Origin of the sequence: Paraburkholderia sp. RL17-347-BIC-D (assembly GCF_046027915.1) — a bacterium.
GTDB lineage: Bacteria > Pseudomonadota > Gammaproteobacteria > Burkholderiales > Burkholderiaceae > Paraburkholderia.
Genome location: NZ_JARESS010000020.1, coordinates 1 through 114,146 on the forward strand (window position 1 = coordinate 1; position 114,146 = coordinate 114,146).

Here is a 114,146-nt window from a genome sequence, read left to right on the forward strand (position 1 = left end):
AAGTATCCCATCTATCCCGCTTCGAAGTCGGCTGGCCGCGCGGCCGGTGACGCGGGTCTGCGTCGCTATAATGATTCGTCGTCCTTTCCTCGCTCATCGACTGCTCCTCGCCATGACATCCGACCACACCGATCCTTCCCGCGACAATCTCGAGCTCGGCGGTTCCGTCTGGTTTCAGGCGGGCGCGCAGACGCTCGGCGGCGCGTCGCGGATCGCGCTGCTCGCGGCGATCGGCGAGACCGGCTCGATCACCAGCGCGGCCAAAGCCGTCGGCATGAGCTACAAAGGCGCGTGGGATGCCGTCGATACGATGAACAATCTCGCCGGCGAGCCGCTCGTGGTGCGCCTGACCGGCGGCAAAGGCGGTGGCGGCACCACGCTGACGCCGCGCGCCGTCAAGCTGATCGAGACGTTTCGTGCGGTGGAACGCGAGCATCGGCGCTTTCTCGAACGCGCGGGCGCGGCGATCGAAGGATTCGCGACGGACTGGGATCTGATCGGCCGGATCGGCGTGAAGACGAGTGCGCGCAATCAGCTGTATGGCACGGTGTCGGCGATCACGCGCGGCACCGTCAACGACGAAGTCGTGCTGACGCTGCCCGGCGGCCATGCGATCGTCTCGATCATCACGCATGAAAGCACCGAGACGCTGGGCCTCGTCGAGGGCGCCGCGGCGTTCGCGTTAATCAAGGCGTCGTGGGTCGTGCTGCTCGTCGGCAGCGAAAGCGGCGCGCCGCTCAAACTCTCGGCGCGCAATCAGTTGCGCGGCACGGTGCAGAGCGTGAAGCGCGGCGCGGTCAATGCCGAGGTCTCGCTGGTGCTGGATGGCGGAGCGGTGATTACCGCGGTCGTCACGAATGAGAGCGTCGACACGCTCGGCCTCGTGGAAGGCGGGAGCGCCGTCGCCGCGTTCAAGGCGTCGAGTGTGATTCTCGGGGTAAAGGACTGAGCGCGCGAAACGCTAACGATCGAGTCAAGGCTCGCTGCGCGCATAGCCGGCGAACGGATGATCCTCGCGCACGCAGCCATCGCTGACCTGCACGACCTGATCGCCGAAGGCGGCGACATCGTCGGGATCGTGCGTGATCAACACCATCGGAATATCGAGCCGGGTCTGCAGATCGGACAACTCGCGGCGCATGCGCTGACGCAAGACGCTGTCGAGCGCCGAAAACGGTTCGTCCAGCAACAGCACCTGAGGTTGCGCGACGAGCGCTCGCGCCAGCGCCACGCGCTGCTTTTGTCCACCGGAAAGCTGCGCCGGATGGTTGCCCGCCACGCTCTTCAACTCCAAGGCATCGAGCCAGTAATCGATCTGCGGATGCGCGATTTGCTTGCGCGGATTGAGCCAACCCTGCTGCAAACCGAAGCCGATGTTCTGCCGCACATTCAGATGCGGAAATAGCGCGTAGTCCTGAAACAGATAGGCGAGCTTGCGCGCCTGCGGTTTCAGATCGACGCCGCGCACGCTGTCGAACAGCGCGTTGCCGTGCAGCGTGATCGAGCCTTCGTCGGGACGCAGCAGGCCGGCGATAGCCTGCAACGTCAGACTCTTGCCCGCACCCGACGGCCCGAACAGCACGACGCGTTGCGAGGTCGCGTTGAAGGCGACATCGAGCGTGAAGCGGCGCTCGGCGCTCTGGAAGGTCTTGCGGATGTCGACGGCGAGCAGCATATCAACCTGACTTCAACAACGTGTGCTGCGGCACGAGACGCCCCGCGAGCAACAGGATCACGACACACGTCACCGAGGTCACGAGCACGAGGAAATTCGCGGTGCTGTCGTCGCCGGCCTGCACGGCTGAATACACCGCTACCGACAGCGTCTGCGTGCGTCCCGGCAGATTGCCCGCGATCATCAGCGTCGCGCCGAATTCGCCGAGCGCCCGCGCGAAAGCCAGCAGGCCGCCGGCGAGAATGCCGCGCGCGGCGAGCGGCAGCGTCACGCGAAAGAACACGGCCGTCTCGCTGACGCCGAGCGTGCGCGCGGCGCGCTCGAGTTGCGGATCGACGGCCTCGAAGGCGGCGCGCGCCGATTTGAGTACGAGCGGAAACGCCACGACCGTCGACGCGATCACCGCGCCCTGCCAGGTGAACACCAACTGGATATCGAAGCGGTCGAGCCAGCCGCCGATCACGCCACGCCGTCCGAGCAGAACGAGCAGGTAATAGCCGAGCACGGTGGGCGGCATGACGAGCGGCAGCATCAGCAGCGAGTCGATCACGTCGCGCGCGCCGGAGCGCCAGCGCGACAAACCGAAGCCCGCCGCGACGCCGAATACCAGATTGAGCGCGGTGGCCCAGCCCGCCACTTTCAACGACAGCAGAAGCGGAATCCAGGCCTGTTGCATGAGCGTGCGTCGTCCCGGTGAAGTTAGTGCGCGGGCTTGAAGCCGTACTTGGCGAGCACGGCCTGGCCGGCCGGCGACAGCACGAAGTTCATGAACGCTTGCGCGTCCGCTGCGTGGCGGCTGCCTTCCACTTGCGCGATCGGATAGGTGATCGGCGTTTGCGTCGGCACGTTGAGCGCGACCTTGACCTTGTCCGGCATGACGGCGGCGTCGGTGCTGAACACGAAGCCGGCGTCGACTTCGCCACGCGACACATAGTCGAGGCTCTGACGCACGTTCGAGGCCAGCACCGCCTTCGCGCTCACCGCATCCCACACGCCCGCGGCCTGCAGAGCGCCCTGGGTGTATCGGCCGACCGGCACGGAAGCCGGATCGCCGTACGCGACGCGCTTCACGCTCGCCGAAGTCAGATCGTTCAGAGCGGTCGGCGCGAAATGGCTGTCGGTCGGCACGATCAACACCAGTGAATTAGCGGCGAAGTCGCGGCGCGTGGCCGGCACGATCACTTTTTCGGCGGCGGCCTTGTCCATGGCCTTTTGATCCGCGGACGCGAACACGTCGGCGGGCGCGCCCTTGGCGATCTGCTGCATCAGTACGTCGGAGGCGCCGAAGTTCAGCAGCACCTTGGTGCCCGGATGCTGCTGCTCGAACACTTCACTGACCGCCTTGAACGCGTTGGTCAGGCTGGCGGCGGCGGAAACCACCAGTTCGTCGGCGTGCGCGTTGGCGCTGATGGCGACGGAGACAGCGCTGGCGACGAACAGCGCTTGCTTCAGAAGGCGGTGGCAGAGTGTCATGAAGGATTGGAAGTCCGGCGTGAACCAGATCGGCGGGTTAAAACGCTATCGTAATATATGAAAGGTTATAACGGTGGCCCATGACAATTATTCAGCCGTGCGCATGAAGCGGCTCGTCGAACAACGGGGATGATTCAGGCGCCGGACGAATGCGGCGGCGCCAGCGTGTTGAGCGTTTGCGACAGCGGCGCCGTGGCCGGACGGACATCGCGTACCGCCTTCCACTTCGCGCGAATGAACGGCCGGTCATGACCGGACACTTTCAGCGCGATATGCGTGACCCAGCGCTGCGTCGGCACATGCACGCCGTGCACCAGCACCGCGAGGATCATCATGCTGACGGCGACGGGCAGAACCGACAGCCGGCCCGGCTCCGCATGCCACGCGAGGCGGACGAACACCAGCGCCGCCAAGGCGCCGGTCAGGCAGCCGGTAATGGCTTCAGACGGCGAGTGAGCGCTCAGCACGACGCGCGACAACCCCACCGCGATCCCCGCGGCAAGGCCGAGCAGCACGCCGGCCAAACGGATGCCCGGACGCGCCGGCAACAGTATGAGGAACAGCACGACGGGATAGACCGCGGTGGACAGCATGGCATGGCCGCTGACGCCGGTGAAGTCCAGCTCTCGCACGCCGACACCCCAGCCGAGGAATGCCAGCTTCGTCACCGTCACAATGCCGATGGCTGCGCCGAGCAGTAGCAGCCAGCCCGCCGCCATCCGCCATGTGTAGCCGACCGCCAGCCACACCGCGATGGCAAACGCGAGCGGCAGCGTCATGCCGGCGCCGCCGAGGCTGGTGATCGAATACCAAAGGTGGGCAGGTAAATCGGGCATGGCAAAAAGCGCGACCAAGGCCGCGTAGAATCGGGTTGGTGGTGGGCTAACGCGCGAGCGGCGCAAATCGCCGACTCGGCCGGCGCGGCGTAAGTCGCGCGCGGCAAAGAATCAACCGCCAGTATAGACGGGTGCTGCAGGGCGGCGCGCCGCGCACGTAGCTTTTTGCCGCTTAACGTTAGCTGACGAACAAGTGATAAAGATTCGGCCGACAAATGGCAGATAAACAGCGGACGAGCCTTGCCGGGCTTTGACGCCAGCCTCGTGACAAGGTTCGCCGAGCGGAAAATTCGGTCCCGGATAGGATTCCAGGGTTCCAGCATCGCATGAGGATTGGTGTTATTGTGCATTGCACAACAAAGCGCCGTTCTACCGGACGGACCCTGTCCCTTTTTGCGAGGTTTTTCCGCCAATGGCAAAAAGTCTATCGAAAATCTGGCTGCGCGGTCTGAAGCGGCTGCTCGCGATCCAAACCGAGCACGCCCGCAAATCCACCAAGCGCACCACGACGCGACCGGCCCGGCCCGCCACCAGTAAGCCGTCCACCAAAGTTCGCCCGGTCAAGCTGGATGCGGTGGTGCGTGCGCCCGCCAAGCGCGAAGTGCCGCGCGCCGCCGCTCGCGAGTCGCGGGTGCGTCCACGCGCGTCGGCATGGGCGAGCGGCTCGTGGACGCGCTCGTTCCACTCGGCGCCCGCCGCGCCCGGCCGGCTCGTCAATCATCTTCAGTACGGCTTGTACGTCCCGACGGGCCATGCGCTCGAGGCCATGCCGCTGGTGGTGATGCTGCACGGCTGCACGCAGTCGATCGACGAATTCGCCGAAGGCACGCGGATGAACGTGCTCGCCGACCGCTTCGGCTTTGCCGTGGTTTATCCGGAACAGTCGAAGCACGTGCACTCGCACCGCTGCTGGCATTGGTACGACGCCGGCGATAGCGCCGGCGGTGCCGAAGCGCGAGCGGTGGTGTCGCTGGTGGACGCCTTGGTCGCGCAGCATGGTTTCGACAGCGAGCGCGTGTACGTCGCCGGAATCTCCGCCGGCGCCGGCCTGACGGCGCTTCTGGCCGTCAACTATCCGGAGCATTTCGCAGCGGTCGCGCTGCATTCCGGCCCCGCTTTCGGCGAGGCGCGTTCCGGCGTCGCGGCGATGGACGTGATGCGGCGCGGCGCGCGCCGCGAACCGGCCGAACTGGTCGACGAAACCGCCGACGTGGCGCGTTACCCCGGCATGCCGGCCATCATCATCCACGGCGACGCCGACCATGTGGTCTCGCCGATCAATGCCGACCAGCTGGCCGTGCAGTTTCTCCGCCTGAACCGCATCGTCGACCAGAACGGCGCGCGCAAATCCGGTGAAGTCCGCGAGGACCGCAAGGGCGGCGTGGTCATGCGCGACTACCTGCGCGGCGGGCGGCGCGTGGTGCGGCTGTGCCGTGTGCAAGGGCTTGCCCATGCCTGGAGCGGTGGTGACGACGCCGTGCCGTTTCATTCCGCCAAAGGTCCTGACGCAAGCGCCATGGTGTGGGAATTTTTCAAGCACCAGCGCCGCACAGGCACGGGTCGTATCGCGGAAGCGGACGCCGCAGCGGCCTCAGCGGGCGCACGGTGACGTTGGAGCAACACTTCGAAATGAGTGCTGGCGCGTCCCTAGGGTTTTCCCTATAATACGGGTTATCCCTTAGGCGTTAACGCCTAAACTCATTGCCGAGGTTGACCATGTATCTGCTTAGCCGCCTGTTTCTGTTTCTGACCAAATCGCCCGATCAACTCGCGAAAGAACGCGCTGACGCTTTCCTCGCCGAAGCAACGGATCTGTACGATCTGGAATTCCGTATGCGTAAGCTGGACCGTGAGGCGAACCTTCGCCAACCGTCGTGGATGAGCCAGCACTAAGCTGCGCAAGACAAAAACATCGGCGCGGATTGCGACGCCGGTGTTCGGGTGAGGCGCCCAAGCTGTCGCAGATTGTCGCAAGCGCTCAGACAGCCGGATTCAATTGCCACAACGCGTGATTCAACACCGCGGCGAACGCCACCCAGGCGACATAGGGCATCAATAATCCGCCTGCCCAGCGGTCTCGTCGCCAGAATGCGCATGTCAGCGCGACGATCAATATCAGCAGTATCAAAATATCGGCCAGCGCCACGCCCGGTCGATGCAGGCCGAAGAAGAGCCACATCCAGGCCGCGTTGAACAGCAACTGCACCAGCCATAAAACGATCGATGCGCTCAGGCCGTCGCGTTTCCACACGCGCCAGGCGGCAATCGCCATCAGCACATACAGCACCGACCACGCCGGCGGGAACACCCAGTCCGGCGGATTGAACGCGGGCTTTTGCAGCGCCACGTACCAGGCGTCAGGCAAAAACCGGCTCGCAACGAACGCGGCTGCGAACGCCAAAACAAGAAACACCAGCAGCGACGGCAATCGGCGCATCCCCGAGTCTCCTTCAGATATCTGGAATCAAAGCAAAGCGGCGTAAGCGGGTGCTCACTTGCCGAAACGGGCCAGCGTACGCGCCCGCGCTTCGGCATGATCGACGATCGGTGCCGGATAGTCCTTGCCCAATACCACGTCGAATTCCGCGAGCCGGTCCGCTCCCGCCAGCCACGGCGCGTGAATCCACTTCGACGGCAGCTTCGCGAGCTGGGGCAAATAGCGTTTGATAAAGCGTCCTTCGGCGTCGAATTTTTCGGACTGCGTGATCGGATTGAAGATCCGGAAATAAGGCTGCGCGTCGCATCCCGTCGACGCCGCCCACTGCCATCCGCCGTTATTCGCCGAGAAATCGAAGTCGTTCAACTGTTCGGCGAAGTACCGTTCGCCGAGCCGCCAGTCCACGCCCAGATCCTTCACCAGGAAGCTCGCTGTCACCATCCGCAAGCGGTTGTGCATATAGCCGGTGCGGTTCAATTGCAGCATCGCGGCGTCGACGAGCGGGTAGCCCGTGCGGCCGTCGCACCACGCGGCGAACGCTTCGTCCGCCTCCGGGCCCTGTTCCCAGCGCAGCCGGTCGTACTCTTCCTTGAACGACGCGCCGCTTGCGAGCCGCGGATGATGCGCCAGGATCATGAAGTAGAAGTCTCGCCAGATTAGCTCCGACAGCCACGTCGCGGAGCCTTGCCCGTCGGGTTGCAGCGACATCTCGTGGGCGAGGCGCGCAAGTGTGCGAATCGAGACCGTCCCGAAGCGCAGATGCATCGACAGGTAGCTCGGGCCTTTGGCGGCGGGGAAGTCGCGCCGGTCCTTGTAGCTGTCGATACGCGTCGCGAAGTCGTCGAGCAGATGCTGCGCGCCGCTCATGCCGGTGGGCAGGTCCAGTTCCGCCAGGTTGCTCGGCGCAAAGCCGAGTTGAGCGAGCGTCGGTAACCGGCGGTCCAGCTTCGACGGCGGCGCGGCCAGATGCTTCGTGTAGGTTTCCACGGGATACGGCTTCAGATCGAAGGCCGTCAGTTGCCTGAGCCATGCGTTCTTGTACGGCGTGAACACCGTGAAAGGCTTGTTCTGGCCGGTGAGCACCTCGTCGCGCTCGAAAATCACCTGATCCTTGAACGTCAGCCACTGGCGTCCAGCTTCAGCGAGCCGCTCGCGGACCGTCTCGTCGCGCTCGATGGCGACCGGCTCGTAGTCGTGATTCGCGAAAACCGCGTCCACGCCGAGTTCGTCGGCGAGCTTCGGCACCAGGTCGCTGGGGTCGCCGTACAGCACGATCAAGCCGCCGCCATTGGCGCGTAATGCTTCATCCAGTTCGCCCAGCGCCGCAAGAATCAACTCGATGCGGCGATCCTGCGGCTGCGTATCGGGATGACGAGCCTGCCACGCGTCGACCAGCGGCTGCAGGATCGTCGTGTCGAACACGAATACGCACCACACGCGCTCGCAATGCTTGAGCGCGTAGTAGAGCGCGGCGTTGTCCGTGCTGCGCAGGTCGCGGCGAAACCAGACCAGACCGGTGTCGAAGGAGTCGTTCAGTTGTCGGACGCGTGTCATCAGGAACGTGGAGAGTGGAACTAAGTTGGATGCCCGCGCTATCGCCGGCCGAGAGCGCTGCAAGCCACGGTATGGCCCTGCGTCGCACATCGCATGCCGCGTCCGCAAACGGCACAGCGCCCGCCCCTATTGTGCAGGGTGCGGGCGCCGTGCGTGGCAGGCGGTGAGGTTTTCCGCGCCGCTCAAGCGGTTCTTTAGCGATGCATCGAATCCGTCGCTTACGCGATTTGCAAACGGACGTCGACGTTGTTACGCGTGGCGTTCGAGTACGGGCAGACCTGATGCGCTGCGTCGACCAGTTCCTTCGCCGCGCCGGCGTCCAGACCCGGCAGCGAGACGCGCAGATCGATGTCGAGTGCGAAGCCGCCCTTGTCGTTCGGGCCGATGCCGACTTCCGCCGTGACTTGCGTGTCCGCCGGCAAGGTCTGCTTCTTCTGGCCTGCGACAAACTTCATGGCGCTCAGGAAACACGCCGAGTAGCCTGCTGCAAAGAGTTGTTCCGGATTCGTACCTGCTGCGCCGGTGCCGCCCAGTTCACGCGGTGCTGCCAGCTTAACGTCCAATGCATTGTCCGACGATACTGCACGGCCGTCGCGGCCACCGGTGCTCGTTGCGCTTGCTTTGTAGAGGATGTTCATGGTGCTATTCCTATGTCTGGGTTGTCAGGATCTGCAAATTTGCCGCTCTTTGCCGAGCCCGCCGTTCTGGCGGAGCGCTGTCGCAGCGGCATGTGAGTAAGATAGTACACAAATCATTTGTGTGCAAATGAATTTTTGCATCATAGCGATAGCGCACGTTTTGCAACGGGCCGACTAGAGGTCCATGTAATCGTTGAGGGTGGTGCGCAGGCGAGTCAGGTCGTCGCGCAAACGCAGCAGAAATTCGGGCGTCTGCTGGGTTGCGCACAAGATTTCCGCGGGCACTTCGCGCGCCTGGCGCTTGAGCGCCGAGCCGGCTTTGGTGAGCCGGATATATACGAGACGCTCATCTTCGACGCCGCGCACCCGCTCCAGCAGCCCTTGTGTCTCGAGGCGCTTGAGCAGCGGCGTGACCGTCGCCGAGTCGAGGTTCAGGCGCGCGGCCATGTCTTTGACCGTGACGTCGTCGCTCTCCCACAGCACCAGCATGGCCAGATATTGCGGATACGTCAGGCCCAGCTTGTCCAGTAGCGGCTTGTACGCCTTCGTCATGGCAAGCGAGGTCGAGTAGAGGGCGAAGCAGAGTTGCTCGTCGAGCGTGAAGGGCAAAGCGGGGCGCTGGGTCATGGTGCATCTCGTATAAAAGAGCGTGCAAATGGATTGCGCGCAAACCATTGTGCCGCAAATCGGCACAGTTTGACGAGTGCAGCTGGAGATTCAGGAAACGGCGAGGGCATGCGCTGCCGAGAGGGCAGCACAGGCGCGGGCGCCAGAACAGCGCCCGCGCCCGAACGGAACTCAAGCCGCTGGTGTGGTCGGCAAGTCCGGTGCTTCGGGCGTTTGCACGCCAAAGCAGCCGCGATAGGTCGCGTAGAACGAGCAGTACAGCATCGTGGTGACGATCATCGTGGCTGGCATCAGGATCGCAAACGCGAAGTCGCCCGCGCCCAGCGCCTGCATCAGCGCCGACAAGCCGAGCGACACCGTCAACGCCACCGCGAACCACAGCGCGCCGAACACGATAAACGCGCCGCGGTTGCGCCAGCAACTGACGAGGCTGAAGAACATCGCCTTGACGGGCGGCACGTCATGCCACGCGGCGAGAATCGGCGAGAACCAGAAAATCATCGCCACCGGAATGTAGACCGCGAAGGCCGTGATCACCGCCAGCGGGATATTGCTGTTGGCGATCGCGTCCTGATCCATCGCGGCGGCGCCGAGCATGACCTTCAGCAGCATGCCGCCGTCGGCGAGTGCCGAAGCGGCCAGCACCAGCGCCATTGCGACGACGTAGAGCACGCCGAGCACCAGCAGCCGTTTGGCGACCACCGGGCCGTACGAGTGAAAACCATCCACCAGAATGGTCGGAAACACCGGTTTGCCGGCGATCGTGTTGCGGCACGCCGCCATGAAGCCGACCGCGACGCCCGGAATGAAGGCCAGCGGCAACACGCCGCCGACCACCGGAATCTGCGACACGAGCGTCATCACCAGCAGATAGGTGAAGAACAGCGTCAGGAACGCGAGCGGGTTCTTGCGGAACAGCCAGATACCCTGCCGGAACCACACATAGCCGGCTTTCGCGGGGACTTCGATCAGTTGCATGAGGTATGGATGCCTGGAAGTGCAACGCCGGTTAGGCGTTCGCGCAGAATGCGCTCGAAATGGCCGGGGTCGTGCGGTTTGAGCAGTTCGGCCGCGCGCGGCAAATGAAAATCATACAGGCGCGAGACCCAGAAGCGGTACGCGCCCGCTCGCAGCATGTCGCCCCAATGGCGGTTTTCTTCGACGGTGAAGGGGCGCACGGTCTGGTAGGCGCGCAGCATGGCTTCGGTGCGCGCGTCGTCGAGTTTGCCGGTGGCGAGGTCGACGCACCAGTCGTTGACCGTTACCGCCACGTCGAACAGCCACTTGTCGCAGCCGGCGAAATAGAAGTCGAAGAAACCGCCGAGGCGCACTTCGTGGCCCGTGTCCGGCGCGGCGTGCGCGAACATGGCGTTATCGCGGAACAGGTCGGCGTGGCAGGGGCCTTCGGGAAGCGCGGCGTAATCGGCCGAGGCGAAGAAGGCTTCCTGATGCGCCAGTTCGGACGACAGCAGATCGCGTTGCTCGCCTTCCAGAAACGGCAGGATGGTCGGCACGGTTTCCTGCCACCACGGCAGGCTGCGCAGATTCGGCTGATAGCCCGTGTAGTCGCGTCCTGCCAGGTGCATGCGCGCCAGCATTTGCCCGACTTCGATGCAGTGTTCGACGCCCGGCGCCAATTCCGGCGCGCCCTCGAGCTTGGTCACGATGGCGGCGGGCTTGCCATGCAAGGTGCCGAACAGCGCGCCGTCTTCGCGCGGCATGGGGTCCGGCACCGGCACGCGATGCGCAGCCAGATGCCGCATGAGGTCGAGATAGAACGGCAGTTGTTCGGCCGTCAGCTTTTCGAAAATCGTGAGGACGTATTCGCCGCGCGTCGTCGTCAGAAAGAAGTTGCTGTTCTCAATACCGGAGGAAATGCCGCGAAATTCGACGACGTCGCCGAGATCGTAATGGCTCATCCATTCTGCAAGTTGGGGTTCGGTGACAGCGGTGAAGACAGCCATGCGGGAAACGTCAGATCAGGTTGGTCGGGCTGGCGCGGTGCGGCCAGTGCGATGTGCGGCAAATTCGGTATCGGAAAAGCGTTCTTGCGGGGCCGTGAAACGCTGCGGCATTTCAACGCCTTACCACCAGCGTGAGACCCGGCAAGCAGACTGAGGCCCGGGACGGCGCCTCGCGGGCGCCTGGATCGGGGCGGCCCCCACACCGGGGCGCCGCCCCGGCATGCATCAATAGGCCAGGTGCACCGACGGCAAACGCGTGCTTGCACGGCCGTTGTCGCGCACGGTGGGCGACGTGTCGAGCGGCGCGCTCATCTGATAGCGCGTGCCGAGATTCGAATGCACGTTGATTTCGACGGGCTTGCCTTTGTCGCGGTATTCGGTGATTTCGGTGCCGTTGGCGCTGCGTTCGTAGAAGCTCGGCGTGCGCGGGACGTTGATTTCAACCTTCGAGCTGACCTCGGCGGCCGGACGATTGATCTTTTCCAGATCGGGCAAACCGGCCCGTTCGTTGGCGGACTGGGGCGCGCCGGGAGCCGGTGTATCGTCGACAGGCTGGGCAGCCATCGCGGCGTTGCCGAAGGCGAGGGCCAGCGCAACGGCGACGGGAAGGAGCGGCTTCATGGTGATTCTCCAATATGGTGCCCCGATTCTAGCAAATCCCACCTGGTCCTCGGGCGCGATCGCCTTATTTTGCGCCGCTTTCGTGCGGCGTGCGCGCAATCTTGCGAGCGGTGCCGTAGCGTGTGTTGCAGCACCGCCAGGTGATTTGGCGAGTCACGGTTCCGTGGTAATGTGGCCTCATCATTAGAGGCGAATGAAGATGAACAACGATACCAATCAACGCGCGGTGCAGACTCCCGCCAACAGCTTCCCAACCGAATCCTTCGACGACGCGACCGAGGCCGTCACCCGCCTCTCGGCGATCTACGAAGCGAACACTTCGTTTCTGCGCGACGCCTTCGCGCGCTATCGCCGCAACGAACTGTTCGAACGCCGGGTACGCGCCTGCTATCCGTTCGTGCGGGTGTGCACCGAGGTCAACACGCATATCGACTCGCGCCGTTCATATGGCTTCGTCGCGGGTCCGGGCGTGTTCGAGACGACGGTCACGCGGCCCGATCTGTTCGGCAACTACTATCGCGAGCAATTGCGCCTGCTGGCAAAGAATCATCACGTGCAGATCGAAGTCGGCGTGTCGGACCAGCCGATTCCGATTCATTTCGCTTTCGCCGAAGGCATTCACCTGGAAGGCGATCTGGATCGCGAGCGCCTGTTCCTGATGCGCGATGTGTTCGACACGCCGGACCTGGCGCTGCTCGACGATCGTATCGTCAACGGCACGTATGAACCGCTGCCGGGCGAGCCGCATCCGCTCGCGTTGTTCACCGCGGCGCGGGTCGATTTCTCACTGCATCGGCTGAAGCACTATACGGCGACCTCGCCCACGCATTGCCAGAACTACGTGCTGTACACGAACTACCAGTTCTATATCGACGAGTTCGTCAAACTCGGCCGCACGATGATGGCCCATACCGACGACGAGGAACTGCGCGCCTATCGCAGCGAATATACGTCGTTCGTCGAGCCCGGCGACGTGGTCACGTACAACGCGAATCTCGGCGAACAGGAGCAGGAAGGCACGGCGCCGCCACGTTTGCCGCAGATGCCCGCGTATCACCTGAAGCGCGCGGACGGCAGCGGCATCACGATGATCAACATCGGCGTCGGGCCGTCGAACGCGAAGACCATTACCGATCACATCGCCGTGCTGCGCCCGCATGCGTGGATCATGCTCGGCCACTGCGCGGGCTTGCGCAATACGCAGCGTCTCGGTGACTATGTGCTGGCGCACGGCTATGTGCGCGAGGATCACGTGCTCGACGACGACCTGCCGCTGTGGGTGCCGATTCCGGCGCTCGCCGAAGTGCAGGTGGCGCTGGAGCGCGCGGTCGCACAGGTCACGCAACTGGACGGCGTCGAACTGAAGCGCGTGATGCGTACGGGCACGGTGGCGAGTGTGGACAACCGCAACTGGGAGTTGCGCGATCATCGCGAGCCGGTGCAGCGGCTCTCGCAAAGCCGCGCGGTTGCGCTCGACATGGAGAGCGCGACGATTGCCGCGAACGGCTTCCGTTTCCGCGTGCCTTACGGCACCTTGCTGTGCGTGTCGGACAAGCCGTTGCACGGCGAATTGAAGCTGCCCGGCATGGCGGATCAGTTCTATCGCGCGCAGGTCGATCAGCATCTACAGATCGGCGTGAAGGCGATGGAGCTATTGCGGATGAACGGGCTGCATCGTTTGCATAGCCGCAAGCTGCGCAGCTTCGCGGAAGTCGCGTTTCAGTAAGCGGCTTCTTCGACAGACGAGGGCGAGCGCCGCTTCGGCGCGCTCGTGCTCGATCAAAGTCAAAGCTGCCCGAAGCCCGCTAGCCCGATCAAACTGCCGACCGCCAGAAGCCACAGTGGATGAATGCGCGTCGTCATCGCCATGACAACGGTGAAGGAGGTGATCGCCCACGCGATGGCCGTCGTGTTCGACGCTTCGGCAATCAGCGCCGCGCTCGCCGCGATGATGCCGGCGGTCACCGGCATCAGTCCCAACTGCGCGTAGCGACGCCACGGGCGGTCCTTGAATCGCTCCCATGCATGCACCGCGAGGATCGTCACCAGCGACGACGGCCCGAACTTCGCCACCGACGTCACCAGCATGCCCGCCCAACCGGCCACGTGCCAGCCGATCAGCGTGACGATCATCAGATTCGGCCCCGGCGCGGCTTGCGCGAGTGCGAATAGCGCGCTGAATTCGCTGGCCGGCATCCAGTGATGCACATCCACCACCTGACGCTGCATCTCCGGAAGAATCGTATTGCCGCCGCCGAACGCGAGCAGCGAAAGCTGACTGAAAATAACGGCGAGGGCAATGAGCGTCTCGTTCATCGTGCCCTCCTCGACGCGATATAGATGCTGAGCGGCGTCAACACCAGCATGGTGGGCAGAAGCGGCAGCCGCATGATCGCAATCGCAATGAAGCCGAGTGCCGCGATGAGCGCGGCCATTGGGCTACGCCGCAGCGGCAGCAGGATTTTCACGGCCATCGCGATCAACAGGCCGGCCGCGGCGGCGGCAAGACCCGCGAAAAGATGGCGAACGTACGGGTCGTTTTGCGTGTGCTCGTACAGCACGCCGAGGCCGATCACCACCAGCGACGGCCCCGCGATCAGTCCGAGCAGGCCGGCCAGCGCGCCCGGCACGCCGCGAAAGCGCATGCCCATCGCCACCGAGAGATTGATCACGTTGCCGCCCGGTAAAAACTGGCAGAGGCCCAGCAAGTCGGTGAATTCGTCGGCGCTCAGCCAGCGGCGTTGTTCGACCAATGCGCGCCGCGCCAGCGGCAGTGCGCCGCCAAAGGAGATCAGCCCGAGGCCGAGAAAGCCGCCGAAGATTTCCCGCAATGTGGGCGTAGGCGCCAGCACGGGCTCGGACGAGGTGAGATCGTGGTCCATATTGGTTAGCTTCCAGTTCAAGCTCAGGAGGTTAGCGCCGAACCGGCGTCGAGCAAAACGATTTTTGAGCACCGCCTTGTGATCTAGAATCACAAGCATGGCCCGAAACCTTCCTCCTTTTCCGGCGCTGCGCGCCTTCGAAGCCGCGGCGCGGCATGAGAGCTTCACCGCCGCCGCGAACGAATTGCATGTGACGCACGGTGCAATCAGCCGGCAGGTCGCCGCTTTCGAAACGTGGCTCGGCGTGCAGGTGTTCGAGCGTCGCGGCAAGCGCGTGCGCCTGACCGATGACGGGCGCCGCTACCTGTCCACCGTTCGGGCTGCGTTCGACAGCATCGCGCTCGCGACGGATCAACTGCGTGACACCGGCGTCGTCCGTGTGCTGCGCGTGAATGCGTTGCCCACTTTCGCGATGAAGTGGCTGCTACCGCGCCTGCATCAGTTCCAGCGCAAGGTGCCGAATGTGGAGCTGAGATTGGCGACCTCGAACGCGCCGGTCGAGACGCTGGATGGCTTCGACGTCGCGGTGCGGCGCGGTCCCGCGCATTGGGCCAACTGCGCGAGCGGCCATTTTCTCGGCGAGACCGAGATTCCGGTGTGCAGTCCCGCGTTATTGCAACGTTCGCCGATCAAGGTCGCCGACGATCTCGCGCGGCACGTGCTGCTGCATTCCGATACGCGTCCGGATGCCTGGCGCAACTGGTTATCGGCGGCTGGGGTGACGGCGAAATGCCGGAAGAAGCAGTCGTTCGATCACTTCTATCTGGCCTTGCAGGCCGCGGTGGATGGCCTCGGCGTGGCGCTCGGCCCGTTGCCCTTGCTGGCGGATGAACTGGCGTCGGGACGGCTCGTGGTGCCGCTGGCGGGTCCGCGTATCGATGCACGCGGCTACTGGTGGGTGGCGAGACGCGAGGTCGCGGATGCACCGCTAGTGGCGCAGTTCTGCGAATGGCTGCAAGCGCAAGGCGATCAAATCGATAAAACGGAAACGGGCAGCCTCGAGGCTGCCCGTTAGCGTGCGCGTGTTCATGCACTGCGTTGCCTTGCGTTCACCTCGCGCAAGAGCGCGAAGCGGCAGCCTCACAGATAGAACATCCGGTCTTCGTCCGACTTGGTTGGCTGCGGCTCGGTTTCTTCGCGGTCTTCATAGAACTTCAGCACCGCTTCGAGCACCTGGTCCGGATCGTCGATGACCTGCATGAGGTCCATGTCGGTCGGATTGATCAGGCCCATTGGCGTGAGCGAGTTCTTGAACCACGCAAGCAGGCCTTCCCAGAACTCGGCGCCCACCAGAATGATCGGCACATGGCGCGACTTCTTGGTCTGGATCAGCGTGAGCACTTCGGCGAGTTCGTCCAGCGTGCCGAAGCCGCCGGGCATCACGATCACCGCGTCCGAGTTCTTCACGAACGTGACCTTGCGCGTGAAGAAATGGCGGAAGCGCAACGAGATGTCTTGCCACTGATTGCCCGATTGCTCGTGCGGCAATTCGATGTTCAGGCCGACCGAAGGCGCCTTGCCCGCATGGGCACCCTTGTTGGCCGCCTCCATGATGCCCGGGCCGCCGCCCGAGATCACGGCGAAGCCGGCATCCGAGAGCTTGCGCGCGATTTGCGTGGCAAGTTTGTAGTAGGGCGAGTTCGGCTTCAGGCGCGCTGAACCATAGATGCTGACAGCCGGACGAATCTCCGAGAGGTACTCGGTCGCCTCGATAAACTCTGCCATAATCGTGAACATCTGCCACGATGCGCGGGCCTTTTTGGCCGTTGCGCGCTCTTGATCTGCGAGTGATCGCAGACTCGGAATCACTTTTCTCTTAGTCATAATGCCTGAAGAACGAAGCCTTGAAGGTAAGACCCTGCTATTGGTCGACGGTTCGAGTTATCTGTACCGGGCCTACCATGCGATGCCGGATCTGCGCAGCCCCGACGGTGGTCCGACGGGTGCGCTCTACGGGATGATCAACATGCTGCGGCGCATGCGCAAGGAAGTCACAGCAGAGTATAGCGCGTGCGTGTTCGACGCCAAGGGCAAAACGTTTCGCGACGACTGGTATCCCGACTATAAGGCGAATCGCCCGTCGATGCCGGACGACCTCTCGCGCCAGATCGAGCCGATTCATGTGGCCGTGCGCGCGCTCGGCTGGCCCTTGCTGATGATCGAAGGCGTCGAGGCCGACGACGTAATCGGCACCCTCAGCACCGAAGCGGAAAAGCGTGGCATGAATGTGATCGTGTCGACGGGTGACAAGGATCTGGCGCAGCTTGTGTCGGATCATGTCACCCTCATCAATACGATGACTAACGAAACGCTCGACCGCGCCGGCGTGCTCGCCAAGTTCGGCGTGCCGCCGGAGCGCATTATCGACTACCTGTCGTTGATCGGCGATACCGTCGACAACGTCCCCGGCGTCGAGAAATGCGGGCCGAAAACAGCGATCAAATGGCTGACGCAATTCGAGTCGCTGGATGGCATCGTCGCACATGCGGACGAAATTAAAGGTGCGGTAGGAGACAATCTGCGCAGAGCGCTCGATTTTCTGCCAATGGCGAGGAAACTCGTCACGGTCGAGCGCAACTGCGATATGACCGACCATATCGTGTCGATCGAGGAAAGCCTGCAAAGCCGGCCGGAATCGCGCGAGGAGTTGCGCGACGTGTTCACGCGCCACGGCTTTAAGACGTGGCTGCGCGAAGTAGAAATCGCGGACGCCGTGGAAGGTCCGGAAACGGATGTGGCGCCGGCTTTGTCGGTGGATCATGAGCGGCACTACGACACAGTGCAGACGTGGGAGCAATTCGACGCATGGCTCGAGAAGATCAACGCGGCCGAGCTGACCTCGTTCGACACGGAAACCACCTCGCTCGACCCCATGACTGCGCAGATCGTGGGCCTGTCGTTGTCGGTTGAAGCCGGCCGGGCGGCGTATGTGCCGCTCGCGCATCGCGGCCCGGACGCGCCCGTGCAATTGCCGCGCGACGAAGTCCTCGCGAAACTCAAGCCGTGGCTGGAAAGCGCCGAGCACAAGAAGGTCGGTCAGCATCTCAAGTACGACGAGCAGGTGCTGGCGAACTACGGCATTGAAATGCGCGGTGTCGAACACGACACGCTGCTGCAATCGTACGTGGTCGAATCGCATCGCACGCACGACATGGACAGCCTCGCGCTGCGCCATCTCGGCGTGAAAACCATCAAGTACGAAGAGGTCGCGGGCAAGGGCGCAGGGCAGATCGGCTTCGACGAAGTCGCGTTGGACAAGGCCGCCGAATACGCGGCGGAAGATGCTGATATCACTTTGCGGCTGCATCAGGCGCTGTATCCGCAAGTGACTGCGGAGAAGACGCTCGAGTACGTCTATCGCGGGATCGAACTACCGACCTCGCGTGTCCTGCGCAAGATGGAGCGCACCGGCGTGCTGATCGACGCGGAGAAACTGCGTCAGCAAAGCAGCGAAATCGCCACGCGTCTGATCCAGTTGGAAAGCGAAGCGTATGTGCTGGCCGGCGGCGAATTCAATCTGGGCTCGCCGAAGCAGATCGGGCAGATCTTCTTCGAGAAGCTGGAACTGCCGGTGGTCAAGAAGACGCCGAGCGGCGCACCGTCCACCGACGAAGAAGTGCTGCAAAAGCTCGCCGAAGACTATCCGCTGCCGAAGATTCTGCTTGAGCACCGTGGCTTGTCGAAGCTGAAGTCGACCTACACCGACAAGCTGCCGCGCATGGTCAACGCCACCACGGGCCGCGTGCATACGAACTATGCGCAGGCTGTGGCGGTCACGGGGCGCCTTGCATCGAACGACCCGAACCTGCAGAACATTCCCGTGCGCACCGGCGAAGGCCGCCGTATTCGCGAAGCGTTTATTGCACCGCCCGGACACAAGCTGGTCTCCGCGGATTATTCGCAGATCGAACTGCGCATCATGGCGCACATTTCGGGCGACGGATCGCTGCTGCGCTCATTCTCGCAGGGCGAAGACATTCACCGCGCCACCGCGGCGGAAATCTTCAGCGTGACGCCGCTCGAAGTGTCGAACGATCAACGCCGCGTGGCCAAGGTCATCAACTTTGGTCTGATCTACGGCATGAGTTCGTTTGGACTTGCCGCGAACCTCGGCATCACGCGCGACGCAGCCAAACTCTATATCGACCGCTATTTCGCGCGTTATCCGGGCGTGGCGCGTTATATGGACGAAACGCGTGTGAGCGCCAAGGCCAAGGGTTACGTCGAGACGGTGTTCGGCCGCCGCCTGTGGCTGCCGGAGATCAACGGCGGCAATGGTCCGCGCCGTCAGGCCGCCGAGCGCGCCGCGATCAACGCGCCGATGCAAGGCACGGCCGCCGATCTGATCAAGCTCTCGATGATCGCGGTGCAGGACTGGATCGAAGCCTCGAAGATCGGCACGCGCATGATCATGCAGGTGCACGATGAATTGATTCTCGAAGTACCGGACGCGGAATTGTCCGACGTGCGCAAGCGCTTGCCCGAGTTGATGTGCGGTGTCGCCGACCTGAAAGTGCCGCTGGTCGCCGAAGTGGGTGCCGGCCTGAACTGGGAAGAAGCGCATTGACGTGCGTGTGACGGGACGCGATATCGTCGTGCGCATGTCACACATGCGTATTGATGGCTTGTGACAACCCGTGCTGCTCGCGGACAATCGCTGAAAGACGGCGCTCATGTGAATCCTCATGGGCGCCGAACGACGCATAACCCATCGGCAAACACGGAGAGTTCAATGCATCGTTTTATCGTGGTTGGCGGAGGCGCGGGGGGATTGGAGTTGGCGACGCGTTTGGGCGATCGCTATGCACCCCACAAGAGCAAGGGCGGTGTGCGGGCGCAGGTCACGCTCGTCGACCGCAATCCGACTCATATCTGGAAGCCGCTCCTGCATGAAGTGGCGGCGGGCAGCATGGACCCGTTCACGCAGGAACTCGAATATGCCGCGCAAGCGCGCTGGCACGGCTTCGAATTTCAGCAGGGCGAACTGACGGGACTGGACCGCGCGAACAAGCGCCTCACGCTCGGCACCGTGCTCGACGACGACGGCGCCGAGTTGCTGCCCGAACGCCAGCTCGAATACGACACGCTGATCATCGCGATCGGCAGCACGACCGCCTTCTTCGGCGTCAAAGGCGCGCCTGAATTTTCCCTCGCACTCGATACGGTCAGCCAGGCCGAGCGTTTCCGCAAACGCCTGATCGCGGCATGCATGCGCGCTGAGCATCAAGTGCATGAACCGGTCGAATCGGGGCCGGGCACGTCGTCCACGGGCGAGCCGCGCATTCAGGTGGCGATTGTCGGCGGCGGCGCGACGGGTGTCGAACTGTCGGCGGAATTGCGTAACACCGCGCAGGTGTTGTCCGCATACGGCTTGCATAAGCTCGATCCGCGGCATGACGTCGGCATCGTGCTGATCGAAGCGGGGCCGCGCATTCTGCCGGCTTTGCAGGAACGGGTCTCGACCGCCACGGCCGAGCTGCTCACCAAGCTCGGCGTGAAGCTGATGATCGGCGAAACCGTGGCCGAAGTCGCGCCCGGCATGATCCGCACCGCGAGCGGCAAAACGGTGCGCGCCGATCTGACGGTGTGGGCGGCCGGCATCAAGGCGCCGGCGATTTTGAGCGAACTCGACGGCTTGCCGGTCAACCGGCTGGGCCAGCTCATCGTGCGCCGCACGCTGCAAACCCAAACTGACGACAACGTCTTCGCGCTCGGCGATTGCGCCGCCTGTCCGTGGCCGGGCAACGAGCGCAACGTGCCGCCGCGCGCGCAGGCGGCTCACCAGCAGGCGAGCTTTTTGATGAAGGCGCTGGCGGCGCGGCTCGAAAACAAGCCACTGCCGGAGTTCACTTATCGCGACTTTGGGTCGTTGGTGTCGCTCGGGCATTTCAGCGCGGTCGGTAATCTGATGGGCGGGGTGATCGGCGGCAATATGCTGATCGAAGGGCTGTTCGCGCGCTTCATGTATATGTCGCTGTACCGGCTGCATATCGCCGCGCTGCACGGCTACGCGCGGATGGTGCTCGATACCTTCGCGCACTGGTTGCGCCGCACCACGCTGCCGCGGGTCAAGCTGCACTGACGTGCGCCGATGCGCCCGGCCGGCCCGGGAACGTTGCATCTGCAACAGGATGCGTGTCAGGCGTATCCTGTTGCCTCCAACGTTCAATCGAGGAGTGCCCGCATGCTGAAACCCGATATCGACAGCCTGGTCCCGCACGTCCCCTTCAACCGACGTACTTTCATTAAAGCCGCGCTCGGCACCGGCTTCGCCGCCGCCGTGCTGCCCGTCTCGGCGCAAACCATTCATACCGATACTGACGGCCTCGAAGCCGGCGAAATCGCGGTGCGCTCCGGCGACACGCTGGTGCCGGCGTATCGCGCGCAGCCGAAGGGCAAGACGCACTTGCCGGTGATCATCGTCGTGCACGAGATTTTCGGCGTGCACGAGCATATCGCCGACGTGTGCCGGCGCTTCGCCAAGCTGGGCTATCTCGCGATCGCGCCGAATCTTTTTGAACGGCAGGGCGATCCGACCGTTCATGCAAGCATGCAGCAGATCAGCGCGCTAGTGGTCAGCAAGGTGCCGGACGACCAGGTGATGGGCGATCTCGATGCCACCGTCGCCTGGGCCGGAGAGCATGGCGGCGATCTGAACCGGCTTGGCGTGAACGGCTTTTGCTGGGGCGGGCGGATTGCGTGGCTGTACGCCGAACATAACCCGCGACTGAAGGCGGGTGTCGCCTGGTACGGACGGGTAACGGGCGAAAAGAACGCGATGATGCCGGCGAATCCGCTCGATCAGGTCGCGCAACTTCATGCGCCGGTGCTGGGGCTTTACGGGTTGCAAGATCAGAGCATCCCGCAGGACACGCTCGAACAGATGAAGCAGGCCATCGCGCAAGGGCCGCAAGCGGGCCGTGGTTCGCAGTTCGTCGTGTATGACGATGCGGGCCACGCGTTTTTCGCGGATTACCGGCCGAGCTACAAGAAGGCCGATGCCGAGGATGGTTGGCGCCGTGTGCTGGTGTGGTTCAAGCAGCATGGGGTGGCTTGAGGCGGTCCCCGCTCCCTCGCTTGCGATAAAAAAAGGCCGTTGCCGCTTTCGGGGCGGCAACGGCTTTTTGCTAACGACGTGCTGTGGCTTTCGCTGGGACGCTCAAGGATTCGGGCCCGTCGCGATGGGCCGCTTCGGGTCGGAACTCCACTCGCTCCACGATCCCGCATACAACGCGGCGCCGTGCAGGCCGGCAACTTCCATCGCCAGGGCATTCACGCATGCCGTCACGCCCGAGCCGCATTGCAGCACCACGTGTTCCGGCGGCGTGTCGGCGAGCAGCGCGTGGAATTCCTCGCGCAACGTATGAGCCGGTTTGAAGCGGCCGTCGGCGGTGAGGTTGTTCTTGAAGAAGCGGTTGAGCGCGCCGGGAATGTGGCCGCCGACGCGATCCAGTGTCTCGTTCTCACCGCGATAACGATCGTCTGCGCGGGCGTCGACCACCACGTGTTCCTTCGAGCCGAGATTGCGCTCGACCGTTTGCGCATCGACCGTGACGGACAGCGGCGCGCCTGCCTTGAAGTCGCCGGTGTTCTGGGCCGGCGCGTCCTGCGTCAGCGGATGACCGCCGGCTTCCCATGCCTGCAGGCCGCCGTCGAGCAGCGCGACCGCGTCGTGACCGAGCCAGCGCAGCAGCCACCATGCACGGGCGGCGTACATGCCGCCTTGCGCATCGTACGCGACGACCTGCTGGCCCTGCTTCAGGCCGCGCGACTCCAGCGTCTCCACCAGCCGCGCACGATCCGGCAGCGGATGGCGGCCGTTGTGACCGTTCTTCGGCCCCGACAGATCGCGATCGAGATGCAGGTAATGCGCGCCCGGCAGATGCCCGGCCAGATAGGCTTTTTCGCCGGCTTCCGTGTCGGCCAGATCGAACCGGCAGTCGATGACGAACACGCTGCCCGGCGCGGCGGCAAGCCGTTCCGCGAGATTGGTCGCGGAAATCAGAGTGGTGTAGTGAGTGTGGGGCATGACGTCTCCTGTCGATCAGAGTTAGCGCTTTAGCGCTCGCTCGGGTCCCATGCAAAGCTCGATGCGGGCGATGGCGGCTCCGCTCGGCGGCTTGGCGCCGCCTACGGATGGCCAAGCTATCTTCTAAGTCTAAACAAAAAAAGACGGGTCGAAGCCCGTCTTTCCATGCATTGATGCTGCCGGAAGAATCTGGTGAATCTGGTTCGGCGCCACTCAGATCGTACCGAGTTCGCGCCGCAGGAATTCGTGGAAGTGCTGCATGCCATCTTCCATCGGGCTCTGATACGGGCCGACCTGCGATTCGCCGCGATTCATCAGCGCACGGCGGCCGGCGTCCATGCGTTCCGCGATCTCGTCGTCTTCGCGGGCCGTTTCCATGTAGGCGGCGCGTTCGGCTTCGACGAACTCACGCTCGAACAGCGCGATTTCCTCAGGGTAATAGAACTCCACCACGTTGGTGGTTTTCTGCGGACCGCGCGGAATCAGCCAAGACACCACCAGCACGTGCGGATACCACTCGATCATGATGCCCGGGTAGTACACCATCCAGATCGCGCCGAATTCAGGCGGATTGCCGCCGCGAAAGCGCAGCACTTCGTCGTGCCACTTGCGGTACGTGGGGCTGCCCGGCTGCTCAAGATCCTTGTGCACGCCGACCGTCTGCACGCTGTACCACTCGCCGAACTCCCACGTCAGGTCGTCGCAATTGACGAAGCTGCCGAGGCCCGGATGGAACGGCGCGACGTGATAGTCCTCCAGATAGACCTCGATAAAGGTCTTCCAGTTGTAATTGCACTCGTGCACTTCGACGTGATCGAACATGAAGCCCGAAAAATCGAAGTGTTCCTTGGTGCCTAGGCGCGCTAGATCGCGCGCGACGTCGCGCCCCTGCGCTTCGAACAGCAGGCCTTGCCAGTTCTGCAGCGACGTGGCGCCGAGATTCAGGCAGGGGTTATCCGCAAAATGGGGCGCACCGAGGAGCTGGCCGTTCAGATCGTACGTCCAGCGATGCAGGGGGCAGACGATGTTCTCCGCCTGGCCGCGGCCGTTGAGCATGATGGCTTGCCGGTGGCGGCACACGTTCGACAGCAGTTCGACTTGTGACTGCTGGTTACGGACGAGCACACGCCCTTCGCTCTCGCTCGGCAAAGCAAAATAATTCCCCGCTTCGGGCACCATGAGATCGTGGCCGATATAACGAGGACCTTTCTTGAAAAGGGTTTCGATTTCGCGCGTTAGAAGCGCTTCGTCAAAGTAAGCCGTGACTGGCAGCTGGCTGTGGACAGACCGCAACTGCAATGCATTGCTCAGATTGGACATTCCCACTCCCGTGAAGACGTGAAAGCAGTGAACAACCCAACCATCGAAGATTCGATTTAGGGAGCCCGCAATTATACCCGTTTCCCCTTCTTTGGGGCCGTTAAGTGCCTGATTTGGGTCAAAAATCTCAGGAAAGTTCGGCTTTTTCGCCGCAGACCGATCGTTTTTTTTCTGCGAGACTGCTAGGACGGCGCGCAGCGGGAAGGCGGGCGTAGGGCGGCGGGCGGCTCGGAAATATCGCTTTTGCCGTAGAATGTCCGACTTGTTTTAATTTTGCGACTATTCATGGCGAAGACCGCGTCGAAAGATACTGCTGCCACGCCAGCCGAAGGCGTCGACACCACGCCGCTGCCCGAGAATTACGAGGCCGCCCAGGCGGAGCTGGAAGGGCTGGTTGCACGCATGGAAAGCGGCAATCTCAGCCTCGAGGAATCGCTCACCGCCTACCGGCGCGGCGCGGCTCTCGTGGCGTTTTGCCAGCAGCAGCTCGAAAAGGTCGAGCAGCAGGTGCGCGTGCTCGACGGCGAGACGCTCAAGCCGCTGCCCATGAATACCGCAGGCACAGCCGCTACTGAAAGCGGGGACGACCTATGACATTCGAACAATGGATGCGCTCGGTACTGGAGCGCGTCGAAACGGCACTGGAACATTACCTGCCGAGCGAGGCAACCGAGCCCGCCACGCTGCATGAGGCCATGCGTTACGCGGTGCTGGGCGGCGGCAAGCGGGTTCGCCCGCTGCTGTGCCACGCGGCCGGCGAGCTGACCGGCGCGCGCGCCGAGTGCCTCGACGCGGCGGCGGCAGCGCTGGAAATGATCCACGTGTACTCGCTCGTCCACGACGACATGCCGTGCATGGACGACGACGCGCTGCGTCGCGGCAAGCCCACGGTACACGTCAAATATGACGAAGCGACGGCATTGCTGGTCGGCGACGCGCTGCAATCGCAGGCGTTCGTCGCGTTGACGTCGGACGTTCTGGCCCCGGCGCAGCAGGCCGCGCTGGTGCGCGAACTGGCGCTGGCGAGCGGCTCGATCGGCATGTGCGGCGGGCAGGCCATCGATCTGGCGAGTGTCGGCCACACGCTGACGCGCACGCAACTCGAAACCATGCACCGCATGAAGACCGGCGCGTTGCTGCGCGCCGCGGTGCGCATGGGTGCACTGGCGGGCGAAACGCCGGATGCGAACGCCATGCGTTCGCTTGACGCGTATTCGGCCGCTGTCGGCCTCGCGTTTCAGGTCGTCGACGACATTCTCGACGTCACGACCGATTCCGCGACGCTCGGCAAAACGGCAGGTAAAGACGCGAAGGACGGCAAGCCGACCTACGTGTCGATTATTGGGCTCGACGCGTCGCGCGCGCTCGCAGCGCAGCTGCGCAGCGACGCTCACGCCGCGCTGGCGCCGTTTGGCGCACGCGCGCAGCGTCTTGCCGAATTGGCCGACCTGGTGGTGAACCGGGTTAGCTGAACGCGAAAGCCCGCCGCCGCGCGCCTCCGTTGCGAAGCGCATGTATGAAGTGCGGGCGCGTAAGTTTTCCTACAATGGAACGACGATGTACGACTTGCTGAAAACCATTGACGACCCGGCAGCCCTGCGCCGCCTCGATCGCCGCCAATTGCAACCGCTTGCCGACGAGTTGCGTGCCTTCGTGCTCGACAGCGTATCGCAGACGGGCGGCCATCTTTCGTCCAACCTCGGCACGGTCGAGTTGACCATTGCTCTGCACTATGTGTTCGACACGCCGCACGACCGGATCGTCTGGGATGTCGGCCATCAAACCTATCCGCACAAGATCCTGACGGGCCGCCGTGACCAGATGCACACGCTGCGTCAGCTGGGCGGCATCTCGGGTTTCCCTAAACGTGACGAGTCGGAGTACGACACGTTCGGCACGGCGCACTCCAGCACGTCGATTTCCGCCGCGCTCGGCATGGCGGTCGCAAGCAAGCTGCAGGGCGACAACCGCATGGGCATCGCCGTGATCGGCGACGGCGCGATGACGGCCGGCATGGCGTTCGAGGCGATGAACAACGCCGGCGTCGAAGACGACGTGCCGCTCCTGGTCATCCTGAACGACAACGACATGTCGATTTCGCCGCCGGTCGGCGCGCTGAATCGCCATCTGGCGCGCCTGATGTCGGGCCGCTTCTACGCCGCCGCGCGTGCCGGCGTCGAACGCGTGCTGCGCGTCGCGCCGCCCATGCTCGACCTCGCGCGCAAGCTCGAAGAGCACGCCAAGGGCATGATCGTGCCGGCCACGCTGTTCGAAGAGTTCGGCTTCAACTACATCGGCCCGATCGACGGCCACGATCTCGATTCGCTGATCCCGACGCTGCAGAACATCAAGGAACTGCGCGGTCCGCAATTCCTGCACGTCGTGACGAAGAAAGGCCAGGGCTACAAGCTGGCCGAAGCCGATCCGGTGCTGTACCACGGCCCGGGCAAGTTCAATCCGGCTGAAGGCATCAAGCCGGCCAGCACGCCGTCCAAGAAGACCTACACGCAGGTATTCGGTGAATGGCTGTGCGACGCAGCTGAACTGGACGCACGTGTGGTCGGCATCACGCCGGCTATGCGCGAAGGCTCGGGCATGGTGGAGTTCGAGAAGCGCTTCCCGGACCGTTACTTCGACGTCGGCATCGCCGAGCAACATGCGGTGACGTTCGCCGGCGGTTTGGCCGCGGAAGGCATGAAGCCGGTGGTCGCGATCTACTCGACCTTCCTGCAACGTGCTTACGACCAATTGATTCACGACGTCGCGCTGCAGAACCTGCCGGTGGTGTTCGCCATCGACCGCGCGGGTCTGGTCGGCGCGGACGGCGCGACGCACGCGGGCGCTTACGACCTGGCGTTCCTGCGCTGCATCCCGAACATGACGGTGATGGCCGCGTCGGACGAAAACGAATGCCGCCAGATGCTGTACACGGCGTTGCAGCAACCGAACCCGACGGCGGTGCGCTATCCGCGTGGCGCTGGCACGGGCGTCGCCACTGTCAAGCAGATGGTGGCGCTGCCGCTCGGCAAGGGCGAGATTCGTCGTGAAACGTCGCAGCCGGCTGGCAAGCGCATTGCGATTCTGGCATTCGGCACGATGGTCGCGCCGTCGCTGGCAGCCGCCGAGCAACTGGATGCGACGGTCGCCAACATGCGCTTCGTGAAGCCGCTCGATGCCGATCTGGTCCGTCAACTGGCCGAAACGCACGACGCCATCGTCACGGTCGAAGAAGGCAGCGTAATGGGCGGCGCGGGTTCGGCCTGCGTCGAAGCCCTGCTTGAAAGTGGGGTTATGCGACCCGTACTACAATTGGGCCTTCCCGATCGGTTCATCGACCATGGGGACCCGGCCAAGCTGCTCGCCGCGTGTGGTCTCGACGCCGCGGGTATCACCAAGTCGATCCGCGAGCGCTTCCTGTCGAGCGGCGCGGTCGGCGGACAGTCGTCGGTGAAGCGCGTCGCGTAAAGCGTCGCCGCTCGCGGTGCGGCCGCCGTGCCATGGCCGCCATAAGCAATCTCCACTTTGAATCGGTGGGCCTTCGGGCCCATCATCCAACGCCGGCAGGGGCCGGCGTTCGCCATTGCGCGCCTTGATTCGCGCGGCCGCTGGGAGCCGCCGAACCTGTCGCTTTGCGGCAGCCCTCACGAGGGAATCCCGAAGGGGACTTCCTTCGGGGCGAAGACTCAGGGCGGTCCGGCGTTTCCTGAAAGGACAAGAAATGAATCAGATGAATCCCGCCTTTGTGATGCCCGACGTGCAAAGCACGCCCGACACTCGTCAGATCCCGATTCAGCGTGTCGGCGTTAAGGCCGTGCGCCATCCGCTGACGGTGCGCACCCAAGGTGGCGAGGTGCAGCCGACGGTTGGTACGTGGAACCTCGACGTACATCTGCCGGCTGAGCAGAAGGGCACGCACATGTCGCGCTTCGTCGCCTTGCTCGAAGAGAACAAGGCGCCGCTGGAGCCGGCCACGTTCCGCACCATGCTCGCCGCCATGCTCGAAAAGCTCGAAGCCGAGGCCGGCCGCATCGAGGTGTCGTTCCCGTACTTCGTGAACAAGACCGCGCCGGTGTCGGGCGTGCAGAGCCTGCTCGACTACGAAGTCACGCTGACGGGTGACACTCGCAACGGCGCGACGCGTCTGTTCCTGCAAGTGCTGGTGCCGGTGACGAGCCTGTGCCCGTGCTCGAAGAAGATCTCGCAGTACGGCGCGCATAACCAGCGCTCGCACGTCACGATCAACGCCGAACTGGCAGGCGATGTGGCCGTGGAAGAACTGATTCGTATCGCCGAAGAAGAAGCCTCGTGCGAACTGTGGGGCTTGCTCAAGCGCCCGGACGAGAAGTTCGTGACCGAGCGTGCTTATGAAAATCCGAAGTTCGTCGAAGACCTGGTGCGCGATGTCGCGCAACGTCTGAATGCGGACGAGCGGATCGTCGCCTACGTGCTGGAAGCCGAGAACTTCGAGTCGATTCACAATCACAGCGCGTACGCGGTGATCGAGCGGGATAAGCGCGTGGCTTGATACGCGCGTTTGCCGACTGCATCAAAAAAGCCGCTTCTTGAAGCGGCTTTTTTTACGGCGTAACGATGTCGAACTCAGCGTGCGAGGGACGTCAGATCCCAGCGAGGCTTCACCGTGAACGCGTAGTCCTTGCCCGATTGATCGGGCCAGCGTTGCAGTCGCAAGGCACCGGCCAGTGCGATCATCGCGCCGTTGTCCGTACACAGCGACAGGTCCGGATAGTGCACGTAGAAATTGCGCTTCTTCGCGGCAGCGGAAAGCGCCTCGCGCAATTGCCGGTTCGCGCCGACCCCGCCCGCGACGACCAGCCGGTTGAGCTTCGTCTTCTTGAGCGCGGCCAGCGACTTCGCCGCCAGAACCTCGACAGCCGCGTCGACGAAACCGCGCGCCAGATCGGCTTTCGCCTGCTCGCAGATATTCGAGCCGCCGAGCTTCTTGGCGTGCGTGAGGACAGCGGTCTTCAAGCCGCTGAAGCTGAAATCCAGGTCGCCGGAATGCAGCATGGGACGCGGCAGGACCACGGCGCCCGGCGTGCCGAATTCGGCCATGCGCGAGACTTCCGGGCCGCCCGGGTAACCGAGGCCGAGCAGCTTGGCGGTTTTGTCGAAGGCTTCTCCGGCTGCGTCGTCCAGCGTTTCGCCGAGCGTCTCGTAGACGCCGACGTCAGTCACGCGCATCAGTTGCGTGTGACCGCCTGACACCAGCAGCGCGACGAACGGGAACGGCGGCGGCTCATCCACCAGCAGCGGCGAGAGCAAATGCCCTTCGAGGTGGTGAATGCCGATAGTCGGCTTGTCCCACGCCATGGCCAGCGAATTGGCGACGCTCGCGCCGACCAGCAGCGCGCCCGCGAGACCCGGGCCTTGCGTATAGGCGATCGCGTCGATGTCGCCGCGGGCCGCGCCGGCGCGTTCCATCACCTCTTCGAGCAGCGGCAGCGCACGCCGGATGTGATCGCGCGACGCCAGTTCCGGCACCACGCCGCCGTACTCCCGATGCATCGCAATTTGCGAATGCAGCGCGTGCGCAAGCAGGCCGCGCTCCGTGTCGTAGAGCGCGAGACCGGTTTCGTCGCAAGAGCTTTCGATGCCGAGAACGAGCATGATGGGTCGCTTGAGCGGACGCTGGCGTAACAAAACCCAGGCGCCCGACAGTGAGAAGGCAAGCCTGAAAGTATAGCAGTGCGGGCAAGGCGCCGCCGACGCGCGGGTACAATGCGGCCCCATGGAATCCTTCGATATCGCAGTGATCGGCGCAGGCGCGGCCGGCATGATGTGCGCGGCCGTGGCCGGGCAACTCGGCCGTCGCGTGGTGCTGATCGACCACTCGCAGCGTCTCGCGGAGAAGATCCGCATCTCCGGCGGCGGCCGTTGCAACTTCACGAATCTGTATGCCGGCCCGGCCAATTACCTGTCGGCCAACCCGCATTTTTGCCGCTCTGCGCTCGCGCGCTACACGCCGCGCGACTTCATGGCGCTGCTCAAGCGCCATCACGTGACGTGGCACGAGAAGCATAAAGGCCAGCTCTTCTGCGACCAGTCGAGCGACGCAGTCATCGATGTGTTGAAGCACGAGTGCGACGCGGGCCGCGTGGCATGGCGGACGCCGCTGTCGGTCGAGCAGGTGCGGCAGGATCCGGAAGGGCGCTTCACGCTGGATACGCAGTCGGGGCCAATCATGGCGCGCGCGCTCGTGGTCGCAACGGGCGGACTGTCGATTCCCAAGATCGGCGCCACCGATTTCGCCTACCGTCTTGCCAAGCAGTTCGGTCACAAGCTGATCGACACGCGCCCCGCGCTAGTCCCGCTGACCTTTGCTGCAGCCGACTGGGAGCCGTTCGCGGCGCTGTCCGGTGTCTCGCTGGAAGTGCAACTGGCGACCGGCAACAAGAAGACCGGCGCCGAGTTCAACGAAGACCTGCTGCTCACCCACCGCGGCCTTTCCGGCCCGGGCGTACTGCAGATTTCGAGCTATTGGCAGCCCGGCGAGCCGATTCACATCAACCTCTTGCCGGCCCAGGACGCCACGGCGGCCTTGCTCGAGGCGAAAACCGGCACCAAGCGTCAGATCGCCAATCTGTTGTCGGAATGGGTGCCGCAGCGGCTCGCCCATGTCTGGCTCGAAACCCATCAGATTTCCGCCGAAGCCCGCGTGGCCGATTTGCCGGACAAAACCCTGCGCCGCGTCGGCGAAGCCCTGTCGCGCTGGACGCTCACCCCCAACGGCACGGAAGGCTATCGCAAAGCCGAAGTGACGCGCGGCGGCATCGACACGCGCGACCTGTCGTCATCGACGATGATGAGCGCGCGCGCGCCGGGCTTGTACTTCATCGGCGAAGCTGTCGACGTAACCGGTTGGCTGGGTGGCTACAACTTTCAATGGGCGTGGGCATCGGGTGTGGCGGCCGGCCAGGCGGCCGCGGAGTATGCCAGAGGGGCTTGACGGCGCTCTGGCTTTGTGAGAAAGCTCTGCTATACTCCTGAACCTTTACAAAGTTCCGTTATTGAAAAATGACGACCATCCGCGTAAAAGACAACGAGCCGTTCGAAGTCGCCATGCGCCGGTTCAAGCGCACCATGGAGAAAAACGGCTTGCTGACGGAACTTCGCGCTCGCGAGTTTTACGAAAAGCCTACGGCTGAGCGCAAGCGTAAGAAGGCGGCTGCGGTGAAGCGTCATTTCAAGCGTCTGCGTGGCCAGACGCTGCCAAAGAAGTTCTACTGATTCTGGCGTTGCCGCGGTTCCCGTTGAACGGAGCGGCGACATTCAACCGGTGAGGGCACGACAGGTGCCATCACGGAAAACACGGCCCTTCGGGCCAGCCGGCAGGGTCGCAACCATAACGCACAGTGTGCCAACCCGCTTGAGGAAGCAGTCCCAAGCGGGTATTCGTGTTGATGCGCGTGTTGATGCAATTAGCCTGGCCGGTTTTTCAAATTCCAACGCATTCAGGTGAGTGATGAGTCTCAAGGACCGGATCAACGACGATATGAAGGCCGCCATGCGGGCACGTGAGACCGAGCGCCTCGGCACGGTCCGTCTGCTGCTCGCCGCGATCAAGCAGCGCGAAGTCGACGAGCGCATCACGCTCGACGACACCGCGATCACCGCGGTCATCGACAAGATGATCAAGCAGCGCAAAGACTCGATCAGCCAGTTCGAAGCCGCTGGCCGCACCGATCTGGCCGACAAGGAAAAGGCCGAGCTGGCGATCTTGTCTGCTTATATGCCGGAACAGATGTCCGAGGCGGAGATCGTTGCCGAAGTGCAGGCCGCGGTAGCGCAAACCGGCGCAGCCGGCCCGCAGGACATGGGCAAGGTGATGGGCGTGCTCAAGCCGAAGCTGGCCGGCCGTGCCGACATGACCGCTGTCTCGGCACAAGTCAAAGCCGCGCTCGCGAAGTAAATTCCCGTATTTCCGCGCTGTGCATGCCGTTATTTCGACGGCGCGCGCGGCGCTGAGTTTTTAGGCAGCGTCATTTACTGTGATTCCTCCGTCATTCCTGCAGGACCTGCTCAACCGCGTCGATATCGTCGACGTGGTCGGCCGGTATGTGCAGTTGAAAAAGGGCGGCGCGAACTTCATGGGGCTGTGCCCGTTCCACAACGAGAAAAGCCCTTCGTTTACGGTTAGTCCGACTAAGCAGTTCTATCACTGCTTCGGCTGCGGCGCGCATGGTACGGCCATCGGGTTCCTGATGGAACACGTCGGTTCATCGTTTCCCGAGGCAGTCAATGAGTTGGCGCAGTCGGTCGGCTTGACGGTGCCGAATGAGCCATCGCCCGGCTATGGCGGCGGCGGTTCCGGCGGCGGCTATGCGCCGGCGGCGTCCAAAGCGGTTACCACCGCGCTATCCGATGTCATGCAGACCGCCTGCGACTTCTACCGCAAACAACTGCGCAGTGCGCCGGTCGCGATCCAGTACCTGAAGAAACGCGGCTTGACTGGCGAGATCGCGGCTCGTTTCGGGCTCGGCTATGCCCCGGACGGCTGGCAGAACCTCGAAGCGGCCTTTCCGAACTACCGCGACGATTCGCTGGTCGAATCGGGTCTGGTGATCGTCAGCGAAAAGTCCGACGCTCAGGGCCAGAACCGCCGGTACGACCGCTTTCGCGAGCGGGTCATGTTCCCGATACGCAATGTGAAAGGGCAGGTGATCGGCTTCGGCGGCCGCGTGCTGGACGGCGGCGAGCCCAAATATTTGAATTCGCCCGAAACGCCTTTATTTAACAAGGGCAGCGAGTTGTATGGGCTGTTCGAGGCGCGTCTGGCAATTCGCGAGCAGCACTACGTGCTGGTCGTGGAAGGCTATATGGACGTGGTCGCGCTGGCCCAATTGGGGTTCCAGAACGCGGTCGCCACGCTCGGCACGGCTTGCACGCCGATTCATGTGCAGAAACTGATGCGCCAGACCGACACGGTCATCTTCAGTTTCGACGGCGATTCGGCCGGCCGGCGCGCCGCCCGGCGTGCGCTGGACGCCTGTTTGCCACATGCGGCGGACAACCGGACCATCCGGTTCCTGTTTTTGCCGTCCGAGCACGATCCGGACAGCTATGTGCGTGAATTCGGCACCGAGGGTTTCGCCGAGCAGGTCGAGCGGGCCATGCCGCTGTCGCAGTTCATGCTGAACGAGGTGCTGACCGGCAAGGAGCTGGATCAGCCGGAAGGCAGGGCCCGCGCGCTGTTCGACGCCAAGCCGCTGCTGCAGGCGCTGCCGGCCAACGCGCTGCGCGCCCAGATCATGCATATGTTCGCCGACCGGCTCGACGTGCCGTTCGACGAGGTCGCCGCGCTATGCGAGGTCGATTCGCGCATCGCGGCGGCGGCCCGCGCGGCGCCGGCCCGCAAAGACCGGCGCAGTGTGACCGGGATCGAGGAAAAAACGCTGCGCAATCTGGTGATGTATCCGCGCACGGTGTCCGTGCTGGACGAAGAGGCCGAACAGGCTCTTCTCACGGTCACGCGGCACGGCGAGTTGTTCGAGGAAGTGACGACCCACGCGCGTGCGCTGGGCGATTCGGCGGAGTTTCAGTTGTTGTCCGACCTATTGCGAAACGGCGCGAACGCCCCAACTTTCGAGGAAATCTTTCGCAAAATTCTAGACTATGATGAAAACGTCCGGGATTTACTGCTGAAGGACCCGGAAGATGCGACCGTCATCGAGGAACGGCGCGAGCAGGAACGGATTGTCGGCGAGGAACTGAAGGCGGCGATCCTGAAGATGCGGTACGACGCTTACTGCGATCGTCTCGAGCAGCTTTCGCGGCAATCCCGGCACACGCCGGAGGAGTTTGCGGAGCTGTCGGAGCTTAATCGGAAGCGGGCTGACATGAAGCGCCAGCTCGGGCTGTAGGCGGAGCGCAGGAAGCCTGGGTGGTATAATAAAAGGTTTCCAGCGGTTTGTTTTTCAAGGGTTTTCCTAGCAAAGGCGAAAAGGCGATGCGATGGCAAAGACTACGGGCGGAACTACGGGCGGAAAGAAAACAACAGGCACAAGCTCCACGGAGCGGACCAGAAAGGTCACCGAGGCCAGGTTAGTTTCTTCCACCAGAAAAACGTCTGCGGTTAGCGTTGCACCGGTTGCCGGGAAGAAGTCCTCGACCACGTCGGCTGCGCGAGCGGAGCCGGACAGGGCGGCGAAAGTTGTAGCAGTACCGGCCACGAAGGGGTCGGGTGTCAGAAGCGCAAGGGAAGCGGCTGCCGCGCAGGACGATGCGGTAGTGCGCGAGGTTCCAGTATCCACGGTTCAAACGGCTGTTGTCCACCAGCCGCGAGTCGAGACTACAGCCGGTACGGCGAACTCCATGACGAAAAAGCTGAACGAAGTACCCGTCGATGACGACGCAACCCAAAGCGAAGAAAGCCCCGCGGCTGTTCCAGCCAAGGTGGAAAAGGCCAAGGCTCGCGATCGTCGTGCAAAGGAAAAAGCGCTGCTGAAAGACGCTTTCGCGTCGTCACAGCCGGGCACGGTCGAGGAACTCGAGGAACGCCGCTCCAAACTGCGCGCGCTGATCAAGCTCGGCAAGGAGCGCGGCTTCCTGACGTACGCTGAAATCAACGACCACCTGCCGGACAACTTCACCGAGACCGAGGCGATCGAAGGCATTATCAGCACGTTCAACGACATGGGCGTGGCGGTGTACGAGCAGGCCCCGGACGCTGAAACGCTGCTGCTGAACGACAACGCGCCGGCGGCTTCGTCGGACGACGAAGTGGAAGAGGAAGCGGAAGTTGCGCTGTCCACCGTCGACTCGGAATTCGGCCGCACCACCGACCCGGTCCGCATGTACATGCGCGAAATGGGCACGGTGGAGCTGCTCACGCGCGAAGGCGAAATCGAAATCGCCAAGCGGATCGAAGACGGCCTGAAGCACATGGTGATGGCCATCTCCGCGTGCCCGACCACGATCGCCGACATCCTGGCGATGGCGGAGCGCGTCGCGAACGAGGAAATTCGCATCGACGAACTGGTCGACGGCCTGATCGACGCCAACGCGGAAGACGCGGACGGCTTCTCCGCGCAGGAAGCGGAAGCGATTGAGAGCGAAGACGAGGAAGTCGAAGAGGACGCGGAAGAGGACGAGGAAGAAGACGACGGCACGGCGCAAGCTACGGCCAACGCAGCGCAGATGGAAGCGCTCAAGCGTGCGTCGCTCGAAAAATTCGCGATGATCAGCGAATGGTTCGACAAGATGCGTCGCGCGTTCGAGAAGGAAGGCTACAAGTCCAAGTCGTATCTGAAGGCACAGGAAACGATCCAGAACGAGCTGATGACGATCCGCTTTACCGCGCGCACCGTCGAGCGTCTGTGCGACACGCTGCGTGCGCAAGTGGACGAAGTGCGTCAGGTCGAGCGTCAGATCCTGCATACGGTGGTCGACAAGTGCGGCATGCCGCGTGCGGAATTCATCGCGCGTTTCCCGGGCAGCGAAACGGATCTCGAATGGGCCGACAAGATCGTCGGTGAAGGTCACGCGTATAGCGCGATCCTCACGCGGAACATCCCGGCCATTCGCGAACAGCAGCAGCGTCTGCTGGATCTGCAAGCGCGTGTCGTGCTGCCGCTGAAGGACCTGAAGGAAACCAACCGTCAGATGGCGGCGGGTGAACTGAAGGCGCGTCAGGCGAAGCGCGAAATGACCGAGGCGAACTTGCGTCTCGTGATCTCGATCGCGAAGAAGTACACGAACCGTGGTCTGCAGTTCCTCGACCTGATTCAGGAAGGCAACATCGGCCTGATGAAGGCGGTGGACAAGTTCGAATATCGTCGTGGCTACAAGTTCTCCACGTATGCAACGTGGTGGATCCGTCAGGCCATTACGCGTTCGATCGCGGACCAGGCGCGCACGATCCGGATTCCGGTTCACATGATCGAAACGATCAACAAGATGAACCGCATCTCGCGTCAGATTCTGCAGGAAACCGGTCTCGAGCCGGATCCGGCAACGCTGGCCGAGAAGATGGAAATGCCGGAAGACAAGATCCGCAAGATCATGAAGATCGCGAAGGAGCCGATCTCGATGGAAACGCCGATCGGTGACGACGACGATTCGCATCTGGGCGACTTCATCGAAGACAACAACACGGTTGCGCCGGCCGACGCCGCTTTGCATGCCAGCATGCGCGATGTCGTGAAGGACGTGCTCGACTCGCTGACGCCGCGTGAAGCGAAGGTGCTGCGCATGCGTTTCGGTATCGAGATGAGCACCGATCACACGCTCGAAGAAGTCGGCAAGCAATTCGACGTGACGCGTGAACGGATCCGTCAGATCGAGGCGAAGGCGCTGCGCAAGCTGCGTCACCCGAGCCGTTCGGACAAGCTGAAGTCGTTCCTCGAAGGGAATTGATCGAAGCTGGCGTTGGTTGCAAATGATGTAGCGGTTTGAAGGGGCCTCGCGGTTGTTTCGCCGTAGCGAAGCGGTTGCGAAGGCCCCTTTTTCGTGTAGTATGTCGGCCAATCAACGAATAGGCCCGGCCTTCACGACCGGGTCTTTTTTCTTGGGCCGGACGCCGTGCTGGTTGCAGGCAGCGGACTCATAATCCGCCTCCGAAAGGACACCGTCGGTTCGAATCCGACCCGGCCCACCATCGATCCTAAGAAAGGGTTCCGATAATGTCGGAACCCTTTTTGTTTTTATGGCGTGAAGCGGTATCGGGCGCGGCAATATGTCACTTTCGCTGCGCTATTAATCTACGCATGGTGGATTTCTATCCGGTTGGGTGAAAGATGTTCGTCACAGCATTGGCGGGATTTTCAAAGCGCTTCAGATCGGATGTTGTGAGTTAAGCGAGCGTGTTAAGCGGCGCATTTCACGTCGCGGCAATATCGTCATTCCTTCTGCCGTTGCTGGCGCAAACTCTGTTCGATTTAATCCCTCATTTGCAGGATTCGCCTCGTCATTTCCATGGCTTGCGTTTCGCGCTCCGGCGCACAGACGCCATCGCGATAGCGGCGCTAATCTGAGTAGCAGTCGGCCCGAGGTCCGGTCAGTGAGAGTGGCACGTCGTTTGCATAAGCTCGGCGTCCAAACCATATCAATAACGAGAACGATCATGCGACCTGACCACACCGCCACTGAGTTTGTGCAGACTCGACCCTTGCTGGCCACTCCGCTGGAAGGCGCCGGTGAGAGTGCGCCGCAACGACAGCAGGTCAGTGCATTGGCGCGCGCCACCTTCTGCTTTGCCTGGCTGTTCGGGCTGGAGCCGTTCCTGACCGGTTCGGGCGACGAGATGCCGCGCTCGCGGCCGGATCGCCATTAGTCTCGTGAAAGGGCGCGGCGTATTCAGTCGCGCGATTGGGCGTTGAAAGTTTCGGCGTACACGGGGCAATTTCTACAGCCGGACATCAACGGATCGAGACGGCCGCGCGAAGGCCGAGCGATTGACCGTGGCGCCGGAACCTCGGGAATAGCCGTTGCGCGCATAGTGTTGGGAGATATTCCCATCCTCAGGACGCTCATCATGCAAACCGATCCGACTATCGACCCCGTTGCCGACCCCGCCAACCAGCCGCTCGATGAACCCGACGAGCAGCCGCGTCCGTTGCCAGGCGTGCCGCCCGAAACCGATCCGCTTGCGCCGGGCGCTTCTCCCGAGGATGAGGACGCGCTCCGGCGATCGCACGACAAGCCATAAGGCCGTGCTTGCCGGGAACTAGGGAAACTCCGTGTAAAAAATCGCACGTTCGTGCCGTTTAATGGAGGCGGAAGGCTGTTCGATGTGTGCCATCCGCTTTCAGCACGGGTTTTTGTCACGCGGCGGTCGGCGCCGCATCTCACCTCCGGGCAACGCCCGTGCTGAAGGCTTTCCCCTTCGACGCGCGGTCTTGCGAAGCGCGCGGAATCGCCGCCGCAACTTCCATTAAGTTCATTCCATTCCGCAAAGACATTAATGGCCAGTTCAATGACACTGGTTAATCCGGTTTGAATCAGACGACGCCACTCATTCAATTAAGTTCCCGGTTTTCTAAAATAAATTTACATTGAACTGAATGCGTGCGGCCTAATTGCCTCATTTTCGGGCAGTCAGAAGTTTCTGATTTTTTAATCGTTCCGACCCGATTACGACGGGAATATGAAAACCCTGTTGCATACACACAACTGACAATATTGAGAAGTTGCAAATTACTTATGTTCAGAGCAGGTGCGACACTTGCCTAATTTTGCAATTAATGCCGGAAAAACAAAGACTTAATGCCTGCGGCAATTAGATTATTGCTGATTCTGAAAAATCCTGTTGCGTGAATTGCCGGCCTCGCTACCAGGGTGTCCCCCTACACTCACGCTTCGTTTCAAGGGTGCCCGGCTGATCCGAAACGGGTCGGCGAACAGGGCGGCAGTGGGTGCGATGCATGCGCTGCCGAGGCAGGTCCCGCTCCCCGCGTAAATTTATCGAACAGGAGTCCCACGCATGAAAAAGAGTCTCATCGTCGTTGCGGTTGCCGCATCGTTCGCTTCCGTCGCTCACGCACAAAGCAGCGTGACCCTGTATGGTCTGCTGGACGCGGGCCTGACGTACACGAGCAACGTCAACCACAATTCGAAGTGGGCAGCTGGTAGCGGCGGCATCAACCAAAGCATGTTCGGTCTGCGCGGTTCGGAAGACCTGGGCGGCGGTCTGAAGGCAATCTTCACGTTGGAAAGCGGCTTCAACATCAACAACGGCAAGTTCGCTAACAACAACGGCATGTTCAACCGTCAAGCGTTCGTCGGTCTGTCGAGCGCGCAATTCGGTACGGTCACGCTGGGCCGTCAATATGACGCAGCTCAAGACTACCTGGCACCGCTGACCGCAACGGGCAGCTGGGGCGGTACGTACTTCGCACACCCGTTCAACAACGACAACCTGAACACGAACGGCGGCTACGCAGTCAACAACTCGATCAAGTACTCGAGCGCTAACTACGCTGGCTTCACGTTCGGCGGCACGTACGGCTTCTCGAACCAGGCTGGCGCATTCGCAAACAACCGCGAATACAGCGTTGGTGCTGCATACCAGTGGCAAGGTCTGCACCTGGGTGCTGCTTACGCACAGCAAAACAACCCGGGCGCAGGCAACACCGGTGCTTCGGACGGTTCGTACGTCAACGCACTGGCAGGCAACGTCGGCAACTTCCGTCAACGTGAATTCGGCGTTGCTGGTTCGTACGCTTTCGGCCCGGCTACCGTCGGTCTGGCATGGACGCAATCGCGTTCGGACAACTTCACGGCTGGCCAGCAATCGCTGCGCGCTAACAACTACGAAGTCAACGGCAAGTACAACGTGACCCCGGCTCTGGGCCTGGGCGTCGCTTACACGTTCACGGACGGCAAGGGCTACGGCGTTGGTGCGAACGGTGGTTCGGAGTCGGTGCGCTACCACCAGATCGGCCTGCAGGCTGACTACTCGCTGTCGCGTCGTACGGACGTCTACGCTCAAGCCGTGTACCAGCACGCAATGGGTGACGGCGGTGTCGCTTCGATCTACAGCGGCGACAACACGCAACTGCCGTCGTCGTCGAAGAACCAGACGGCTGCTACGGTCGGTCTGCGTCACCGCTTCTAAGCTTCAGCAGAAGCTGGTTGTTGTACGAAAAGGTGCCGTTCGCGGCACCTTTTTTTATGCGCGCACGTTTTCGCCGGTCGGCGCCCGGCGTGAATATGCCGGATGCCGCGCGCCTTGCTGGGCTCGAGCGGCCCTGCGTGCCTTAGAAAATCGTACGCAGACCGAGCGCAACGCCGGTCTGATTGCTCTTGCCCGGTAATTCGACCGACGCAGCGCCCGATACCTTGTCGAAATCGACCGTGCCGTACACCTCGGTGCGCTTGGACAATGCGTACTCAGCCAGCGCCACCAACGTATAGCGATTGCCGCTGCCCAGTTGTCCGTTGCCGATCGCCGCATTGGACATGTGGTCGTAGTACGCTGCGCCCGTCAGCGTGAGTGCGGGTGTTGCCTGCCACGTCACGCCGGCGAACGGACCGTTGTCGACGCGGCCCGAGCCCTTCAGGATATCCACGCCGGGCACGAGCGTCTGCTGCGCCAGCGCGCTATCGACGAAACCGGTGTCGTCTTTCGAATGCAGATAGCCGACGTACACCTTCGCCGTGCTAAACGCATACACGGCGTTCGCGTTGAAGATGGTCTGCTTGTGATTGCTGTTGTCGCTGTTCTGCTGCACGCCGCCTGCAACGCTCAACGGGCCGGCCACATACGACAACGTGAAGCCGTACATCGAGCCCGCGCCGAGATGGCCCGGCACCTGGCCGGAGAAACCGCCCGCGCCGGTCGATTCCGAGTTGGTGCCGAACGAGTACATCGCGGCCATGGTCAGGCCTTTGTACGTGCCGGTGTATTTGATGGCGTTGTCCGCATAGAGTCCTGCGCCGAGCGCGCCCGGCAGCCATGAGTTCTCGAAGTAGTTGCCGACCGTGAGCGGGTCGTAGGTGTCGCCGAGCAGGTCGAACAACGGTGTCTTCTGACGGCCCAGCGTGAGCGTGCCGTATTGGCTGCTCAGGCCCACATACGCATTGCGGTTGAAGAGCCGCTGGCTGTCCGAGGCTGAACCGTCCTGCAGATTGATGCCGCTTTCCAGATCGAAGATCGCCTTCAGCCCGCCGCCCAGATCCTCCGAACCGCGCAGACCCCAGCGGCTATTGGTGATCGCGCCGTTCGTCATGAACAGGCGGCCATCGTTTTTGGCGTTGGAGTTCGTCAGATAGCGAACGCTCACGTCAGCGACGCCGTACAGCGTGATCGAGCTCTGTGCCGAGGCTTGCTCGGAGGTCATCGCGAGGGCGGCGCCACCCACGATGGCGGCGGTCTTGAGGAGTCTTATTTGTCTCACTGGCATTCCTGCTTATGTGGTTATGGATTTTTCATTCAAGTCCGGCACGCGCAAGCTGACCATGCGCCGGCGCGCCGATGATAGACCAGCACCCTCGTCGCGCCAAAAGTCCTTTAGCGCAATAACTTATTGCAGTTTCTGACAATTATCCGGGTCCGTCTGACAAGAGTTAACCTTCGCGGAAGCGTGCTTCGGTTAGTCTGAAATCCATTGATTGATAGACGCTATTTCGCGGCGACGCCAGCCTGTACGCGGCGGCCGCGCGCTTTTACCGCATGGATAATTCCGCCAGAAAGACGCAACCTCATTTGCCGACCAATCACGATCTTACTGACGAGCAATGGCATCGCATCGTGCCGCTGCTGCCTGAAATGAAGTCCCTTGGACCTCGGCGTGGGCGTCCCAGCATCGATATCCGCTGGGTGGTGAATAGCGTGATGTGGGTGCTGCGCGCACGCGCGCCCTGGAGCGCGATGCCGGAGCGCTACGCGCCGTATCAGACGGCGCATCGCTACTATCTGCGCTGGAAGAAGTCGGGCGTGCTAGCCGACATCGTGTTCACGCTGTTCGAGACCGACGCGATTCTGGAGCGGCCTGTTACGCGAAAGAGCGGTGTGAGTGTCGCGTAGATTGCGGCTTCGCAACGGCAAATAAAAAGGCTGTCGCCGGGTTCCCGGCGACAGCCTTTCTTTTATCGGTCAGCAGGCCTGCGGATCTGGAAAGACCGGCTGTCACTCAATCACGTAGTTTGCTCGACCTTGAACACGGCGACGGCATGGCGCAGTTGTTCGGTCTGCTCATCGAGCGAACCGGCCGCGGCGGCGGCCTGCTCGACGAGTGCGGCATTGCGTTGCGTCACATCGTCCATCTGACGGATCGCGAGATTGACTTCCCCGATACCTGAACTCTGTTCCTTCGAAGCCGCCGAAATCTCGTTCATGATGGCCGTCACGCGGCGCACCGCGTCGACCACCTCGCCGATCGTGCTACCCGCTTTGCCCGCGAGCGTCGAGCCTTCGCCGACTTGCGCGACCGACTGATCGATCAGCACTTTGATCTCCTTGGCCGCTGTCGCGCTGCGTTGCGCGAGATTGCGCACCTCGCCCGCGACCACCGCGAAGCCGCGGCCTTCTTCGCCGGCGCGCGCGGCTTCCACCGCGGCGTTCAGCGCCAGAATGTTGGTCTGGAACGCGATCCCCTCGATCACGCTGATGATCTCGCCGATCTTGCGCGAACTATCGGTGATGCCCGCCATTTTCTCGACGACGTCGTTGACCACCTGGCCACCGCGCGCGGCGATGGCCGACGCGTCGCCGGCCAGTTCGGACGCGGTCGCCGCGTTGTCGGCGTTCTGCGTGACGGTCTTGGTGAGTTCGTCCATGCTCGCGGCAGTCTGCTGCAACGACGCGGCCTGTTCCTCGGTGCGGCTCGACAGATCCAGATTGCCGGCGGCGATTTCTTTCGAAGCGACGGTGATCGTCTCCGCCGACGTCTTGATCCGCGCGACGGTGGCCGCGAGTTGATCGCGCATCTCACGCAACGAGAACAGCAGGCTCGACTTGTCGTCGCGGCGCAGGTCGATGCGCGTGGCCAGATCGCCGCGCGCGATCTGCATCGCAATCGAAGCCGCCGCGGAAGGCTCGCCGCCGATCGAGCGCGACACGCTGCGCACCACGCGGGACGCCACGAACGACACCATCACGCCCAACACCACCAGCATGCCGGCCGAGCGCGCGAGTGTCGTGTAGAACTGCGCCTGGATGTCGTCCATGTAAGCGCCGGCGATGAAGTCCCAGCCCCACGGGGCGAAGCGCTTCACATAACCGATCTTCTCGCTAGGCGTCGTCTCGCCGGGTTTCGGCCACCAGTAGCGCAGGTAGCCGGCGCCGGTCGCCGAGCCGCCGGCCTGGGCGATGTCGTGATACAGCGCGTTGCCTTTGGCGTCGCGAAAACCGCTCATGTCCTTGCCGTTGAGCTTCGGGCTCATCGGATGATCGATCATGACCGAATCGCTGCGCACGATCGTCACGTAGCCGGATGCACCGTAGCGTTGGGCATTGACGCGGGCAATGGCTTGTTGCTTCGCCTCGTCGGCGGAGAGCTTGCCGGCGTCGGCCTGCTTCACATAGTCCGCGACGATCGATGCAGCCATGTCCGTGACGTCGGCCAGATCCGCGCGCCGTGCGTCCATTTGACCGTTACGTGCTTCGTACGCGTTCACAACGGTCACGATCAGGAGCGCAGCCCAGCACAGCAGCAATGGCACCCACAATTTCTGTTTCAGTGTCAGACGGTTCATTATCGGATTCGACAATACGTTGAGCTCGGAATAGGGAGAGGCTGCAATCTGTGCTGCATAGCTCGCATAACGGCGCGTGCGGCGCTTTCTTTATCCGGCTGCTCGAAAAACAGGCTGACGGGCGACGGCCGCGCGCAGGCGACCGCCGAAACATGCGGGGCAAAAAACGGGGCTGGCAGGGCGTTGGGCGCTAGATCTGTTCCCGGCCGAACGCGCCAAGGCGTTCGAGGTCGAGCACGTCGATCTGGTTATACGAGAGGTGCAAAATTTGCAGCCGTTCGAGGTTTTGCAGCGCCTGATTGATCCGCTGACGCGACACGCCCGCCAACAGGCCGACTTCTTCCTGCGAAATGGCCAGCGTGCGGCCGGTGTCGGGATAGAGGTCCGGGTTGAACAATTGCGCGAGCGACTGTGCGACGCGCGCATCGACATCGAGCAACCGGCTATTCTGGATCGACGCGATGAATTCGCCCATGCGGTTGTTCAGTTGCCGGATCACGAAGCCGGTGAACGGCAGGCTCGACTCCAGCAGCGTGTGGAACGTCTCCGACGGCACGAACATGACCAGCGAGGGCTGAATCGCCGCCACGTCGTATTTGCGCAGTTCGCGCTTGATTACGCTGCCTTCGCCGAACCAGCCGCCGCGCGGCACGCCGGACAGCGTGCAACTGCGTCCCGAAGGGCTATAGATGGCAAGTTTGATGAGACCGGAATGCACGCCGATCCAGTAGTCCGACGGCTCCTGGCGGCGCGCGATCCATGCGCCGCCTTCCAGATGCTCCGCGTGCGCGCTGGCGAGCACCAAGGCCTGATGCTCGGCGGCGAGCGCCCGGAACCACGCGCACGTGGCGAACAGGCCCGGCAGATCCGCGCGCGCGACCCGTTCCGGCTTGCGCGGGCGGGCGTCGGCGGGGGCGGTGAGCGGAGCGTCGTTCATGGCAGCTTGCGGGTTTTCGGGCGAATGTGGATGTGGCAGCGCCAGGGCGCGCCACTCTGTCATTTGAATGACAGACAGTTCACCATGGCAATTGTTAGCCTAGTTCATCAGTCAGAATAATCGACGGCGCGACCAGCGCCTCTGGAGACGATCCGATGAAGCACATGTTCGAAGCAGGCCTCGAGCGCCGTGAGGCCAACTATGTCCCACTAACGCCGATCGATTTCATCGTGCGCGCAGCGGAAGTCTACGGTGAGCGGCCTGCGGTCGTCCATGGGGAGATTCGCCGGAACTGGCGAGAGACCTACGAGCGCGCCCGGCGTCTGGCCAGCGCGCTGCAGCGAGTCGGCATTCAGCGTGGCGACACGGTCGCGGCCTTGCTGCCCAACATTCCTCCGATGATAGAAGCGCACTTCGGCGTGCCCATGGCCGGCGCCGTGCTCAATACGCTGAACACGCGGCTCGACGTGTCGTCGCTGCTGTTCATGCTGCGCCACGGCGAGGCGAAGGCGCTGATCGTCGATACCGAGTACGGCGAGTTCGCGCATCGTGCCGCGCTGGAATTTCCGGACCTGCGCGTGATCAGCGTGGCGGACGCGATGCCCGCCGATCCGGCTCAATTCATCCGTGCGACAGACTACGAAGCGTTCCTGCAATCCGGCGACCCCGAATTCGCGTGGACCCTGCCGGCCGACGAATGGGATGCCATTGCGCTGAACTACACCTCCGGCACGACCGGCGATCCGAAGGGCGTGGTCTACCACCATCGCGGCGCGTATCTGAACGCGCTCAGCAATATCCTCGAATGGGATATGCCCAAGCACGCGGTCTACCTGTGGACTTTGCCGCTATTCCACTGCAACGGCTGGTGTTTCCCGTGGACGGTAGCCGCGCGTGCCGGCGTCAACGTCTGTTTGCGCAAATTCGATGCGAAGACGGTGTTCGATCTGATTCGCCGCGAAGGCATCACGCACTATAGCGGCGCGCCGATCGTTCAGAGCGCGCTCGCGAACGCGCCGGCCGAATGGCGCGAGGGCATCGAGCATCGCGTGTCGACGATGGTGGCGGGCGCGGCGCCCGCGCCGGCGGTGATCGCGAAGATGAAGGAGATCGGCTTCGATCTCACGCACGTGTACGGACTCACCGAAACCTATGGGCCGGCCGCGGTCTGCGCAAAACAGGAAGAGTGGGAGTCGCTCGACGACAGCGCGCGCGCCGAACTGAACGCGCGGCAGGGCGTGCGCTATCACCTGCAAGCGGCGGTGACCGTGCTCGACCCGGACACGCTCGCGCCCGTGCCCGCCGATGGCGAGACCATCGGTGAGATCATGTTCCGCGGCAACATCTGCATGAAGGGCTATCTGAAGAACGAGCGTGCGACGGACGCCACCTTCCAGGGCGGCTGGTTCCATACCGGCGATCTTGGCGTGCGGATGCCCGATGGCTATATCCGCATTCGCGATCGCAGCAAGGACATCATCATTTCCGGCGGCGAGAACATCTCGAGCATCGAGGTCGAAGACACGCTGTACCGTCACCCTGCGGTGTCCGTAGCTGCCGTGGTGGCGATGGCGGACGCGAAGTGGGGCGAGGTACCGTGCGCCTTCGTCGAGCTCAAGGAGGGCGCTCAGGTGAGCGCGGAAGAGATCATTGCGCACTGCCGGCTCTTTCTTGCGGGATACAAGTTGCCGAAAGCGGTGCGCTTCGGCGAATTGCCGAAGACATCGACGGGAAAAATTCAGAAGTTCGAACTGCGCGCGCGCATCAAGGCCGAAGAAAAGCCATGATGCGGTTGCGCGTATGAGTATGGCGTGCCGAATGGTACGCCTGTGCCGGTACTGCGCGCTGTGTGGATCACGTGCGCGCCATCGAATAGGATTGCGCGCCGGTCGCGCGCTTAGCCGCGCGTGTCGACCCAATGACGTGCCCAGCGTGCCGAGTGCTGCAAAGCCTGTTCTTCGTTCGTGAAGTAATCGAGCGAATAGAACTGGTAGCGCCCTTCGGTGCGCGCGCTGTCGGCGCGTTCGAGCAGCAGATTGGATGAAAAAGTGCCATCGGGCAAACGATGCGCCGAGGGTTTGACGGCATAGCCGTTGTAGTGATGAATATGTTTGTTTTGCATTTTATATTTTAATGATGTTCGAGTGCGCGCCTGCCTTGCGGACCCTTGTACGAGTCGCGCGGACGAGCTGATTCAAGCCATTGCGAGCCGAATCCTGACGCAGTCGGAAAAGCGAAAAATGGGCGTTGAAGCCGGAGGGGAGAATGAGGTGCAACGAGGCGTTTGGCGCTCAGGCAAGCTGCTTGAATGGCATGCAGCTCAAAGCGATACGCGCAAACTGTGGGAGATAAAGCTCCGCGAGGATGTCGCTGCAGCCCGATGTCCGTTGCCGGACACCGAGCCCTTCAAACTTACAGCGGCTTGATGTTGGCCGCTTGCAGACCCTTCGGGCCTTGCTTCGTTTCGAAGCTCACTTTCTGATTCTCAGCCAGCGTCTTGAAGCCGTCGCCGCTGATTTCGGAGAAGTGTGCGAACAGGTCGTCGCCGCCCTTGTCCGGGGTGATGAAGCCAAAGCCTTTGCTGTCGTTGAACCACTTAACGGTACCGGTATCCATGAAGAATCCTTGAGGTAAAAATAGAAAGATGTGCTCTGTGAAAGAGCGCGTGAAGCGTCAAGGAGGGAGAGGACAACGAATACCGCTGAGGGAGCGAGACATTGATGAACAGCAATCGAACTTCTTGAACTTCGGATGCCACAGTAACCGCCGGGGTGTATCAACGTCAACACTTATCTTGTAACTGTTTTGCCGGGTGCCGCGAACGGCTTGCGCTGCGCGCTTGCCGATAGAACCCTGGTTCCCGGCTTGCCGTGCGACGCGGCACGGCAAGCCGTTCGAGCGGCAACGCGTTTCAGATACCCACTTTGTGTGCCGTCAGGATGAGGCGCAATCCCAGCGCGGCGACGGCGCTTGCGGCGACGCGATCGACCCAGGCTTTCCATTGCAGGTAAATTTCGCGCGGCCGCTTGCTCGAAAAACACAGCGCGACAACGGTGTACCAGCCGGCTTCGATAGCGAAGATCGCAGGCGGCAATGCGAAGTAGCACCACAGCGGCGGATGTTGCGGCAGCAGGGCCGCGAAGATACTGCCGTAATAAACGGCTGTCTTCGGATTACTGAGTTGTGTGCTCAAGCCGATCCAGAAAGATTTACGGGCATTGGCCTGGACCGCTTGCGTGGCATCGAAGGCGAGCGGTTTGGCGGCGCCACGCCAGATTTTCGACGCCAGATAGATCAGATAGAGGCCGCCTGCCACTTTCAGGCCGACATAGAGCCATTCGACGCTCGCCAGCAAGGTATAGAGACCGAGCAACGCGATGCCGCTAAAGAACACACCGCCGACGCCCATGCCAATGGCGGTGGCGAGACCATCGCCGCGCGACAAGCCGATCGCATTACGGGCGACGATGACGAAACTCGGTCCCGGACTCATGGCGCCTAACAGGAGTGCGACGAGGATGGTGATGATGGCGGTTGAAGCGGTCATGGTCGAGTGTCTCCTGTGCGCTAGCGTGCTATCAGTGAAACATAACATGAGAGTGCGAGGCTTTGCTTTTGTCCCTTTGCTTCGCGCTCATTTCTTGTCGATGAGTATTGCCGCTTCTGCTAACAGTCTGGATAACCCAATGGGAATTGAAAAGCCCTGCAACGCGGACTAACAATTCATTGCTGCAAGCAAAAGAAATTGGATGCTAGAATCGCTTTCCATACGCTGAAGCAGCTCCGAACCACGGGGCGAGACACGAGCGCAATTCGATCCGGTTGCCGACGAATTCCCCATAATCCAAGATTTAATGGGCATGATTTCCAGGTGCGAGTTCTCCCGCATCGGGAGAGGCATCGCGAGTTCGATTCGCACTCGAGCCATCTGAATCACGCATAGGCTTCGCGTTGTTTAGCGAAGCCTTTTGTTTTTCTAACGCGAGCATTATTAGCCGCGACACCGGTACGTTATGAAAGAGCTTGGAGAACAACGGCAGCTCGACTTCGACGGGAATGCGCGTGAGCGCCTGGTCGCATGGATCCGCCGACGCATGGACGAATACGGCATTACGATAGAAGCGCTCGCCGAAGCGATCGAAACCGATGCGGCTGCGACCCGGGCCGTGATGTATCGCGACGCCTACGGCAATACGTGGGACGGTCACGGTGATAAACCGGACTGGCTCGCGCGCGCGATTTACGCTGGACAGAACATCGATCATTTCCGTTGCTAGCGGCGGCGTTTGCCGCTCGCGTAGGGTTGTCGCATAGCCTGGCGGCGTGTTCCTTTGCCGTTGATCGCATGCACGATCTGCCTTAAGATCGGCGCGTCGTTGCCGATTCCGTGCCCTTTCTTACGGGCGCATGCGGCACAGAACTGGAAGCTGCATGCCGTACGGTCGTCGAATTCCTTCATCTGAATTTCCTGCTTTTCGTTTCCCTGCGTGGCTCCGCTGTCTCGCGGTATTCGGCCTGTTGTGGCTGAATATCGGCGGGTCGTTTGGTGCGGCCCACCAGCCTGCACGTCAGCCGTCCGTGCGCGTGAGCCAGCACGTCGAAACGTCCATGAGGCACACGTCCAAAGCGAAAGCCAAACGCTCGAGCAAAGCGAAGAAGCCCACTCCCGGCAAGGCTCGGGGTCGTGTGGCGCGCAGGCGCAAGCACGTGACGGGCACCGAGCGGACGATGCATGCCAACAAGGTCACGCCCAAACATCGCCGGCAAGCTGTGCGCAATGCGCGGGATGCGCGCGGCGCGAGGCGGCCCGCAGAGTTGGCGGCAAAGCGCGATACGCAACATGCGTCAGCGTCGCGCGCGTCGATGCCGCATAAAGGGCTTCGCCTGCTGGCGCGGTGCGGCTATACGCCGAAATCGCGCGCGTTGCTGCGCGCCAGATCCGTCTACGTCGTCGACGAACGAACGCAAACCGTACTCACTGAAAAGCAAGCTGACCGAGTCATGCCAATCGCTTCGGTATCCAAACTGATGACAGCCGTCGTGTCGCTCGATACGAGGCATGCATTGTATGCGCCGCTTAACGTTACGGTTCAGGACCAGGATTTCGACAAGTTCACCGGTTCACGTTTGAGTGTCGGTTCGACGCTGTCGCGCCATGACATGTTGCATATTGCGCTGATGTCGTCGGAGAACCGCGCTGCGGCCGCGCTCAGTCGCGATTATTCGGGCGGCCGTCCGGGCTTCGTCGCCGCGATGAATGCGAAGGCGCGCGCGCTCGGTATGCGGCATACGTCGTTTGTGAACGGCACGGGCTTGTCGCCGCAAAACGTTTCGACAGCGCGGGATTTGTCGTTGCTGGTCGCCGCGGCCAGCCGTTATCCGTTGATTCGCGCTTATTCCACCGATCGCGCGCAAGTGGTTTTACCCGGCGGCGGGCGAGCTAGCCTGAGTTATCAGAACTCGAATGCGCTGGTGCGAGGCGGCGACCGCTCGATCGTTCTGCAGAAAACCGGCTTCATCAACGAGGCCGGACACTGTGTTGTCGTGCGAATGAGGGTGCACGGCAGGCCGGTCGACATCGTGGTGTTGGGTGCGCCAGGCGCGCACGATCACATTGCCGACGTGACGAGAATCAGCCGCTGGCTGCGCTGTTCGTTGCGCTAAGCGCTATTCATCAGACAAGAAGGCCGAAAAAGACCCAAAAAAAGCCCGCGCAAGGCGGGCTCAACTACTCGGAGTTTCGCGATCCAGTCGCTAGAAGGATCATGCTCAGTGTATGTGAAAGCTATATGAAAGTGTAGAAAAACCGCGTCAAAGATCGAAAAATACGGTTTCCTTATCGCCTTGCATGTAGATATCGAAGCGGTAGACGTTAGCCACATGCGGCTCGCGGCGCGCGATCAGCGTGGCGCGCCGGTCCGCTGGAACCGTTGCCAGTACGGGGTCTTTCTCATTCGCCGCGGCTTCGTCCTCGAAATAGACGCGCGTGAAAGTGTGCAGCAGCATGCCGCGCATGGTCAGGATCACATTCAGATGCGGCGCTTCATCTGGGCTGACGCGGCCCGGTTTCACCGTTTCCACGACGAAGCGTTTGTGCGGATCCGTGCCGGTGCCGACACGCGCGAAACCGCGAAAGCCGGTCTTCAGGATTTCGTCGCGCGACTCCGGGAAGTGCCCATTCGCGTCCACCTGCGACACTTCGAGCATGGCGTCGCCGATCACCTTGCCGTCGCCGTCGAACACCTGGCCGACGATCGTGATGTGCTCGCCGGCCGCTTCGCGGTCAGCCAGAACGGGCGTAAACAGGCTCTTGAAGTCGAAATCGTACTGCTGCGGGCACAGACCGTACGCGAAGTAAGGTCCGACCGTTTGCGAAGGCGTTTGCTTGAGGGTCGTCATGGCTTAGCGCTCCATCGGAGTTTCGTTGCGGCCGCGCAGCACGATGTCGAAGTCGTAGCCGAGCGCATAGGCCTCTTGCGTGGTGTCGAGCGAGAAATCCGCGATCAGGCGGTCACGGGCGTGCTCCGGCGTGCCCTGGAAGATCGGGTCGAACGCCAGCAGCGGGTCGCCGGGGAAGTACATCTGCGTGACGAGGCGCGAGCCGAAATGGTCGCCGAAGAGCGAGAAGTGGATATGGTTCGGACGCCACGCATTCGGATGGTTGCCCCACGGATACGCGCCAGGCTTGATCGTCAGGAAACGGTAGCGGCCTTCGTTGTCCGTGATGCAGCGGCCCGCGCCGAGGAAATTCGGGTCGAGCGGCGCGTCATGCTGGTCGGCCTTGTGAACATAGCGGCCGGCGGCGTTGGCTTGCCAGATTTCGACCAGCGTGTTGCGCACCGGGCGGTTGCCTTCGTCGAGCACGCGGCCCGTCACGATGATGCGCTCCCCAAGCGGCTCGCCATTGCGTACGGCGTTACGCGTCAGGTCGTGGTCGAGCGCGCCGAGGTCATCGGTGCCGTAGACCGGCACGCGCTGGTCGCGCAGCTTTTCCTTCAGTGGAATCAGCGGACGCGTCGGGCCGCGTTTGACCGACGAACCGTAGCCGGGGTAGACGTAAGCGGGATGCGACGTGAAGTCACGCGCGCTGAGAAAGGAATCGTCCATCAGTGTCTCCTTCGAGGAATTGTGGGATACGGCGTTATGGAAAGACTTTATCCAACCTGAGAGGTTATGCAAAATGACGTTTTCGCCCTTTTCGTATAACCTGCCGTTATGCAACGCAGTCTCGCGGATAGCCGCGTCAAATTCCGTCATCTCCAGTGCTTTCTGGCCGTCGCGCAGTTCGGCAGCGTTCAGCGGGCCGCTGACAGCCTGTCGATCACTCAGCCCGCGGTCTCCAAGACCGTTGCCGAACTCGAAGCGATTCTCGGGGTGAAGCTGTTCGAGCGCGGCCGCCACGGCGCCGTGCCGACCCGCGAAGGGCAACTTTTCATGCCGCACGCGAGCGCCTGCGTCAGCGCGTTGCGCCAGGGTGTCGATCTGCTGGCGCGCGCGGAAGGCGCGGCCGCGGCCACGCTGGAAATCGGCATCTTGCCGACCGTCGCGGCGGCATTGATGCCGCCGGTGCTCAAGCAGTTCGCCACGCTGTGGCCGCGCGTGATCGTGCGCCTCGCGACCGGCGCCAACCCGGAATTGCTCGAGCGCCTGAAAGCGGGCACGATCGAATTTGCGATTGGACGTCTGGCCGATCCCGAGCGAATGGTCGGGCTCAGTTTCGAGCAGTTGTTCAGCGAGCCGTTGATCGCAGTGGTGCGCGCAGGGCATCCGCTGGCGGCGGGCGCGGGTTTGCCGGCCACCTCGCTCGAGGATTTTCCGGTTGTGTTGCCGCCGTTCGGCACGTTGATCCGGCAATCGGCGGACAGTCTGTTGAGCGCGTGGGGCGTGCCGCCGTTGTCGGCGTTCGTCGAGGTATTGTCGGTTTCGACGGGCCGCGCGTTGACGCTGGAGAACGACGCGGTGTGGTTCGTCCCGCTGAGCGCCGTCGAATACGAGCTGGCGCATGGCATGCTGGTCCGTTTGCCGTTGCCCTTTGCCGGCACCGGCGAGCCGGTCGGATTGGTCCGCCGCTCGGACACGCAGCCGTCGCCGGTCGGGCGGGCGTTTATCGAGGCGGTGCGCGAGGTCGCGCAGCAGCGCATGGCGTCGAGCGCGGATAAGGCCGCCGGTAAAAGGGTGCAGAAACGGAGCCGCAAATAGGGCGTCCGGTACTCAATCATGGTGGTGAGCGCCGCGAGGCATGCGGGCGCGCCGTCGTGTGAACCATCCGGTACAAAATGAAGGTTGCGGACGCCCGGCTACCCGGTGTACAAACACGGTGCAAAAGCCGTGGTGTCACACTGCGGATGTGGCGGCGGCTTGCACCGAACACCGGAAACAGCAGGAACAGCGTCGAAAGACTGTAAAGGAGATTGCCATGCCCAGCGACTTGCCCACTCCAGACGCCGCGCTGCGCGCCGTGTCGGCGCCTGAGCACAATCCGCTCGGCACCGCCGGCCTCGAATTCGTGGAGTTCGCCGCGCGCGATCCGCAGGCGCTTGGCGAAACCTTCACCAAACTCGGTTTCAAAGCGATTGCGCGGCATATCAGCAAGGACGTCACGCTTTATCGTCAGGGCGAGATGCAGTTCCTCATCAACGCCGAGCCGGATTCGTTCGCCGCGCGCTATGCCGAGGAATACGGCGCTGGCATTTGCGCGATCGGCATTCGCGTGGCGGACGCGCAGCGCGCCTTCGACCGCGCGATCGAACTCGGCGCATGGGCGTTCGAAGGCGAAAAGATCGGCACGGGCGAGCTGCTGATTCCGGCCATTCAGGGCATCGGCGACTCGCACATCTATTTCGTCGACCGTTGGCGCGGCCGCGGCGGCCAGCGTGGCGGCCTCGGTGATATCTCGATCTTCGATATCGACTTCCGGCCCATCGAAATCGACACGGCGCATGCCGACTTGAGCCATGCGGGCACCGGCCTCGTCGCGGTGGATCACCTGACGCAAACGGTCGGCGAGGGCCGGATGCAAGAATGGCTCGACTTCTACCGCGACCTGCTCAACTTCCGCGAGATTCACGAGTTGCACGCCAACTGGCATGTCTCGGCGGAATCGCGCGTGATGGTGTCGCCGTGCGGCGCGATCCGCGTGCCCTTGTACGAAGAAGGCACGAGCCGGACCAACCTGATGCATGAGTACCTGCCGGACCATCCGGGCGAAGGCGTGCAGCATATCGCCCTCGCGACCGACGACATCTTCGCGTGCGTCGAACAATTGCTCGCGAACGGCGTCGAGTTCGTCGAGCCGCCGCCACGCTATTACGAGCAACTCGACGCGCGTCTGCCGGGTCATGGGCTCGATGTCGCGCGGCTCAAGCGCACGCACGTGCTGGTGGACGGCGAGATCGGCGCGGACGGCGTGCCGCTGCTGTTTTTCCAAACCTTCGTGCGGCGCCGCGCCGGCGAAATATTCTTCGAGATCGTCCAGCGCCAAGGTCATCACGGCTTCGGCGAAGGCAATTTGAGCGCGCTGGCAAAGGCGCGCGAACAAGCGGGCGCTTGAGGTTTGATCTGACGCCGGCTCAACCGGTATCGGGCGGGCCGCCCAACTCAGGATTCACCGCGCTGTAGGCGGCGGCTTCGTGCAGCAGCCACTCGCGGAAACTCGCCAGCGGCTTGCCATGACTCAACTCGGTCGGATAGACGAGGTAGTACGCGGAGTCGGCGACCGCGGGAGCGTCGAGCGGAATCACGAGCCCAAGCTGGCCGAGTTGCGCTTCGACGAAAAAGCGCGGCACCAGCGCAATGCCGAGACCGGACGCGGCCGCACTGATCAGCATGGTGTGGAGTTCGTAGCGCACGCCCTGCATGGTCCGGTTGTCGTCGACGCCCATGCTGGCGAACCATGACGCCCAGCCGTCCGGCCGGGTGGTGGAATGCAGCAGCGGATAGTCCAGAAGCTCGGCGGCGCCTTGAACGGGCCGCTTCAGCAAACTCGCCGCGCACACCGGCACCACCTCCTCGCTAAACAGAAAATCCGCCGACGTGCCCGGCCATGTGGGCTTGCCGTAATGAATCGCGGCCTCGAAATGGGTGTCGGCGAACGGGAACGTGCCGGTTCGAACGCCCATGTTCACGCGCACGTCCGGATACTGCGTATTGAATGCCGCGAGCCGCGGAATCAGCCATTGCGACGCGAAAGTCGGCAGAACGGCCAGTTCCAGATAACCGCCCCCGCTGCCGTGCGCGATGATGGACAGCGTGTCGCGATCGAGTTGTTCCAGCGAGCGCCGTACTTGCGCGCTATAGACCTTGCCTGCCTTCGTCAGCACCACGCGCTGTTTGACGCGTACGAACAGTCGCACGCCAAGATTGCTCTCCAGCGTATTGATCTGCCGCGACACCGCGCTCTCGGTCAGGAAGAGTTCGCGCGCCGCATGCGTGAAGCTCTCGTGCCGCGCGGCGGCTTCGAAAGCGAGCAGCGCGCCCATGTTGGGGATCTTGAACTTTCGCACGTTGATTCCAAAAACGCATCAAGTGGCGATTTTATCTCGCTTTACGGCAAGCCGGCAGGTTTGAATAATCACGCCTTCGATCGTGCCGTCCTGCGGCTTGCACCTGCACCGGCAGGTCTGCTCGAACATGTGAATCAGCGCCCGTCAAAGTTAGTAGAGAACCGCTATGCGAAACATCAAGAATGCGAATGTCGAACAACTGCTGCTGAAACTGCTCGGCGCCGACAAAACCACACGGCTCTTTGCGACGCTGAATCATCCGCGCATTCTGGACGAAGGGGAGGACGGCATCGTCACGCGCGCCGAACTCGCGCAGGCGATGAACATGGCGCTGTTCGAGGATCTGCTGGCGCGCTCGGCGAACGGCCGCCAGTACACCGAGGAGACGATCGCGGCAGGCGGCAGCGTGTACTTCGATCACGGCGCGTTGCGCACGGTGCGCTGGCCGCACAGCGGCGCGCTGCCGACGGGTGAAGCCGCGTTCGCACGCATTCTTCGTCCGCTCGGCTTCAGCATCAACGGCCGCTATCCACTCGACCGCCTCGGCATGACCGGCCGCGCCTGGGCGCACGACGACGCGCCCGATGAAATCGCGCAGTTCTTCGTCAGCGAATTGCATCCCGAGCGGTTCTCGGCAGAGTTTCAGCAGGCCGTGACCAACGTGATCGGCGCGTCGCGCGATCCGTTGACGCCGCGTGCCATCGGCCAGTTGTGGGAACTCGAGCGTGACGGCGTGCTGGCGCTCGACGCGGCGTATGAATTGCTGCCGGTGATCGTCGGCGCGTTCGCGCGCCAGCACGACATGCCACGCGAAGCCGATTACGAAGTATTGTTGAAGGAATCGGCGGAGATGGCATGGATCGCCACCGAAGGTAACGCGTTCAATCACGCCACCGATCGCGTCGCGGATGTCTTTCAACTCTCCGACGACGAGAAGGCCAAGGGTCGTCCGATGAAACCGGAAGTGGAGCGTTCGCGCTCGGGCCGTGTGTTTCAGACTGCATATCGCGCGGACCTCGTTCAGCGCGAGTTCCGCGCGGCTGACGGCGACATCGTGACGCGTGAAGTGCCGGGCTCGTTTTACGAGTTCATTACGCGCAAGCGGACTTTCGATCAGGACGCGCGTCGTTGGGAAACGGACCTGCGTTTCGACGCGGGCAACGCACAGGGCATCTTCAAGATGACCGCGAGCCAGGCTGCCTGAGCGCGAATCGGCGGCATCGGCACGAGAAACGGGGAGCGCAGTGGGAACGTCATTTGATGAAGAACAAGGCGCAAGCGTCGATGAGTTGGACGGTGCTGGCCGCCGCGCGCTGAAGAAGACGCCGCGCATCGCCACGCCTTTTGCGGGCAGCGCCGCTGTGATGCACGCGCTCGAAGCCGATCTGCGCAGCCACGTGCGCGGCGAAGTGCGCTTCGACCAGGGCTCGAAAGCGCTGTATGCGGCGGACGCGTCGAACTATCGACAAGTGCCGCTCGCCGTCGTCGTGCCGGCGGATGTCGACGACCTGTTGGCCACGCTCGCCGCCTGCCGCCGCAACGACGTGCCGTTTCTGGCGCGTGGCGGCGGTACGTCGCAGAACGGGCAGTGCGTCAACGTCGCGGTAGTCGCCGACGCGAGCAAGTATGTGAATCGTGTCGTGTCGGTCGATCCGGTCACGCGCGTCGCGGTCGTCGAGCCGGGCGTGGTCTGCGATACCTTGCGCGATGCCGCGGAACAGCATGGCCTCACTTTCGCACCCGACCCGGCGACGCATAGCCGCTGCACGCTCGGCGGCATGATCGCCAACAACTCGTGCGGCGCGCATTCGGTGATGGCCGGCAAGACGGTCGAAAACGTCGAAGCGCTGGAAATCGCGACCTTCGACGGCGCGCGTTTCTGGGTCGGTCCGACATCCGATCAGGAACTCGAACGCATCATCGCGGCAGGTGGCCGTCAGGGTGAAATCTACGCCGCGCTGAAGCAACTGCGCGACACCTACGCCGAGCAGATTCGCGCGAAATTCCCGCAGATCAAGCGGCGTGTGTCGGGCTTCAATCTCGATCAACTGCTGCCGGAAAACGGCTTTAACGTCGCACGTGCATTGGTCGGCACCGAAGGGACCTGCGCGCTCACCTTGCAGGCGAAAGTGCGTCTCGTGAAGAGCCCGGCCAAGCGCGTGATCGTCGTGGTCGGCTTCACGGATATCTATACGGCGGCGGACGCCGTGCCGCATTTCATGCGCTGCGGGCCGATCGCTATCGAAGGACTCGACCGCGCGATCATTCGCGGCTTGCAGGCGCGCGGTTTGAAAAAGGACGAGATCGCGTTGCTGCCCGAAGGCGATGCGTGGGTCGTGCTCGAATTCGGCGCGGACACGCAAGACGATGTGATGCGCGAGGCGCGAGCCGCCGCCGCTTACTTTGCCTCGGGCGAAGCAGGGCCGAATGTGTCCGCGATGCTCGTCGAAGATCGCGCGTTGCAGGCGAAGGTGTGGTCGATTCGTGAGACCGGCGCGTCGGCGGTGGCGTTATCGGTCGATTCCGGCACGCCGGACCCGGTGGTCGGCTGGGAAGATGCGGCGGTCGATCCGTTGCGTCTCGGCGACTATCTGCGCGCGTTCCAGGCGCTGGTGGATCGCTACGGTTACGAGACGAGTCTCTACGGCCATTTCGGCGATGGCTGCGTGCACGCGCGCATTACCTTCGATCTGCGCAGCGCGGAAGGTGTCGCGACGTGGCGCAAGTTTCTGCGCGAAGCGGCCGAACTGGTGGTCGAGTTCGGCGGCTCGCTGTCGGGCGAACACGGCGACGGCCAGGCGAAGGCCGAGTTTCTGCCGATCATGTACGGCCCTGAACTGATGCAGGCGATGGAGCAGTTCAAGGCGATCTGGGATCCGGCTAATCGTCTGAATCCGGGCAAGGTCGTGCACGCATATCGCGTCGACGAGAACCTGCGCATGGGGCCCGCTTACAAGCCGGTCACGCTGCAAACCCGACTGACGTTCGTGAGCCAGGAGGGCGACGGTTTTCAGCGCGAGATCGAGCGATGCATCGGCATGGGCAAATGCCGCTCGCTCGATGGCGGCACGATGTGCCCGAGTTATCGCGCGACGCGTGAAGAAAAATATTCGACGCGTGGCCGCGCGCATCTGTTCTGGGAAATGCTGCAAGGCGATGTGATCGCGGACGGCTGGCAAAGCCGCGAAGTGAAGGAAGCGCTCGATACGTGCCTCGCGTGCAAGGGCTGCAAATCCGATTGCCCGACGCATACGGACATGGCTTCGTACAAGGCGGAATTTCTTTCGCATTACTACGAGACGAATCGCAGGCCACGGCAGGCGCTGTTCATGGGACGGATCGGCGAATGGGCGCCGTGGGCGGCGCGTTTGCCACGTCTGACGAACTTCATGACGTCGGCGCCGGGTTTGTCTTCGTTCGGTAAGTGGCTGGCCGGCGTCGCGCAAACGCGTGAATTGCCTCGATTCGCGGATGCCACGTACAGGCAGATCGCGCAGCGTTCGCCGCAAACGGCGCGTGATGCTCGCGGCGAGGTGAAGAAAGTCATCCTATGGGTGGATACGTTCAACGATCATTTCACGCCCGAGATCGCGCAGGCCGCTGCCGATGTTTTAAAGCAACTGGGCTGGCACGTCATGTTGCCGAAGAACCGTTTGTGCTGCGGGCGTCCGCTGTATGACTTTGGCCTGCTCGAACGCGCGCGCGAACTGCTCACGCACATTCTCGACGACCTCGCGGACGATATCGCCGCCGGCGTGCCGCTCGTCGGTCTCGAACCCGGTTGTTTGTCGGTGTTTAAGGACGAATTGCTGAAGCAACTGCCCGGCCATCCGCTAGCGAAGAAACTGTCGGCGCAGACTTTCCTGTTCTCCGATTTCGTCGCGCGTCAGCCGTTCGATTGGCCGACGCTTGACGCGGACGTGATCGTGCACGGACATTGTCATCAGAAGGCGCTGTTCGGCATGCAGGGCGATACCGCGCTGCTGAACAAGCTCGGCGTGAAATGGAAACTGCTCAATACGGGATGCTGCGGCATGGCCGGATCGTTCGGTTTTAACGCGGAGCATCACGCGCTGTCTACGAAGATCGGCGAAGACAAGTTGTTTCCCGCGGTGCGTGCGGCGGACGCGGAGACGATCGTGTTGACCAACGGTTTTAGTTGCCGAGAGCAGATCGAGCAGGGCACGGGGCGACACGCAATGCATATTGCGCAACTTGCGCAGCGGGCGTTGCCGGCGCGCTAAAGCGCATTCATGCGCACTGAGGTGCTTGCGTTACTTCTTCGTCGATTCAATGGCGACCGGCGCTTGCGGAATGTCGGCGCTGGTCGCCATCCACAACACTTCGGCGTCTTCTTCGCTCGTGGAGACCGCCGCGTGACCGGTGCGGCTGTCGAAGTAGAGGCTGTCGCCGGCGTTCAGATGCGTCGGCGCGTACAACTCCGAATAGAGGCACACGCTGCCGCTGATCACATACAGAAATTCCTCGCCTTCGTGACGACCCCAGTCGTCGAATGCGTCGAGCGTGTGCGCGGAGATGCGGATGCGAAACGGCAGCATCGCTTTGTGCGCGAGGTCGGTGGCGAGCAGTTCCATCTGGTAGCCGCGATACGCGTGGCGTTGGCCTTCGTTTTTGCGGGTCAGCGCGCGACGCCCGCTGGCGCTGACTTTCGGTGTCGAGCCGAACAGCTCGCCGATTTCGATCTTCAATCCGAGGACGATTTTCTGCAGGACGTCGAAAGTGGGGGACATCAGGCCGTTTTCGACCTTGGAGAGCGTCGAACGGGACACGCCGCACAGGCGGCTGGCGGTTTCCAGCGTCAGATCCTGCGCCTGGCGGGCGGCGCGGACACGGCGGCCGAGGTCGGTGGTGGACGGATCGGCGGGTTTGGCGAGATGGGTGTCCATGGGGCTTGATGCTTCGAATGCGCGCTTTAGGGGGACGGTGTTGTTTCCGATAATAACATTTGGGGCGAGCCGCAAGTTTCGCGGGGAGGGTTGGGTGTTGGCGGTGGGGCCATCGGTGGCGCTTTGAGCGGTCGCGCTTGGCTTACGCGGCGGAAAGGATCGGCGCGATCGAACCGTGTGGGATTTGCGCGTGTTTTTCTCATTGGAAACTTTAGTCTTTGCGTACGGCCGGCAGCGACGGTGCTGTGGCTGGACCAACTATTAACTTAGGTTGCAAGTCTCGTTTTATATAGCGGGCTTGATAATCGCATCGGTTTTGGACGGAAGGCATTAGTTAAGATATTGCGCTACACGCTATGCTGTCATGGCATCCGCTAGCCTTGATAACGTCATTCCCCGGTCGGCGAAGCAATCCCGGTCAACCGATTAAGGAAAGATTAAGAAAAACAGATGCTTGCCAAATATCAATAGACCGCATTCATTTAATCACAAAGCCTGGTATGCGAATGGCATATCAATAAATTATGTTAAATCGCCTTGATGGTGGATTTTTCTTTGTCGTATGCATTACGATGCTGGAATTAAAAGCAGCATCGACAAGATAAACGATCCATGTCTCAGAATCGTAAAAAACGACCAACGGGGAATCAGGCGCGCAGAAAGCCGCTTGGCAAAGCCAAGCTCTTGCCGCATACCGCGACATACGTGCGAGAACAGTCGTTGCGCTGGCATCTCGCCTTGGCCGCATTTCAGGCGGGCAAGGGCAACGGCGAATTGCTGGCGAAACTGGTGAAGGCGCTTTACCTGGCCTGGTATCTTCAGCAGGCCGGATTCGGTGCGCTGGAGCGTGATTTATATATCGATGCCGAACGTATTCTGGATGCAGCCGCCCGTAGCGCGAGTGAAGACATCTGGCTGATCGCGGCAGCGGACTGCGCGCCGATCACCAGGCTTCTCGATTTGCACGAACAGCAACTGCAAACTGCGCCCGTGTTCGCCGTGGACGAAGCTGAGTCACGCGTCGTGCATTTTGGACGAAGCGACAAGCGATCACCGTGGTGAGCGGATTTGAAGTGCGGCTGATTTAGCTTCGATCCCGGTCAGGCGTGACCCGAGCGTTCGCTGAATCGCCGCGTTGCAACGTGCAGCGCCGCGCTCGGACTATCGAGCGGTCGTCTTCCCTTCTGGACGAGATCGGCGGCGGGCGCCATCCACGGATGAGCGAACGCGACAACGGTCGCACCCGCCTCATACGCCTGATCCGCAGACAATGCGGTCGCTGCCAGGCATGCTTGAATGTCGCCCGCTCTGAACAGCGCCCAAACGTGGCCAACGTGAACGACCTCCACCGATGCCGCGCTTTTGCTTGCGTGCTCCGCGAAGAGCTTCCTGGTCGACTCGATTGCCGATTCAGCGGCACACAACACGACGATTCTTCCGCCCGCTTCTGCTGCCGCCGCAGCCAAGGCGACGTCCGCTCGGACGATAGGCACACGGGAACTCCTGATATCGGCCGCGGCCGGCCCGAGCGTGGCGCAAGTCAGAATGACAGCATCGGAATCGGCTGCCAGCGCGAGAAGGCGCTGGTTTGTCTGGGCTCGCAACTCGTCGGAGAACGTCCCCGCTTGATCGACAGCCTCGCGAAGATCCGCCCTCACTTCATGCTGAAGATCTTCCGCCCGCAGCCCAAGCGTTTTGGCTGCCTGCTCAAACACTTGCCGGTTTCCATCCATCGTGTGCAGAAACGAAATGCGCATGGCCGTATGCCTCGGTATCAGGTGTGTCACGTCGACGCCGCTTCGTGGCTTTCGCGCCGACGGGCGGCCCAATCGGTTCGCCTGCATTGTTGCAACGTCGTTGCGGGCTAACAAGGCAAGCTCTTCTACCGGTATCGCCGCTACCTCTCTTGCGCGAGCGATCCGCGACGATATAGCCGCCTTATGGGCCGTTGTTCCGTGCATTCGGGAAGTCCGTTGAGCCCTAATATCATCGGTTCGCATCCTGCTAGCTGTCATTTAGCTTGTATCCCGAACGTCGCCGGACGTCCGCAGACGTAGTAACGTATTGAAAATTTAACCTTTCGCCCCGCTACATTGATTCTTGAGGCGCATATGTCCACGGACACAGACACCATCACCGATGAGCAGATCGCTGCAATCGCCGACCGCATGGTCGAAGAAGGCAGAAGAGTGTCGCCAGTGACAATCTGGAAAGAGGTACGCGGCGGTTCACTAGTGGCGATAGTCGCGGCCTTGCAACGCTGGCGCGAAGCGCGGCAGGCGGAAACGCCGCAAGTGCAGGCCCAGCCCGGATTGCCGGAGGGCCTCGCCGAAACGGTGATCAGCGCCGCGGATCGGATCTGGGCGGCGTCTCAACACGATGCGGAGAAGGCGTTCAACCAACGTCTGGCCACGGTGAACCAGGATCTCGAAGCGGCCCTCGCGGAACGGGACGAGGCGCTCGCCGAATATCAAAAGACGATTGATGAGATCGAAACGGGGCGCAATCGACTCAGCGCGCTGACGGAGGCGCTGAGCGCGTCGGAAAGTGCCGCTCAGCGCCTCGAAGCGGAACTCGCGACCGCCAACGGCCGCGCTGAAGCGGCTGAGACCCATGTCGGCGAACTGGTTCAGCAAGCGTCCGCGCAAGACGCCAAGCTGAAGACGGTGAATGCATCCCTCGACGAGGAACGGCTCACGAGCGAAGGCTTGGCCGCCTCTCTCGCGGACAAAAGCGCTGAAGTCGCTCAGATCACGCGGGAACGTGATCAGGCGCGGCACGAGATCGCGACGTTGAGCGACGTCTGTCAGGCGAAAACAGAAGAAGTGACGCGATGGTCGCATGAGGCGAGCGCGGCCACGTCGCGTGCTGAAGCGGCGGAGGCGCGCATTGAGGAATTCGTGCGGCGTGCGTCGGTGGACCAGGCCAAGATGGAGGAGACAAACGCGTTGCTTCAACAGGAACGCAAGGCGCATGAGGAGTCGGCCGCGCTTGTCTCGAGCAAGAATGATGAAGTCATGCGAGTCACGCAGGAACGTGATCAGACGCAGCAGGAAATCGCCACTTTGCGCGACGCCTTTCAGGTGAAGTCGCAAGAAGCGGCCCAGCTGTCGCAAGAGGCGAGCGCGGCTTCGTCACGTGCGCAAGCCGCAGAGGCGCGCGTGCTAGAACTCGCGCAACGTGTGTCGTTGCAAGATGCTAGCCTGGAAGATGCAAAGGCATCGATTGAAGAAGCACGCCAGGCACGTGAGGAATTGGCTTCGATTGTCTCCGTCACGAACGATGAAATGACGCGAGTCGCTCAAGAGCGTGATTTTGCGCAGCAGGAAATCTCAACCTTGCGCGAAGCCTATGAGGCCAAGTCGCAGGAGGCAAGCGCGGTCTCGTCGCAAGCGCAGGAAGCACAGGCGCGAGTGGACGAACTCACGCAGCGCTTGTCTTTGCAAGATGACAGCCTGAACAAGACGACGGCGCTGCTTGCATTGGAACTCAAGGCACGCGAGGAATTGGCCTCGCTTGTCTCCAGCAAGGACAATGAGTTAACGCGAGTCACTCAGGAGCACGATCAGGCGCTGCAGCGAGTCACAACGTTGGACGCCGCTTATCAGGCGAACTCGCAAGAAGTGGCACGATGGTCGCAGGAAGCGAGCGCGGCGACATCGCGCGCGCAGGCGGCAGAGGCACGTGTAGAAGAACTCGAGCAGCGTGCGGCGTTGGCTCACGACAAGCTGACAGCGACGAACGCATCGCTTTCAGAGGAACGCAAGGCACGTGAAGAGTTGGCCGCGGTTATCTCGGCCAGGAACGACGATTTAACGCGAGTGACTGAGGAGCACGATCAGACGCGGCAGCAGTTCGCCACTTTGCGCGACTCCCATCAGGCGAAGACTGGAGAAGCGACGCGACTGTCCGAGGAATTAAGCGCGGCTACGTCGCGTGCGCAAGCAGCCGAGGCACGTGTAGTAGAGCTCGCGCAGCACGCAGCGTTGCAAGCTGACGATCAGCAAGCCACGACGGCTTTGCTCGACGAAGAACGCAATGCACGAGCTGCGTTGGCCGCAGAGATATCAAGCAAGAACGATGAAATAGCGCGAGCCACTGAAGAGCGCGACCGGATCCAGCAGCAGATCGCAAAGTTGAGCAGCGCCATTCAGGCCAGCCAGGAAGAAGCGGCCCGGTTGTCGGCGGAGTTGGAAGCGGCTTCGTCGCAAGCAAAAACTTTCGAGGCGCAGGCAAACGAGAACCATGCGCGGCTCACCGCACTGGAAGCTGAACTGGAGCAAGCCCGCGCTGTGCTGACAGCGGAGCGCGAGGCAGCCGAGGCGCGGGCCGAGGAAACGTCGGCCCAACTCAGCGAGTTCCAGCGCGTCACGCATGAACTGGACGAGGCGCGGGAGCAGATCAGTGCCGTGACCGAGGCGAAGACACTGGTCAGCGCCAACCTCGCTCGGCTATCACAGGATGCGTCCGCTGTGAAGGAACGCGCGGAGGCGGCCGAACAGCATGTCGCGCAGCTGGAGCAGCGCGTCGCGTCGCAAGCCGCCGCTATCGCGCAACACACTCAGCGCGCCCAGCAGTTAGCAGCCCGCGCCGAGGAGAACGACAGCTCGGAGGAAGTCGCGACGTTGCAACGTCAAGTGTCGGCGCAAGCCAAGGCTCATGCAAAGGCCATGAACGAGCTTCGCACCACGGCCGAACAGTGGGTCGTGCACGCAAAGGACCTGAAACAGCGGCTCGGTCTGGCAAGCGAGAAGATCTTGTTCATCGACGCCCGCAGCACCGGCGAAGTGGCACTCGTCCGGCGGCTTTCATCCGAACTGGAGCGGCTTAAGCCGGACCACGAATTGATCTCGAGAGAGATGCAGCAAAAACTGATCGCCGCGACGATGACGCACCAACTTGCGCAGAAGGGCTACCGTTACGATCCGGCGACGGCGGTCATGTCGAAGGTCACGACCTGACGCGTGCCGGCCGCTCAAACGCATGATGAAGAAAGGCGCGTGCCCGCAACGCGCGCCCCATGAGTCCGACGCTTACGGCGCGACCGGCTTGCCCGACGCGTCCTTCACCTTCTGTTTCCACTGCGTGCGGATTTCAGCCGTCACGGATTCCGGCAGCGAGATGTAGTCGAGATCGTCGGCCGCCTTGCCGCCGTTCTTGAATGCCCAATCGAAGAACTTCAGCGTCTCGGCGCCTTGCGGTGCTTTGTCCTGAGTCGTGTGCAACAGCACGAACGTCGCGCCGACCACGGGCCACGCGTTCTTGCCCGGCTCGTTCGTCAGGATCTGGTAGAACGACTTCGACCAGTCGGCGCCGGCTGCTGCGGCCTTGAAGGTATCAGTCGCCGGCACGACCACCGTGCCCGCTGCATTTTTCAGCGCGGCATAGGTCATGTGGTTCTGCTTCGCATACGCCCATTCGACGTAGCCGATCGCGCCCGGCAGACGCTGCACGAAAGCGGCAACGCCGTCGTTACCCTTGCCGCCCGTGCCCGTCGGCCAGTTCACCGTCGCGCCTTCGCCCACTTTCGATTTCCACTCCGGGCTCACTTTGGACAGATAGTTGGTCCAGATGAAACTCGTGCCCGACCCATCGGCACGGCGGACCACGGCGATGTCGGTATCCGGCAGCTTGATTTTCGGATTCAGCGCGACGATCGCCGGATCGTTCCACTTCTTGATCTTGCCCAGATAGATGCTGCCGAGCACTTCGCCCGACAGCACCAGTTCGCCAGGCTTCACACCCGGCACGTTGATTGCCGGGACCACGCCGCCGACCACCGTCGGGAACTGGAACAGGCCGTCCTTGGCCAGTTCGTCGTCTTTGAGCGGGGCGTCCGAGCCGGCAAAATCCACGGTCTTCGCAATGATCTGCTTGATGCCGCCCGACGAGCCGATGCCCTGATAGTTGACCTTGCCGCCGCCGGTCTTTTGATAGGCGTCAGCCCATTTCGTATAGATCGGCGCGGCGAAGGTGCTGCCCGCGCCGGTGATGTCGGCGGCGTGCGCGGCGCTGGCACACAGCGCACACACAACCAGCGTAAGTTGCTTGAGATTCATGGTGAGACTCCTCATGGCGACGCGGTCGCCGTCGATGGGCTGCAACTTAAGGGTGAAATATGACGTTCTTGTGACTACTCAAGTTAAATGATCCGCTTGCCTAAGCTTAAGCATTCGCTAAGTCGACGTCGTGAAAACTAGCGGGTTAACCTTCTTTTGATCGGCCGCGATATGCTCAGGCCTTTGATTCCGGTTCAATCTGTGCGGCGCCTGAAGTTGGAATTGCGTGGCGATCGCCACGGTTCTGATTTCGGCCGGCAAATTGCTGGATAGGCCAATCCCGCACGGGAAGCAAACGCTGAATGAATGACCTATGAGATCTGATCTGCTACTGCAAACCTACGGCGCGGACTCGTCCGGCATGGTCTGCGGCTTTCTGTTTTCTTCGACTCGCGCCGGACGCTCCGTCGACGCCGACGAAGTCGCCGAATGGCTCCAGGCCCACGACGCGAACGGCCCAGCGAAGGAAGGCAGCGAGTTTCTCTGGCTCCACTTCAATCTGGCGCACAGCGCTAGCGAGCGCTGGATGAGAGCCCAGCTCGACTTGCCCGAGACTTTCTTCGACGCGTTGCGCGAAGGCTCGCACTCCACACGTATCGAACATGCGGACGGCGCGCTACGCGCGGTCGTGAACGACGTCATGTTCAATCTGGAGTTCATTCCCTCCGAGATTGCGACGCTGTGGATTTACGCGAATCAACGGATCATCGTGACCGCGCGTCTCAAGCCGCTGCGTTCGGTCGACCGATTGCGCGCATCCGTTCGGGAAGGCGAGGTATTCCGGTCTCCAGCGGAATTGCTGGTTCACCTGATGCGTGATCAGGCGGACCTGTTGGTGCAGATCGTCCGGCGAACCAGCGCCGACGTCGATCGGATCGAGGACCGGTTCCTGTCGCAGCGGCCAACGCAGAACCGGATCGATCTGGGCGCCATGCGTCGTATGCTGACGCGCTTGCAGCGCATGCTCGCGCCTGAACCCGGCGCGATCTTCCGTCTGCTCGCAAGGCCGCCGCGCTGGCTGCATTCGGAGGACGTGCAGGACCTGCGCGAGTCGACGGAAGAGTTCTCCGTGGTGCTCTCGGATGTGGCCGGGTTGATCGAACGGGTCAGGCTGCTGCAGGAGGAGATCATTTCCCGCCTCGAAGAGCAGAACAACCGCACGCTGTTCACGCTCACACTGGTGACGGTTCTGGCGATGCCGATCAATATCGTCGCGGGTTTTTTCGGCATGAATGTGGGCGGTATTCCGCTCGCTGAAAACCGGCATGGCTTCTGGGTGATGGTGTTGCTCGTCGCCGGTTTTACGGGGCTCGCGGGATGGTGGGCATTTCGTCGGCGCAGGGAACGGTAGTGGCGAGGTTTGCGTCCGACTTCAGCAACAACGGCTGCGCACGCGATACCGTCAGCGCATGCCGGCGTCGGGACACTCGCCGGCAAACGTGTCGCTGAACGCGCGTAACAGTGCGTCGGCACGTTGCATGTGGTCGCCTTTGCGATGCCTCAAATGTGCTATCGCATCTTCTACAACGCCGCGCCCACCAAGCTGAGTTGTATGCTCAAGGAGCAGCGCTTCACTGGAAACGATGTCGTTGAGCTTTCCTAGCTCGTCCTGCAATTGCGTGAGCTCTACGACGCCGATCTCGTTCCCGCTTTCGAGTAGAGGCGCGAAAAACTCCAACAGATAGCGCATCTTTTTCCCTGCGATTCGGACTTCGTGGACCTCTGCGTATACGGCGTCGGGATTCCTAAGCACACGCTCCATCCGTTTTCGCAGCGCGCGCTTCGCCTTCGCAACACGGTTCGCGGCGAATACCGCAAGCGGTTCGTCAAACGAGCAGGCGTCGAGTTGCAGCATCACGCCCGCTATTCGTTGCGCGAGCATGGCTTCGACGTTTGCCGCGGCGATCGTTGCGCGACTGCGCAAAAGCGCTTGGCCGCGCAAGAGATCGACTCTTTCGATGAGCACCGCAAAAGAGTGCGGCGTCGGCGCGTCTTCCGCCAGTAAGTGTTTCAGGATATCCCAGTCACGCGTCTGCCCGGCGGAATCGGCGAGCGCCTTGAATTCGCGCCGCTGCCATCTTGCCTGCGATCTGTCGATGAGCGGATCGTAGGCCCACCACAGCGAACGCAGTCGACGCAGCGCGACACGTAGTTTGTGCAGACTTTCCGGGTCGGCACTGACGCACAGGGTGCCGGTGCGTTGCGCCACCTGCACGACCATTGGCGCGGCCAGCGTCGAAAACGCCACGGCCGGCGACATGTCCGGCGAAGCCGTGCCGGCGCGTTTGCCGGGATTATCCGAGGTCCGCTCTTGTGCAGATGCAGATGCAGATGCGGTATCACGCGTATGAGGTGTGGAGTTCATCGGCTCGAGTTGCGTGAGTTCCCAAAGCGGACGGAAGTGAGGTGAACGTAAGGTACCGCGTGCCACGTCACTTAGCAAACTGCGATACCCATCCTACAACGTAAAAATTTCGAGGGCCATGCCGGCACTGTGCTCGAAGCGAATTCCACGCGACTATCCAACGAACTTTCGCTTGAACGGAGGGGTTGCGCTGTTCAGCATGGCGAATCGGAATGACGAGTCATTTCCATGCCGTGGTGATAGAGCGATTCAATTTGCCTCCTGACCTTCACCGTCCTGTAATGAGGAGGGTTAGTTTTTCAGCGCCGCGGATGTCCTATTTTCAGTTGGCACACCGCAGCGCGACGACAAACCGGTGGAAATAGAAAGTTTAAAAGAGCCCGCCAGACAATAGTTTCTTCACGCCACGCGTCGTTACCCGGCGAGCTTCACTTCATGAGCTTTGACAACAATTCCGAGTGAGGTCTTTCGTGAGCTATACACAAACATTGTTGGCCGGTATGGCCGGCGCTTTGTTGACGGTCGCCGCGCACAGCGCCGACATCACCGGCGCCGGCAGCACCTTTGCCGCGCCGATTTATACGACATGGGCCAACGCCTACCAGCGTGCGGGCGGCGGGACGGTGAGCTATCGCGGTGTCGGGTCGACGGAAGGGTTAAAGCAAATCATGGTCAGCCAGGTCGATTTCGCCGGGTCGGACGCACCGTTGAGCGACGACGAGCTGGCGAAGAATGGCCTGCTCCAGTTTCCAACGGTGATCGGCGGTATCGTGCCGGTCATCAATCTGCCTGGTATCAAGCCCGGCGAACTGATTCTCTCCGGGCGTGTGCTGGGAGATATCTATTTGGGCAAAATCATCAGTTGGAATGCTCCGGCCATTGCCGCCATCAATCCCACGATCAAGCTGCCCGACACGCCTATCGCTGTGGTCCGTCGGCTCGACGGTTCAGGTACGACGCTGATCTGGACGCACTTTCTCGCGCAGGTCAGCCCTGAATGGAAGAGCAAAGTCGGCGAGGGGACTTCAGTGCGCTGGCCGCGCGGAATAGGCGGAAGAGGCAACGAAGGAGTGGCCACCTTCGTGCAGCATCTGCCCGGCGCGATCGGCTACGTTGCGTGGGATTTTACGAAGCAGAATCATATGTCGTACGCGGCCATGGAAAATGCCTCGGGTGCCGTGGTTCAGCCTGGACCGGAAACATTCAAGGCCGCCGCCGCGAGTGCCGACTGGTCCAAATCGCTCTTTCCGATCTTGACCAACGAGTCGGGCGCGAACGCGTGGCCTGTCGTCGGCGCGACCTATATATTGGTTCACAGTACGCAGGCCAAACCGGATCGCGGCGAGGAAACACTGAGGTTCCTCGACTGGGCGCTGACGAACGGCAATCAGGCGGCGGAGGACCTGGACTATATTCCGCTGCCGCCGGCGGTCGCGAGCGAGATTCGCACTCAATTGCACGCGAGGGTAAAGAATCCGTCGGGTAAAACCGTCGCGGGCCAATGACGAGGACTGTCTCTTCGCTCAAGCAACCGCTTGCTGACGAGTCCGCGCCCACTGCGCGAGCGCGGCGCACGCCACCAGCAACGAGCCCGTGACGAAGAACACGGAATGCAGCCCGAGATGGACAGCGATCACGCCGCCGATAATCGGACCGACGACCTGTCCGCTGAATTGCGCCGACTGCAGGTAACCGAGCATCTGACCGGTCTTGTGCTCTTCGACCGCATGCCGGGCCAGTTTGGCAATTGCAGGCAGGAGACCGGCCAGCGTCATGCCCATCAGCGCGCGTAATCCCGCCAGTTGCCACCACGCGTGAACGAACGCTTGCGGAATCATCACCAGACCGGTCAACACCAGGCAAGCGACGATCACGTTCCAGCTGCCGATCCGATCGGCCAAGGCGCCGAGGCGCGCCGCCGTGAGCATGCTGCCGAACGCCGAACAGGCCATTACGATACCCGCCACGCGCGCCAGATGAAGCGACGGCACGCCGAGACTGCCGACATAGACCGTGATGACGGGCTCGATCGACATGTTGGCGAGCAGCACCATCATCGCTGTGACGAGCAACGCGGCGATCACCGGATAGTTGTTGCGATGCGTGCTCGCCGGTGCGTGCTCGGCGGGACGTCGGCTGGAATGAGTGGCCGGGTCGAAATCTTCTTTGACGACGAAAATCGTGAGCAACGCGGCCACCGCGATCATGGCGCCGCCGGCGAAGAACGTGCCGCGAATGCCGAGCCAGCCCGGCAAGAATCCGCCGACGAGCGGCCCGATCAGATTACCGGCCAGCGCGCCCGTCGACAGCACGCCCAGCGCCCAGCCCGCGCGTTCCTTCGGCGCCTGTGTGCCGACCATCACCGTCGACGCCGACGAGTAGCCGCCTACCAGGCCCGCGAGCAAGCGCAGGGCGACGAGCTGATGCACGTTGTGCGCAATGCCGATCAAGGACATCACCACCGCCATGCCGACGGCCGCGCGCACCAGCATCGGCTTGCGGCCATAACGATCGGCAAGCCGTCCCCACACGGGCGCGGTGATCGCAGTTCCAAAAAACGTGGCGCCGAACGCGATTCCCGACCACTGGATGACGGCGGACTGCGACTGCACACCGAGTTGCTGGACGTAGATGGGCAAGAACGGCAGCAGCATGCTCAGGCTGACGAGCGTGGTGAACGAGCCGAATACGCACACGGCCAGATTGCGGCGCCAGTAACGCTCATGTCGCGCGGAATAATCGAGACCGCGCGTTGCCTGAGCGGACGGCAGGGAAGCTTGTTGGGGGGTGTTCATATCGTCGTCCCGGCAAATGACTGCGAGCGTGACCGGCCCTCTGCTTCGGCAAGTTCGCTCACCAACGTGGCAACCAGCTCCGCCGCAGGCAATGCTCTCGCGAGCGGCGCGCCCTGGCCGGCCCATTGGACGGCAAATTCGGTGCTGCCCTTTGCGCGGGCCGCGGCGTTCAGCGCCTTGGCGGCGTCATATGCAATCGGATAGTCCGGCAGCGGCGGCGCGTCCGGCGAGTCGACGTCGGTAAACAACCGGTTGCTCAGCCCACGTGCCGGGCGGCCGGAGATCGCGGCCGTCACGGCCGTCCGGTACGCGCGTTGGGTGGTCAGTGCGCTCCGGTAGGCGGCATCCGCGCCCGATTCGGGACACAGCACGAACGCGGTGCCCATCTGCACTGCGCGAGCGCCGAGGAGCAGTGCGCCGGCAATGCTTTGACCGTCCATGATGCCGCCCGCGGCGATGACCGGCAGCGTCGACTGTTTTGCGATCAGCCTGACCAGCGCCAGGGTGCCGATCATCGCGTCATCGTCCGGATTGAAAACGCCGCGGTGACCGCCTGCTTCCGCACCTTGTGCGACGATCGCATCGAGTCCGGCTTGCTCGATCTGCATGGCCTCGTGCGGCGTGGTCGCGCAACCGAACAGCAGAATGCCGGCGCGATGCAGTTCATTGATCCATTCGCGCGATGGCAGCCCGAAATGGAAACTGACGATAGCGGGACGCTCTTCGATCAGCACTTGCAGCAGCGCCTCGTCGACTACAAAGCTCGTGTAAATCTCCTTGAGCGCAGCGGGTGTTCTGGCGCCGAACTCGGCGAACAGCGGCTGCAAATGCGCAAGCCAGGTCGCTTCGCGAAGCGGATCGCTGTACGCCGGCCGATGGCAGAACACGTTGACATTGAACGGCTTGCTCGTGAGCGCGCGTGTCGCGACGATCAGTTCACGCGCTTGCTGCGCGGTGCTCGCACCCACGGCGATCGAGCCGAGCGCGCCGGCATTGGAAACCGCGGCGGCCAGTGCGGGCGTCGAGATGCCTGCCATCGGCGCCTGAATGATGGGATGTTGCACGCCAAGTGCTTGCAGAAAGCGGATATCGGAGGTCATGGGGTTCTCACAGTTCGAGTAGTGGATAAAAACGCCTGGAGCGGAGTGGCTAGGCTTGCTTCGAACCGAAGCGAAGCGCCGCGAACAGATCCACCGCCAGAGCAAGCGCCAAAGACGCCGCGCCGATCACGAACAGCGTCGCGTAGTTGCCGCCGTCGTGCGCGAACAGAAACGACAAGCCGTACGCCGCGACGGCCTGCAAGACGGCGAAACTGGTGGTCGCCGCGCTCCAGGCGCCTTTCTGGGCAGCCGGATGATGCGCGAGCAATTCATTGACCCTGCCGAGCACGAGCGCGACGATGCCCGGCACGAACGCGCCGACTACGACGCTCGACACGATCAGTGCCGCAGGTCCGCGCACGACAGCCGGCAGCGCGACCGCGACGATCTGCAGGAGATAGGCCACGCGCAGCGCCGGACCGAACCCGGTACGGTCAGCCAGATGACCACTCAGCAACGGGCCCACAATCGCGCCGAGTCCAAACAGCACCCAATATTGCGCGCCGACATCGAGGCCCTTGCCGAGGCCGCGTGCCACGAAATCGACCAGAAAGATCATGTGCGGAACGAGCCCCACGGCGTTCAACGCATACTCGGTGTAGAGCGCGCGCATCGATGCAGCCGGATAAGACCGGCCATGCCCTCGGTGATGCGCCGTGTGCTGCACGGCGGATTCGCCTCGGCCGGGCCACCCGTTCCACGCGACGGCCGTCAGCGCGAGGGAGATCGCGGCAAGTCCCAGCCACGTTTGCATCAGGCCCTGACGCAGCAGTATCGGCACGATCGTCCCGGAGGCCGCAATGCCAAGACCAATGCCGCTGAAGATCGCACCGCTCGCAAAGCCCTTGCGCGATGGGGTGACGTGCGCGAGGACGGTCGGCGCGGCGAGCACCATCAGCGCGCCGCCCGCCAGGCCGGATGCGAAGCGCCAGCCGAAGAACCAGAGAAACGAAACCGGAAACGCGCAGGCGACGAACGCGACGGTCACGAGCAGCATCATCGCGCGCAGAACGAACGTGGCGTCGAAACGCCGTGCCAGCCAACCGCCTGCGAGCGCGCCCGCCAGATAGCCGCCGAGATTGGCTGCACCGAGATAGGCAGCGGTCGACGCCGGAAACCAGTGCGCGCTGACGATCGCCGGCAATAACGGGGTATAAGCAAAACGCGCGAGGCCGATACCGACAAGGCTCGCGCTGGCTCCTGCCAGCGTGCCGCGCCAGACATTGAATGCCGGCGGGATCGGTTCGTTGACGACTGCACGTTGCATCACTGCCTCCACTGTTCGGTTGCGTGTCGACTCGTCTTGCTGGCGGGCTCGACACGATAGGTACGAAGGTCACGACTTGCAATGCCTCTCATGAGGATTGCAAACTGAATGCGGAATGCCTCGCCATGGGACGAGCGATGCCGGGGGCGCCGGCGCTGTGGCCGCCGTCCACATGCGGGATGTTTGCCCGTTGCGAAGATTGCCGATTCAAATCGAGCCCGGCGTCGGTCGTGTCAGTGAACTCGCCGGGACGGCCGACCGCTTGCGCTAGGTGATCTCGATGGGACTAAGTCTAGATTGAACCGATTGAAGAGAGAATCCACGCGGCACGGTAGACATTCTTCCGCGAAACGATTCAATTTCGCGTGGTAATCCGCTGGGATTGGGTGAAATGCTGGCGCAGGCGCGGCGCAGCGAAATCGACGAACGCGCGCACCTTGGGCACGGCAAGGCGCCCGTGCGGCGTCAGCAGGTGGACCGGCAGCGGAGCGGGCTCGTTGTCGCTCAGGACGATCTTGAGCGAGCCGTCCTTGACCTGTTCGGCGATGTGGTAGGAAAACATGCGAGTGACGCCGTGTCCCGCGACCGCAGAGGCCACGGCCGCCTGAATACTGTTGACGATAAAGCGGGGCGTGAATTGCACGACGCGCGGAATCGTCGAGCCGTTCGGCGGCGGAAAGCTCCACGAATCCAGGCCGAAGTGGGTCATGGAGATGATCTGATGCTGGGCCAGATCGGCAGGTTCGGTGATTGGCGGGTGCTTCGCCAGGTAGCGAGGCGACGCGGCAACGACCCGCCGCACTTCGCCGACGGGGATCGCCACCAGCGTCGAATCGGGCAGATGGGCGATGCGCAACGCCAGATCCATCCCTTCGTCAATCAGGCTCACCGGGCGGTCGAGCATATTCAGGCGCACCGAGACCGCCGGATAGCGGTCGACGAATTCGTCGATGATCGGCTGCAGCATGTCCTGGCCGGCGGCCACCGGTGCGGTGATCGTGAGCAGCCCGCGCGGCGCGGAGCGCTCGCCGGCGATCAGCAGATCGGCCTCTTCGAGATCGGTGAGAATGCGCCGGCAGGCGGCGGCATATCGCTCGCCGGCTTCGCTCAGTTTGATGGTCCGCGTCGTGCGATGCAGCAGGGCCGTGCCGACATGTTCTTCCAGGAACGCAATGGCGCGGCTAACCGCGGCGGGCGAGCGGCCGAGCCGACGGCTCGCGCCGGCCAGGCTCCCTTCGTCGAGCGTGGCGACGAACACCTTCATTGCGTCGATGCGGTCCATGTTGCCTGATCCGGTGTGATTGAAAACGCGATCTGGCAGAGTCTACAGCGACGGACGGCAAGACGACGGCGGGAACGGCCAAGGACTGGGGCGACGACGCGCTCACGCGCCGGCGGATGCCTCCAGTTCGGCAAGCCGTTTGCGCAGCAGGCGATCCTCCTGGAAGCGGCTGGTTTCGTCGCGGATCACTGCGACGATGCCGGTGAGTTCGTTTGTCGGCGAGTGCAGCAAGGCGACCGTGAAGGCAATCGACAGCGAGCGCCCGTCCTTGTGCACGGCGGGGACGCGCAACACGTCGTTGCCATAGCGGGTTTCGCCTGTTGCCATGGTCTTCTGATAGCCGTCCCAATGGCGGCCGCGCAGACGTTCCGGGATGATCAGGTCCAGCGAGTTGCCGAGCGCCTCGCTTTGCGTGAAGCCGAACATGCGTTCAGCCGCGGGGTTCCAGAATGTGATGCTGCCGCGGGCGTCTGAAATGATGATCGCGTCGCCGATTGCGTTGGCAAGTTGCTGGAAGTCGATGGCGTGCTGCATGGCGCTCCCCCAATGTGAAAACACGAATGCTCAATAGAATACGGCGCCGCCAGGGACGCCGCATCGGCAAGGCCGGGCTTATACCCGGCCTTGCATAGCACCATTTAAACCGCTTTCACTTCGCGCAGGTTGAAAATGTCCTGCTTGCTGTAGCCGAGGCTCGCGAGCACTTCTTCCGTGTGTTCGCCCAGCAGCGGCGAGGCGGTGATTTCCGGCTTCATATCCGAAAACTTGATCGGGCTGCCGACAGTCAGATACGAGCCGCGTTTCTTGTGCGGCACTTCGACAATCGTGCCGCTCGCGCGCAGCGAGGGATCGTTGGCCAGTTCCTTCATGGTCAGCACCGGTGCGCACGGAATGTCGAACTTGCGCAGGATGTCGACCGCTTCGAACTTGGTCTTGTCGGCAAGCCAGCCTTCGATCGTTTTGAAGATGTCGAAGATATGCGGTTGACGTGCTTCCGCCGTCTTGTAGGCCGGGTCATCGATCCACTCGGGCTTGCCGAGCGCTTTGCAGATCGGTTCCCACGCGTGGCCCTGGATCGTGAAGTAGATGTAAGCGTTCGGATCCGTTTCCCAGCCCTTGCACTTGAGCACCCAACCCGGCTGGCCGCCGCCGCCCGCATTGCCGCCGCGCGGCACCACATCGCTGAATTCGCCGTGCGGATACTGCGGATATTCCTCGAGGTAGCCAACGCGCTCCAGCCGCTGCTGGTCGCGCAGTTTCACGCGGCACAGGTTGAGCACGCTGTCCTGCATCGACACGGCGACTTTCTGGCCCTTGCCGGTTTTGTCGCGTCCCAGCAATGCAGTCAGAATGCCAATGGCCAGATGCATGCCGGTGTTGCTATCGCCGAGCGCCGCGGCGCTGATGGTCGGCGGGCCGTCCCAGAAGCCGGTGGTGGAGGCCGCGCCGCCTGCGCATTGCGCGACGTTTTCGTAGACCTTCAGGTCGTCGTAGTGGTGGCCGTCGCTGAAGCCCTTCACCGAGGCGACGATCATCTTCGGGTTGAGTTCGTTCAGCCGTTCCCACGAAAAGCCCATCCGGTCCAACGCGCCCGGGCCGAAATTCTCGACCAGCACATCCGATTCGCGGATCAGCTTTTCGAGCACCTCTTTGCCTTCGGGTTTTTTCGTGTCCAGCGTGAGCGACTTCTTGTTGCTGTTGAGCATCGTGAAGTACAGCGCGTCCGCATCGGGGATATCGCGTAACTGATTGCGCGTCACGTCGCCGGAACCCGGCCGTTCAACCTTGATGACGTCCGCGCCGAACCAGGCGAGCAACTGCGTGCATGCGGGGCCCGCTTGAACGTGCGTGAAGTCGATGATCCTGATGCCTTCGAGAGGTTTGCTCATGTTGAAATCTCCGTGGTTGCCCAGACTACTTTTTCATTGCCGCGCTTTGCGGATTCAAATTGGTCAGTCGGCCGCTTTCGGTGCCGGCCGCTTCGTCGATGACGGCATTGATCAGGCTCGGCTTGCCCGAAGCGATCGATTCGAGCAGCGCCTTCGTCAACTCTTCGGGCGTGGTCGCGTGATAGCCGATGCCGCCGAATGCCTCGATCATCTTGTCGTAACGCGCGTTCTTCACGAACACGGTCGGCGCGACGTCCTTGCCGCCAGTCGGGTTCACGTCGGTGCCGCGATACACGCCGTTGTTGTTGAAGACGATCGTGCAGACCGGCAGGTCGTATCGGCAGATGGTTTCGAGTTCCATGCCGCTGAAGCCGAATGCGCTGTCGCCTTCGATCGCTACAACCGGTTTGCCGCTCGTCACCGCCGCGCCGATCGCGAAGCCCATGCCGATGCCCATGATTCCCCACGTGCCCGAATCGAAGCGCTTGCGCGGCTCGTACATGTCGATGATGCTGCGCGCGTAGTCGAGCGTGTTCGCGCCTTCATTGACGACGTTGATGTCCGGGCGCGTCTTCAGCACGTCGCGGATCGCGCGCAACGCGCTGTGGAAATTCATCGGCGACGGATTCTTGTCGAGCGTCGCGGCCATCTTGGCGAGGTTCTTGTTCTTGCGCTCGGCGATCGCGCCGGTCCACTCGGCGCTCGGCTTCGTGTAGCTCGCATCGATGCCTTCGCGCAGTGCCGCCACGCACGAGCCGATATCGCCGATCACCGGCGCGGCAATCGCGACGTTGCTGTCGATTTCCGTCGGCGAGATGTCGATCTGGACGAACTTCTTCGGCTCGGCGCCCCACGTTTTGCCCTTGCCATGCGAGAGCAACCAGTTCAGACGCGCGCCGATCAACACGACGACATCGGCTTCCTGCAGCACGAACGAACGAGCCGCCGACGCCGATTGCTCGTGCGTATCGGGCAGCAGGCCCTTGGCCATCGACATCGGCAGATACGGAATGCCGCTTTGTTCGACGAACGCGCGAATCTCCGCGTCGGCTTGCGCGTACGCCGCGCCCTTGCCGAGCAGGATCAGCGGACGCTTGGCGCTCTTCAGCACATCGATTGCACGCTTGACCGATTCCGGTGCGGGCAACTGACGCGGCGCGGCGTCGATCACGCGCACCAGCGATTGCTGCGCTTTCACGGCGTCCAGCGTTTGCGCGAGCAGCTTGGCAGGCAAGTCCAGATACACGCCGCCCGGACGGCCCGACACCGCAGCCCGGATTGCCCGCGCCACGCCGATGCCGATATCTTCCGCATGCAGCACGCGATACGCGGCCTTCGCGTACGGCTTGGCCGCATTCAACTGATCCATCTCTTCGTAGTCACCCTGCTGCAGGTCGACGATTTCGCGCTCGCTCGAACCGCTGATCAGGATCATCGGGAAGCAGTTGGTGGTCGCGTTGGCGAGCGCGGTCAGTCCATTCAGAAAGCCGGGTGCCGACACCGTCAGGCAGATTCCCGGCTTCTTCGTCATGTAACCGGAAACGGCCGCCGCATTGCCTGCGTGCTGTTCATGGCGAAAGCCGATGAAACGCATGCCTTCGGCTTGGGCAAGCCGCGCCAGGTCGGTGATCGGGATGCCGACCAGGCCAAAGATGGTGTTGATGTCGTTCAGTTTCAGCGCGTCGATGACGAGATGGAATCCGTCGGTCGTCTCGGTCGCCTGTTGTGTCGACGTTTCGTCTGTTGTGGGCTGGTCGGCTTCTGCCATGACATCTCTCCTTGGTGGCGGGGCGTTGTGTGGTTTGTTGCGAGCGGTGCGCTCACGTGGTCAGTCAATCAGGCGTGCCGCCGGACGACGGCTGCAGCCTTGCCTCAGCGATGACCACGCTGGTCGGCGCGCCTGAGTTTTCGATCCAGCGCTTTCTCATGGGGGCGAGGATGAACTTTGCGGACACGGCTGCCGCGATCGACACCACGGCGGCCGAGATGAACACCGTGCTCCATCCGCCGTTCACCGACAGCACCGATGCAAGCGGTACCAGCATCGATGCCGTGCCCTTCGCGGTGTAAAGCGTTCCCGCGTTGGCTGCGGCGTATTTGCTGCCGAACGTGTCCGCGCAGGTCGCCGGGAAGATCGAGAAGATTTCGCCCCAGCACAGGAACACGGCGGCCGCGAAGAACATGAAGGCGTACGGGTTATGGCCGAACTGCATGAGTCCTAGCAGTGCGACGCCTTCGCCGAGAAAGATCATGAACATCGTGTTTTCCCGGCCGATGCGGTCCGACAGAAAGCCGCACAAGGGACGGGTGAAGCCGTTGCACAGGTTGTCGATAGACAGTGTCATCGTGAGGAGCGGCAGCGTGATGCCCATCAGATTCACAGGCAGCTTGGCAAAGCCGTATTCCTTCGCAATCGGCCCGAGCTGCGCGGTCGCGATGATGCCGCCGGCCGCGACGAATACGAACATCAGATACAGCACCCAGAAGAGCGGCGAACGGATCATCTCGCCTGGCGTGTAGTCGATCTTGCTAGCGACGATGCGTTTAGCGGCGACGGCGGTTGCGGGCGGCTTCGGCCGGATCAGCATGGTGGCGAGCAGCAGAATGCAGACGCCCTGGAAAATGCCGAAGAACATGAACGTGTGCTGGTAGCCGGAACGCTGGATCATGTCGGCGATCGGAATCACGGTGACGGCCGCGCCAGCGCCAAAACCCGCCGCGGTCAAACCAGCCGCGAGACCGCGCTTGTCCGGAAACCATTTGAGCGCCGTGCCGACGCAGGTGCCGTACACGCAGCCCGCGCCGATCCCGGCGATGACTGCCGCGACATACAGCGCGGCGAGACTGCTCGCATGCGCGTCGATGATCCAGCCGAGCGCCGCGCACAGCGAGCCGCCGATTACGACCGGGCGCGGCCCGAACTTATCGACGAGCCAGCCTTCGACTGGCACGAGCCAGGTTTCGGTGACGATGAAGATCGTGAACGCGGTCTGGATCGCCGCTTGTCCCCAATGGTGGGCGTTGTCCATCGGTACGACGAACAGCGTCCACGCATATTGCAGGTTCGCGACGAGTCCCATGCACACAATGCCGATCGCGAGTTGCACCCAGCGGTGATGCGTGAATGCAGTACGGCCTCTTTCCGATGCACTGGAATAGCCCATGTCTCCGTCTCCTGTATATTCCGTCGCGCTCAAGCGGCGCGTTGGACCTACGTGATCGAACCGCTCCATCGCCGCTAAGTTTGCGGGCAACGAGGCGCCAATGGTCGGCCAGAGGGAGCTGCACTAACGAAAACCCTTACCCGTCAAACGCAGAACCGCCGGATGAGAGGCAATAGGTCGTGCAGCGCGTCTGAGGGGATGCTGCGCGAGAACAGTAATAAGTAAAAGTTAAAACATTTTATGGTTTGCATTAGGTATTCCTAATGGATCGACTGCCGCCCTTAGCCATGGCTTGATTGAGGGCGACGCCCCACTGTTTAAGTGCGCAGATCTGGCTCCTGAGGCTACTTGGGGTAAACCAATATATAAACAAAACACTATCGTTTTTCGAAAAAACTTTAACTATTGTTTATTCATGGGCTCTTCTACTCTTTGGTCATGCCAACTGCCTGATGGAGACGACCATGAACCCCTTGCAATTCGACGCTGGCGACAGCGTGCACCATGCCGAAATCCAGGCGCAGTTGTGCGCCTATAACGCCGCTTTCGACGAACTCGGCCTGCGCTTTCGTTGGGATGCGCAGACGCTGGCGTTACTGGCCATGATCGAAGGCGAACAGGCGCAGATTGCCGCTTATATCGAAGCGCATCATGCGCACTTGTTGAATGCCTACAGCGCTGAGTTTTTGAGCCAGGCCATTCTGGAGAAGAAACGTGCGCGTTATCCGGCGCCATTGCCGAGACGTGTCGAAAGCGCGCCGCGTCAGAGTCGCGTGGTTCATCAGCCAGAGATGAGTAGCTGGCGCGAACGCGTTTCGTATGAGGTGGATCTGCCGGCGCTGGCTGGTGTGTAGATGCGGTGGACGGCATGCGCGAGAGCTTGCGCATGCCGCCGAGCCTTGTTGACGTTCATTGATCCGAGTCGGGCCGCAGCGGTGCAGAAGAAACGACCGTTTCGATATGGTCTGTCTTTACATCGTAGACGAGGCCGGTGACCGAGCCACCCGTCTGGCGGGCCGCGCATTTGTCGACTTCATCGCGGCTGAACTGCAAAAGGAGCCGCTGGACTTTGTTGCCGCGACCTAGGCCCGGCGTATGCGGAGGCGCAGTTTCGGAAGATCGGAGCGGGCGTGACAGCCGTCCGGTGCACTGCCGTCAGCCTAATAGCGTCCTATAGCGGGGCCGATTGGTCAATAGAGAGGTGTGCTCTGTTGATCAATAACAACTCCCATCAGATACTCGAAGCATCGTCCCTACGCTCGCGGATCATGGCCACGCCGGCGGTGCGAGCGGACCGATTCTTCGCCGCCCACGTCCGCTTCGTGCGTGGGACGGTTTAAAAAGTCGAGCGGGGCCGCCGTATTCTGATAGATGGCGTGCCCGGCATGGTCCAGCAAATGGCGGGCGAGGCACGCGCGAGACTAGAGGAGGCCTGAAATGGCGCATGCGGATCTGGCGATACTTGGGGGCGTCGGGATTCTCGCGCTGGCCTGCCTGGTCGTGTGCGGTATTTACCTGTACTGGAGCAGCGACAGATACCGCGACCGGCAGCAGCGTTCGGAGACGCCACTCAGCGGGACCCAGGCGGCGGAGCAAAACGACGAACAGTTTTCGGAACCGGGGGCAACCATGGGCACGCAACTGAGCCATCGCTGCAAAACCTCGCTGTATCGGGCGGTATTCAACAACGCGCACGACGAAAGCATCGTGTTCCTGTTTGCCGGTGGCCGCGACGATGCTCGAAAGCGGGCGACCGGCGCGCTGGGTGCTATCCACGGCATTGCGGCCCATGAGGTGTCGCTGTCCAACCTCGCCTCGTTCGGCGAACTGGTCGACGTCGGCGTCAGCGAGGATGAGGAGTTGCGGATATTCGAAATGGCCTGGAAAGGTGCGGACGTCAGCGCCTGGGCCGAACACCCGCTTTTCCTGACCGATGATCCCAGTTTGATAGGCAAGTGGGCCGAACTGTACGCGGACCTTGCGCGGGAGTTGGCTGTCAGCGCGATCGACAGGGCGCGAGACTAACGAGCGGATCGGCTGTCACGGCTCGCCAATCGAAGACGGCCGCTTGGCCGTCCAAGATTGGCTCGTGCCGCGCACCCCCGTCAAAACGTGCCGGAGAACGCCTGTTGGACTTTGGCGGGATTGGTTGTACCGTTCGCGATCAGCAACTGGGTGAGCAAGCGCGCCTTTTGTGGATTCAGATCGAGCGAGACGACGAAACCACGCTTGTCGTCCTCGACTTCCACGTTTCTGTTGACGAACCCCGACATCACGCGCGTCGAGCGGACAACCACGATGCCCTTTTTCGCCGCCCGGTCGAGGGCAGCCAGCGCCTCCTTGGATGCATCGCCATCGCCTTCGCCCGCCAGCACGATACCTTTGGCTCCATCGGCAATAGCGTGATCGATCTGCGCTCCGTCCATGTTGCTGTGCGCATAGACGATTTCCACACGCGGTAGACGGCCATTTGCCGGCAAGCCAAGGGTATCGCGTGTTGAGGCAAGAGCGGGCGCGGGCGCGACGAAACGAATGCTGGCCGGATCGACATAGCCGATCACACCCGCGTTCGGCGAAGCAAAAGTCTGCACGGCTGTCGTGTTGGTCTTGGTAATCCAGCGCGGCCCGTGGATCTGATCATTCATGACCACCATCACACCTCGACCTCGCGCTTTCGGACTCGCTGCTACTTCCACGGCTTCGTAGAGATTGTTGGGGCCATCCGCGCTCGTCGATCCGCCGGGCCGCATCGACCCCACCAGAATCACCGGCTTATCCGAGCGCACAACGTTTTGCAGGAAGAATGCCGTTTCTTCCATCGTATCCGTGCCGTGGGTGATCACGATCCCGTCTGCTTCATTTCGATCGAAGGCCTCCTGGATGCGGCGCGCGAGCCGGAACCAGATCTCGTCGTTCATATCCTGCGATCCGACATTGGATATCTGCTCAGAGGTGATGCTCCCGAGTTTCTCAATGCCTGGAACCGCCCGAACCAGTTCCTGACCTTTGACGTTGCCCGAGTTGTAGCCAATGGCCGAACGCGGGTCGGCTGTGCCGGCAATCGTGCCGCCGGTCGCCAAAACGAGAATCCGCGGCGAGGCGGCGGCCGGGCTTGCCGCATCGGTAGCGGGCGCGTTATCAGAGGTTGTGTCCGCAGCCCAAACGCTGGTGCCGTACAAGGAACCAGCGCATACCAGAAGCACAGCGGCTAGCGTTGTGCTCGACTTACGCAGACAGGCAGCCTGTTGAAGGGTAGTCTTGATGTTCATGTCCAGTGTCCTATAAGGATTTAACAGCGCAAAGAAAGACGTCGCATGTCGACGTCATCAGGCAGTACTACTGTGTTCGTTGGTATGTCGCGTTAGTCAGCGAATTTGACCGGGTTGGTGTTCCGATCGGGTAGTGGGCCGTTCCGCGGCCGCCGTTGCCAGGGCCACGCATTGCTGTGCCAGGACATCGGTCGGGTCGACCAGACTGACGCGCATGCCGGTCGTGCCGACGAAACTCTTCTGCGGCAATAAAAGCGGCAACTCGGTGCATCCCAGGATGATCACTTCGACGCCTTCCGCAATGAGCCCGTCAATGGCGGCGCAGACATCGTCCAGGCACTGTCCGGTGGTAAATCCCGCCTTCACGCCTTCCTTGCCGTAGATCGCTTCCATCACCCGCGCCTGCAAATCCGCGCGAGGCACGATTTGCTGCAATCCTCCTGATTCAAGAGCCTTCTCGTAGACGCCGCTTGCGATCGTGCCCGAAGTTGCCAGCACGCCGACGGAACGAAGCAGCGGAAACGTCTCGCGGAGATGGCGGACCGTCACCGTCAACATATTGACGATTGGTATGCCGAGATACGGCTGAATGCGTTCGACAAATGCATGCGCGGTGTTACACGGAATAGCGATGAGGTCCGCGTCGCCCGACTCGAGCTTCTTGCAGGTCGCGTAAAGCGAAATAGTCGGGTCGGGCCCGTCACCGATCAGGTTTTCCGTGCGATCGGGAATCTGGGGATTCTGTTCAATCAGAAGCCTGATATGGTCCTGGTCGCGATTCGCCGGCGTGTTGCGTACGATCTTCTGCATGAAGTCCACCGTAGCCGCGGGCCCAACCCCACCCACCACTCCCACCTTGAAGATTGATTCGGGCGAACCGTAATCGCCCGCTATCACGTACTGCGCATAGGCAAGATTCGAATCGATCAGTGGCACTCGGAAAGCACCCATTTCCTCGGCCACGAGTGCGATCTCGGTCATGCCCGGCACAATGATATTGGCGCCTTGCGCAATGAGGTCCTCGCACGCCTCGCGCAGAAGCGCAACGGGCCGGCCAGACAGGTTTCCGCTCTTGACGCCGTTCGCGCCGTAGACCGCTTCGGTGATGAGGTCGACGCCGTCACGTGGACGGGGATGAATGATTTCAAATTCCGGTGCCGCGAAATACTTCTCAAACAATCCTTTTCGACGGGTGTAGTCCGAGGTCAGCACGCCGACTCGCCGCGCAGTCGGAAATTTTCTGCGAACATGGCTGCGCACGGCTTCGACCATATCGACAATCTGCAAGGGCGAGTTAGCCTTCAGCTCATCGATGAACGTATGACTGAGAAAGCACGGGAGTACGACGGTCGTCACGCCTCGCTTCTCGAAACTGCTGATCATGTCGAAGATGTACAGCTTGCGCTGAGTCGTCGCTTCGCTACCCGTGACCGCGCCGCCGAAGGGATGCTGTTCGAAAATGACGTCGACGTGTTCCGCATCGCTCGACGCGGGCGTCGATTTGACGAGCTTGAAAAAGACGTCGGCACTCGCCAGTGGACCCAGGCCGCCCACCACGCCGAACTTCTTCCCGCTCAGCACGCTTGCGCTGATCATTTCGTCTCGCCTTGCAGTTGGCCCAAGGCAACGCTGTCACCATCGGCGAACTGCTTGACGGCCCGCTTCGCTTCCCACTTCGCAATAACGGCCGTCGCGATGCTGTTGCCAATCACGTTCGTGGCGGTTCGCCCCATATCGAGAATCTGATCGATAGCGAGGATCAGCACCACGCCGGACGGGGGCAGGTGAAACATCGGCGCAACAGCGGCGACCACCACCACGGAACCTCTTGCGACGCCGGCCATTCCCTTGCTGCTCAACATCAGGACCAGCAACATCATGATTTGCGCGCTGAGCGGCATGTCGATGCCGAACGCCTGCGCAATGAAAATCGCGGCAAACGCCTGGTACATCATCGAGCCATCGAGATTGAACGCATAGCCAAGCGGCAACGTAAAGCCGACGACTTTCTTGTCGATACCGAACGCTTCGAGCTTCTCGGTCAGACGCGGATAAGCGGCCTCGCTGCTCGCAGTCGAGAAGGCGAGCATGGCGGGTTCCCGGACGGCTTTTAGCAACTTCCAGATCGACTTGCCCAGAAAGACATGACCGACGAGGATGAGGACGATCCACAGCGTGACAAGACCGAGATAGAAGCTGCCGACGAGCTTGCCGTACGTGGCCAGCACATCCAGGCCGTTCACCGTAATCGCGGATGCCAGGGCGCCGAAAACACCGATGGGTGCGAGCCGCATCACATAGTCGGTCAACTTCAGCATGGTAGGTACGAGCGCATCGATGGCGGCGATCAGCGGTGTGACACGCGGGTCCTTTTTGATGGCGCTCAGGACGACGCCGAACAGGACCGAAAAGACGAGGATTTGCAGGATGTCATTTCGAGCCATCGCATCGATGATGCTGGAGGGAAACGCATGCGTGACGAAGTCCTTGAAGTTCAGACCCGCGGTGTTGAGGCCCGTGGCCACATCGGAACTGGTCTGCGTCATATGCAGTCCCGCGCCGGGTTGCAGCGCGTTCGCAAGGACGAGGCCGAGCGCGAGCGAGAACAGTGAGGCGCACACGAACCATCCCACCGACCTGAGCCCGATTCTGCGCACGTCGCTCGTCCCTTCCATGCCGGCGAGACCGGACACCAGCGTGGCGAAGACGAGCGGCGCGATGATCATCTTCACGAGCCGCAAGAAGATATCGGTGATGATCGAGAAGTAACCGGCGATGGTCTTCGCTTCCGCAGCACCGGCGGCGCTCCGGTGGCACACGTAGCCGACAATCACGCCGAGCGCCATGCCGACCACAATATAGAAAGTTAGGCGGTTTTTCATTTCCATCAGTCCGAGGGATGCGCACAAGGGTCAGACGTGACCGCAGTACGCTGGCAGGAGGCAAAAACGTCGTTAGCGACGCGGCGTTTCTGTGTATGGACGGATGATAGAGATGATCGAAAAAGACTCGATTCGGGTCCTGCATGGGGATATGCGAAACTCGCATAACGCGGGATAACCCCTAATCGACCGCAGGTGACGCGGCGCGAAGGTCGCGCCAGAGCGTGTCGAGAAACTCATTGCGATTCGACGCATCACGGTAGGCGCGAAGTTCGACTTCAAGATTCCATGTGTCGCGGCCCGCGAGCACCAGCTCGCCCGAGTCGAGTTCGGTGACGATCGAGCTTTTGGGAAGCCACGCGACTCCTTCGCCTTCCAGGACCAGTTTCTTGAGGACCTCCGCCATATCGGACTCGTAGTGAGGCCGCAATGCCGGCGTCGTGTCGACCCGGCTCAAAAGCAGTGCAAGGCAGCGGCCGAAATAGCTGGTTTCTGTATACGAAATCAACGGCAATGGACGGGCCGCTGTTCCCGGCAACCGGAAGACGGGCGCACCACGTGGATTTGGCCGGCAGACTGGCAGCAGTACATCGACGCCGACGGTGACATGCTCATACCTGATCGGGTCGAGATGAAGGGGAAGCTCCGGGTGATGATAGGCGAACATCAGTTCGCAGTTGCCGTTCACGAGCATCAGAATGGAGTCGTGGACATTAGTGGGTATCACGCGGGCACGGACCTCACCGAAACGTGCCGTCAGCGCCTTCAACCAGGCCGGCAGGAAACTCAGCGCGATCGTATGGCCCGCTGCAATCTGCAAGCCTTTGCCGGCCATGCGTTGATCGATGCGAATGATGGCTCGCGTATCGAACAGCTTGCCCAATATGTCGACCGCGGCCTCACGAAACAGTTGCCCGGCTGGCGTCAGCGTCGGAGGGAAACTGCTGCGGTCGATCAGGTCCGCGCCCACCCACTGCTCAAGCGACTGAATGCGCCTGCTGAATCCTGACTGCGTGACATTCCGGAACTCCGCCGCGCGCGAGAAGCTTTGATACTGGGAGAGTGCGATGAAGTCCTCGATCCACTTGATTTCCATGTCGGATCCGTTTTGTGTGTAATAGGGAGCGAGTTTTTTGAAGTGAGTGTGTGATTCTACGCTGGCAGATGTGTCCGATAAGTCATGAGGCACACGCGGAAAATCCCGGCGCTGAATTGATATGGAATCCTTTAATTGACGACGGTCGTACTCCCCGTAACTGCTTCATGTCGTCCGCCGCTCTCGAGAGCGTGCATGACAACCCGGCAATGCCAACTGCGACAGCGCACGCTTTTTGCTTGAATGGAGTGCTTATCGGGAGAGCGACGCGCGGTTAAGCCGCAAAGCGGCCACAGCTCTCCGGCCGGTTAGGGAGACGCTGCGATGCATGGAATAAATGACAAGGTACGCGCTGCAATTTTTGCCGTGGCGATCTCACTGCTCGCGGCGTGTGGCGGGCACGGAGGCGACTCGAATAATAGCGGCAGCGCAGCCACACCGGCAGGCGGCATCAATCTGCAAATCGTCTCGTTCGGCGACAGTCTTTCCGACGTCGGCACCTACGCGCCGCTCGCAAGCGCGGTCGGCGGCGGGCGTTTCACGACGAATCCTGGACAAGTGTGGACTCAGAATGTCGCGCAGTACTACGGCGACACGCTAAAGGCCGCATACACGATCGACATTACGCATAAGCTCAGTGCGCAGGGCGGCCTCGGTTATGCGGAAGGCGGTGCCACGGTTGCGACGCCGGCAAACCAATCCGATTTTCTGACTGCGGTGATCGGCAACGTCGAAATGCCTGTCAATCAGCAGGTTTCGAGCTATCTGGCCGCGCACAGCAGCTTTAACGCCAATCAACTGGTGCTCGTCTGGGCGGGCGCGAACGACGTGCTTCGCGCCGGGCCGCTGCCGGCTGCGGCGCCGACCGTGCAGACCGCGGCCAACACCCTCGCTCAGATAATCGGGCAGATCGTCCAGAACGGCGGTGTGCACGTCGTGGTTGTCAATCTTCCGAATGTCGGACTCTCGCCGGACGGCATCACGTCGTCCGATGGCGGGGCCAACTTGACCCAGTTATCGCAACTGTTCAACGATACCCTGAACACCGCGTTGCAGACCGGTGGCCTGCAAGCGAAAGTCATCCAGATCGATGCCTACACGTGGTTGAACGGGATCATCGCGAACTTTCAGGCCAATGGCTTCACCGTGTCGAACACGGCGCAGGCCTGCGACCCCAAGAAAACGCCCAATAATACGTCCTTGCTGTGCTCGCCGCCTACGTACGTGAGCTCTAACGCGGACCAAACGTACATGTTCGCCGACGACCTTCATCCGACGACACATTTGCATTCACTGTTCGCCCAGTTCGTGGAGCAGCAACTCGCCAAGAGCGGTCTGGGTCACTGAGTTCGGGAGCTTGTGTACGGCGCCTCGAGAAAAAGCCGATCACGTCGATATCGTCTTCGCGCGCGCACGAGACGCACACGCCGATTACATGACGTTCAGCCGCGAGTCGAGTAAGCTTGGGAGCATCGTACCCGCTTACTTCCGCGCGCCGCAGTAGCGGCTTCCGCGTAGAGTGACGGCCCCTGGCGAGGAGCGCCTCATGCTGACGCTTTATTCGTATCCCGACCTGTTTGGCGTCGCCGACAACAATCCCTTCGGTCTCAAGGTATTCGCGTTCATGCGTCTGTGCGGGATGGATTTCGAGCATCGTCACATCCTCGACACGAGCCTTGCACCGCGCGGACAGTTGCCGTATCTGGTCGATGGCGAAGAAACGATTGGCGATAGCGACCGGATCATCGCGCATTTAAAGCGTCGATACGATCCAGGCATCGACCACGCGCTCTCGCCGGGGCAATTGAATCTCGACTTTCTGGTCCGGCGAACGCTCGACGACCTGTACTGGCCGATGAGCTTTTCACGCTGGCGCGACGACCGCTTCTGGCCGTCTTTCCGCGACGCCATTCTCGCAACGCACGCAGACGTGAGCGCGAGCGATCTCGAAGCCGCGCGCGAATACAACCGGTTGCGGTATCACTATCAAGGCATTGGCCGCTATGAGCCGGAGCAGGTCTATGCGAGAGGTATCGACGATCTGCGTGTCGTGGCGGATCTGCTCGGCGACGACGGATTTGTTTTTGGACCCGAGCCTGCCGCCGTCGACGCGGCGATCTATGGCTTTGTCGCCAACATCTACTTCTACGAGATCGACACGCCGCTGAAACAGTACGTGCTCTCGCGTCCCGCGCTCGTTCGTCATTGCGAGGCCATTCATGAGCGGATCAACATCGAGCTACGCGTGCGGGTATCCCCTTGAGGTGGGCGAATGGGCAACTCGGCAAAATGATCGATTGAGGTTTATTGATTCGCTGGAGCGCTTACATACGGCACCGACATGATTCATCGGCAATGCGTTGCCGCCGTAGAACGCATCGGGAGCGAGAGACAATGGACACTCAACCGATCGAAACCGACTACCTCGTCATCGGCGCGGGCGCGACTGCCATGGCCTTCGTCGACACGCTGCTCAGCGAGACCGATGCCCACGTGGTGATGGTTGACAGACACCATCGTCCCGGCGGTCACTGGAACGACGCCTATCCATTCGTCGGTCTGCACCAGCCGTCCGCCTTTTACGGCGTGAACTCGCGCGAGCTGAGCACCTGGACCAAAGACGAGACTGGCCTGAACATAGGCATGTACGAGTTGGCGAGCGGCGCGGAAGTGCTGAGCCATTTCGACCAGGTGATGCGGCAGCGCTTCTTGCCCTCGGGCCGCGTTCAATGGTTTCCAATGAGCGAATACAGCGCGGGCGTAGGCGGCACGCATCACTTCAAGTCGTTGATGAATGGCGACGAACGGCAAGTCGTTGCGCGCAGGAAACTCGTGAACGCCACTCATGCGCGGACAGAAGTGCCGTCGACGCATCCTCCCAAGTACACGGTTGCAGCAGACGTGAATTGCATTCCGTTGAACCGGCTACCCGACATACAAGGTCCGCATGCCTGCTATACGGTGGTCGGTTCCGGTAAAACCGGAATGGATGCCTGCCTCTGGCTGCTGCAAAACGGAGTGGCGCCGCCACGTATCCGCTGGATCATGCCGCGCGATGCGTGGCTGCTGGACCGCGCCAACACGCAGCCCGGTGCGGAGAATCTGGAGCGGACGATCGGCAGCACCATCGGTCAGTTCGAAGCCATTGCCGAGGCGACTTCGATCCCCGATCTATTTGCCAGGCTGGAGCAGCGCGGCCTGCTCGTGCGCATCGACAAGGCAGTCGAACCCAGCATGTACCGATGCGCCATCATTTCTCAAGCGGAATTGGAACAACTCCGGCGCATTGAAGACATTGTGCGTCTCGGTCATCTGCAATCGGTGCAGTCGACGCAGATCACGCTCGATGGAGGCTCGCTACCTGCCGATCCCGATACGCTCTACATCGACTGCTCCGCCCGCGCGATCCAGATGCCGCCCGCGCTGCCTATATTCGACGGCGACCAGATCAATCTGCTGATGGTGCGCTGGTGCCAACCGGTGTTCAGCGCCGCGCTGATCGCGTATGTCGAGAGCCATGTCGCGGATACGGCCGAGCAGAACGCGCTGTGCCGCCTCGTGCCCAGCCCCGAGCATCCGATAGACTGGCTACGCATGTGGGCGGTGACCCTTGCCAACATGACGAGCTGGCGGCAGAACGCGGGTTTGAACGCCTGGCTGTCGCAATGCCGGCTGAACAGCCAGAACGCGATCATGCGTGGCATGCGGCCCGACGACACCGCCAAGCTCGACTTGTTGCAGGAGAGCGGGGCCAAGGCCGCGGCGGCCGCCGCCAGGCTGCCAGCGTTGCTTGCTACTCTAAACTGACCTCATGGAGCAGACCTTGGACGAACTTCGCCTCGAGACGCTGCAGGTGGGCGCACTGCGCATGCGTGTAGCCAGCCAGGGCCGCGGCCCGCTTGTGCTGCTATGTCATGGCTTTCCGGAGTCCTGGTACTCCTGGCGACACCAGTTGGCGGCGCTCGCCGCCGCGGGGTTCCGTGCCGTCGCGCCGGATATGCGCGGCTATGGCGGCACCGATGCGCCGCCGGATGCGGACTCGTACACCATGCTGCATCTCGTCGGCGACATGGTCGAACTCGTCAACGTGTTGGGTGAGAGCGAGGCGGTGATCGTCGGCCATGATTGGGGTGCGCCGGTGGCCTGGAACGCGGCGATGATGCGGCCGGATCTGTTCCGTGCCGTTGTCGGCATGAGCGTGCCGTTTTATCCGCCTGCGCCGGAGGATTTGCTCAGTGCACTGGATCGTCAAGGAATACGAACATTCTATATGCAGTATTTTCAGACGCCCGGTGTGGCCGAGAGCGAGTTCGAGGCCGACCCCGAAGCCGCGATTCGACGGATCACGTTCAGCATGTCGGGCGATGGACCCGAGCGCGTTGTGGCAGGGATACTGGCGCCCGGTGCAGGTTTTCTCGACAGCACGGTTGACCCCGAGACGCTGCCAGGCTGGCTGACCAGCGAAGAGATCGCATACGTAGCGGGCGAGTTCGCGCGCACCGGCTTTAGAGGCGGACTGAACTGGTACCGCGGCATTCGACGCTCGTCGGAACTGATGGCCGCATGGCGAGGGGCCGTGATCCGGCAGCCTTCGATGTTCGTGGCGGGCGCGAGAGACGATGTTCTCAAGTTTCCGGGCTCGCAGGCTCGCATCGAGAATCTGACGCGCGTGCTGCCCGGATTGCGTGGTTCCCATATTCTCGATGGAGCGGGCCACTGGATTCAGCGCGAACGGTCGGCCGAAGTGAATGACCTGCTAGTTGCGTTCTTGAGAGGACTGTAAATCGGCATGGTCCCAGAGAATTGCTGCCGGGTTGGCCAGCGCCCTCGCAGCTGCGGCGAAAGACACTGGTCAGAAGCCCCTTGCGCTCTCGAAGACAATCAACCGATTCTGTAGCGCGGGGCCGGCTTGCCGACCTGCGTTGCGGCAAACAATGCCGAGCGCGCAGTGTCGTAGGTATCCCACAGGCTCGCGTCGGCCACTGATGGCCACGTGACGGTTTCGCCCTGATCGAATCCGGACAAAGCCGCATCGACCAGGTTCTCTGTCGTCATCACTGACTCTTTCTGCAGCGCCGAAAGTGGGATGCCGGATTCGTCCCAGATTTCGGTTGCGGTCGATGCCGGAAGGACGAGCTGCACCTTCACGCCAGTCTCCGCGAGTTCCTGCTGGAGTCCACGGCTGTATTGCAGAACGAACGCTTTGGTACCGCTATAGACGGCGCTGACGGGCATTGAGTGGATCGCCAGCACGGAAGCGATATTGACGATGACGCCCTCGTTTCGCGACACGAATGCCGGCACGGCGGCCTGCGTCAGCCGGGTGAGGGCCGTGATGTTGAGCGCGATCTGCGAGCGCGTGTCCTCCGCGGAGGATTGCCCGACCGGCCGCAGTCGCGCGAGACCTGCGTTGTTGATCAGAACGCGCACGGCCGGATCGGTGGCGAGAACTTTCTCGACCCGCGCCAGATCAGCGTCATTCGTCAGGTCCGCAACAATTGACTCGACCTTGGCACCGTGCGCTGCGGATACCTTCGCAGCGAGCGCTTCCAGGCGATCGGCGCGCCGTGCGACAAGGACGAGATCATAGCCGCGAGCGGCAAGGCGGTCGGCGTAGACAGCACCAATACCGGACGACGCTCCGGTGACAACAGCAACTTTCCGTGAACTGGTCATGTGTGACTCCATTAGTTTGGTACTCAACTATAATGATTGAGGGCTCAAGTATATAACCGGACGTCGCCCTCTTGTCAACAGTGCAGTACTCAACCATCCTATGCGTATGGGAAAGAAAATTGATTCACTGGCGAACCCAGACGATCTGGATCGGCCAGCTACTGATGAGCGGGATATCCTCGGCGAACTCGCGTGCACGAACACGGCGTTGCGGCGCGCCGCGCGCAGACTGGGCCAGTTATATGACGAGGCGCTGGCGCCGCTCGACCTCAAAGCCACCCAGATCGGCCTGATAGCGGAAATTGAACGCTTCTCCGCCAGCGGCAGTGAACAGGGACCGACCTTGCAGGACCTGGCGGCTCGGCTGGCCATCCAGATTTCGGCTCTAACGCATGCGCTAAGGCCGCTGGTGCGGGATGGACTGGTGGAATTGCGTCAGGACGCCGAAGACAGGCGGACAAAGCACGGCGTGCTTACCCGCCTTGGCAAGAAGCGCCTCTCGGAGGCATTGGTGCTGTGGGCTGAAGCGAATAATCGCGTGGAAGACGTGCTGGGCCGCGACTCGGCCGCAACGCTGCGGGCGCTCGCGGACGAGGTGGCGTCCGACGAGTTTCTCGCGTCCTATCACGGGGAATAGCTTCCCGGCCGGTGTCGACTACCGGCCGGTGCTGATCCTTCGGCGCTACGCCGCCGAGCGGCCGCCCAAGTGCTGCGCGAGGAAGGCTTCCATGGCTTCGTAGAACTCGAACTGATTCTCTTCGTTTCGGAAGCCGTGCCCTTCGTTGTCTTTGAGCATGTACTTGACGTCGATCCCACGCTCGCGCAGCGCGTGCACGATCTGGTCGCTTTCGGCTTGTTTGACTCGCGGATCGTTCGCACCTTGCGCGACAAACAGCGGCGTCACGATCCGCTCGGTAAAGAATAGCGGCGATGCATCGTGCAGCGCCTGCTTGCCCGTTTCGGTTTGCGGGTTGCCGATCATCTCGTACATCATGTCGAGCATCGGCTTCCAATACGGTGGCAACGATTCGAGTAGCGTGAACAGATTCGAGACGCCGACATAGTCGACCGCGGCCGCATAGCGATCGGGTGTGAATGCGACGCCGGCGAGCACGGCATAGCCGCCGTAGCTCGCGCCATAGATGCCCACGCGCGCGGGGTCGGCCAGACCTTGCGCGACGAGCCAGTCGATACCGTCGTCGATGTCGTTTTGCATCGACTTGCCCCATTGACCGAAGCTCGCCTCCCAGAACGTGCGTCCATAGCCCGTCGAGCCGCGGAAGTTCAGCTGCAAGACCGCATACCCGCGATTGGCGAGCAATTGCGCTTCGGAGTTGAAGCCCCACGAATCGCGCGCCCAAGGTCCGCCGTGCGGATTGACGATCAATGGGAGCGGGCTTTTCGGCTTTTGCCCGAGTTCGATGCCTGCCGGCAATGTCAAATATCCGTTGATCTGCAGACCGTCGCGCGCGACGAAGCGGATCGGTTCCATGCGCGCCATGTCCGCGGTGTCGAGCCAGGGCATGAGCTCAGTGAGCCTGGAAAGATGACGGCTGGCGATGTCGTATGTCCAGATCGAGCCCGGCGAAAGGTCGCTCGAAGCGTGCACGATCGCGCGCGACTCGTCGCGTGTGATGCTCGTGATTGCGATTTCCTGACCGGGCAACTGACGACCCAGGTCCTCGTGGATCGAGCGAGCCCATTCGTCGAAGAAGTGCCGATGCATGCGGTCATCGACATACCACGCGGCCGTCAACACGCGCCGGTGTTTTGAATAAGCCAGTCCGCTCACATCCACGTGTTCGGTTTCGAACAGCAGTTCGCCTTCCTGCGCGGTTTGCGGGTCGAACTCGAAGATGGCCGTCTTGTCCCGGCCTCGATTGGAGAGCACGTACAAACGCTGATCGTCGAAGGTGAAGAACAGCGGCGACACCGTTTCGCGAAAGTTCGTCGTCAGGATCGGGCGGAACGGTTCGGTCTCGGTATCGCGATAGAGCAGGGTCGTGTTGACGCCGTCGGAGGCGGTCGCGACGCGCAGGCACCCGGCGTGATCGGTCATCCAACCCATGATGTTGCCGGGGTTTTCAGCGATCAGGGTGAACGCGCCGGTGACGACGTCGACGCGGAACACGTCGAACACCTGCGGATCGCGCCGGTTCATCTGAATCAGGATATGGCGGTCATCGTCCCTGAGATCGTCGACGATGCTCGCTTTGACGCCGTCGAACGGGGTCAGGTCGACCGGCTCGCCGCCGTGGATCGGCACCGACAACACGTGAAAGTTTTCGTCGCCGCCAAAGTCCTTGACGAACAGAATGCGGTCGTTGCCTTTCCAGGCGTGCCCCGGCACGTCGCGTTCGGATTCGTTGGTCAGCGCCTGCGCATCCCCAAGCGGCGAGCCATCGAGGCCGATTTCCTGAACGAAGATGTTCTGACGGCCCGCGTGCCGAGTCAGAAACGAGAGATGTCGGCCGTCCGGCGAAATCGTGAACTGGTGTTTCTCGGGCCTGCGGAAAAAGTCGCGTACTGAATAGAGCTTGATGGTCCGGTCACCAGCTTCCTGATCGTTGACGGCACTCATGCATGTCTCCCCAAAAGCCCCATTTGACCATGCGCATCAAACCTGCGTCTTATTCGCGCGGCGCAAGCAGGCAATCCGTCAGACTGATTGCCATTCTGTTACGCTGACACCCAGATTACGATTGGTGTGAAATAAAATATTCAACGAAAGCCATCGTTCTCGATACGGTAAACGCCAGCGAACTTCATTGTCGACCGATTGTATGGTTAACACCGATTTAAACGTAAACGAACAAAAAGGAACATCGAATCTGTTGTTTTGATTTCCTTTCAGAAAAAGGGGCGCGCTTTGCCGTTCGCCCCAAGACGTACAAAAAGGCACCCGCAGCACCGGAGACGCACTAGAACAAAGGAGAGCGATTTGGTCTTGGAACTGGAGCGGGTGACAGTCGTTTCGGGCGCTCAGACGCACCTGTACGGCGTCGATCTGCGGCTTGTCCCCGGCGCGATCAACGTGTTGCTTGGACCGACGCAAGCAGGCAAGACCACCCTGATGCGCGTGATGGCCGGACTCGACCGCCCGGCTTCGGGCCGGGTGTTGGCCGACGGCAACGACGTGACCGGCGTCAGCGTCAGGCAGCGCAACCTTGCAATGGTCTATCAGCAGTTCATCAACTATCCGGCCATGACGGTGTTCGACAACATTGCGTCGCCGCTGAAGCTGCAAAAGACGGCCGCCGACGAAGTCAAAAGACGCGTCCACGAAGTCGCCGCCAAACTCCATATCGATCACCTGCTGCAACGGCGCCCGGGCGAACTGTCCGGCGGCCAGCAGCAGCGTTGCGCGCTGGCGCGGGCGCTGGTCAAGCGCTCGTCGCTGGTGTTGCTGGACGAACCGCTCGTCAATCTCGACTACAAGCTGCGCGAGGAATTGCGCGTCGAACTGGCGACGTTGTTCGCGGACGGCAAAACCACCGTCGTCTACGCGACGACCGAACCGCTCGAAGCGCTGCTGCTCGGCGGCTACACGGCGATCGTCGACAAGGGGCGCGTGCTGCAGCACGGCCCGACGCTCGATGTGTACAACGCGCCCGCCAATATCGACGTCGCGGCCGTCTTCAACGACCCGCCGATGAACATGCTCGCCAGCGATCTCACCCCCGAGGGCACCGCGCGCCTGCCGATCGGCATCGACGTGCCGCTCGGTCGGGCCAGCGCGCGCGCTGTCAGCGCGAACGAAACGTTCCGCATCGGCGTGCGGCCCGGCCATCTGCGACTCGCGCCTCGGACGCAGCGCTCCGTTGCCGTGCCATGCCGGCTCGAACTGGCCGAATTGAGCGGCTCTGAAACCTACCTGCATCTGCACACTCGGCAAGGCGGCATCGATCTGGTCGCGCAACTGCAAGGGGTGCATCAGATCGATCTCGGTACGGAACTCGACGTGTACATCGACCCCGACGAACTGTTTGTGTTCGGCGCGGACACGACGCTGGTGTCTGGCCCGGAGGCCGCTCATGGCGCGCATTGAGTTCCAGAATCTCGCGCACGCTTACGCCCCCAACCCCGCCACGCTCGACGACTACGCGTTGCAACCGATGAGCATGGTCTGGGAAGACGGCGGCGCGTATGCGTTGCTCGGGCCGTCGGGTTGCGGCAAGTCCACGCTGTTGAACATCGTATCCGGGCTCGTGACGCCGTCGGAAGGGAAGGTGTTGTTCGACGGAAGCGACATCACAGCGAAGAGCCCGCGCGAGCGCAACATCGCGCAAGTGTTCCAGTTCCCGGTGATCTACGACACGATGAGCGTGTTCGACAACCTCGCGTTCCCGCTGCGCAACCGGAAAATGTCGGCACGCGACGTGAAACAGCGCGTTCACGAAGTTGCGGAAATTCTCGACATGACGCGTGAATTGCCGCGCAAGGCGAACAATCTGTCGGCGGATGCGAAGCAGAAAATCTCGCTGGGACGCGGCCTCGTGCGCAAGGACGTCGCCGCGATCCTGTTTGATGAACCGCTGACCGTCATCGATCCGCATATGAAGTGGATCCTCCGTCGCCAGTTGAAGAAGATTCATCAGCAACTGAAGCTGACGCTGATCTACGTGACGCACGATCAGGTCGAGGCGCTGACCTTCGCGGATGAAGTCGTGGTGATGACGAACGGCCGCGTTGTGCAGAAGGGTGATCCGGGTGCGTTGTTTTTGCGACCCGATCATGCGTTCGTCGGCTACTTCATCGGCAGTCCGGGGATGAATCTCTGCCCGATCGAGCTGAACTCCGACGGCATCAAGATCGGCACGCAGCACTTGCGACTCGACCCGCCCACGCTCGAAACGCTGAAGCACGCCAACGGCACGCTGACGCTCGGCATTCGCCCAGAGTTCGTGCGTGTGGTGAGCGATGGTGAACCCGGTGCGGTGAAAGCACACCTGCTGCGTGTACAGCAACTCGGCAATTACCAACTGGTCACCGCGCAATGCGATGGCCACGTCTTCAGGGCCAAGGTCGAACCGCAACTACGCGTCGAGGAAGGAGCGGTCTGGTTGAAGCTCGCCACAGCGGAAACCGTGTTCTTCAGCAACGATGAAAGGATCGCGCGATGAACAAGCCCGTCAACCAGAAGGCTTGGCTGCTGGTCGTACCGGTGTTCATCTGCGTCGCGTTTTCCGCCATCTTGCCGCTCATGACGGTGGTCAACTATTCGGTGCAGGACATCATCAGCCCGACGCAGCATGTGTTCGTCGGCACCGAATGGTTTCGCGCAATCATCAACGACGACGACCTGCGCGGCGCACTCGGACGGCAGATTATCTTCTCCGCCTGCGTGCTGCTGTTCGAGATCCCGCTCGGCGTCGGCCTTGCACTGGCGATGCCCGCATCCGGCTGGCGCGCGTCGGCGTCGCTGGTCGTGCTGGCCATGCCGCTGCTGATTCCGTGGAATGTGGTCGGCACGATCTGGCAGATTTTCGGGCGGCCGGATATCGGTCTACTCGGTTATGCCCTCAATCACGCGGGCATCGAATATAACTACACGGCCAGTCCGGGCGCCGCGTGGATCACGGTGCTCGTAATGGACATCTGGCATTGGACACCGCTCGTCGCGCTGCTCTGTTATGCAGGCTTGCGCGCGATTCCAGACGCGTTCTATCAGGCCGCCGAAATCGACGGCGCAAGCCGCTTCGCCGTATTCCGCTATATCGAGCTGCCGAAGATGCGCGGCGTGTTGATGATCGCCGTGCTGCTGCGCTTCATGGACAGCTTCATGATCTATACCGAGCCGTTCGTGCTGACGGGCGGCGGCCCAGGCGATTCGACCACGTTCCTGTCGCAGTACCTGACGCAAAAAGCGGTCGGCCAATTCGACCTCGGCCCGGCGGCGGCGTTTTCGCTGATCTACTTCCTGATCATCCTGTTGTTGTGTTTCATTCTCTATAACTGGATGGAGCGCGTGGGTAAAGGCGGCCCGGCAACCACGGGAGACGACTATGCGCAATAACCGCTGGATGCGCGTCGTCGTGCTGACGGTGTACATCCTGTTCGCGCTGATTCCGCTCTACTGGATGCTGTCGATCTCGCTGCGCACGAACGAAGAGACGATGTCGGCGTTTGCGATCTGGCCGCATCACGTGACGCTCGATAACTACAAGGTCATCTTCACCGATTCGTCCTGGTACTGGGGCTATATCAACTCGATCATCTACGTGCTGATGAACACGGTGATGTCGGTGCTGGTCGCGTTGCCCGCCGCGTACGCGTTCTCGCGCTATCGGTTTCTCGGCGACAAGCACATGTTCTTCTGGCTGCTCACCAACCGGATGACGCCGCCCGCGGTGTTCCTGCTGCCGTTCTTCCAGCTGTATTCGAGCGTGGGTTTGATGGACACGTATATCGCGGTCGCGCTCGCGCACATGCTGTTCAACGTGCCGCTCGCGGTGTGGATTCTCGAAGGTTTCATGTCGGGCGTGCCGCGCGAAATCGACGAAACCGCCTACATCGACGGCTATACGTTCCCGGCCTTCTTCATCAAGATTTTCCTGCCGCTGATCAAGTCGGGAGTGGGCGTGACCGCGTTCTTCTGCTTCATGTTCAGCTGGGTCGAACTCCTGCTCGCGCGTACGCTCACCACCGTCAACGCCAAGCCGATTGCCGCCGTGATGACGCGCACGGTATCGGCGGCGGGGATGGATTGGGGCGTGCTGTCGGCGGCGGGCGTGCTGACCATCGTGCCCGGCGCGCTCGTCATCTATTTCGTGCGGAACTACATCGCGAAGGGCTTTGCGATGGGGAGAGTCTGATGCTGACGTGGATGTATTGGACACCGGAAGTGGCGGTCTTTTTCGGCTGCGTCGTGGTGATGCTGGCGGGTATGACTGTGTGGGAAATCCGCTCGCCCACGGTCGAACGCAAAGGCTTTCTGCCGATCGGCACCACGCGTGGCGACCGGCTCTTTATCGGACTGCTGATTGCGGCGTACATCAATCTCGCGTGGATCGGCATCAGCGCGGAACGCGCGAGCGCGTGGCCCGGTTTCGCGGCATCGATGCTCGTGCTGCTGATCGTTATGTGGAAAGGATGAACAGCGTTGCGTCCTGAAGGTTTGCGTATCTGGACAGACCGGTTCCGTTGATGCCCCGGGCGGACCTCGGCAGTTGATCCAAGGGGTGCGGAGACACAGGAGAAAGCCATGCAACAGAGGAGACGAATCGTCACGCTCGCCGTGGCAGGGGTCGTCGCGACTGGCTTGACGAGCCACGCAGCGATCGCCGGCACGCCCGAAGCGCAGAAGTGGGTCGACAGCGAGTTCCAGCCGAGCACGCTGTCGAAGCAGCAGCAGATGGACGAGATGAAGTGGTTCATCGACACCGCTGCGACGCTGAAATCGGCTGGCGTCAAAGAGGTGCACGTGGTGTCCGAAACACTCGACACGCACATGTATGAATCGAAAACGCTCGCCAAAGCGTTCACCGAAATCACCGGCATTTCCGTCAAGCACGACATCATCCAGGAAGGCGACGTCGTCGAAAAACTGCAGACCTCGATGCAATCCGGTCAGAGCATTTACGACGGCTGGATTTCCGATTCCGATCTGATCGGCACGCATTACCGCTATGGCGTGATCATGCCGCTGTCCGACTATATGGCCGGCGAAGGCAAGCAGTACACGAACCCCGGTCTCGACATCAAGGACTTTATCGGCACCAGTTTCACGACCGCGCCGGACAAGAAGCTCTATCAGTTGCCCGACCAGCAGTTCGCCAATCTTTATTGGTTCCGCGCCGACTGGTTCGCGCGCAAGGATCTGCAGGACAAGTTCAAGGCGAAGTACGGATACGATCTCGGCGTGCCGGTGAACTGGTCCGCGTATGAAGACATTGCCGAATTCTTCACGAACGACGTCAAGAACATTGACGGCGAAAAAGTCTATGGGCACATGGACTACGGCAAGAAAGACCCGTCGTTGGGATGGCGCTTTACCGATGCGTGGCTGTCGATGGCGGGCGAAGCCGACAAGGGCATTCCGAACGGCATGCCGGTCGACGAATGGGGCGTGCGTGTCACGCCGGACGGCTGCCATGCGGTGGGCGCGTCGGTCTCGCGCGGCGGCGGCACGAATAGTCCAGCCGCGGTGTTCGCGACCACCAAATACATCGACTGGCTGAAGAAGTTCGCGCCGCCCGAAGCCTCGGGGATGACGTTCAACGAAGCGGGACCGGTACCGGCGCAAGGCAAGATCGCCCAGCAGATCTTCTGGTACAGCGCATTTACCGCTTCGATGCTGAAACCCGGCAACGTGACCAACGCGGACGGCACGCCGAAGTGGCGGATGGCGCCATCGCCGCACGGTCCGTACTGGAAGGACGGCATGCAGAACGGCTACCAGGACGTCGGTTCGTGGACCTTCTTCAAGTCGACGCCGCCGAACCAGCGTGCCGCCGCGTGGTTATACGCGCAGTTCGTCACGTCCAAAACCGTCTCGCTGAAGAAGTCGATTACCGGTCTCACGTTCATCCGCGATTCCGATATTCATAGCGACTACTTTACGAAGAACGCGGACAAGTACGGCGGACTGATCGAGTTCTATAGAAGTCCGGCGCGCGTCGCCTGGACGCCGACCGGCAACAATGTGCCCGATTATCCGAAGATGGCACAACTGTGGTGGAAGAACGTCGCGACGGCCGTCGCCGGCGAAAAGACGCCGCAAGCCGCAATGGACAATCTGGCGAAGGAAATGGACCAGGTGCTGGCCCGTTTGCAGCGCGCGGGGATGAAGGTTTGCGCGCCGGAGTTGAATCCGGAAAGCGATCCGGCGAAATGGCTGTCGGATCAGCACGCACCGTGGAAGAAGCTGGCGAACGAGAAGCCGAAAGGCGAGACAGTCAAGTACGACCAACTGCTGACTGCGTGGAAACAGGGGAAGGTGCGGTAAAGGTGGCGATGCGGTAACACGAGAGGGTTTGATGCGGGCGGCCTGTTCAGGTCGCCCGCATCGTTTCAATCTTTGGAGGCGTACATCTCACCGTTTCGACCAGGGCGCCATCGCTTCGAACACACCGTCACGTCTCACTAGCGCATGCAGAAGCGCCGCCGCCAGGTGCAGCACGATCAGCGCGAAGAAGCACAGCGCGAGCGTCCTATGCGCGTTCCACAGCAGCGTGTGCAAACCGTTGCTATGCGGCAGGATGGACGGCAAATGCATTCCGAACACCACGACCGGATAATCCGCGGCCGACAGCATGCCCCAGCCGATCAGCGGAAGCCCGATCATCAGTAAGTAGAACGCGAGGTGGGACAGGCGCGCGGCGAGTTTCATCGGTTCCGGCATCGACGCTGGCAGCGGCGGGGCGCCCCGAGTTAACCTCACCACCAGCCGAATCAGCGCCAGCACGAGAATCACGATGCCCAGCGGCTTGTGGATGGACACCAGAGAAAGATAATCCGGGCGAACAGTGGACACCATCCCGACGCCGATGAACAGCATCGCCAGAATGCAAATCGCCATGAGCCAGTGAAGCGCGCGTTGCAGCGGTGTGAAGCGATCGTGAATCGGGCTCATGGCGTGGCTCCTCCCGGATGGCGCGGATAGTCCTTATCCTCGGCGGTCCGCCGGTTGAACGATACGGAATAGGCGGCTGAGCGCGCGGCCGGAAACGGATCGTCCGAGACGTGCATGCCCGACGGCAGGACGGTGGGATCGAAGTTGAGATCGCGACACGGCCCGTTGGCCTCGGGCTCGATGGCGTTGACCACCAGCGTCCCCGCGTCTACCTTGCGCCGATCTTCCGGCCAGGCTTTGCTGGGGTCAGCGGTCGGGTCGCCGGGATTGGCGACGGTGACGACCAAAGTCCAGCGTTGCGGCGCGCTTTGCACCCGCTGCGTGATATCCGCGGCGAGGAAGTCGGCGCCTTTCGCCTTCAACTGGTCAGGCGATACCGCTTCAGGCTGCGCGGTGGGCACGAAGGACCAGCGCACGGCCTGGTCTTCTCCCGCAGCATTGGTGAAGATGAAGCTATTGAGGCTGTTGTACCGGTCCTGCGCGTACGAGGCCGTCCATGGCGCGCTGCCGGCCCACCCGACAAACGTGCCGAACTCCGGGTGCGCGGCGATAAAATTCTTCATGGCGTTCGGATCGCTCTCGTTGGCCGAGGCCTGAAGCAGACCGTAGAACGCCTGCGGCGTGGCGACCGGGAAGAAGGGAGCGTCGATCGTCGCCGTGCGCCACTCGCTTCCATTCGGCGCGACGATGCGCAGGCTGAGGCCCCGCACCCGGACCGTGGCGTCCGGCGCTTTGGGATCCGCCGTAGCGAGGTTGAAACGTCCCGTGACCGGGTACGAGCCAGGCGCGAACATCGGCGCCTTGGACAGGGCCGCAGCTCCGCCATTCGATTCGAAGCTGCCAGTAAAGCAGATGCCCTTGGCGTGATTGCGCCGGAAGCCGAGCGCTGCGCCGCCCGGCGGCGCCAGACCGTTGACGATCTTCGCCGGCGTCAGGCGCCCCGGCGAGAGCCAGCCGGCCGTAAAGGCGAAGGCCGCGACCAGCGCGATCACGACGATTGCAATCAGGACCAGCGAACGGAATGTGGAGGCGTTGGAAGTCGGTCTGTCGGCCATCGAACTCTCCCGAGCAATGATTCGGCTGAGTAGAAATCTAGCAGGGTGGGGGCAATAGTGCCATTGGTTGGTGGAGTGTGCTTGGTTGGCGGAGGGCGGGGTTCGGTCGGCACCCGGTTGGCGCGTGCAGCAACCGAGCGCTCACCGAAGAACACTATTCGGCGTCGTGCTGAACGACATGAACCGCGCGATGGACCACCTGCCATCCGGTTGCCGCTTAAAAATATCCATCCCTGCCTCGTGCGTCACGCTTTGCTCAGCACCCTTGCGTGCTGTCAGCGTCCAGAACAGCCGCACTACGGCGATATCCCCGGAAACGATGATCTCGCGGATGTCCGGGCTATCGTAGTGAAGAGTCAACTCAGGCTTCGCCAGCAGCGCGGCGAGCTTCGTGCAGAGCGTATCCCGGTTACCATCGAGCACTTCAGGGACGGTTGAAACCAGGTCAGGCGCGAACACATCGCAGACGCCCGCTGCATTGCGGGCGTTGAATGCCTCTGCCCAGCCTCGCAGCCGTTCCGTGATGGCGGCCTTGTCGGAACCTGCGTCAGCGCGAGCCGGAGTCGCCATGACAACGCCCGCTAATACCGCGGTAATCGTAAGCAGCCGTCTGATCATCGGAATTCTCCAAACCGACAGAATCCGCTTCCACTCAAAAAATAACAACCATCCCCTCAAGAACTGCAGCGCATTGCCGATATTGCGAGAAGAGCGCCTACGGTTTGAATGTTCCGCTGTCCCGGCCGGACAGGTGTATGCTGGCCAGTCCGCAAAAAAATGGCATCTAATTAGCCGCATTCAAAAGTGACCCAATAGCAGGACCGCGTCGCCGGCGTCATTGCTGGGAAAATTGAATGTGGTACTCAAGTCATCTTCGTACGACGGAGACACTGTGATTCGACATTGCCTCGGGGGTTTGCTACTGGCGCTAAGCTGCATGGGTAGCGCTATGGCCGCGGGTCCCGAATGTTCGCGTTCGTTTACGCTAGCTTTACACGATCACGGTCTGCTCTATTCCGTCGACACGGACACCGGGATCGACAAAGACTTCGCTGACGAGTTGATCCGCCGCAGCGGTTGCCAGATCAGAGTCAGCCTGATGTCGCGGGCCCGGATCTGGAAGCTGATTGAATCCGGCGGACTGGATTTCAGCCTGTCGGGCATTGCCAACGACGAGCGCAATGAGTACGCGGATTTCGCCTGGTACTTCAGCAACAAGTACTATCTGTTGGTGCGCAAGGACGCTGGAATCCATCGTTTGTCCGATTTCGAGCACAACGACCAGTTTCAGCTCGGCGTGATCCGCAGCTTCCGCTACAGTGAGTCGGCCAACCGTCTAGTCGACAAGTTGTCGGCCGAAAACCGCGTCAGCCAGGCCGGCGGCCTGGATCCGCTGTATCAGGCGCTGATTCTCCGACGCATTCAAGGCATGATCATCGAGCCTTTCGATTACCCTGCGATCGATGAAAAGAAAATCCGCGACGTGACCACCATCGTGGAATTCGACGACCCCGCCGTTCGTCACGGCCTCATCATGTCGAAGAAGGCGCTGCCGCCGGCTGAGCGCGAAAAGTGGCGCGCCCTGGTGAACGAGATGCGCGCGGACGGCACCGTTCGGCGCATCTTCGAGAAATATTTCAAACCTGACCTCGCCGATTCGATGGTCGATTTCAAGACGCAGCCGTGAACTGGGCGCGCCTCGTCCTGCTTCCGCTATTGGTCCTGTCCGCGGCGCTCAGCGTGACGTGGATGCTTTGGGACCATGAGCGGGAAGCCGCCCGTCATGAACTGCTATCCCAGTTCAACTATTCCATGGGCGATGCGGTCAGCCGGATCGAGCAGCGCATGGGCACGTATGAACTCCTGCTACGCGGCGTGCAAAGCCTGTTCGCCGCTAGTGGAGAGATCGACCGCGATCAGTTCCGCGACTACGTCGGCACGCTCAATCTCGACGCCAACTTCTCCGGTATCCAGGCCATCGGCATCGTCGCATGGGTGCCGGCGACGCAGAAGGTCGAGCATATTGCGGCTCTCCGCCGGCAAGGGTTGCCCGACTACGCGATCGAGCCCAAAGGCTCGCGCGAGAACTACGCGCCCATCATCCAGCGCGAGCCGTCCGTCGGCATCAATCGGGCGGCGCCCGGTTTCGATGCATGGGCCGACCCTGTGCGGCGGCGCGCCATGGAACAGGCGCGCGATTCCGGCATGGCGACCCTTTCCGGGAAAGTCCGTCTGTCGGTGGACGCCGGCAACGCTCGCCCCGGATTCATCATGTACCTGCCGATCTACGCACGAGGCCAGCCGCAAGATAGCGTCGCCCAGCGCCGCGCGCACCTGGTCGGCTGGGTCTATGCCTCGTTCCGCATGCACGATGTCATTGCCAGCCTGTACGGCGAGCAACCGCCCGGCCTCACGATCGCTATATACGATGGCGTCGAAACGTCGGCCGCCGCGCTGTTGCACAAAACGCCTGAGGCGCCCGGTCATCATCTGGCTGCGGATATGTCGGCCAACGAATATCTGGTTGTCGGCGGACATGACTGGACACTGTCGATGAGCGCCCAGGACGACTTCAAGGCTCGCTTCGGCCGCAACGCAGCGCTCCCGATTGCCAGCACTGGCACAGGCCTCAGCCTGTTGCTGGCCCTGCTCACCTGGCTGATGATGACCGGCCGCGGCCGCGCGATGCGGCTTGCCTCGGCAATGACAAAAGAATTGCGCGAGAACGAAGAGAAATTCCGCGCGATTGCCGACTGTACGGTCAACTGGGAAATCTGGTGGGGACCCGACGGCAAGCCGCGCTGGATCAATTCGGCGGTGGAGGCGTACATCGGATATACCGTCGACGAGTGCATGACAATGCCGGACTTTGCCGGCACCGTGATTTGTCCCGAGGACATTCCCCGCGTTGCACCCGAGTTTCAGAAGGCACTACAAGGCTTGCGCGGCGACGACCTGGAGTTTCGCTGCGTTCGCAAGGACGGCTCGCTCATGTGGCTGTCCGCGTCCTGGGTTCCGATTACCGATTCCAAGGGCGAGTTCATCGGCTTTCGCACGAGCGGCCGCGACATTACCGAGCGCAAACAGGTCGAGGCTGAACTGCGAATTGCCGCTGTCGCCTTCGACTCGATGGAGCCGATGATGATCACCGACGCGAGCGCCACCATTCTGCGCGTGAACTCGGCTTTCACCGAATGCACCGGCTATACGGCCGAGGAAATCGTGGGCCAGACGCCGCGCGTGCTGCGCTCCGGCCGCCACGACGCCGCATTCTTCCAGGAGATGTGGGAAGCGATTCATCGCGCCGGTGGGTGGCAAGGGGAAATCTGGGATCGCCGCAAGAACGGCGAGGTGTATCCGAAATGGCTCACGATCTCCGCCGTGATGAGCGACGACGGAATCGTCAGTCACTATGTCGGCACGCATCACGACATTACCGAACGCAAGATCGCGGAAGAGCGAATCAAGGAATTGGCCTTCTTCGATGCGCTGACCCGGTTGCCCAATCGCACCCTGTTGCTGGATCGCCTGAGGCAGGCAATCACGGCCAGCGCGCGGAACGAAGCGTGCGGCGCCTTGCTGTTCATCGACCTGGATCACTTCAAGACGTTGAACGATACCTTGGGTCACGACAAAGGCGATCTACTGCTGCAGCAAGTCGCGCAGCGTCTGGCGGACAGCGTGCTCGAGAGCGACACCGTGGCCAGAGTGGGCGGCGACGAGTTCGTGGTGGTGCTCGGCAACCTGCACAAGAACCGGCAGGAGGCGGCCAACCAGACGGAGGCCGTGGGCGAAAGAATTCTCGCCGTTCTGGGTAGTCCCTATCACCTTGGCAAAATCGAATACCGCACTAGCGCGAGCATCGGCGCCACCGTGTTCAGAGGGCATCAGGCGTCGATCGACGAGCTTCTCAAGCAGGCCGACCTCGCGATGTACAAGTCCAAGGAAAGAGGACGCAATGCCGTGCGTTTCTTCGATCCGGACATGCAAACCGTCGTGGTGCAGCGAGCCGCGCTGGAGGCGGGACTGCGCAATGCAATCGAGGACAATCAGTTTCTGCTCCATTATCAGGCGCAGGTCGTCGGTACTCGTGTAACCGGCGCGGAAGCACTGGTGCGCTGGCAGCATCCGCAGCGCGGTGTCGTGCCGCCTGCCGAGTTCATTCCGCTGGCTGAAGAAACCGGATTGATCCTTGCGCTGGGAAGCTGGGTGCTGGAGGCTGCCTGCGCGCAACTGGCGCAATGGGCTGCGCGACCGGATATGGCGCATCTCACGATTGCGGTCAACGTCAGCGCACAGCAGTTCCGCGAAGCTGACTTCGTGGACAACGTATTGACGATCATCGCTCGAACCGGCGCGCGGCCCGACAGGTTGAAACTGGAACTGACGGAAAGCGTCTTGGTCGACAACGTGCAGGACATCATCGAGAAGATGGGCGCGCTGAAAGCGAAAGGCATTGTCTTCGCACTGGACGACTTTGGCATCGGCTATTCGTCGCTGTCCTATTTGAAGCGCCTGCCGTTGGACCAGTTGAAAATCGACCGCTCATTCGTGCGAGACGTGCTCGTCGATCCCAACGACGCTGTGATTGCCAGGACCATCGTGGCACTGGCGCGCAGCCTCGGTTTGGGCGTGATCGCCGAAGGAGTCGAAACGGAGGCTCAGCGGGATTTCCTCGCGGCAGCGGGATGCTACGCGTATCAGGGCTATTATTTCTGCCGCCCGATTCCCATCGAGGGTTTTGAAGCGATTTTGAGCAGCGTCGAGACGCGTCAGTGCGTGGCGGAGTGAGTGAGAGATAAATGACGCGTCATCAGTAGCGCAACGTTGACGCAAGCGCTCGTAGAAACATAGCCTCGGCGTCTGGGCGATCCATACACTTCGTGCGGTTTTCGCCCTCTACATACCTCGGCGTCTTCCTACAAGCGCTTGCGGCAACCGTCTACGAAACCTCGCTCGGTGTCACCTCGAGATTCTGTCATCAACCGTATAACGAACGTATATAACCGCAGGGTGAATGCTGTTAATACGGCGTATCGAAACGCGCGACGAGTCCCGGATGCAGCCAGGTCAATCTGTGGCGCATGTCTCGCTGTTTCGCTCAACCAGCATGCCTTCTTTATCAAGAAGCTCGTGCTTTATACAAGGGATTTAGGTACAGGCCGATATCATCGCTCCGCTTGATGCCACTGCTTTAAAGCCAGGCGTCATTCTTGGGAGAAAAATCATGTTTGATATTGGAAAAGAGTATTCTCGGGAAGATATTCATCGGGTGACGGGAGGATGCAAACAGGCATTCTTGCCCGTGAAGGGCGGCAAGGTCGTCGCTGCGCGATTGCGTCAGGATCTCAACCCGTATGCACCGGATGTGATCGTCTGCGATGGCAGCGCCGCTGCACGAGCGGCAGGCCGAACGCTCGCGCGACAGACCGACCCACTGCCTGTTTTTGTCCGAACAGCGACTGACCGATTCCGTTACATGGGCGAGTACGTCACCGAGGAATCGTTTACTGCTCCGATCGACTACGCCAAGTACGTGCAGAACACGGGCTTTACGCTTGGTCAGATTTCGCGAGTGATCAAGATGAAGCGCCGTTGATCTCAACGGAAACTTCGATTCGGAATCGTCTCTTCGTCGGTTGGGTTGTAGCTCGTGCCCAACCGGCGATCATCAATCACACGTTTGAATGCGCGCGCCGTACCAATGTCGTACGACGCGACACGTTTTACAGATAGCTGCAGACGTAGTCGAGTGTTTCGATCACGTCGATATCGAAGCGGCTTTTCCCGGGCACCGAAAACGACTCGCCCGCACCATACGTCTTCCACTCGTCACTGCCTTCGAGGCGGATGCGGCATTGGCCGGCCTGCACTTCCATGAGTTCCGGCGCATCAGTGCCGAAGTTCAGCGCGCCGGGCAGGATCACGCCAAGCGTTTTGCGCGTACCGTCGGCAAAGAGAACGGTGTGCGAGACACACTTGCCGTCGAAGTAGACGTTGGCTCGTTTAACAATGGAAACCTGATCGAATTGCGTTGCGGCCGTCATGCCAATCTTCCTCTGGGTTGTCGTGGGTGGATGCGTTTGCGCGGACTTCAGGTCGGACGCAAGCCCGCCATGATACAGGCGGCGCGCGCGCCAGTCGTCGATCGCGCCGCAAGAGGTGGAGAGCAGCCGGCGGCCGTCAACCACCGTCTAGCCGATGATCTTCAGATGCTCAGCCAGGATAGTGCTGCCAATACCGATCAGCACGACGCCACCCGCCAACTCCGCACGCCTGCCGGCCACATGCCCGATGACACGGCCGAGCATCACGCCGATCGTGACCATCGTCATGGTGGCGAGCCCGATCGCGGCGGCAGTGGAATAGATGTTGACGTCCACGAAGGCGAGGCCCGCACCGACCGCCATGGCATCGATACTCGTGGCAAAGCCGGTCAGCGCCAGCAACCAGAACGAATGAGTCGACGGTTTCGCCGCCTCGATTTCCTTGGCGGCAAAGCTATTGAAAACCATGCGGGCGCCGAGGACCAACAACAGCGCAAACGCGATCCAGTGATCCCATGCGGAGACGTATTGCGCTGCAGCTTTGCCGAGGAACCATCCGACCAGGGGTGTCAGCGCTTCGATGACGCCGAAGATGAGTCCCGTCCTGACAGCCTCACGCCAGTGAGGACGTTTGAGCGTGGCGCCTTTGCCGATTGCGGCCGCAAAGGCGTCGGTGGACATGGCGAAAGCAAGGAACAGCGTTGCGACAGGATTCATGAGAGGAGGGCTCGAGGTCGGGCGGAAAACCGCGACACACCTCCGCGCCCGACCGGTCGCGTGGTGTGTCGATGGTCTTGCCAACCAAAGGGCTACCTGCACCACGGTCTGCGCGACCGAGAATGTTGACGCAGGCGCTTCTGGGTAGAAGCCGGCTACTCCCCAAAGACAGGGGCGAGCATATCACATCGAAAGCTTTATGTAATACGGATCGCACCTCGCGTATGTGGAGACGAAATAAATCTGTCGCCACTTCATGTATCAGTAGCGTGGCAATCGGCCGATGGTATATGTTGAATTAGTGGCACACCGTCCTTCAGGAAAAGAGACAGGTCACGTTCGCGGAAGGCAGGTACGCAAAACATCAGAACAATACGAATGCGCGTCCGGCGATAGGGCAACGGGACGCCCGTTCCTCGTACGGAGGTTGCTTCGGCGACGCTGACTGTTGCGTGGGGACGCAGGCGACTCCTCGAAAAAAACGAGGCCTGACAAAAGCATGAATCGGTTCCGCACGTGCATCGGCCTATGCCAATTGTTGCACCGCGAGAACGCGAAACTGGAGCGAGACATGAGCCAGTCAGTATCCGCCGCGCCCGATGCGGGCCATTCCGGCGGGCGCGGGCATCAGCGGCCGGCGATGCCCGCACTCGCGCTTGCAGCATTGGGTGTGGTGTATGGCGACATCGGCACCAGTCCACTCTATACGCTGCAGACGGTGTTCGATCCAGTCAACGGACTGTCGCTCAACGCGCTGAATGTGGTCGGCATTGTCTCGCTGATCGTCTGGTCGCTGATCGTCGTCGTCTCGCTCAAATACGTCACGTTGATTCTGCGCGCGAACAATCACGGCGAAGGTGGGATCATGGCGCTGCTGGCGCTGGCTGCGTCGTCGGTTGCCACGCGGCCGCGCTTGCGCCATATGTTGCTGGGTGTCGGCATCATGGGCGCCGCGCTCTTTTACGGCGACAGTGTGATCACGCCGGCGATCTCGGTGTTGAGCGCGGTCGAAGGTCTTCAGGTCGCCGCGCCGTTTCTCAAGACCTGTGTGATTCCCGTAACGCTGGTTGCGCTGGTCACATTGTTCCTGATGCAGAAGCGCGGAACGGCCGGTATCGGCATCGTGTTCGGACCGGTGATGGTGCTCTGGTTCATCGTGCTTGCCGTGGTGGGCGTCATTAACCTGATGCGCGCGCCCGCGATTCTCGTCGCGCTCAATCCGCTCGCGGGGCTGGCGTTTTGCCTGCATCATCGGTGGCTGGCGTTCGTTGCTTTGGGTGCGGTCGTTCTGTCCTTGACCGGCGCGGAAGCGCTCTATGCGGACATGGGACATTTCGGCGCGAGGCCGATCCGGCTGACGTGGTTCGGCCTCGTGTTTCCCGCGCTTGCGTTGAACTATCTGGGGCAGGGCGCGTTGCTGCTTGCCGATCCGGGCGCGCTGCAAAATCCGTTCTACAAACTGTTTCCGCAATGGGCGCTGTATCCTATGATCGTGCTTTCGACGATCGCGACCGTAATCGCGTCGCAAGCCGTTATCTCCGGCACGTATTCGATGACGAAGCAGGCGATGCAACTCGGCTTTCTGCCGCGCATGAATGTCGTCTACACGTCGGAAAGGGAAATGGGGCAAATCTACGTGCCAGGCATCAACTGGACGTTATTGGCCGCCGTCGTGGCGGCTGTGCTCGGCTTCGGTTCATCCACGGCGCTCGGCTCCGCGTACGGTATCGCTGTCACCGGCACGATGCTGATTACGACGATCCTGACGTTCTTCGTCATTCGCTACGCGTGGCATTACAACTGGCTGCTATGCGTGTTTGCGACCGGTTTTTTCTTCGTGATCGACGCGGCGTTCTTCTCCGCGAACCTGCTGAAACTCATGCAGGGCGGCTGGTTCCCGCTCCTCGTCGGGCTGATCATCTACACGATCATGGCGACCTGGGGACGAGGCTGGGAGATGATGCGTGCCGAAGCGCGCGTGAGGGCCGGGACGATGCCGCTCAAGCCCTATCTGGCCACGTTGTTGAAGGACTCGCCGATGCGATGCGGTGGCACGGCAATCTTTCTATCGCCCGATCCTGATGGCGTGCCGCATTCGTTGATCAACAATTTGATGCATAACCGCGTGCTGCACAAACGTGTCGTTTTCGTGACGGTGAACAATGAGGAGATACCGTGGGTGCCTACGAGTGAGCGCGTGAGTGTGCAGCCGCTAGATTCGGACTGCTACCAGGTCACGATCACGTATGGTTTCATGGACGAGGTCGACTTGCCGCGCGCGCTTGAAATTTGTAAGTCGCAAGGTTTGACATTCGAGCCGGCGGAGACTTCCTACTTCCTTAGCCGTGCGACCTTGGTGCCCACTCGTGATAGCGGCATGGCGATGTGGCGAGAGCGTTTGTTCTCAGTCATGTTGCATAACGTGGGTAACGTTGCGGCTTATCTGAAGCTACCGGCTAATCGAGTGATTGAGTTGGGGGCACGCGTGGAGATTTGAGGATTGCATAAGAACGCGAACAAAAGCCTCGTCCGCAGGCGCGAGAGAATCAAATATTCACTTTACTTTTAATTCGGAATACACTGAATTTGCTATTTCTCTTTTCTTTACCCGCTAGTCTTCAGTAACAGATGTTTTTGTCGTGCTCCGCGAGCCGAAGCAAACCGAGTCGGCTCGTGCCCAAACACCATTTGAACGGGACGACTCATCATGGCTGATACGAGCTACATGGCACGAAAATCCGTCGCCGATATTGTAGGAAGCGCCGACGCGGAAGAAGGCCACGCACTATCGAAAACACTCGGCGCAACCAGCATCACGGCGATGGGCATTGGCGCGATCATCGGCGCCGGCATCTTCGTTCTGACCGGCACCGCCGCGGCGCAATTCGCCGGCCCGAGCATCATCCTGTCATTCGTACTCGGTGGCATTGCGTGCGCGTTCGTCGGCCTCTGCTATTCGGAGCTGGCAGCGATGTTGCCCGTATGCGGCAGCAGTTACACCTACACGTATGCCACGCTGGGTGAAATTTTTGCGTGGATCATCGGCTGGGACTTGATCCTCGAATATGCGATGGGCGCCGCCACTGTCGCGGTCGGGTGGTCCGGTTATATCGTGAGCTTGCTGCATAACGTGGGGATCAATATCCCGCCCGATCTAGCCACCGCACCCGGCACCATCATCAAGCTACCCGATGGCACCACCGCGACAGGCATCATCAATTTGCCCGCGATCGTGATCATCGCCATTCTCACCACCATGCTCGTGCTCGGTACGAAGGAATCAGCACGGCTCAACAACGTCATGGTGGCGGTCAAGCTGACCGTGGTGGTGGCCTTTATCGCGCTCGGCGTGTTTTTCATCAAGCCGGCGAACTGGCATCCGTTTATTCCCGCGAATACTGGCGAGTTCGGCAACTTCGGCATGAGCGGGATTCTGCGTGGCTCGGCCGTGGTGTTCTTCGCGTTCATCGGATTCGATGCGGTCTCCACTGCCGCACAGGAAGCGAAAAAACCGCAACGGGACATGCCGATCGGCATTCTGGGGTCGCTGATCATCTGCACCATTTTGTACATCCTCGTCGCGGGTGTCCTCACTGGGCTCGTACCGTACGCTGAACTGAATGTTCCTGATCCGATCGCCAAGGGCGTGGATGCGATTGGCCTGAACTGGTTCTCGATTCTGATCAAGATCGGTGCGCTGACAGGACTGACCACTGTGATCCTCGTGCTGCTGTACGGGCAGAGCCGCATCTTCTTCACGATGTCGACGGACGGCTTGCTACCGCCTCTTTTTGCACGAGTTCATCCGCGTCTTCAGACGCCTCATCTGAGTCAGATTCTGATTGGCACGGTCGTCGCGATCGTGGCGGCGCTTACTCCGATCAGCGTGTTGGGGGAGATGGTTAGCATCGGCACTTTGTTCGCGTTCATTCTTGTGTGCGGCGCTGTGATCTATTTGCGGCGCAGTGACTCTGATGCTACACGCCCGTTCCGGGTTCCTGGTGTACCGATCGTGCCGGTTCTGGGGATCCTGTTTTGTCTGTTGCTGATGGCCGGGCTGCCGCTCGTCACGTGGGTGCGGCTTGTCGTGTGGCTTGTGATCGGGATGACCATTTATATTTCTTATGGTCGCAATCATTCGAAGTTGCGCTTTCCTGAGCGGCACTGAGAAGGCGGTGGCGCCGGGGCGGCGCTACTGCAAATATTTCTCACATATCGATGAAAAATGCTCGTTTGGTGGCTGAGGTCCGCCTTCGTAGACTGGGAGTGTGAGTGGTAGCCGCGACGATGCAGTACGACGTGGCTACTCCTGGTTTATGAGGAGGTTTGTCGTGGATATGACCTTGTTCGAG

General features: G+C 61.7%; 101 protein-coding genes, 1 tRNA gene and 1 riboswitch (1 of these 103 running past the window's edge). Of the genes, 53 read left to right on the forward strand and 49 right to left on the reverse strand.

Going from position 1 to position 114,146, the window contains the following annotated elements:
* The first annotated feature begins 112 nt into the window (after positions 1-112).
* A complete protein-coding gene (locus P0D96_RS24895) occupies positions 113-949 on the forward strand; it encodes a TOBE domain-containing protein (protein WP_408315930.1) in 837 nt (278 codons plus the stop codon).
* Between the two features lie 24 nt (positions 950-973).
* Here P0D96_RS24895 and P0D96_RS24900 read toward each other — a convergent pair whose 3' ends face one another.
* The 4 genes from P0D96_RS24900 to P0D96_RS24915 form a co-directional block, all read right to left on the reverse strand.
* On the reverse strand, positions 974-1,675 hold the full coding sequence (locus P0D96_RS24900) for a sulfate/molybdate ABC transporter ATP-binding protein (RefSeq protein WP_408315933.1): 702 nt from the start codon (positions 1,673-1,675) through the stop codon (positions 974-976).
* Between the two features lies 1 nt (position 1,676).
* On the reverse strand, positions 1,677-2,351 hold the full coding sequence (gene modB, locus P0D96_RS24905; RefSeq protein ID WP_132383700.1) for a molybdate ABC transporter permease subunit: 675 nt from the start codon (positions 2,349-2,351) through the stop codon (positions 1,677-1,679).
* Between the two features lie 23 nt (positions 2,352-2,374).
* A complete protein-coding gene (modA, locus tag P0D96_RS24910) occupies positions 2,375-3,148 on the reverse strand; it encodes a molybdate ABC transporter substrate-binding protein (RefSeq protein WP_408315936.1) in 774 nt (257 codons plus the stop codon).
* 134 nt (positions 3,149-3,282) lie between these two features.
* Complete coding sequence (locus P0D96_RS24915; protein ID WP_408315939.1) at positions 3,283-3,984, reverse strand: phosphatase PAP2 family protein; 702 nt, start codon at positions 3,982-3,984, stop codon at positions 3,283-3,285.
* A gap of 412 nt (positions 3,985-4,396) precedes the next feature.
* Between P0D96_RS24915 and P0D96_RS24920 the strand changes: the two genes are divergently transcribed.
* Positions 4,397-5,593: an extracellular catalytic domain type 1 short-chain-length polyhydroxyalkanoate depolymerase gene (locus P0D96_RS24920; RefSeq protein WP_408315942.1), complete on the forward strand. Its 1,197-nt coding sequence runs from the start codon at positions 4,397-4,399 to the stop codon at positions 5,591-5,593.
* A gap of 107 nt (positions 5,594-5,700) precedes the next feature.
* Positions 5,701-5,877, forward strand: coding sequence for a DUF3563 family protein (locus tag P0D96_RS24925; RefSeq protein WP_132383708.1), 177 nt, complete (start codon positions 5,701-5,703; stop codon positions 5,875-5,877).
* Between the two features lie 85 nt (positions 5,878-5,962).
* Here the strand turns inward: P0D96_RS24925 and P0D96_RS24930 are convergent, their stop codons facing one another.
* From P0D96_RS24930 to P0D96_RS24960, 7 genes are all read right to left on the reverse strand, one after another.
* Positions 5,963-6,421: a TspO/MBR family protein gene (locus tag P0D96_RS24930; RefSeq protein WP_408287015.1), complete on the reverse strand. Its 459-nt coding sequence runs from the start codon at positions 6,419-6,421 to the stop codon at positions 5,963-5,965.
* Positions 6,422-6,475: 54 nt separating this feature from the next.
* Positions 6,476-7,975 carry a cryptochrome/photolyase family protein gene (locus tag P0D96_RS24935; protein ID WP_408315945.1) on the reverse strand — a complete coding sequence of 500 codons (1,500 nt, stop codon included), beginning with the start codon at positions 7,973-7,975 and terminating at the stop codon, positions 6,476-6,478.
* 218 nt (positions 7,976-8,193) lie between these two features.
* Positions 8,194-8,613, reverse strand: a complete 420-nt coding sequence (locus P0D96_RS24940) for an organic hydroperoxide resistance protein (RefSeq protein ID WP_106282649.1) — start codon at positions 8,611-8,613, stop codon at positions 8,194-8,196.
* Positions 8,614-8,787: 174 nt separating this feature from the next.
* The gene (locus P0D96_RS24945) at positions 8,788-9,240 is read right to left on the reverse strand and encodes a MarR family winged helix-turn-helix transcriptional regulator (RefSeq protein WP_408178494.1); all 453 of its coding nucleotides are present in this window, start codon (positions 9,238-9,240) and stop codon (positions 8,788-8,790) included.
* 171 nt (positions 9,241-9,411) lie between these two features.
* Positions 9,412-10,218 (reverse strand): BPSS1780 family membrane protein, encoded by an 807-nt coding sequence (locus P0D96_RS24950; protein WP_132383716.1) that lies wholly within the window; start codon positions 10,216-10,218, stop codon positions 9,412-9,414.
* Entirely contained in the window at positions 10,209-11,204 is a 996-nt protein-coding gene (locus tag P0D96_RS24955) for a homoserine kinase (RefSeq protein WP_408178495.1), read from the reverse strand. The genes P0D96_RS24950 and P0D96_RS24955 overlap by 10 nt, the downstream gene beginning before the upstream one ends.
* 225 nt (positions 11,205-11,429) lie before the next feature.
* Entirely contained in the window at positions 11,430-11,825 is a 396-nt protein-coding gene (locus P0D96_RS24960; RefSeq protein ID WP_132383720.1) for a hypothetical protein, read from the reverse strand.
* A gap of 199 nt (positions 11,826-12,024) precedes the next feature.
* On the opposite strand from P0D96_RS24960, the gene P0D96_RS24965 reads away from it, so the two are divergent.
* Positions 12,025-13,551, forward strand: coding sequence for an AMP nucleosidase (locus P0D96_RS24965; protein WP_012428586.1), 1,527 nt, complete (start codon positions 12,025-12,027; stop codon positions 13,549-13,551).
* 59 nt (positions 13,552-13,610) lie between these two features.
* On the opposite strand, the gene P0D96_RS24970 is transcribed toward P0D96_RS24965, so the two are convergent.
* Positions 13,611-14,141 (reverse strand): chromate transporter, encoded by a 531-nt coding sequence (locus P0D96_RS24970; protein ID WP_132383722.1) that lies wholly within the window; start codon positions 14,139-14,141, stop codon positions 13,611-13,613.
* A complete protein-coding gene (locus P0D96_RS24975; RefSeq protein WP_408287022.1) occupies positions 14,138-14,707 on the reverse strand; it encodes a chromate transporter in 570 nt (189 codons plus the stop codon). The genes P0D96_RS24970 and P0D96_RS24975 overlap by 4 nt, the downstream gene beginning before the upstream one ends.
* Positions 14,708-14,804: 97 nt before the next feature.
* Between P0D96_RS24975 and P0D96_RS24980 the strand changes: the two genes are divergently transcribed.
* A complete protein-coding gene (locus P0D96_RS24980) occupies positions 14,805-15,722 on the forward strand; it encodes a transcriptional regulator GcvA (protein ID WP_408315949.1) in 918 nt (305 codons plus the stop codon).
* 65 nt (positions 15,723-15,787) lie between these two features.
* Here P0D96_RS24980 and P0D96_RS24985 read toward each other — a convergent pair whose 3' ends face one another.
* A complete protein-coding gene (locus P0D96_RS24985; protein WP_106282655.1) occupies positions 15,788-16,531 on the reverse strand; it encodes an LOG family protein in 744 nt (247 codons plus the stop codon).
* Position 16,532: 1 nt separating this feature from the next.
* Here P0D96_RS24985 and polA point away from each other — a divergent pair, with 1 nt between their 5' ends.
* From polA to P0D96_RS25000, 3 genes are all read left to right on the forward strand, one after another.
* Entirely contained in the window at positions 16,533-19,274 is a 2,742-nt protein-coding gene (gene polA, locus P0D96_RS24990; protein WP_408315951.1) for a DNA polymerase I, read from the forward strand.
* Positions 19,275-19,439: 165 nt separating this feature from the next.
* Positions 19,440-20,789, forward strand: a complete 1,350-nt coding sequence (locus tag P0D96_RS24995) for an NAD(P)/FAD-dependent oxidoreductase (RefSeq protein WP_408315954.1) — start codon at positions 19,440-19,442, stop codon at positions 20,787-20,789.
* A 102-nt stretch (positions 20,790-20,891) separates the two neighbouring features.
* Positions 20,892-21,764, forward strand: a complete 873-nt coding sequence (locus P0D96_RS25000) for a dienelactone hydrolase family protein (protein WP_132383730.1) — start codon at positions 20,892-20,894, stop codon at positions 21,762-21,764.
* Positions 21,765-21,866: 102 nt separating this feature from the next.
* Here P0D96_RS25000 and P0D96_RS25005 read toward each other — a convergent pair whose 3' ends face one another.
* A complete protein-coding gene (locus P0D96_RS25005; RefSeq protein ID WP_132383732.1) occupies positions 21,867-22,736 on the reverse strand; it encodes a sulfurtransferase in 870 nt (289 codons plus the stop codon).
* Between the two features lie 213 nt (positions 22,737-22,949).
* On the reverse strand, positions 22,950-24,056 hold the full coding sequence (locus tag P0D96_RS25010) for an aromatic ring-hydroxylating oxygenase subunit alpha (RefSeq protein ID WP_408315958.1): 1,107 nt from the start codon (positions 24,054-24,056) through the stop codon (positions 22,950-22,952).
* Between the two features lie 285 nt (positions 24,057-24,341).
* Between P0D96_RS25010 and P0D96_RS25015 the strand changes: the two genes are divergently transcribed.
* The 4 genes from P0D96_RS25015 to folE2 all read left to right on the forward strand — a co-directional run bounded on the left by P0D96_RS25015 (position 24,342) and on the right by folE2 (position 28,581).
* Entirely contained in the window at positions 24,342-24,650 is a 309-nt protein-coding gene (locus P0D96_RS25015; protein WP_007178839.1) for an exodeoxyribonuclease VII small subunit, read from the forward strand.
* Entirely contained in the window at positions 24,647-25,528 is an 882-nt protein-coding gene (locus tag P0D96_RS25020) for a polyprenyl synthetase family protein (protein ID WP_408287033.1), read from the forward strand. The genes P0D96_RS25015 and P0D96_RS25020 overlap by 4 nt, the downstream gene beginning before the upstream one ends.
* A gap of 85 nt (positions 25,529-25,613) precedes the next feature.
* Complete coding sequence (gene dxs, locus P0D96_RS25025) at positions 25,614-27,521, forward strand: 1-deoxy-D-xylulose-5-phosphate synthase (protein ID WP_132383738.1); 1,908 nt, start codon at positions 25,614-25,616, stop codon at positions 27,519-27,521.
* 253 nt (positions 27,522-27,774) lie between these two features.
* Positions 27,775-28,581, forward strand: coding sequence for a GTP cyclohydrolase FolE2 (gene folE2, locus P0D96_RS25030; protein WP_132383740.1), 807 nt, complete (start codon positions 27,775-27,777; stop codon positions 28,579-28,581).
* 74 nt (positions 28,582-28,655) lie between these two features.
* Here the strand turns inward: folE2 and tsaD are convergent, their stop codons facing one another.
* The gene (tsaD, locus tag P0D96_RS25035; protein WP_132383742.1) at positions 28,656-29,684 is read right to left on the reverse strand and encodes a tRNA (adenosine(37)-N6)-threonylcarbamoyltransferase complex transferase subunit TsaD; all 1,029 of its coding nucleotides are present in this window, start codon (positions 29,682-29,684) and stop codon (positions 28,656-28,658) included.
* A gap of 121 nt (positions 29,685-29,805) precedes the next feature.
* Here tsaD and P0D96_RS25040 point away from each other — a divergent pair, with 121 nt between their 5' ends.
* The 9 genes from P0D96_RS25040 (at position 29,806) to P0D96_RS25080 (ending at position 39,630) form a co-directional block, all read left to right on the forward strand.
* The gene (locus P0D96_RS25040; RefSeq protein ID WP_408315962.1) at positions 29,806-31,023 is read left to right on the forward strand and encodes a BaiN/RdsA family NAD(P)/FAD-dependent oxidoreductase; all 1,218 of its coding nucleotides are present in this window, start codon (positions 29,806-29,808) and stop codon (positions 31,021-31,023) included.
* Between the two features lie 68 nt (positions 31,024-31,091).
* Entirely contained in the window at positions 31,092-31,304 is a 213-nt protein-coding gene (gene rpsU, locus P0D96_RS25045) for a 30S ribosomal protein S21 (RefSeq protein WP_408178504.1), read from the forward strand.
* A 235-nt stretch (positions 31,305-31,539) separates the two neighbouring features.
* A complete protein-coding gene (locus tag P0D96_RS25050) occupies positions 31,540-31,986 on the forward strand; it encodes a GatB/YqeY domain-containing protein (RefSeq protein ID WP_011490548.1) in 447 nt (148 codons plus the stop codon).
* Positions 31,987-32,065: 79 nt separating this feature from the next.
* Positions 32,066-33,937 (forward strand): DNA primase, encoded by a 1,872-nt coding sequence (gene dnaG / locus P0D96_RS25055; protein WP_132383746.1) that lies wholly within the window; start codon positions 32,066-32,068, stop codon positions 33,935-33,937.
* Between the two features lie 91 nt (positions 33,938-34,028).
* Positions 34,029-36,431 (forward strand): RNA polymerase sigma factor RpoD, encoded by a 2,403-nt coding sequence (gene rpoD / locus P0D96_RS25060; protein WP_408315965.1) that lies wholly within the window; start codon positions 34,029-34,031, stop codon positions 36,429-36,431.
* 153 nt (positions 36,432-36,584) lie between these two features.
* A tRNA-Ile gene (locus tag P0D96_RS25065) sits at positions 36,585-36,672 on the forward strand.
* Between the two features lie 465 nt (positions 36,673-37,137).
* The gene (locus tag P0D96_RS25070) at positions 37,138-37,347 is read left to right on the forward strand and encodes a hypothetical protein (protein WP_408178507.1); all 210 of its coding nucleotides are present in this window, start codon (positions 37,138-37,140) and stop codon (positions 37,345-37,347) included.
* A gap of 201 nt (positions 37,348-37,548) precedes the next feature.
* Positions 37,549-37,722, forward strand: coding sequence for a hypothetical protein (locus tag P0D96_RS25075; protein WP_408178508.1), 174 nt, complete (start codon positions 37,549-37,551; stop codon positions 37,720-37,722).
* 774 nt (positions 37,723-38,496) lie between these two features.
* Positions 38,497-39,630 (forward strand): porin, encoded by a 1,134-nt coding sequence (locus P0D96_RS25080; RefSeq protein WP_132383752.1) that lies wholly within the window; start codon positions 38,497-38,499, stop codon positions 39,628-39,630.
* 142 nt (positions 39,631-39,772) lie between these two features.
* Here P0D96_RS25080 and P0D96_RS25085 read toward each other — a convergent pair whose 3' ends face one another.
* Positions 39,773-40,855, reverse strand: a complete 1,083-nt coding sequence (locus P0D96_RS25085) for a porin (protein ID WP_408178619.1) — start codon at positions 40,853-40,855, stop codon at positions 39,773-39,775.
* A 332-nt stretch (positions 40,856-41,187) separates the two neighbouring features.
* Between P0D96_RS25085 and P0D96_RS25090 the strand changes: the two genes are divergently transcribed.
* A complete protein-coding gene (locus tag P0D96_RS25090) occupies positions 41,188-41,541 on the forward strand; it encodes a transposase (protein ID WP_408315968.1) in 354 nt (117 codons plus the stop codon).
* A gap of 110 nt (positions 41,542-41,651) precedes the next feature.
* Here P0D96_RS25090 and P0D96_RS25095 read toward each other — a convergent pair whose 3' ends face one another.
* A complete protein-coding gene (locus tag P0D96_RS25095; protein WP_408315971.1) occupies positions 41,652-43,211 on the reverse strand; it encodes a methyl-accepting chemotaxis protein in 1,560 nt (519 codons plus the stop codon).
* A gap of 190 nt (positions 43,212-43,401) precedes the next feature.
* Positions 43,402-44,211 (reverse strand): Crp/Fnr family transcriptional regulator, encoded by an 810-nt coding sequence (locus P0D96_RS25100; protein WP_408315973.1) that lies wholly within the window; start codon positions 44,209-44,211, stop codon positions 43,402-43,404.
* A 92-nt stretch (positions 44,212-44,303) separates the two neighbouring features.
* On the opposite strand from P0D96_RS25100, the gene P0D96_RS25105 reads away from it, so the two are divergent.
* Positions 44,304-45,935, forward strand: coding sequence for an acyl-CoA synthetase (locus P0D96_RS25105; protein ID WP_408315976.1), 1,632 nt, complete (start codon positions 44,304-44,306; stop codon positions 45,933-45,935).
* 110 nt (positions 45,936-46,045) lie between these two features.
* Here the strand turns inward: P0D96_RS25105 and P0D96_RS25110 are convergent, their stop codons facing one another.
* The 3 genes from P0D96_RS25110 to P0D96_RS25120 all read right to left on the reverse strand — a co-directional run bounded on the left by P0D96_RS25110 (position 46,046) and on the right by P0D96_RS25120 (position 47,695).
* Complete coding sequence (locus P0D96_RS25110; protein WP_132383764.1) at positions 46,046-46,270, reverse strand: hypothetical protein; 225 nt, start codon at positions 46,268-46,270, stop codon at positions 46,046-46,048.
* 290 nt (positions 46,271-46,560) lie between these two features.
* A complete protein-coding gene (locus P0D96_RS25115; RefSeq protein WP_012428559.1) occupies positions 46,561-46,764 on the reverse strand; it encodes a cold-shock protein in 204 nt (67 codons plus the stop codon).
* Positions 46,765-47,059: 295 nt separating this feature from the next.
* A complete protein-coding gene (locus P0D96_RS25120) occupies positions 47,060-47,695 on the reverse strand; it encodes a LysE family translocator (protein ID WP_408178512.1) in 636 nt (211 codons plus the stop codon).
* 466 nt (positions 47,696-48,161) lie between these two features.
* Here P0D96_RS25120 and P0D96_RS25125 point away from each other — a divergent pair, with 466 nt between their 5' ends.
* Positions 48,162-48,425: an H-NS family nucleoid-associated regulatory protein gene (locus P0D96_RS25125; RefSeq protein ID WP_106282679.1), complete on the forward strand. Its 264-nt coding sequence runs from the start codon at positions 48,162-48,164 to the stop codon at positions 48,423-48,425.
* On the opposite strand, the gene P0D96_RS25130 is transcribed toward P0D96_RS25125, so the two are convergent.
* Entirely contained in the window at positions 48,422-48,607 is a 186-nt protein-coding gene (locus tag P0D96_RS25130) for a hypothetical protein (protein WP_408315979.1), read from the reverse strand. The two genes, P0D96_RS25125 and P0D96_RS25130, sit on opposite strands and share 4 nt — an antisense overlap.
* Between P0D96_RS25130 and P0D96_RS25135 the strand changes: the two genes are divergently transcribed.
* Positions 48,580-49,812, forward strand: coding sequence for a serine hydrolase (locus P0D96_RS25135; RefSeq protein ID WP_408315982.1), 1,233 nt, complete (start codon positions 48,580-48,582; stop codon positions 49,810-49,812). The two genes, P0D96_RS25130 and P0D96_RS25135, sit on opposite strands and share 28 nt — an antisense overlap.
* Positions 49,813-49,959: 147 nt before the next feature.
* Here the strand turns inward: P0D96_RS25135 and pcaG are convergent, their stop codons facing one another.
* Together pcaG and pcaH are read right to left on the reverse strand one after the other, a co-directional pair.
* Positions 49,960-50,547: a protocatechuate 3,4-dioxygenase subunit alpha gene (pcaG, locus tag P0D96_RS25140; protein ID WP_132383770.1), complete on the reverse strand. Its 588-nt coding sequence runs from the start codon at positions 50,545-50,547 to the stop codon at positions 49,960-49,962.
* A 3-nt stretch (positions 50,548-50,550) separates the two neighbouring features.
* Complete coding sequence (gene pcaH, locus P0D96_RS25145) at positions 50,551-51,255, reverse strand: protocatechuate 3,4-dioxygenase subunit beta (RefSeq protein WP_132383772.1); 705 nt, start codon at positions 51,253-51,255, stop codon at positions 50,551-50,553.
* Between the two features lie 108 nt (positions 51,256-51,363).
* On the opposite strand from pcaH, the gene pcaQ reads away from it, so the two are divergent.
* Positions 51,364-52,347, forward strand: coding sequence for a pca operon transcription factor PcaQ (gene pcaQ / locus P0D96_RS25150; RefSeq protein WP_408315984.1), 984 nt, complete (start codon positions 51,364-51,366; stop codon positions 52,345-52,347).
* Between the two features lie 217 nt (positions 52,348-52,564).
* Complete coding sequence (locus P0D96_RS25155; protein WP_408178515.1) at positions 52,565-53,698, forward strand: 4-hydroxyphenylpyruvate dioxygenase family protein; 1,134 nt, start codon at positions 52,565-52,567, stop codon at positions 53,696-53,698.
* A gap of 19 nt (positions 53,699-53,717) precedes the next feature.
* On the opposite strand, the gene P0D96_RS25160 is transcribed toward P0D96_RS25155, so the two are convergent.
* Positions 53,718-54,650 (reverse strand): LysR substrate-binding domain-containing protein, encoded by a 933-nt coding sequence (locus tag P0D96_RS25160; protein WP_408315986.1) that lies wholly within the window; start codon positions 54,648-54,650, stop codon positions 53,718-53,720.
* A 166-nt stretch (positions 54,651-54,816) separates the two neighbouring features.
* On the opposite strand from P0D96_RS25160, the gene P0D96_RS25165 reads away from it, so the two are divergent.
* Complete coding sequence (locus tag P0D96_RS25165; protein WP_408315988.1) at positions 54,817-55,854, forward strand: DUF1338 domain-containing protein; 1,038 nt, start codon at positions 54,817-54,819, stop codon at positions 55,852-55,854.
* Between the two features lie 40 nt (positions 55,855-55,894).
* Complete coding sequence (locus P0D96_RS25170) at positions 55,895-58,894, forward strand: FAD-binding and (Fe-S)-binding domain-containing protein (protein ID WP_408315990.1); 3,000 nt, start codon at positions 55,895-55,897, stop codon at positions 58,892-58,894.
* A gap of 30 nt (positions 58,895-58,924) precedes the next feature.
* Here P0D96_RS25170 and P0D96_RS25175 read toward each other — a convergent pair whose 3' ends face one another.
* On the reverse strand, positions 58,925-59,557 hold the full coding sequence (locus P0D96_RS25175) for a helix-turn-helix domain-containing protein (RefSeq protein WP_408178519.1): 633 nt from the start codon (positions 59,555-59,557) through the stop codon (positions 58,925-58,927).
* 720 nt (positions 59,558-60,277) lie between these two features.
* Here P0D96_RS25175 and P0D96_RS25180 point away from each other — a divergent pair.
* From P0D96_RS25180 to P0D96_RS25190, 3 genes are all read left to right on the forward strand, one after another.
* Positions 60,278-60,619, forward strand: coding sequence for a hypothetical protein (locus P0D96_RS25180; protein WP_408315992.1), 342 nt, complete (start codon positions 60,278-60,280; stop codon positions 60,617-60,619).
* Between the two features lie 155 nt (positions 60,620-60,774).
* Positions 60,775-61,425, forward strand: coding sequence for a hypothetical protein (locus P0D96_RS25185; RefSeq protein WP_408315994.1), 651 nt, complete (start codon positions 60,775-60,777; stop codon positions 61,423-61,425).
* A gap of 243 nt (positions 61,426-61,668) precedes the next feature.
* Positions 61,669-64,518, forward strand: a complete 2,850-nt coding sequence (locus tag P0D96_RS25190; protein ID WP_408315996.1) for a DNA-binding protein — start codon at positions 61,669-61,671, stop codon at positions 64,516-64,518.
* Positions 64,519-64,590: 72 nt separating this feature from the next.
* On the opposite strand, the gene pstS (P0D96_RS25195) is transcribed toward P0D96_RS25190, so the two are convergent.
* The gene (pstS, locus tag P0D96_RS25195) at positions 64,591-65,631 is read right to left on the reverse strand and encodes a phosphate ABC transporter substrate-binding protein PstS (RefSeq protein WP_408178523.1); all 1,041 of its coding nucleotides are present in this window, start codon (positions 65,629-65,631) and stop codon (positions 64,591-64,593) included.
* Positions 65,632-65,929: 298 nt separating this feature from the next.
* On the opposite strand from pstS (P0D96_RS25195), the gene P0D96_RS25200 reads away from it, so the two are divergent.
* Positions 65,930-66,967: a transporter gene (locus P0D96_RS25200; protein WP_408287066.1), complete on the forward strand. Its 1,038-nt coding sequence runs from the start codon at positions 65,930-65,932 to the stop codon at positions 66,965-66,967.
* 51 nt (positions 66,968-67,018) lie between these two features.
* Here the strand turns inward: P0D96_RS25200 and P0D96_RS25205 are convergent, their stop codons facing one another.
* On the reverse strand, positions 67,019-67,981 hold the full coding sequence (locus P0D96_RS25205) for a CHAD domain-containing protein (RefSeq protein WP_408315999.1): 963 nt from the start codon (positions 67,979-67,981) through the stop codon (positions 67,019-67,021).
* Between the two features lie 500 nt (positions 67,982-68,481).
* On the opposite strand from P0D96_RS25205, the gene pstS (P0D96_RS25210) reads away from it, so the two are divergent.
* Positions 68,482-69,486 carry a phosphate ABC transporter substrate-binding protein PstS gene (gene pstS / locus P0D96_RS25210; RefSeq protein WP_408316082.1) on the forward strand — a complete coding sequence of 335 codons (1,005 nt, stop codon included), beginning with the start codon at positions 68,482-68,484 and terminating at the stop codon, positions 69,484-69,486.
* 18 nt (positions 69,487-69,504) lie between these two features.
* Here pstS (P0D96_RS25210) and P0D96_RS25215 read toward each other — a convergent pair whose 3' ends face one another.
* The 8 genes from P0D96_RS25215 to oxlT form a co-directional block, all read right to left on the reverse strand.
* Positions 69,505-70,776: an MFS transporter gene (locus P0D96_RS25215; protein ID WP_408178526.1), complete on the reverse strand. Its 1,272-nt coding sequence runs from the start codon at positions 70,774-70,776 to the stop codon at positions 69,505-69,507.
* The gene (locus P0D96_RS25220; RefSeq protein WP_408178527.1) at positions 70,773-71,876 is read right to left on the reverse strand and encodes an NAD(P)H-dependent flavin oxidoreductase; all 1,104 of its coding nucleotides are present in this window, start codon (positions 71,874-71,876) and stop codon (positions 70,773-70,775) included. The genes P0D96_RS25215 and P0D96_RS25220 overlap by 4 nt, the downstream gene beginning before the upstream one ends.
* A gap of 49 nt (positions 71,877-71,925) precedes the next feature.
* Positions 71,926-73,143, reverse strand: coding sequence for a YbfB/YjiJ family MFS transporter (locus P0D96_RS25225; protein WP_408316001.1), 1,218 nt, complete (start codon positions 73,141-73,143; stop codon positions 71,926-71,928).
* Positions 73,144-73,498: 355 nt separating this feature from the next.
* Positions 73,499-74,425: a LysR family transcriptional regulator gene (locus P0D96_RS25230; protein ID WP_408251890.1), complete on the reverse strand. Its 927-nt coding sequence runs from the start codon at positions 74,423-74,425 to the stop codon at positions 73,499-73,501.
* A 102-nt stretch (positions 74,426-74,527) separates the two neighbouring features.
* The gene (locus P0D96_RS25235) at positions 74,528-74,959 is read right to left on the reverse strand and encodes a PAS domain-containing protein (protein WP_132383800.1); all 432 of its coding nucleotides are present in this window, start codon (positions 74,957-74,959) and stop codon (positions 74,528-74,530) included.
* Between the two features lie 104 nt (positions 74,960-75,063).
* Positions 75,064-76,314, reverse strand: coding sequence for a formyl-CoA transferase (gene frc / locus P0D96_RS25240; RefSeq protein ID WP_132383802.1), 1,251 nt, complete (start codon positions 76,312-76,314; stop codon positions 75,064-75,066).
* Between the two features lie 25 nt (positions 76,315-76,339).
* Positions 76,340-78,082, reverse strand: a complete 1,743-nt coding sequence (oxc, locus tag P0D96_RS25245; RefSeq protein ID WP_408316003.1) for an oxalyl-CoA decarboxylase — start codon at positions 78,080-78,082, stop codon at positions 76,340-76,342.
* A gap of 64 nt (positions 78,083-78,146) precedes the next feature.
* Positions 78,147-79,478: an oxalate/formate MFS antiporter gene (oxlT, locus tag P0D96_RS25250; RefSeq protein ID WP_132383806.1), complete on the reverse strand. Its 1,332-nt coding sequence runs from the start codon at positions 79,476-79,478 to the stop codon at positions 78,147-78,149.
* A 464-nt stretch (positions 79,479-79,942) separates the two neighbouring features.
* On the opposite strand from oxlT, the gene P0D96_RS25255 reads away from it, so the two are divergent.
* On the forward strand, positions 79,943-80,332 hold the full coding sequence (locus tag P0D96_RS25255) for a hypothetical protein (RefSeq protein WP_408287077.1): 390 nt from the start codon (positions 79,943-79,945) through the stop codon (positions 80,330-80,332).
* Positions 80,333-80,915: 583 nt separating this feature from the next.
* On the forward strand, positions 80,916-81,503 hold the full coding sequence (locus tag P0D96_RS25260; protein WP_408316005.1) for a hypothetical protein: 588 nt from the start codon (positions 80,916-80,918) through the stop codon (positions 81,501-81,503).
* 80 nt (positions 81,504-81,583) lie between these two features.
* Here the strand turns inward: P0D96_RS25260 and P0D96_RS25265 are convergent, their stop codons facing one another.
* The 4 genes from P0D96_RS25265 to P0D96_RS25280 form a co-directional block, all read right to left on the reverse strand.
* Complete coding sequence (locus P0D96_RS25265) at positions 81,584-82,747, reverse strand: asparaginase (protein ID WP_408178534.1); 1,164 nt, start codon at positions 82,745-82,747, stop codon at positions 81,584-81,586.
* 96 nt (positions 82,748-82,843) lie between these two features.
* Entirely contained in the window at positions 82,844-84,343 is a 1,500-nt protein-coding gene (cuyB, locus tag P0D96_RS25270; RefSeq protein WP_408316007.1) for a cysteate racemase, read from the reverse strand.
* Complete coding sequence (locus P0D96_RS25275) at positions 84,340-85,629, reverse strand: dicarboxylate/amino acid:cation symporter (protein WP_408178536.1); 1,290 nt, start codon at positions 85,627-85,629, stop codon at positions 84,340-84,342. The genes cuyB and P0D96_RS25275 overlap by 4 nt, the downstream gene beginning before the upstream one ends.
* Before the next feature lie 181 nt (positions 85,630-85,810).
* On the reverse strand, positions 85,811-86,725 hold the full coding sequence (locus tag P0D96_RS25280; RefSeq protein WP_408316084.1) for a LysR substrate-binding domain-containing protein: 915 nt from the start codon (positions 86,723-86,725) through the stop codon (positions 85,811-85,813).
* A gap of 324 nt (positions 86,726-87,049) precedes the next feature.
* On the opposite strand from P0D96_RS25280, the gene P0D96_RS25285 reads away from it, so the two are divergent.
* The 4 genes from P0D96_RS25285 to P0D96_RS25300 all read left to right on the forward strand — a co-directional run bounded on the left by P0D96_RS25285 (position 87,050) and on the right by P0D96_RS25300 (position 91,508).
* Positions 87,050-88,072, forward strand: coding sequence for an SGNH/GDSL hydrolase family protein (locus P0D96_RS25285; RefSeq protein WP_408316009.1), 1,023 nt, complete (start codon positions 87,050-87,052; stop codon positions 88,070-88,072).
* A 199-nt stretch (positions 88,073-88,271) separates the two neighbouring features.
* Positions 88,272-88,988, forward strand: coding sequence for a glutathione S-transferase C-terminal domain-containing protein (locus P0D96_RS25290; RefSeq protein WP_408316011.1), 717 nt, complete (start codon positions 88,272-88,274; stop codon positions 88,986-88,988).
* A 131-nt stretch (positions 88,989-89,119) separates the two neighbouring features.
* On the forward strand, positions 89,120-90,532 hold the full coding sequence (locus P0D96_RS25295; RefSeq protein ID WP_408316013.1) for an NAD(P)-binding protein: 1,413 nt from the start codon (positions 89,120-89,122) through the stop codon (positions 90,530-90,532).
* A 16-nt stretch (positions 90,533-90,548) separates the two neighbouring features.
* Positions 90,549-91,508 carry an alpha/beta fold hydrolase gene (locus P0D96_RS25300; protein ID WP_408316015.1) on the forward strand — a complete coding sequence of 320 codons (960 nt, stop codon included), beginning with the start codon at positions 90,549-90,551 and terminating at the stop codon, positions 91,506-91,508.
* 98 nt (positions 91,509-91,606) lie between these two features.
* Here the strand turns inward: P0D96_RS25300 and P0D96_RS25305 are convergent, their stop codons facing one another.
* Complete coding sequence (locus tag P0D96_RS25305) at positions 91,607-92,401, reverse strand: SDR family NAD(P)-dependent oxidoreductase (protein ID WP_408287085.1); 795 nt, start codon at positions 92,399-92,401, stop codon at positions 91,607-91,609.
* 106 nt (positions 92,402-92,507) lie between these two features.
* Here P0D96_RS25305 and P0D96_RS25310 point away from each other — a divergent pair, with 106 nt between their 5' ends.
* A complete protein-coding gene (locus P0D96_RS25310; protein ID WP_408178542.1) occupies positions 92,508-93,038 on the forward strand; it encodes a MarR family winged helix-turn-helix transcriptional regulator in 531 nt (176 codons plus the stop codon).
* A 45-nt stretch (positions 93,039-93,083) separates the two neighbouring features.
* On the opposite strand, the gene P0D96_RS25315 is transcribed toward P0D96_RS25310, so the two are convergent.
* Positions 93,084-94,982, reverse strand: a complete 1,899-nt coding sequence (locus P0D96_RS25315; RefSeq protein ID WP_408316017.1) for a S9 family peptidase — start codon at positions 94,980-94,982, stop codon at positions 93,084-93,086.
* Positions 94,983-95,342: 360 nt separating this feature from the next.
* Between P0D96_RS25315 and P0D96_RS25320 the strand changes: the two genes are divergently transcribed.
* The 6 genes from P0D96_RS25320 (at position 95,343) to P0D96_RS25345 (ending at position 101,348) form a co-directional block, all read left to right on the forward strand.
* On the forward strand, positions 95,343-96,449 hold the full coding sequence (locus P0D96_RS25320) for an ABC transporter ATP-binding protein (protein WP_408287088.1): 1,107 nt from the start codon (positions 95,343-95,345) through the stop codon (positions 96,447-96,449).
* The gene (locus P0D96_RS25325) at positions 96,436-97,524 is read left to right on the forward strand and encodes an ABC transporter ATP-binding protein (protein ID WP_408178545.1); all 1,089 of its coding nucleotides are present in this window, start codon (positions 96,436-96,438) and stop codon (positions 97,522-97,524) included. The genes P0D96_RS25320 and P0D96_RS25325 overlap by 14 nt, the downstream gene beginning before the upstream one ends.
* Positions 97,521-98,417 (forward strand): carbohydrate ABC transporter permease, encoded by an 897-nt coding sequence (locus tag P0D96_RS25330; RefSeq protein WP_132383825.1) that lies wholly within the window; start codon positions 97,521-97,523, stop codon positions 98,415-98,417. Before P0D96_RS25325 ends, P0D96_RS25330 begins: the two co-directional genes overlap by 4 nt.
* Positions 98,407-99,216: a carbohydrate ABC transporter permease gene (locus tag P0D96_RS25335; protein ID WP_132383827.1), complete on the forward strand. Its 810-nt coding sequence runs from the start codon at positions 98,407-98,409 to the stop codon at positions 99,214-99,216. Before P0D96_RS25330 ends, P0D96_RS25335 begins: the two co-directional genes overlap by 11 nt.
* Positions 99,216-99,497 carry a DUF2160 domain-containing protein gene (locus tag P0D96_RS25340; RefSeq protein WP_132383829.1) on the forward strand — a complete coding sequence of 94 codons (282 nt, stop codon included), beginning with the start codon at positions 99,216-99,218 and terminating at the stop codon, positions 99,495-99,497. Before P0D96_RS25335 ends, P0D96_RS25340 begins: the two co-directional genes overlap by 1 nt.
* 108 nt (positions 99,498-99,605) lie before the next feature.
* The gene (locus tag P0D96_RS25345; RefSeq protein ID WP_132383831.1) at positions 99,606-101,348 is read left to right on the forward strand and encodes an ABC transporter substrate-binding protein; all 1,743 of its coding nucleotides are present in this window, start codon (positions 99,606-99,608) and stop codon (positions 101,346-101,348) included.
* 87 nt (positions 101,349-101,435) lie between these two features.
* On the opposite strand, the gene P0D96_RS25350 is transcribed toward P0D96_RS25345, so the two are convergent.
* The 3 genes from P0D96_RS25350 to P0D96_RS25360 all read right to left on the reverse strand — a co-directional run bounded on the left by P0D96_RS25350 (position 101,436) and on the right by P0D96_RS25360 (position 103,648).
* The gene (locus P0D96_RS25350) at positions 101,436-101,975 is read right to left on the reverse strand and encodes a cytochrome b (RefSeq protein WP_408178546.1); all 540 of its coding nucleotides are present in this window, start codon (positions 101,973-101,975) and stop codon (positions 101,436-101,438) included.
* On the reverse strand, positions 101,972-103,030 hold the full coding sequence (locus tag P0D96_RS25355; RefSeq protein ID WP_408316020.1) for a catalase family peroxidase: 1,059 nt from the start codon (positions 103,028-103,030) through the stop codon (positions 101,972-101,974). Before P0D96_RS25355 ends, P0D96_RS25350 begins: the two co-directional genes overlap by 4 nt.
* 141 nt (positions 103,031-103,171) lie before the next feature.
* The gene (locus P0D96_RS25360; RefSeq protein ID WP_408287092.1) at positions 103,172-103,648 is read right to left on the reverse strand and encodes a YybH family protein; all 477 of its coding nucleotides are present in this window, start codon (positions 103,646-103,648) and stop codon (positions 103,172-103,174) included.
* A 319-nt stretch (positions 103,649-103,967) separates the two neighbouring features.
* On the opposite strand from P0D96_RS25360, the gene P0D96_RS25365 reads away from it, so the two are divergent.
* From P0D96_RS25365 to P0D96_RS25375, 3 genes are all read left to right on the forward strand, one after another.
* A complete protein-coding gene (locus tag P0D96_RS25365; RefSeq protein WP_408178549.1) occupies positions 103,968-104,717 on the forward strand; it encodes a substrate-binding periplasmic protein in 750 nt (249 codons plus the stop codon).
* Positions 104,714-107,821: a bifunctional diguanylate cyclase/phosphodiesterase gene (locus P0D96_RS25370; protein WP_408316022.1), complete on the forward strand. Its 3,108-nt coding sequence runs from the start codon at positions 104,714-104,716 to the stop codon at positions 107,819-107,821. Before P0D96_RS25365 ends, P0D96_RS25370 begins: the two co-directional genes overlap by 4 nt.
* A gap of 436 nt (positions 107,822-108,257) precedes the next feature.
* Positions 108,258-108,629 carry a DUF6697 family protein gene (locus P0D96_RS25375; protein WP_132383843.1) on the forward strand — a complete coding sequence of 124 codons (372 nt, stop codon included), beginning with the start codon at positions 108,258-108,260 and terminating at the stop codon, positions 108,627-108,629.
* A gap of 127 nt (positions 108,630-108,756) precedes the next feature.
* Here the strand turns inward: P0D96_RS25375 and ppnP are convergent, their stop codons facing one another.
* Positions 108,757-109,077: a pyrimidine/purine nucleoside phosphorylase gene (gene ppnP, locus P0D96_RS25380; RefSeq protein ID WP_116122394.1), complete on the reverse strand. Its 321-nt coding sequence runs from the start codon at positions 109,075-109,077 to the stop codon at positions 108,757-108,759.
* A 147-nt stretch (positions 109,078-109,224) separates the two neighbouring features.
* On the reverse strand, positions 109,225-109,794 hold the full coding sequence (gene mntP / locus P0D96_RS25385) for a manganese efflux pump MntP (protein ID WP_408178552.1): 570 nt from the start codon (positions 109,792-109,794) through the stop codon (positions 109,225-109,227).
* Positions 109,795-109,803: 9 nt separating this feature from the next.
* Positions 109,804-109,970, reverse strand: a riboswitch (yybP-ykoY riboswitch).
* A 395-nt stretch (positions 109,971-110,365) separates the two neighbouring features.
* Between mntP and P0D96_RS25390 the strand changes: the two genes are divergently transcribed.
* The 3 genes from P0D96_RS25390 to P0D96_RS25400 all read left to right on the forward strand — a co-directional run.
* A complete protein-coding gene (locus P0D96_RS25390) occupies positions 110,366-112,291 on the forward strand; it encodes a potassium transporter Kup (protein ID WP_408316025.1) in 1,926 nt (641 codons plus the stop codon).
* A gap of 210 nt (positions 112,292-112,501) precedes the next feature.
* The gene (locus P0D96_RS25395; RefSeq protein ID WP_408178554.1) at positions 112,502-113,962 is read left to right on the forward strand and encodes an amino acid permease; all 1,461 of its coding nucleotides are present in this window, start codon (positions 112,502-112,504) and stop codon (positions 113,960-113,962) included.
* A 163-nt stretch (positions 113,963-114,125) separates the two neighbouring features.
* Positions 114,126-114,146, forward strand: partial view of a hypothetical protein gene (locus tag P0D96_RS25400; RefSeq protein ID WP_181309363.1) — the beginning only. The gene runs 129 nt beyond the window's last position; the window shows 21 of its 150 coding nt (coding positions 1-21); the start codon lies at positions 114,126-114,128; its stop codon lies off the right edge, out of view.

What these genes read in the sequence shown, in the direction of transcription:
- P0D96_RS24895 (WP_408315930.1), top strand. Translation starts at nt 113, where the DNA reads ATGACATCCGACCACACCGATCCTTCCCGCGACAATCTCGAGCTCGGC.
- P0D96_RS24900 (WP_408315933.1), bottom strand. Translation starts at nt 1,675, where the DNA reads ATGCTGCTCGCCGTCGACATCCGCAAGACCTTCCAGAGCGCCGAGCGC.
- modB (WP_132383700.1), bottom strand. Translation starts at nt 2,351, where the DNA reads ATGCAACAGGCCTGGATTCCGCTTCTGCTGTCGTTGAAAGTGGCGGGC.
- modA (WP_408315936.1), bottom strand. Translation starts at nt 3,148, where the DNA reads ATGACACTCTGCCACCGCCTTCTGAAGCAAGCGCTGTTCGTCGCCAGC.
- P0D96_RS24915 (WP_408315939.1), bottom strand. Translation starts at nt 3,984, where the DNA reads ATGCCCGATTTACCTGCCCACCTTTGGTATTCGATCACCAGCCTCGGC.
- P0D96_RS24920 (WP_408315942.1), top strand. Translation starts at nt 4,397, where the DNA reads ATGGCAAAAAGTCTATCGAAAATCTGGCTGCGCGGTCTGAAGCGGCTG.
- P0D96_RS24925 (WP_132383708.1), top strand. Translation starts at nt 5,701, where the DNA reads ATGTATCTGCTTAGCCGCCTGTTTCTGTTTCTGACCAAATCGCCCGAT.
- P0D96_RS24930 (WP_408287015.1), bottom strand. Translation starts at nt 6,421, where the DNA reads ATGCGCCGATTGCCGTCGCTGCTGGTGTTTCTTGTTTTGGCGTTCGCA.
- P0D96_RS24935 (WP_408315945.1), bottom strand. Translation starts at nt 7,975, where the DNA reads ATGACACGCGTCCGACAACTGAACGACTCCTTCGACACCGGTCTGGTC.
- P0D96_RS24940 (WP_106282649.1), bottom strand. Translation starts at nt 8,613, where the DNA reads ATGAACATCCTCTACAAAGCAAGCGCAACGAGCACCGGTGGCCGCGAC.
- P0D96_RS24945 (WP_408178494.1), bottom strand. Translation starts at nt 9,240, where the DNA reads ATGACCCAGCGCCCCGCTTTGCCCTTCACGCTCGACGAGCAACTCTGC.
- P0D96_RS24950 (WP_132383716.1), bottom strand. Translation starts at nt 10,218, where the DNA reads ATGCAACTGATCGAAGTCCCCGCGAAAGCCGGCTATGTGTGGTTCCGG.
- P0D96_RS24955 (WP_408178495.1), bottom strand. Translation starts at nt 11,204, where the DNA reads ATGGCTGTCTTCACCGCTGTCACCGAACCCCAACTTGCAGAATGGATG.
- P0D96_RS24960 (WP_132383720.1), bottom strand. Translation starts at nt 11,825, where the DNA reads ATGAAGCCGCTCCTTCCCGTCGCCGTTGCGCTGGCCCTCGCCTTCGGC.
- P0D96_RS24965 (WP_012428586.1), top strand. Translation starts at nt 12,025, where the DNA reads ATGAACAACGATACCAATCAACGCGCGGTGCAGACTCCCGCCAACAGC.
- P0D96_RS24970 (WP_132383722.1), bottom strand. Translation starts at nt 14,141, where the DNA reads ATGAACGAGACGCTCATTGCCCTCGCCGTTATTTTCAGTCAGCTTTCG.
- P0D96_RS24975 (WP_408287022.1), bottom strand. Translation starts at nt 14,707, where the DNA reads ATGGACCACGATCTCACCTCGTCCGAGCCCGTGCTGGCGCCTACGCCC.
- P0D96_RS24980 (WP_408315949.1), top strand. Translation starts at nt 14,805, where the DNA reads ATGGCCCGAAACCTTCCTCCTTTTCCGGCGCTGCGCGCCTTCGAAGCC.
- P0D96_RS24985 (WP_106282655.1), bottom strand. Translation starts at nt 16,531, where the DNA reads ATGACTAAGAGAAAAGTGATTCCGAGTCTGCGATCACTCGCAGATCAA.
- polA (WP_408315951.1), top strand. Translation starts at nt 16,533, where the DNA reads ATGCCTGAAGAACGAAGCCTTGAAGGTAAGACCCTGCTATTGGTCGAC.
- P0D96_RS24995 (WP_408315954.1), top strand. Translation starts at nt 19,440, where the DNA reads ATGCATCGTTTTATCGTGGTTGGCGGAGGCGCGGGGGGATTGGAGTTG.
- P0D96_RS25000 (WP_132383730.1), top strand. Translation starts at nt 20,892, where the DNA reads ATGCTGAAACCCGATATCGACAGCCTGGTCCCGCACGTCCCCTTCAAC.
- P0D96_RS25005 (WP_132383732.1), bottom strand. Translation starts at nt 22,736, where the DNA reads ATGCCCCACACTCACTACACCACTCTGATTTCCGCGACCAATCTCGCG.
- P0D96_RS25010 (WP_408315958.1), bottom strand. Translation starts at nt 24,056, where the DNA reads ATGTCCAATCTGAGCAATGCATTGCAGTTGCGGTCTGTCCACAGCCAG.
- P0D96_RS25015 (WP_007178839.1), top strand. Translation starts at nt 24,342, where the DNA reads ATGGCGAAGACCGCGTCGAAAGATACTGCTGCCACGCCAGCCGAAGGC.
- P0D96_RS25020 (WP_408287033.1), top strand. Translation starts at nt 24,647, where the DNA reads ATGACATTCGAACAATGGATGCGCTCGGTACTGGAGCGCGTCGAAACG.
- dxs (WP_132383738.1), top strand. Translation starts at nt 25,614, where the DNA reads ATGTACGACTTGCTGAAAACCATTGACGACCCGGCAGCCCTGCGCCGC.
- folE2 (WP_132383740.1), top strand. Translation starts at nt 27,775, where the DNA reads ATGAATCAGATGAATCCCGCCTTTGTGATGCCCGACGTGCAAAGCACG.
- tsaD (WP_132383742.1), bottom strand. Translation starts at nt 29,684, where the DNA reads ATGCTCGTTCTCGGCATCGAAAGCTCTTGCGACGAAACCGGTCTCGCG.
- P0D96_RS25040 (WP_408315962.1), top strand. Translation starts at nt 29,806, where the DNA reads ATGGAATCCTTCGATATCGCAGTGATCGGCGCAGGCGCGGCCGGCATG.
- rpsU (WP_408178504.1), top strand. Translation starts at nt 31,092, where the DNA reads ATGACGACCATCCGCGTAAAAGACAACGAGCCGTTCGAAGTCGCCATG.
- P0D96_RS25050 (WP_011490548.1), top strand. Translation starts at nt 31,540, where the DNA reads ATGAGTCTCAAGGACCGGATCAACGACGATATGAAGGCCGCCATGCGG.
- rpoD (WP_408315965.1), top strand. Translation starts at nt 34,029, where the DNA reads ATGGCAAAGACTACGGGCGGAACTACGGGCGGAAAGAAAACAACAGGC.
- P0D96_RS25070 (WP_408178507.1), top strand. Translation starts at nt 37,138, where the DNA reads ATGCGACCTGACCACACCGCCACTGAGTTTGTGCAGACTCGACCCTTG.
- P0D96_RS25075 (WP_408178508.1), top strand. Translation starts at nt 37,549, where the DNA reads ATGCAAACCGATCCGACTATCGACCCCGTTGCCGACCCCGCCAACCAG.
- P0D96_RS25080 (WP_132383752.1), top strand. Translation starts at nt 38,497, where the DNA reads ATGAAAAAGAGTCTCATCGTCGTTGCGGTTGCCGCATCGTTCGCTTCC.
- P0D96_RS25085 (WP_408178619.1), bottom strand. Translation starts at nt 40,855, where the DNA reads ATGACCTCCGAGCAAGCCTCGGCACAGAGCTCGATCACGCTGTACGGC.
- P0D96_RS25090 (WP_408315968.1), top strand. Translation starts at nt 41,188, where the DNA reads ATGGATAATTCCGCCAGAAAGACGCAACCTCATTTGCCGACCAATCAC.
- P0D96_RS25095 (WP_408315971.1), bottom strand. Translation starts at nt 43,211, where the DNA reads ATGAACCGTCTGACACTGAAACAGAAATTGTGGGTGCCATTGCTGCTG.
- P0D96_RS25100 (WP_408315973.1), bottom strand. Translation starts at nt 44,211, where the DNA reads ATGACAGAGTGGCGCGCCCTGGCGCTGCCACATCCACATTCGCCCGAA.
- P0D96_RS25105 (WP_408315976.1), top strand. Translation starts at nt 44,304, where the DNA reads ATGAAGCACATGTTCGAAGCAGGCCTCGAGCGCCGTGAGGCCAACTAT.
- P0D96_RS25110 (WP_132383764.1), bottom strand. Translation starts at nt 46,270, where the DNA reads ATGCAAAACAAACATATTCATCACTACAACGGCTATGCCGTCAAACCC.
- P0D96_RS25115 (WP_012428559.1), bottom strand. Translation starts at nt 46,764, where the DNA reads ATGGATACCGGTACCGTTAAGTGGTTCAACGACAGCAAAGGCTTTGGC.
- P0D96_RS25120 (WP_408178512.1), bottom strand. Translation starts at nt 47,695, where the DNA reads ATGACCGCTTCAACCGCCATCATCACCATCCTCGTCGCACTCCTGTTA.
- P0D96_RS25125 (WP_106282679.1), top strand. Translation starts at nt 48,162, where the DNA reads ATGAAAGAGCTTGGAGAACAACGGCAGCTCGACTTCGACGGGAATGCG.
- P0D96_RS25135 (WP_408315982.1), top strand. Translation starts at nt 48,580, where the DNA reads ATGCCGTACGGTCGTCGAATTCCTTCATCTGAATTTCCTGCTTTTCGT.
- P0D96_RS25130 (WP_408315979.1), bottom strand. Translation starts at nt 48,607, where the DNA reads ATGAAGGAATTCGACGACCGTACGGCATGCAGCTTCCAGTTCTGTGCC.
- pcaG (WP_132383770.1), bottom strand. Translation starts at nt 50,547, where the DNA reads ATGACGACCCTCAAGCAAACGCCTTCGCAAACGGTCGGACCTTACTTC.
- pcaH (WP_132383772.1), bottom strand. Translation starts at nt 51,255, where the DNA reads ATGGACGATTCCTTTCTCAGCGCGCGTGACTTCACGTCGCATCCCGCT.
- pcaQ (WP_408315984.1), top strand. Translation starts at nt 51,364, where the DNA reads ATGCAACGCAGTCTCGCGGATAGCCGCGTCAAATTCCGTCATCTCCAG.
- P0D96_RS25155 (WP_408178515.1), top strand. Translation starts at nt 52,565, where the DNA reads ATGCCCAGCGACTTGCCCACTCCAGACGCCGCGCTGCGCGCCGTGTCG.
- P0D96_RS25165 (WP_408315988.1), top strand. Translation starts at nt 54,817, where the DNA reads ATGCGAAACATCAAGAATGCGAATGTCGAACAACTGCTGCTGAAACTG.
- P0D96_RS25175 (WP_408178519.1), bottom strand. Translation starts at nt 59,557, where the DNA reads ATGGACACCCATCTCGCCAAACCCGCCGATCCGTCCACCACCGACCTC.
- P0D96_RS25185 (WP_408315994.1), top strand. Translation starts at nt 60,775, where the DNA reads ATGAGCGAACGCGACAACGGTCGCACCCGCCTCATACGCCTGATCCGC.
- P0D96_RS25190 (WP_408315996.1), top strand. Translation starts at nt 61,669, where the DNA reads ATGTCCACGGACACAGACACCATCACCGATGAGCAGATCGCTGCAATC.
- pstS (WP_408178523.1), bottom strand. Translation starts at nt 65,631, where the DNA reads ATGAGGAGTCTCACCATGAATCTCAAGCAACTTACGCTGGTTGTGTGT.
- P0D96_RS25200 (WP_408287066.1), top strand. Translation starts at nt 65,930, where the DNA reads ATGAGATCTGATCTGCTACTGCAAACCTACGGCGCGGACTCGTCCGGC.
- P0D96_RS25205 (WP_408315999.1), bottom strand. Translation starts at nt 67,981, where the DNA reads ATGAACTCCACACCTCATACGCGTGATACCGCATCTGCATCTGCATCT.
- pstS (WP_408316082.1), top strand. Translation starts at nt 68,482, where the DNA reads ATGGCCGGCGCTTTGTTGACGGTCGCCGCGCACAGCGCCGACATCACC.
- P0D96_RS25215 (WP_408178526.1), bottom strand. Translation starts at nt 70,776, where the DNA reads ATGAACACCCCCCAACAAGCTTCCCTGCCGTCCGCTCAGGCAACGCGC.
- P0D96_RS25220 (WP_408178527.1), bottom strand. Translation starts at nt 71,876, where the DNA reads ATGACCTCCGATATCCGCTTTCTGCAAGCACTTGGCGTGCAACATCCC.
- P0D96_RS25225 (WP_408316001.1), bottom strand. Translation starts at nt 73,143, where the DNA reads ATGCAACGTGCAGTCGTCAACGAACCGATCCCGCCGGCATTCAATGTC.
- P0D96_RS25230 (WP_408251890.1), bottom strand. Translation starts at nt 74,425, where the DNA reads ATGGACCGCATCGACGCAATGAAGGTGTTCGTCGCCACGCTCGACGAA.
- P0D96_RS25235 (WP_132383800.1), bottom strand. Translation starts at nt 74,959, where the DNA reads ATGCAGCACGCCATCGACTTCCAGCAACTTGCCAACGCAATCGGCGAC.
- frc (WP_132383802.1), bottom strand. Translation starts at nt 76,314, where the DNA reads ATGAGCAAACCTCTCGAAGGCATCAGGATCATCGACTTCACGCACGTT.
- oxc (WP_408316003.1), bottom strand. Translation starts at nt 78,082, where the DNA reads ATGGCAGAAGCCGACCAGCCCACAACAGACGAAACGTCGACACAACAG.
- oxlT (WP_132383806.1), bottom strand. Translation starts at nt 79,478, where the DNA reads ATGGGCTATTCCAGTGCATCGGAAAGAGGCCGTACTGCATTCACGCAT.
- P0D96_RS25255 (WP_408287077.1), top strand. Translation starts at nt 79,943, where the DNA reads ATGAACCCCTTGCAATTCGACGCTGGCGACAGCGTGCACCATGCCGAA.
- P0D96_RS25260 (WP_408316005.1), top strand. Translation starts at nt 80,916, where the DNA reads ATGGCGCATGCGGATCTGGCGATACTTGGGGGCGTCGGGATTCTCGCG.
- P0D96_RS25265 (WP_408178534.1), bottom strand. Translation starts at nt 82,747, where the DNA reads ATGAACATCAAGACTACCCTTCAACAGGCTGCCTGTCTGCGTAAGTCG.
- cuyB (WP_408316007.1), bottom strand. Translation starts at nt 84,343, where the DNA reads ATGATCAGCGCAAGCGTGCTGAGCGGGAAGAAGTTCGGCGTGGTGGGC.
- P0D96_RS25275 (WP_408178536.1), bottom strand. Translation starts at nt 85,629, where the DNA reads ATGAAAAACCGCCTAACTTTCTATATTGTGGTCGGCATGGCGCTCGGC.
- P0D96_RS25280 (WP_408316084.1), bottom strand. Translation starts at nt 86,725, where the DNA reads ATGGAAATCAAGTGGATCGAGGACTTCATCGCACTCTCCCAGTATCAA.
- P0D96_RS25285 (WP_408316009.1), top strand. Translation starts at nt 87,050, where the DNA reads ATGCATGGAATAAATGACAAGGTACGCGCTGCAATTTTTGCCGTGGCG.
- P0D96_RS25290 (WP_408316011.1), top strand. Translation starts at nt 88,272, where the DNA reads ATGCTGACGCTTTATTCGTATCCCGACCTGTTTGGCGTCGCCGACAAC.
- P0D96_RS25295 (WP_408316013.1), top strand. Translation starts at nt 89,120, where the DNA reads ATGGACACTCAACCGATCGAAACCGACTACCTCGTCATCGGCGCGGGC.
- P0D96_RS25305 (WP_408287085.1), bottom strand. Translation starts at nt 92,401, where the DNA reads ATGACCAGTTCACGGAAAGTTGCTGTTGTCACCGGAGCGTCGTCCGGT.
- P0D96_RS25310 (WP_408178542.1), top strand. Translation starts at nt 92,508, where the DNA reads ATGGGAAAGAAAATTGATTCACTGGCGAACCCAGACGATCTGGATCGG.
- P0D96_RS25315 (WP_408316017.1), bottom strand. Translation starts at nt 94,982, where the DNA reads ATGAGTGCCGTCAACGATCAGGAAGCTGGTGACCGGACCATCAAGCTC.
- P0D96_RS25325 (WP_408178545.1), top strand. Translation starts at nt 96,436, where the DNA reads ATGGCGCGCATTGAGTTCCAGAATCTCGCGCACGCTTACGCCCCCAAC.
- P0D96_RS25330 (WP_132383825.1), top strand. Translation starts at nt 97,521, where the DNA reads ATGAACAAGCCCGTCAACCAGAAGGCTTGGCTGCTGGTCGTACCGGTG.
- P0D96_RS25335 (WP_132383827.1), top strand. Translation starts at nt 98,407, where the DNA reads ATGCGCAATAACCGCTGGATGCGCGTCGTCGTGCTGACGGTGTACATC.
- P0D96_RS25340 (WP_132383829.1), top strand. Translation starts at nt 99,216, where the DNA reads ATGCTGACGTGGATGTATTGGACACCGGAAGTGGCGGTCTTTTTCGGC.
- P0D96_RS25345 (WP_132383831.1), top strand. Translation starts at nt 99,606, where the DNA reads ATGCAACAGAGGAGACGAATCGTCACGCTCGCCGTGGCAGGGGTCGTC.
- P0D96_RS25350 (WP_408178546.1), bottom strand. Translation starts at nt 101,975, where the DNA reads ATGAGCCCGATTCACGATCGCTTCACACCGCTGCAACGCGCGCTTCAC.
- P0D96_RS25355 (WP_408316020.1), bottom strand. Translation starts at nt 103,030, where the DNA reads ATGGCCGACAGACCGACTTCCAACGCCTCCACATTCCGTTCGCTGGTC.
- P0D96_RS25360 (WP_408287092.1), bottom strand. Translation starts at nt 103,648, where the DNA reads ATGATCAGACGGCTGCTTACGATTACCGCGGTATTAGCGGGCGTTGTC.
- P0D96_RS25365 (WP_408178549.1), top strand. Translation starts at nt 103,968, where the DNA reads ATGGGTAGCGCTATGGCCGCGGGTCCCGAATGTTCGCGTTCGTTTACG.
- P0D96_RS25375 (WP_132383843.1), top strand. Translation starts at nt 108,258, where the DNA reads ATGTTTGATATTGGAAAAGAGTATTCTCGGGAAGATATTCATCGGGTG.
- ppnP (WP_116122394.1), bottom strand. Translation starts at nt 109,077, where the DNA reads ATGACGGCCGCAACGCAATTCGATCAGGTTTCCATTGTTAAACGAGCC.
- mntP (WP_408178552.1), bottom strand. Translation starts at nt 109,794, where the DNA reads ATGAATCCTGTCGCAACGCTGTTCCTTGCTTTCGCCATGTCCACCGAC.
- P0D96_RS25390 (WP_408316025.1), top strand. Translation starts at nt 110,366, where the DNA reads ATGAGCCAGTCAGTATCCGCCGCGCCCGATGCGGGCCATTCCGGCGGG.
- P0D96_RS25395 (WP_408178554.1), top strand. Translation starts at nt 112,502, where the DNA reads ATGGCTGATACGAGCTACATGGCACGAAAATCCGTCGCCGATATTGTA.